This is a genomic window from Allobosea sp. 117, from assembly GCF_000702305.1.
GTDB lineage: Bacteria > Pseudomonadota > Alphaproteobacteria > Rhizobiales > Xanthobacteraceae > Ancylobacter.
In genome coordinates this window covers 110,001-220,513 of sequence record NZ_JNLC01000015.1, presented here as the reverse complement: position 1 = coordinate 220,513, position 110,513 = coordinate 110,001, and the positions used below count along the sequence as shown (strand labels likewise).

Below are 110,513 nucleotides of genomic sequence, written 5' to 3'. Positions count from 1 at the left end.
CTGGTTTTCGGCACGCTCACCATCGTCCTGCAGGACGACCACTTCATCAAGATGAAGCCGACCATCGTGAACGCGCTGTTCGGCGTCGCGCTGCTCGGCGGGCTCGCCTTCAACAGGCCGCTGATGCCCTATGTGCTGGGCGACGTGTTCCAGCTCACCGGCGAGGGCTGGCGGCAGCTCACCATACGCTGGGGCGTGTTCTTCATTGTCATGGCGGTGCTGAACGAGATCATCTGGCGCACCGTGTCGACCGACACATGGGTGGCGTTCAAGACCTTCGGCTATCTGCCGCTCACCTTCGTCTTCGCCATCGCGCAGGCGCCCCTCCTCGCCCGCCATGCCGTCGAGCCGGCGCCGGACGCCAATCCGGCGGAGTGAGGGACGGGGACCGTCTCCCTCCGCCCAGGATGACGTCGTTTCAGGTCGGGAACCCGCCGACCCTCACGGGCAGGGATTGCCGACCTTCTGGTGCACGGCGTCGATCTGCGCCTCGATCTCCGGGGTGATGGTGACCTGCACCGCCGCGATGTCGGCCTTGAGCTGCGCCAATGTGGTGGCGCCGATGATCGCCGAGGTCATGAACGGCCGCGACAGGCAGAAGGCGATGGCCATCTGCGCGGGGTCGAGCGCGAAATCCCGCGCGACGGCGAGATAGGCGTCGATCGCCTGCTCGGCACCCGGGGTCTGGTAGCGCTGGCCGCGGTCGAACAGCGTCGAGCGGGCGCCGGGCGGGCGGGCGCCCTTCTGGTACTTGCCGGAAAGATAGCCTTGGGCCAGCGGCGAATAGGCGAGCAGGCCGACATCCTCGCGCATGGCGACCTCGGCGAGGTTCACCTCAAAGGTGCGGTTGAGGAGGTTGTAGGAATTCTGGATCGAGGCGACGCGCGGCAGGCCGCGCGTGTCGGACTCGGCGAGGAAGCGCATGGTGCCCCAGGCGCTCTCGTTGGAGATGCCGATGTGGCGGACCTTGCCCTCCTTCACCAGCTCGCCGAAGGCCTCCAGCGTCTCGGCGATCGGCACCTCGTCGCCCGACGGCGTCTTCCAGCGGGTCGGGTTGCTGCCCCAGAGCGCCACCGGGCGGCCGGGGAAGTGAAGCTGGTAGAGGTCGATATATTCGGTGCCGAGGCGCTTCAGGCTGCCCTCGACCGCCTCGCGGATCTGGGCGCGGGTGGGGCGCGCCTGCGCGCCGTCGGCGCGAAGCCAGGTCATCTCGTTGCGCCCGGCCACCTTGGTGGCGAGCACGACGCGCTCGCGATTGCCGCGCGCCTTCAGCCAGGAGCCGATGATGCGCTCGGTCGAGCCCTGCGTCTCGGGCTTCGGCGGCACGGAATAGATCTCCGCCGTGTCGATGAAATTGACGCCGTGGTCGAGTGCGTAGTCGAGCTGGGCATGGCCCTCGGCCTCGGTGTTCTGCTGGCCGTAGGTCATGGTGCCGAGGCAGATGGCGCTGACCTCAAGGCCGGTGCGGCCGAGCGGGCGAAACTGCATGGGGGAATCCGGGATGGTTCGGGCGGGAGGCCGCTTGATACGCCCTGGACCGCGCCGGGGGCAAGGGCAGGTGGCGTCGCGGGTGGCGTACTCACCCGCCCTTGCCGGCCTTGATCGCGGCGAGGAAAGCCTCGATCGCGGGCAGCATGCGCTCGACGATGGCGTCGACGCCGGCGGCGGTCGGGTGGATGCCGTCCGGCTGGTTCAGCGCCAGCCGGCCGGCGACCCCTTCGAGGAAGAAGGGATAGAGCGGCACGCCGTATTTCGCCGCGAGGCGCGGATAGATGGCGTCGAAGCGCGCCGCATAGTCGGCGCCGAGGTTCGGTGGCGCCTGCATGCCGGCGAGCAGCACCGGAATGCCGCGCGCCTTCAGGTGGGCGAGCGCGTCGTCGAGCGCCTTCTCGGCGATGGCGGGGTCGAGGCCGCGCAGCGCGTCATTGGCGCCGAGCTCGAGGATCACGCCCTGGGTGCCGTCCGGGATCGACCAGTCGAGCCGGGCGAGGCCGGCGCTCGCGGTGTCGCCGGAAACCCCGGCATTCTCGATCAAAACATCGTGTCCGCGCGCCTTCAGCGCCGCCTGGAGCCGCGCCGGGAAGGCCTGCGCGGCGGACAGGCCGAGCCCGGCCGTGAGGCTGTCGCCCAAGGCGACGAGCCGGACCGGCGCCGCCCCGGCGGCATGCGGGACGGCGAGGAAGAGCCCCAGCAGCGCGGCGGGAAGAAGCTGGCGCAGCGTCATCGCGACACCGGCCGGGCCCTTCCGTCCCGCGTGCATTGCACCATATGGTGCCGAATTGCGGTCCGGACGGAGCGGCTTGCGAGGGGGCGGCAGGCGGCGGGATATCAGGGCGCGCAGCGCATCGGCGACACGAGGCAGAACGAGATTCATGCAGGCCAGCTCCCTTTCCTCGACTTCTCCCGACGACAACGCGACGCCGGCGGTGCGGCTGGAACGGGTGGAGCTCTCGCTCGGTTCCGGCCCGGCCCGCGTGCATATCCTCAAGGGCGTGTCGCTGGATATAGGCGCGGGTGAGGCGGTCGGCCTCGTCGGACCCTCGGGTTCCGGCAAGTCGAGCCTGCTGATGGTCATGGCCGGGCTGGAGAAGGCCGATTCCGGCTCGGTGCGGGTCGCCGGCCGCGAGCTCGCCGGGCTCGACGAGGACGCGCTGGCGCGGTTCCGCGGCCTCAATGTCGGCATCGTGTTCCAGGCCTTCCACCTGATCCCGACCATGACGGCGCTGGAGAACGTCGCGGTGCCGCTCGAGCTCGCCGGCCGGCCGGACGCGACGGAGCGGGCGCGGGCGGAGCTGGAGGCGGTCGGCCTCGGCCATCGCGTCGACCACTATCCCGCGCAGCTCTCCGGCGGCGAGCAGCAGCGCGTCGCGCTCGCCCGCGCGCTGGCGCCCGAGCCGCCGATCCTGGTTGCCGACGAGCCCACCGGCAATCTCGACGAGGCGACCGGCCAGCAGATCATGGACCTGATCTTCGCCACCCGCGCGGCGCGCGGCACCACGCTGGTCATCGTTACCCACGACGCCGGCCTCGCCCGGCGCTGCGACCGCACGGTGCGGCTGCGCTCCGGACATATCGAGCCGGAGGCGGCCGCCGTGGCGGTGCCGGCGGGAGTGGCGCAATGAGCGTCCTCGTCTCCGACGCGCCGGCGGCCGGCGCCGGTCCCGCCCGCGTACCTTCCTCGGGCGCGACGGCGGCGCTGCGCATCGCCTTGCGTTTCGCGCTGCGCGAGCTGCGCGGCGGGGTGCGCGGCTTCGGGGTGTTCCTCGCCTGCCTGGCGCTCGGCGTCGCTGCGATCGCCGGTGTCGGCTCCTTCTCGCGGGCGCTGACCGATGCGCTGGAGACGCAGGGCGCGGCGCTGCTCGGGGGCGACGCCTCCTTCACGCTGGTGCAGCGCGAGGCGAGCCCGCAGGAATATGCGCTGATCGCGGCGGGCGGCACGGTGTCGACCTCGGCGACGCTGCGCGGCATGGCCCGCTCGGGCAGCGGCGAGGCGCTTGCCACGACGCTCGCCGAGATCAAGGCGGTGGACAGTGCCTATCCGCTGGTCGACCGCCTGGAGCTCGACCCGGCGGTGCCGCCCGGCGAGGCGCTGGCGCTGAAGGATGGCGCCTATGGGGCGGTCGCCGACCCGATGCTGGCCGACCGGCTGAACCTGAAGATCGGCGATCGCATCGACCTGAACGGCCATGCGCTGCGGCTCGTCGCACTGATCGCCCGCGAGCCGGACAGCCTCGCCACCGGCATCGGCTTCGGGCCGCGGCTGATGATCTCGCTCGACGCGCTGAAGGCCTCCGGCCTGCTGCAGCCGGGCAGCCTGGTGCGATGGCACTACCGCGTGAAGCTCGCCGATCCGGGCACGCTGACGCCCTATGTCGAGGGCGTGAAGGACGGCGCCCGCGAGGCCGGCTTCGAGGTGCGCACCCGCGAGGCGGCGGCGCCGCGGCTGGAGCAGAACGTCAAGCGCTTCACCCAGTATCTGACGCTGGTCGGGCTGACCGCGCTGCTGGTCGGCGGGGTCGGCGTCGCCAATGCGGTGAAGAACCACCTCGACGCCAAGCGGCAGGTAATCGCCACCTTCAAGTCGCTCGGCGCGCCGGGCACCACGGTCTTTGCCATCTATCTCGTCGAGGTCGGGCTGATCGCCGCCATCGGCATCGTGCTCGGCCTCGCGGTCGGCGCGGCGCTGCCTTTTGCGGCGAACGCCGCCTTCGGGCATCTAATGCCGATCGCGATCCATCCGGCTATCCAACCGCTTGCGCTGATTCTGGCGACCGCCTATGGCGCGCTGATCGCGCTCGCCTTCGCGCTGTGGCCGCTCGGGCTCGCCCATGATGTGCCGGTCTCGGCGCTGTTCCGCGACCGGGTGGAGACGTCGCGCCGGCGCCCGCGCCTCGCCTATGTGCTGGCGACGGTGGCCGCGGTGGCGGCGCTCGCCGGGCTCGCCGTCGCCGTCTCTGACGAGCGGCGGATCGCGATCTACTACCTCATCGGCGCCTCCGGCGTGCTGGTCACGCTGCGCCTCGTCGCGACCGGCATCATGGCGCTGGCGCGCCGGCTGCCGCGGCCGCGCTCGACCGCCGCGCGCCTCGCGCTCGCCAATATCCACCGGCCCTCGGCGCTGACGCCGACCGTGGTGCTGTCCCTCGGCCTCGGGCTGACGCTTTTGGTGACGCTGGCGCTGATCGACCGCTCGCTGACCCGCGAGCTGACAGCCCGCCTGCCGAACGAGGCACCGAGCTTCTTCTTCCTCGACATACCGAGCACCGATACGGAGCGCTTCGCGCAGTTCCTCGGCCAGCACGCGCCGACCGCCAAGGTCGAGACCGTGCCGATGCTGCGCGGGCGCCTGCTCACGCTTGGCGACCGGCCGGTCGAGAGCATCACCCCGCCGCCGGATTTCGCGTGGGTGCTGTCCTCCGACCGGGGCATCACCTATTCGGCCGGCGTGCCCGAGGGCTCGCGGCTCACCGCCGGCGACTGGTGGCCGGCCGACTATGCCGGTCCGCCGCTGGTCTCCTTCGAGCGCGAGATCGCCGACGCCTTCGGGCTGAAGATCGGCGATCCGGTGAGCGTCAACGTGCTGGGGCGCACCATCACCGCGACCATCGCCAATCTGCGCGATGTCGACTGGGAGCGGCTGAACATCAACTTCGTCATGGTGTTCTCGCCGAACAGCTTCCGCGGCGCGCCGCACACCGCGCTCGCCACCCTCGCTCTGCCGGACGGCGGCGACGAGGCCGCCGAGCGGGCGGTCTCGCGGGCCGTGGCGCACGACTATCCCGCCATCACCGCGGTGCGGGTGAAGGACGCGCTGACCCAGATCGGCGAGCTGGTCGGCAACCTCCTGCTCGCCATACGCGGCGCCAGCCTGGTGACGCTGCTCGCCAGCGTGCTGGTGCTCGCCGGGGCGCTGGCGGCGGGGCAGCACCAACGGGTCTATGACGCGGTGATCCTGAAGACGCTCGGGGCGACGCGGGCGCGTCTCGTGCTCGCCTACGGCATTGAATATGCCGCGCTCGGCCTCGTCACCGCGGTGGTGGCGATCGGGGCGGGCACGCTCGCCGCCTATGTGGTGGTGACGCGGGTGATGACGCTGCCGTTTGCCTGGTCAACCACCGGCGCGGTCGGGGCGGTGGCCGTCGCGCTGCTGCTGACGGTGGGTTTCGGCCTCGTCGGCACCTGGCGCGCGCTCGGCCAGAAGCCGGCACGGATCCTGCGCAGCCTGTGACGCCGCTGCGTCAGAGCGGTAGCCGGCTCTGATTTACGCTGCGTCAATTCTGACGCAAAGTTCACTTGCGGGCGGCAGGCCGCTCGCCCATATTTCCCGTTGAATCCTGGGAGGCTGCGGACATCAGGTCCGCGGCTCGGGATTGGGGACTTTCGAGAGGATCCGACACGATGTCCGACTATGATCGCAACGTCACCGCGCCGCGACTTGGCGGGACTGTGACGCGGACGGAGGCCGCGATCGACCAGGGCCTCCGCTCCTATATGCTGAGCGTCTACAACTACATGACGCTGGGCCTCGCCATCACCGGCGCGGCGGCTCTCGGCATTTACATGCTTTCCGTGACGACCGACCCCAGCCAGGCCGCCGGCCAGGTGGCGGGCGGCATCATGCTGACCCAGTTCGGCTACACGCTGTTCGTCAGCCCGCTGAAGTGGGTGGTGATGCTCGCGCCGCTGGCGCTGGTGTTCTTCCTGAGCTTCCGCGTCGACCGGATGAGCGTGCCCGCCGCGCAGGGCCTGTTCTGGGCCTATGCGGCGCTGGTGGGCGTCTCGCTCGCCACCATCTTCCTTGTCTACACGCATGAGAGCATCGTGCGGGTGTTCTTCATCACCGCGGCTTCGTTCGGCGCGCTGAGCCTCTACGGCTACACCACGTCGCGCAGCCTGTCGGGGATGGGCTCGTTCCTGATCATGGGCCTGTTCGGCATCATCATCGCGAGCCTGGTGAACATCTTCCTCGGCTCCAGCATGCTGCAGTTCGTGATCTCGGTGGTGGGCGTGCTGGTGTTCGCCGGCCTCACCGCCTACGACACGCAGCGCATCAAGGAGATGTATTTCGCGGGTGACGACGCGGTCGTCGCGGGCCGCAAGGCCATCATGGGCGCGCTGACGCTCTACCTCGACTTCATCAACCTGTTCATGATGCTGCTGCAGCTCTTCGGCAACCGCGGCAACGAGTAAGCCGGGTTCCGTCCCGAATGCGAGGCCCCGGCGAGCGATCGCCGGGGCCTTTTGCTTTTCGGGCGGCCGGGAGTGCCGGCGCCGAGGGAGCCGAAGCTGCGGGAACCGAAGCCGCGAGAGGGTCTTGAGAAGGAAGGCGAATGCCGAATGCAGGAGCCTGAGCAGGCAGGCTGACCCAAGGAGGCTGACCATGACCCCGATGGTACCGGTGCGGGTGCGGGCGGACGACGTCGCGATCCGGATCGACACGCTGGAGCAGGCGCTGCGCTATGCGCGCGAGAACCCGCGACCCAAGGGCGACTATGAAGGGATGATCCGGCGGCTGGAGGCGGCGAGCGAGCCGGAGGACGTCCTCGAGGCCGGCAACGCGTTCCGCTGGTGGGCGGAGAGCAACGCCCTCGCCGTGGAACCGGGCCTTCCCGAATAGCGAATGCCGGGCGCCGGGATCGCCCCCGGCGCGCCCGTCCCCAGCCCTGCGGCCGCCCGATCCGGACGCGCGCAAGGCGGCGCGGTGGACGGCACGACCCTCAGGGAAGGGCCGCGAAACCGCAGCAATGCAGGGCGCCCCCTCGTCCGCCGCACTGACGCCGTCTCGTCGCGTTGTCCCGGACGCGCTCCAGGGCGGATAGACGACCGGGTTCGCCCAGTCCCGAACGGCTCTGGCCGACCTATTCGATCGCCGTCAGCAGGGCGGGAATCTCGCGCTCGAAGAAGTCGGAGAAAGCGGCGATGCGCGGCGGCAGCTTCTGATAGGGCGGATAGTACAGGGTGAGCCAGAACTCGGGCGGCGACCATTCCGGCAGAATCGGAACCAGACGTCCCGTCCGCAAATGCTCGGCGACGATGAAGATCGGAAGCAGGGCGACACCCGCCCCGTTGGCGGCAAGGCGCGCCAACACCTCTCCATTGTTGGAACTGACCGCTCGTCCCGCCGAGATCGTCGCGGTGGAGCCGCCATCCGTCAGCTCCCATGTCTCGCGGTGGCTGCCGGCATCGTAGGCGAGGCACGCATCGGGAGACAGCTCGTTGGGATGGCGGGCGGTGGTGGGGGGCGTACCGGGCGCGGCCACGAGGATGCGCCTGATCGCGCAGATCTTGCGCCATATGGTGAACTTCTCGGACGGCGGCCCCGAGATGCGGATGGCCAGATCGAACCCCTCCTCGACCACGTCGAGCAACTCGTCGGTGAGGGAAATCTCGATATCGATCCTGGGGTAGAGCTCACGGAACCCGCACAGGATATGCGGCAGCAGGCGCTGGCCGAACGACATGGGCGCATTGATCCGCAGCCTGCCTTCGTCCGCCTTGTGCGCGTTGATCAGCTCGGTGCGCGCCAAATCCAGCGCCTTTACGACCGGAGCGATCCGCGCGGCGAATATGGCGCCATCTCCCGTCAGTGCGACCTGACGTGTGGTGCGGACGAAGAGCTGCACGCCGAGGTCGGCCTCGAGCGCGGCGATGGTCCGCGTGACCGAGGCGGGGGTCGTATCGATCTCGCGGGCGGCCTGAGCGAAATTCCGCTTTTCGGCGGCGAGGAGAAAGGTGCGGAGGGCCTTGAGCTCGTTCATGATTGATTATTACGTTAAGCGCAACGGCCTATCAATATTCGCGTCAATTCTCCGCAACGGCAGACTTCGCTAGGTTCCGCGGCATCTTGGAACGCGGCGTCGCCGCGAGAGAGGCGGACGCCGTGCTCAACGAGATCGAGGGCCGCGACGAGGACACCGTCCATTCCGGCGAGGCGCTGAAGCTGCCGGCCTGCTACGCGCCCTGTCGCGCCGGGATCGAAGGGCAGCTCGCGCCGCTTGCTGGCCGAGCACCCTTGCCGCCGACCTCTGCGCGCCATGGGGAGCTTCCGCGATGAGCCAGTTCCAGCCCTATCTCGTCTCCCTCGCCGTCGGTCTCGGGATCGGCGCGGTCTACGGCCTTCTCGCGGTGCGCTCGCCGGCGCCGCCGATCATCGCCCTCATCGGGCTGCTCGGCATGCTGGCGGGAGAGGCCGCCGTGCAATGGCTGAAGGGGCACAGCAACGTCGTGCAGTCCTGCCTGCACGAGAAATCCTTCGCGCTTCATCGCCCCGACGGGGCGGCGAAGGATGCCGACGCCGTCTGACGCACAGGCTCATCTCGCCATCCCTCAACAGGAAACTCCCATGTCCAGCAAGCTCGAAGTGCTCACGCCGCAGAACAGCCAGCTCATCTTCATCGATCAGCAGCCGCAGATGGCTTTCGGCGTCCAGTCGATCGACCGTCAGGTGCTGAAGAACAATGTCGTCGGTCTCGCCAAGGCGGCCAAGGTCTTCGACATCCCGACCGTCATCACCACGGTCGAGACCGAGAGCTTCTCCGGACACACCTATCCCGAGCTCCTTGCCGTGTTTCCCGATGCGCCGCTTCTCGAGCGCACCTCGATGAACTCTTGGGACGACCTCAAGGTGCGCGAGGCGCTTGCCGCCAATGCCGCGCAGGGCCGCAAGAAGGTGGTCGTCTCCGGCCTGTGGACCGAGGTGTGCAACACCACCTTCGCGCTCTCCTGCCTCAACGACACCGATTACGAGATCTACATGGTCGCCGACGCTTCCGGCGGCACGTCGGCCGACGCGCACAAATACGCCATGGACCGGATGATCCAGGTCGGCGTCGTGCCGGTCACCTGGCAGCAGGTGCTGCTGGAGTGGCAGCGCGATTGGGCGCGCCGCGGCACCTATAATGCCGTCACCACCATCGTGAGGGAACATTCCGGCGCTTACGGGATGGGCGTCGACTACGCCTACACCATGGTCCACAAGGCCCCCGAGCGCGTGGCCCACGGCCCGCGCCTCGCGCCGAAGCCAGCAGCCTGAGCCAAGCGGCGAGGCGGGCGGCGCGATACCCGGCCGGAATGATCAGCCAACGCCGCTCGCCCCCGCCTCGGACATCCCCTGTCGCGATCCGCCGTCGGGCAGGGCCGGCCGGAAATCGCCTCGTACCAGCCAGAAGCCAACGGAGCGCATCATGAGGCCGAATCTGCCCACCCTCCTCAGCTTCAATGCGGGCTATGTCGATACGGCCGGGTTCCTCGCGCTGCACGGCCTGTTCACCGCTCATGTGACCGGCAATTTCGTGATGATCGGCCAGGCGCTGGCGCATGGCAGCGAGAGCCTCGTCGCCAAGCTTCTGGCATTGCCCACCTTCTGCGTCGCGGTGGTGGTGCTGCAATATCTTTCCCTGCGCATCGCCGCGCCGCCCGCGCGCGCATTGCGAGCCATGCTGCTGGCGAAGTTCCTGTTCCTGACGGCTGCGGCAGGCTGTGCCATCTACTATGGCGGCTTCGCCGATGCCGACGGCCTGCCGCTGGTGCTGACCGGGATGCTGCTGGTCATCGCCATGGCCATCCAGAACGCCGCGCATCGCCTGCATCTGGCTTCCGCGCCGCCCTCGACGCTGATGACCGGCACCACGACGCAGATCATGCTCGACCTCGCCGGCCTCCTCTACGGCAAGACCCAGGACAAGCCCGAAGCCATCAAGGCGCGCCTGATCCGGCTGAGCGTGCCGGTCCTGGCCTTCGCGCTCGGGTGCGGACTCGCCGCTCTGCTTTTCGTCCTTCTGGGCATGTGGTGCTTCGCCCTGCCGGCCGCCCTTGCCGCCGGCGGCGTGTTCCTGCCGCTCCCGGAAAAGGCTCAGGGCTGATCCGCCTGCCCCCCGGAAAAATGAAGAAGGGACAAGGAACATGGTTCGACTGACCCGTCGCCAGACCATCGCCGGAGCGGCTGCCGCGACGCTGCTGCCTTCGTTCCGTGCCCATGCACAGGAAAACCCTATGCCGCCTAAAGACCTGATCATCATCAACGCCAAGGTGACGACGCTCGACCGGCAGAACCCCGTCGCCGAGGCCGTCGCGATCCGCGACGGCAAGTTCCTCGCGGTCGGCTCGGAGGCCGAGGTGCGGGCCGCCGCGCCGGAGGCGGACATCATCGACGTCAAGGGACGCCGCGTCATTCCGGGGCTGATCGACAGCCACACCCACGTCATCCGCGGCGGTCTCAACTACAATATGGAGCTACGCTGGGACGGCGTGCCGAGCCTGTCCGAGGCGATGGCGATGCTCAAGGTCCAGGTGGACCGTACCCCGGCCCCGCAATGGGTGCGCGTGGTCGGCGGTTTCACCGAGCACCAGTTCGCCGAAAAGCGCCTGCCGACCATCGACGAGCTGAACGCGGTGGCCCCGGACACCCCGGTCTTCATTCTCCACCTCTATGACCGCGCCCTGCTGAATGCCGCCGCGGTCCGGGTGGTGGGTTACACGAAGGACACGCCCAATCCGCCCGGCGGCGAGATCGTCCGCGATGCGGCGGGGAATCCGACCGGGCTGCTGCTCGCGCAGCCCAACGCTACCATCCTCTACTCGACACTGGCCAAGGGACCGAAGCTGCCGACCGACTACCAGGTCAACTCGACGCGCCACTTCATGCGCGAGATCAACGCGCTGGGCGTCACCAGCGTGATCGACGCCGGCGGCGGCTTCCAGAATTATCCCGACGATTACGCGATCATCGAGAAGCTGCATGCCGAGGGCCAGATGACGGTCCGCGTCAGCTACAACCTGTTCACGCAGAAGCCGAAGGAGGAGCTGGCCGACTTCTCTTCCTGGGTGAAGCAGGTCTTGCCCGGACAAGGCGACGACACCTATCGCCACAACGGCGCCGGCGAGATGCTGGTCTATTCCGCCGCCGACTTCGAGGATTTCCGCGTCGAGCGGCCGGATATGCCGCCGAACATGGAGGCGGACCTCGAGCCGGTGGTCCGCCTGCTCGCCGAGAACCGGTGGCCGTGGCGGCTGCACGCCACCTACAACGAGACCATCGAGCGCGCGCTGAACGTCTTCGAGAAGGTCAATCGCGACGTTCCGCTGTCCGGCATCAACTGGTTCTTCGACCATGCCGAGACGATCAGCGACCGCAATATCGACCGCATCGCGGCGCTCGGCGGCGGCATCGCCGTGCAGCACCGCATGGCCTATCAGGGCGAGTATTTCGTCGAGCGCTACGGCGCGAAGGCCGCCGAGCGCACGCCGCCGATCAAGCGGATGATGGAGGCGGGCGTGCCGGTCGGCGCCGGCACCGATGCCACCCGCGTCGCCTCCTACAACCCGTGGGTCTCGCTTTCCTGGCTGGTGACCTCCTCCACCGTGGGCGGGCTGCGGCTCTATCCGCAGCACAATCGCCTCGACCGCGAGACGGCGCTGCGCCTGTGGACCGAGGCCAACACCTGGTTCTCCAACGAACAGGGCCGGAAGGGGCAGATCAAGGTGGGCCAGCTCGCCGACCTCGCCGTGCTGTCCGACGACTATTTCTCGGTGCCTGAGGCGGACATCGTGCATCTGCGCTCGGTGCTGACCGTGCTCGGCGGCAAGGTCGTCCACGGCGATGGCGACTATGCCCCGCTCGCTCCGGCGCTGCCGGCGCCGATGCCCGACTGGTCGCCGGTCGCCACCTTCGGCGGCTACTACAAGACCAAGGAGGCACGCGCCAAGCTGACCCTGCATTGCGGCTGCGCCAATGACTGCGCCGTGCACGGCCATGATCACGCCGCCGCGCTCGGCGCCAGTGTGCCGGCCTCCGACGCCCGCACCTTCTGGGGCGTGCTCGGCTGCGGCTGCTGGGCGGTGTGACGATGACGCCCAAGCCCATCTCGTCCCTGCTCGAGGCGCGCTGGTTCGCGTGCCTCGCGGCCATCCTGCTGACGCTGCCCTATTGGACCAGCGGCATCGCAAAGCTGTTCGACCTCGACGGCGCCTTCGCCGAGGCCGCGCATTTCGGATTGAACTCGGCCTGGCTGGTGGTCGCCGGGACCATTCTCATCCAGATCGGCGGCTCGGTGCTGGTGATCCTCGGCCGCCTTTCCTGGCTCGGCGCCGGGGCGCTCGGCGTCTTCACGGCGGTGGCGACACTCATTGCCCATCCCTTCTGGCAGGTGGCGGACCCGATACAGCGCTTCCACGAGCGCAATACCTTCCTCGAACATGTCGGATTGATCGGCGGCTTCATGCTGGCCGCAATCCTCAGCCACCGGAAGGGGCGACCATGACCTCCTCTCGTGCCGCGCCCGACCGCGCGGCCGGACCGCTGAGCTTCCCGGTGTTCCGGGCACTCTGGATCGCGACCATCGTCTCCAACATCGGCACATGGATGCACGATGTCGGCGCGGGCTGGCTGATGACGTCGCTGTCGCCGAGCCCGCTGCTCGTCGCGCTGGTGCAGGCGGCGACCACGCTGCCGATGTTCCTGCTGGCGCTTCCGGCGGGCGCGCTGGCCGACATCATCGACCGCCGCCGCCTTCTCCTCTGGTCGCAGGTCCTCGGTCTCGTGGCTGCGGCGATCCTCGCCGTGCTGACCTGGCTGGGGTTGACGACGCCCCATGTGCTGCTGGCGGCGACCTTCGTGCTCGGCGTGTCCGCGGCGCTCAGCGCGCCCGTCTTTCAGGCGATCGTGCCGGAACTCGTCAGTCAGCCGGCCCTGCCGGACGCGGTGGCGCTCAACAGCCTCGGGATCAACATCTCGCGCGCCATCGGACCGGCGCTCGGCGGGGTCATCGTCGCGATCGCAGGCACACCCGCCGTCTTCGCCCTCAACGCGCTCTCAGTCGTCGCGGTGCTCGCGGTCCTGTTCGGGTGGAAGCGTTCGGCAAACGTCCAAACCCTGCCACCCGAGCACTTCTTCGGCGCGATGAAAGCCGGCTGTCGCTATGCGCGCCACTCCCCGGCGCTGCGTCTCGTGCTCATCCGCGCGGCGGGCTTCTTCCTGTTCAGCAGCGCCCTGTGGGCGATGCTGCCGCTGGTCGGCCGCCGGGGCCTGGGTCTCGACGCGGCCGGATATGGCGCGCTGCTCGGCTGCATGGGGGCCGGCGCGGTCGTCGGCGCGATCCTGCTGAAGAAGCTGCGCAAGCGGATCGCCGCCAACACGCTCTCGATCGCCGCGACGCTGCTGTTCGCGCTGGCCACGCTCGCTCTCGCGCTGGTGCCGAACGCCTGGCTCGCAGGTGCTGTCATGTTCGCCGCCGGCCTCGCCTGGATCGGCATGCTGACCTCGCTCAACGTCGCCGCCCAGATGGCCTCGCCCGGCTGGGTGAAGGCCCGCGCGCTCGCCGTCTATCTGCTCGTGTTCCAGGGCGCGATGACGGGCGGCAGCATCCTCTGGGGCTCGCTCGCCGCGCGCACCAGCGTCGGCACCGCGCTTGCCGTCGCCGCCGTCGGACAAGCGGCGGCTCTGATCCTTGCCGTCTTCTGGCGCCTTCCGAAGGACTCCGCGACGGATCTGGCGCCCTCGAACCACTGGGCCGAACCCGTGGTGGCCGTGCAGCCGGCCGGTGACCGCGGTCCGGTGCTGATCGAGATCGAATACCGGGTCGCGCCCGAGAAGGCGGCAGAATTCATCGCGGCCCTGAGGCGCTTCAGTTCCGTGCGGCAGCGCGACGGCGCCATCCGCTGGGACGTGTGGGAGGATGTCGCGGACCCCGGCCGGGTTGTCGAATACTTCATCGTCGAGAGCTGGGTGGAGCATCAGCGCCAGCACGCCCGCGTCACCCATGCCGATGCGGTCGACCAGAAGATGCTCCACGCCTTCCATGTCGGCGACCGGCCACCAGTCGTACGACACCTGCTCAGACCGCTCTGACGTCGACCGACGCAGCACCCCGGAACAAAGGTGCCGCCAACGACCTCAACGGTGAAATCGAAGCCGCGGCAGCAGGGCGGCCACGGCTTCGCAACGGCGCCCCGGCACAGGCGGGCCAAGGAAGACCCGGAAACCCTATTGAAGATCGATCAGAATCTTCAGCTCCTGCCCGGTGGGACTGAGCAATTGCTCGAAGCCGTTCTCGACCACGTCGTCGAGCCTGATGCGGCGGGTGACGACCTTCTCGGCCGGTAGGATGCCGCTGCCGATCATCGAGGCGACGCGCGGCCACATCAGTGTCGAGTAGCACCAGGAGCCGCGCACGTCGATGTCCTTGAAGGTGACGGCAAAGCCGTCCACCGCCGGCTTGCCGACATGCAGCCCGACCTGCACCACCGTGCCCTGCCGCCGTACCGCATCGATACCGGTGGCGAGCGCGGCTTCTGCACCGACGCATTCCAGCGCCACGTCGACGCCGACGTGGCCCTCCGTCCGGTCGCGGATCGCCTCCACCACATTCTCGCTCTTCGGATTGAGCGTGATGATGTCGGGCAGGATCTGCCGCGCCATGGCGAGGCGGTTGTCGTTGGTGTCGGACAGGAAGATGGTGCTGGCGCCGGCCGCGCGCGCGGCCAATACCTGCAACTGGCCGATCGGCCCGGCGCCGGTGATGAGCACGGACGAGCCGGGCTTCACCCCGCCACGCTCGGCGGCATAGACGACGACCGCGGTCGGCTCGATCAGCGCCGCCTGCTCGTCGGTGACGCTGTCGGGCATGCGGAACACGTTGTAGTCGTTGACCACCGAATACTCCGCCATGCCGCCCCAGGGCCACATCAGCCCGACGATGCCGAGCCGGTCGCTGAGCTGATAGAGACCGCGCCGTCCGTAATAGTCGTCGCGCGGGGAGACCAGCGGCTGGATCGACACCTTGTCGCCGGGGGCGACATCGGTGACGTCGGTTCCCACCGCGACGACGGTGCCGCCATATTCGTGGCCGAGTACCTGCGGCAGCCGCGCGCCCGTATAGGGGTGCGGCTCGGTGGGAATGAAAATCGGCCCGGCGGCGTATTCATGCAGGTCGGTGCCGCATATGCCGCAATAGCGGTTTTTCACCAGCACCTCGCGCGGGCCGAGTTTGGCCTTGTCGGGCTCCGGCACGTTCTCGACGCGCACGTCGCGCTTGCCGTGGAAACGGGCGGCTTTCATCTCTCGATCCTCCTAGAGCCCTTTCCGTTCGGATGGAAACATCCGAACGACAAGAAAGTGCTCTTGATTCAATATGTTGGAGCATTTCCTCTCCGATCAGATGAATCCATCTGATCGGGAAATGCTCTAGGCTTTCTCGGTCGCGAAGGCGTCGAAGGCCTCGAGCGCCCGGCCGGCATAGACGGCGGAGGGGCCGCCACCCATCTCGATGGTGACGGCGAGCACCTCCACCAGTTCCTCGCGGCTGGCGCCGTGGCTGCGTGCGTTGGCGACGTGGAACAGGATGCAGTCGCCGCAGCCCTGCTGCACGGCGATGGCGACGGCGACGAGTTCCTTGAGCTTTGCCGGCAGCACGCCGGATTTCGACGCCTCGCCCATCAGTGCCCGGAAGGCGGTCATGGTCTGCGGCGCGGCTTTGGCGAGCGCGCCGAAGCGCAGGTTCATCTCCTTGAGCTGCTGAGGCAGGTTTTCGGACGATGCCATGGTGCCCTCCCTCAGACGAACACCATGCCGCCGTCGACGAGCAGCGACTGGCCGGTCATGAAATCGGAATCCGACGAGGCGAGGTAGCGTGCCACGCCGACGAGATCGTCTGGGCGAGAGGGCCGCCCCAGCACCGCACCGGCGGCGAAGGTGTCGAACGCCTCGTTGACCTTGTGGGTGAGGCCGCTGTCGCGGAAGCCCTTGTCGATGGTGTCCCACATCGGGGTCGCCACCACGCCGGGGCAGAAGCAGTTGGCGGTGATGCCCTCCTTGCCGAAGGCCCGCGCGGCGGCCTGGGTCATCGCCACCACGCCGAACTTCGAGGCGCAGTAATGGGCGAGCGGCTCGTAGCCCTGCTTGCCGGCGATGGAGGCCGTGTTGACGATCTTGCCGCCGCCGCCCTGGCTGCGGAAAGTCTTGATCGCCTCCTGCATGCCGATCAGCACGCCGAGCGCGTTGACGTCGGTGACGAAGCGCCAGTCCTCCTCGGTGATGTCGAGGAACGGCCTCGTCTGCGCCACGCCGGCATTGTTGAACAGCACGTCGAGCCGGCCGAAGGCCTCGACGGCGCGGTCAAGCATGGCCCGCACCTGCGCCCGCTCCCGCACGTCGACCGCCACCGCGATGGCGGTGCCGCCGGCAGCGGCGATCTTTCCCGCCACCGTATCGGCGGCCTGCTGCGAGAGATCGGCCACGGTGATGCAGGCGCCGTTGGCGGCGAGCGCGAGCGCTATGGCCGCGCCGATGCCGCCGGCCGCGCCGGTGATGACGATGCTCTTATCCCTGAGATCGGGCATGCTTCCTCCTTCGCCGTCCATGCGTGGCGGCGTTCGTGTCGTTGAAACGCGTGCGGTTCAGGCCCTGATGTGGGCGAGCACCAGCTCGTTGACCCGGCCGGCCTTCTCCATCTGCACCATGTGACCGGCCCCGCCGATGACCTCCGCTCTGGCACGGTCACCGAGCGCCGTGGCGTGAGCGGCGGGGATCACCTGATCGCTCTCGCCCCAGACGACGAGCACCGGTGTGTCCGCCGCCTTCAGCGCCTCGGCGAGGACGGAGGCCTGCCGTCCGCCGGCGAAGAGAGCGTCGGCAAGCGCGCGCAAGGCATCGTCGACGCCGTCCAGTCGCTTGTATTTCAAAAGGTCGTCGACGAGTTGACGGGTGACGGTCGCGGGATCGTGGAACAGTTGCTCCAGCACCGGCTTGAGGTCGCGGCGGGACGTCGCAGCGACGAAGCCGTCGGTATAGCCGCTATTGATCTCCTCCCCGAGCCCGGCCGAGCCGATCAGTGTGACGGAGTTGACGCGGTCCGGGTGATCGAGCGCGGTGCGGGCGGCGATGGCCCCGCCCATGGAATGGCCGATGAGATGTGCCGACGCGATGCCGAGCGCGTCCATGAAGCCGGTGACGGCCTCGGACAGGCCGACGAGGTTCGCCTGCTTCACCCGCTTGTCCGACTGGCCATGCCCCGGCAGGTCGAGCGCGTAGACGGTGCCGGCCTCGGCCAGCGCGTCGATGTTGAACAGCCAGTTGTCGAGATCGCCGCCGAAGCCGTGGATGAGGATGACGTTCGGCTCGCCGCTTCCCCGCTTCGCGTAGCGCAGCCGCCCGGCCGGGGTGTCGACGAATTCGTAGCGCGGCCCGGCCTCCGCCTCCTCGCCTTCCCCTGCCGCATGGGTGGCGTATTCGGCGACATAGGCGTCGATGTCGGCGTCGGGCACGTCGTCATCGGCGATGACGCCGATCAGCGCCTTCACCGGATAGACGGTGTCCGGCGTGCCGATGACGCGGCGCAGCGTTCCGGCCTCGTTGGCCTCGACGACGCCGGCGATCTTGTCGGTCTCCACCTCGACGATCTCGTCGCCGACGCCGACCCTGGTGCCGGCTGGCTTGAGCCAGCCGGTCACCTTGCCCTCCGACATCGACAGCCCCCATTTGGGCATGACGATCGGCTTGATGCGTTCGTTCATCACGAGCTCCTTCACGCCGCGAGCGCGCGGGCTGTGGTCTTGTTCACGGCGGCGGCGATGGCGTCGGCCGAGGGGATGTAGAGGTCCTCCAGCACCGGCGAGAACGGCACCGGCGTGTGCGGAGCCGTCACCATCTGCGGGGCTGCCTTCAGCGCCCCGAAGGCGTTCTGCGCCACGTAGGAGGCGACGTCGGAGGCGATGGAGCAGCGCGGATTGGCCTCGTCCACCACCACCAGCCGACCGGTGTTCTCCACGCTCTCGATCACCGTGTCCCAGTCGATCGGCGAGAGCGTGCGCAGGTCGATCACCTCCGCCTGCACGCCCGATTTGGCGAGCTTCTCGGCGGCGTCGAGCGCGCGGTGCACGGTGAGGCCGTAGCTGACGATGGTGACGTCCTTGCCCTCACGCACGACATTCGCCTCGCCGAAGGGAATGGCGTAGCTCTCCTCCGGCACGTCGGCCTCCGAGCCATAGAGCGCCTTGTGCTCGCAGAAGATCACCGGGTCGTCGTCGCGGATCGACTGGATGAGCAGGCCCTTGGCGTCATAGGCGTTGGAGGGGCACACCACCTTCAGCCCCGGCACATGGGTGAACATGGGGGTGAGCATCTGCGAGTGCTGGGCGGCGGCGCGGAAGCCGGCGCCGACCATGGCGCGGATCACCACCGGGGTCTTGGCCTTGCCGCCAAACATGTATTTGAACTTGGCGGCCTGGTTGAGGATCTGGTCGAAACACACGCCCATGAAGTCGAGGAACATCAATTCGGCCACTGGGCGCATGCCGCAGGCGGCCGCGCCGATGGCGGCGCCGATATAGGCGCTCTCCGACAGCGGGGTGTCCATCAGCCGGTTACCGTGCTTGGCGTGCAGCCCCTTGGTGACCCCGAGCACACCGCCCCAGGCGTCGAGCTCCCCCGGCGCACCGGCGCCGCCGACGATGTCCTCGCCGAGCACGATCACGGTGGGGTCGCGGCGCATCTCGAGGTCGAGCGCCTCGTTGATCGCCTGCTTGTAGCTGATCTTGCGGGCCATTCTGGTTTCCTCCGGTGTTGTTCTGTCGGCTCAGTAGGCGACGTAGACGTCGGTCAGCAGCTCGCGCGGCGAGGGCAGGGGCGCTCCCTTAGCGCTTTCCACCGCAGCATCGATGAGGGAGGCGACCTCGCGGTCGACAAGCGCGATCTCCGCCTCGCTCACCGCGCCGGCGGAGGTGACGCGGTTGGCGAAGATCCTGAGGCAGTCGCGGTGCTCGCGGTTGTAGTCGTTCTCGCCCTTGGCCTTGTAGGTCTGGGCGTCGCCCTCGAAATGGCCGAAGAAGCGGATGGTCTTGCACTCCAGCAACGCCGGGCCGCCGCCTTCGCGGGCACGGCGGATCACCTCGCCGGCCGCCTCGTGCACGGCGAAGAAGTCGGTGCCGTCCACCGTCACCCCCGGCAGGCCGAAGCCGGCGGCGCGGTCGACATAGGAATCCACCGCTGTCGCGTATTCGACCGAGGTCGATTCCGCGTAGCCGTTGTTCTCGACGACGAAGATGACCGGCAGGTTCCAGATGGCGGCGAGGTTCATGCTCTCCAGCACGGTGCCCTGATTGGAGGCGCCGTCGCCGAAGAAGGTGATGCCCACCCCGCCGTCACCGCGGAATTTCGCTGCCAGGCCGGCGCCGCAGATCAGCGGTGCGCCGGCGCCGAGAATGCCGTTGGCGCCCATCATGCCCTTGGAGAGGTCGGCGATATGCATGGAGCCGCCCTTGCCACGGCAGGCGCCGGTCGCCTTGCCGTAGATCTCCGCCATCATCTCGTGCACGTCGACGCCCTTGGCGATGCAATGGCCGTGGCCGCGATGGGTGGAGGCGATGCGGTCGATGTCGGTGAGGTGCATCATGATGCCGGCGGCGCAGGCCTCCTCGCCGGCATAGAGGTGGACGAAGCCGGGAATGTCGCCCTTGGCGAACTCCACATGCAGCCGCTCCTCGAAGTCGCGGATGGTGCGCATGGTGCGGTAGGCGGCGAGCAGTTCGTCCTTCGAGAGGGGGAAGGGATTGTTGGTCATCGGCGTAGGTTCCTCCTTGGTTTTTCTGGGCGGATTCTTCCGGGTGGGCGTTCAGGCGTCGGCGGCGGCGAGCGGGTGGCTGACCAGCAGCCCGTTCCGCGCGGCGAAGCGCATCACCGCCGCCACGTCGACGGTGCGGAAGGCGCGGTCGACGAGGCGGATCTCCACCTGCTGGTGCGGGTCGAAGAACAGCTCGCGCTCGCCGTCGAGGGCGATGGCGCCGGCGGCGAGCGCCGGGGTGAAGACGCTGCCGGCCGGCATGCGCCGCCAACCCTCGACGCCGATCTCCTCGATGAGGCCGGGCGCGATCGGCGCGCGCACGCGGCGCGCGGCGGTCCCGGCGGGGGCGAGCGTCACCGCGAGGCCGCCGGCCTCGGAGCGGCTCACCGGCTCGATCAGCCCGGCGATGGCGGCCATGCCGATCACCTCCGGGTCGGCGAAGGTGACGTAGAGCTCGCGGAAGGTCTCGATGCGCCACAGCGCCCGGGCTCCAACGAAGCGGTCGGTGACGATGGCGACGTCGACGAGGGCGATCTCCGGCGCGCCGCCGTCAAGGCTAACCTCGATCTTCTTGTTGTCGGCGAAGGCGATGCGGGCCGGCACCTGCCCGGTCGCCGCGAGACCCGCGGCAAGCCCGGTGATGGTCGGCTCGCGATGCTCGGGAAAGGCGTTGTTGGTGCCGGTGGAGATGCCGGCGACCGGCACGCGGCCGCATTCGCCGACCACCGCGCGGTGGGTGCCGTCGCCGCCGAGCACGATGATCGCTGCAATGTCGCCGGACGCGGCCATCAAGCGGGCGGCGCGGCGGGTATCCTCCACCGTGCCGGTGACGGGCATGGGCAGGAAGGACAGGCGGGGAAAGCGGTCTTCGCCATGTGACCGCGCACGCTCCATGCCGCGCAGAACATGGCCGGCGATGCCGGCGCGCTCCGGCATCATCACCGCTTCCTCGATCCCGCAGGCCTTGAGCGCGGCGAGCGCCCTGAGCACGATGTTGGCGCGGTCGGCAATCTGCACGCTGTTGGCGCTGGCGACGACGCGACGTATGTCACGTGCCGAAATCGGATTGGCGATAAGGCCGACCTTCGGCGTCATGCGGCTTCCTTCCCCAGGCGTGTTTTCGTTTTGCCGAATCTCTCCGCAAGCGGCGGGCCAAACGCTGTTGAATGGTCAACTATTTGATCTAATTAGTTATTTTTGTGAAAGGCGCGGTCGCCTCACTGCGGCGGGCACGCCACATCTGTGGCGCGCGGCGCCACATCTGTGGCGCGCGGACGCGGCTTTCGCGCGCGTCGCTTGTGCGCTGCCACAAGGCATTTGCTTGCCGCTTCCGCCGTTCGGGGCAACACTCGCCGAAAACCAGAAAATCCCGGAGGACGCCGATGAGACGGGAACAGGCCGCGCACATCGACGAGCTTGTGCGCGTGGCGAACGGCGAGGCCGGCCGCCACGCGACGCGGCGCGACGCCATCATCCAGCAATCCTGGCGGCGCTGCGTCAGCGAGCACAAGCTCGATCCCGAGGTGCTGCGCGACCCCTGCATCCTCACGCAGTCGCGTCTGCGCGAGCATCAGGACGCGATGGAGGAATTCACCCATACCGCCCGTTTCGGCGTGGAGACGTTGTACCGGCAGGTGGCCGGGCTCGGCTATGTGCTGCTGCTGACCGACGCCAAGGGTGTCACCGTCGATTTCATCGGCGACCCCACCTTCGACAACAATCTGATGCGTGCCGGGCTCTATCTCGGCGCCGACTGGCACGAGCAGCACGCCGGCACCTGCGCAGTCGGCACCTGTATCGCCACCGGCGAGGCACTGATCGTCCACCAGACCGACCATTTTGACGCCACGCACATCCCACTCACCTGCACCGCCTCGCCGGTGTTCGACCCTGCCGGCAACCTCGCCGCCGTGCTCGACATCTCGGCGTTGCGCTCGCCGGAGCCGAAGGAGAGCCAGTTCCTGGCGCTGCAATTCGTCCGTTCCATCGCCAACAAGATCGAGACCGCCAATCTGGTGAACCGCTTCCGGCGGGAATGGATCATCAAGCTCGCCGCCTCGCCGGAATTCGTCGATGTCGAGCCGAGCTATGTGGTGGCGGTGGACGGCTCCGAGCGCATTCTCGGCTTCAACAACAAGGCGCGCGGGCTGATGCTGGGCGAGAGCGAGCGCCGCACCGGCCGGCCAGATCGCCGGCCGCTGGTCGGGCGGCGTCTCTCCGAATTCTTCGATCTCTCGGTCGACGACCTGCCGCGCCTTTCCCATTCGCGCCCGGCGAGCCAGCGCATGGTACGGCTCGCCGCTTCCGGCACCCCGCTCTTCGCCCAGAGCCTCGCCCCGCCGAGCCGGCCCGGCACGCCGGTCGCCGAGCCGGCGGCGCCTGCCGTGCCAGAGCCCCTGCAGGCACTGTTCGGCGAGGACCCGGCGATGCGGCAGGTGGCGACCCGCGCCGCCAAGCTGGTCAACACCCAGATGAGCCTGCTCATCTGCGGCGAGACTGGGTCGGGCAAGGAGCACCTCGCCAAGGCCATCCACGCTGCCAGCGCGCGCTCGCGCAAGGCCTTTGTGCCGGTGAACTGCGCGGCGCTGCCGGAAACCCTCATCGAAGGCGAATTGTTCGGCTACGAGCCCGGCGCCTTCACCGGTGCGACGGCGCGGGGCAAGAAGGGGCTCGTCATCGAGGCCGATGGCGGCACGCTGTTCCTCGACGAGATCGGCGACATGCCGCTCGCCTTGCAGACGCGGCTGCTGCGTGTGCTCGCCGAGCGGGAGGTGACGCCGCTCGGCCGTTCCAGGTCGGTGCCGGTGAACATCCGCGTCATCGCCGCCACCCATCGCGATCTCGTCGCCGAGGTGAAGGCCGGGCGCTTCCGCGAGGACCTGTATTTCCGCCTCTCCGGCGCGGTGCTGACCCTGCCGCCGCTGCGCCAGCGGCGCGATCTCGACTGGCTGATCGAGCGGCTGCTCGCCGGGAGGGGGCAGCGTGGCGGTGCAGCGTTCAGCGTCCCGCAGGACATCATGACGATACTCACCCAGCACGACTGGCCGGGCAATATTCGCGAGCTTATCAATGTGCTCGATTATGCCTGCGCCGTCGACGAGGATGGCGTCATCGGGCTCGACGACCTTCCGGACCGGCTGCGCGAGACGCCGGAATCGTCGCTTCATCTTGCACCGCAGCCATGGCGAATGGGAGGGTTGCCCGCTATTGCTGGTGTGCCCTCGCGCTCCGTCGGATCGGCGAACGGGCGTGAAGATCTCGTTGCGAGCCTTGAGGCCCGCGGCTGGAACGTCTCTGCCGTCGCCCGCGACCTCGGGCTGGACCGCACCACCGTGCATCGGCGGATGCGGCGCTTTGGCCTCATCGCGACGCGGCGAGGGCGACGCTTTGGCGAGTCCTTTCCGTCAGGAGACTAGGGCGTGCCCCCCAAGGTGCGCCACCTCAGGACATTCCCGTGCCGAGCCCATTGCCCGCGTCACTGGCAGGCTTCCGCCCCCTGGCGTGGATGGCGATCCGCGCTCCAGGGTCTACCGCTGGGACGGCACGGCCTTCGAGCCGGTGCAGAGCTTCAGCACCTTCGGCGGCACAGACGCCAGCAGCTTCGAGCCCGGCGGCGAGCGCTACCTCGTCGTCTCGAATAGCCTCGCCCCGGACCTGCGATTTCGAGTCGACTCGGTTGTGTATCGCCTGGCGCGATGAGGATGGCTGGCTCCCGGCTCGCATGGTCACTGCTGGCGGCTGGAACCCGGCCTTACCCTATCCGCCGCATGCCGGCCTCGTGCGCGACGCGCCGGGAGCGGGCCTTGCGCAAACGCCGCCTTCGGTCGAGGTTTTTGGGTTGATTGGGAGATGGCCTCGCACCGGACGACTGCCCTTCGATCCCAGACGGGAGGGCTCGCGTCTGGACAGTCAGCTCGCACGCCGACAGAAGCCTGCTCGCCCTCAATCTCGCGAAGATTCGCTGCTTCAGGCGGCCGGCGGGCCCAGCAGCACCCAGAGGCGGGCGATTCTGCCGTCGAGGATGTGAGCCGCATCCCAACCCGTCACGGTGACGGGCCCGCCTTCCGGCCCTGCTTCCCACCGAAGCACGGCCAGTCCGTGATGGCCGACGGCCGTGCCGACCGGCGTGAACCGGAAGCGGGGGCCGAACTGCTCGAGCAGATGGCCGGCGACCGCGGATATGGCGGCCCGGCCCTCCACCACATTATCCGGCTCGTACATCAACGGGTCGGCGACGAAGAGTTCGGCAATGGCAGCGTCGCGCCGAGCGGCATCGCGTTCATTGAAAACGCGCATGAGATTGGCACGTAGCAGTCGATCGTGGTCCGTTTCACTCGACATAGTCATCTCTTTCCGGGTTTGGGCGCTCGGGCGCGGGTCAGATGAGCCGCGCGCCGCCGTCGACATGCAGTGTCTCGCCATTCATCAGATCATTGCTCATGAGGAAGACTACGGCGGCCCCGACCTCGTCGGCCGTCCCGAGGCGATGCAGCGGCAGCTTCTCCGTGAGGGCCGCGACATAAGCCTCGCGGCCGTTGCCCAGGGTGCGCGCGAGGAGCGGCGTGTCCGTGGTGCCGGGAGAGACTGTGTTGAAGCGGCGGGGTGAAAGCTCCAGCGCAAGGCCACGGGCAAAGGCTTCCATGGCGGCGGAGGCGGCGGCCAGCACCGCGGTGCCGGCGGCGTTCGGCCGATCGCCGAGCACGCCGGATATGAACGTCACGGAGCCATCGGCGGCCAGGCGATCGCCAAGAGCGCGCAATGCATGCACCGCCGCCCAGATGCGCTCATCAAAGGCGCGGCGCAGATAGGTCACATCCGCATCCAGAACCTTGCCGGCGACGAAGGTCCCGGCGAGCAGAACGAGATGATCGACTCGAGCAATATCGACGAGCGCCACGCCGATCGTGTCCGGCTTGGTGACATCCGCCGTGCGCCAGCCGGAAAAGCCGTTCTCGTTCGCGACGCGTTGGGCGCCCGCGGCGTCGAAGCCGATGACGGTGACGCGGGCGCCGGCCTCCTTGGCCTGTTTGGCCGCGGCCAGTCCGATACCGGAGGTGCCGCCGAAGATGACGACGGAGCGGTTCTGGAGAGACATGGTCATTTTGAGGATTCCTCAGAGCACCGGCTCATGCTGGGCGGGTGATGAGAGGAAGATAGTCAGAGGAGATATGCTTGATAATCCAGCTAATAATCCCTTCTATTATTCCATAATGGAACGAATAAATCTGGATAGTCTGACGGGTCTCATAGCCTTCTCCCGCGCTGCGTCGCTTGGCAGCTACACCGCTGCGGCGCGGGCATTGGGAATTTCGCCATCGGCAATCAGCAAGAGCGTCCAGCGGCTGGAGCAGCGTCTAGGCATGCGCCTTTTCAATCGCACCACGCGTTCCCTGACGCTCACCCCCGAGGGACGCGATCTGCATGAGCGCGCTTTACGCCTGCTGCGTGAGGCCGAAGCGATCGAGCAGGCGGCGGTCGCCGCCCGCTCGGAGCCGTCGGGTGTCTTGAAGATCGCCGCGCCTCTGCCGATCGGTGTGCACATCCTTGCGCCGGCCCTGCCGCGTTTTCGCGCGCGCTATCCGAAGCTTGCCGTTGATCTGAGGCTCGGCGACCAGTTCGTCGATCTCATCGCGGAGGGCATCGATGTCGCGATCCGGGTCGGCGATCTCAGCGATTCCCGTCTGATCTCGCGCACATTGGCGCCCCATAATATCTGCGCCTTCGCCGCACCGACCTATCTTGCAAGACGCGGCACGCCGCAACATCCTGCCGAGCTTGAGGGCCATGAGTGCGTAAATTTCCGCTTTCAGAGTTCGGGGCAGGCACTGCGCTGGTCGTTCAAGCTCGGCGACCGGACGCTGGAGATCATGCCAGATGCCGCGATCACGACGGACGTCAGCGATGCCGTAGCGGCGGCCTTGGCGGCGGGCGGGGGAATCGGCATTTCACCCACCTTCGTTGCTGCATCTTATGTTGAGCGCGGCCTGCTGGTGCCGCTTCTTCAGGACTATTTCGCGCCGCGCTCGGCCATCACCGCGCTCTGGCCGGAGGGGCGGCGCTCAAGCCCCAATGTCAAAGCCTTTCTTAGCTTTCTCACCGAGATATTCCCCAGCGACCCGCCCTGGGATGCGGTGGTGCGCGCGGGTTGCACGTGATGCAGCGGGGTGCGCGGGCCGACTGCAAGCGAGCGGTGGCCCGTTCAGCTTTCGAGGGCGGTTCGCGCCAGAAGCGGAAGTTCAATGGTTGCCCGATAGCTGACATTCAGTTGTGGCGCGACGGCCAACATGACCCGGTAGTCGTCCCGGAGAGCAATGAGGTCGCGACAGTTCAACACGTGGCCGGCGCTATTGGTTGCGGAAGCGAGTGTCGATCAACGGCTCACTCCAAGAAGGCTCGTGTGATCACCGCAGCAGCGCTAGCCGCTACGCAGATGATGGCGATCACTTTGTAAGATTTGGCATTGAGCCGCCGGAAGAGGTGCGTCCCGGCACATTGGCCGACTATCAGACCGGGAAGCAGGATAAGGGCATCAAGGAGGCTGTCCGCCGAAATGATCCCGCGACACATCCTGATACAAGACTGGCGCTGCCCAGAAGCAAGAAGACGAAGGACAGCGTGGCACGTGAGCGGGCATGCGACCAGTTGGAGCTCAATGCCAGCAGGATCAGCGGCGGACCGGCCATTGCCGCGCCCCCTGCATGATGCCGCTGAGTGCGCCGGCACCAATGAGCTCGGCTGTGCGCGGGCTCCGGCCGAGCTTGAAGCCCGCCATAAGAACAAATGTGGAGAGGAGTACGATGGCGCCGATCATCAGGCGCATGTCGTGCGGCGGCACCAGCGACAGCAGGTAGAGCCCGGGAACGATGGTCGGCAGACCAGTGATCCAGACGACCAGTGCGAAACGCACGTCGATGTCTCGCCAGTCGCCGTAGATAGTGTGCACGCCCGAGGGAATCTGCAGCAGCGTGACGATCGGCGCGGCTAGGATCGGCGGCATGACGAGCGACAGCTTCGGCATCGCCACGATGGCGAAGCCGAAGCTGGTCGGACCACGCTGCAAGGATGCCGCGGTGACGAAGAGCGCGGCGGCGAGCATCAGCCAATCCATCTGTGACACCAGCCGGGGCGAGGCGCGAGTCTGCCGGTGTCCTAGTCAAGGCAGGTCCGCGAGCCGTCCGGAAGAGGAACACTGCTGAGTCCGAGCACGATGGCACCGGAAAAATAGTGCGCGACCAGCGCGCCGAGTTCGACCACGCCGCGCTCCCCCAGCATATCGATGGCGGCTGTCCGCAGGGGCGGCGTCACCTTGCCGCCCCGCAGCACTGAATGCACGAAATCGTAGACGAGCTGATCGGCTGCGTCGTCGAGGCGGGGCGTCCGCGCGGTGCGGATGGCCTCGATGACGTCGGGCGCGATGCCCTGCTTCAGCGCGACGCGGGAGTGATTGAACCAGATATAGTCGCAGCCATAGTGGCGGGCTGTGACGAGGATGGCGAGTTCACACAGCCGTTGCGGCAGGGTGGTTCCCAGCCGGAAGAATTCGCCCAGCTTCTGGGCGCGATCCGCGAGTTCCGGGCTGTGCAACCATAGCCGCACCGGTCCGCGCACCTCGCCGCGTGGGCCAGCCGCTACGGCTTCCGCCACGCGCTGCTGCTCGGGCGTCAGTGCCGACAGGTCGGGAAGTGAGAGGAAGAGTTCCGACATTGCGGGCATCCATGCGGGGACCGGCTCAACGCCGGGCGAGGTAGTCTTCGAGCGAGAACAGGTTCGGCTCTAGCGCGGGAGCGGTGAGGGGCGCCCCGGCGAAGGGCGTCGCTTCGTGCAGCCATCTGCGCGGCGGCGGCAGGTCCCAGGTGAAGCGATTGCCGCTGTGCCAGCGCACCGGCCCGTCTTCGAAATCGAGGATTTGGATCGGCGGCGGCAGAATCTCGATGCGGTGGCCGTCAGGATCGCGGAAATAGACGTAGAAGGCGTGACCCTGACCGTGCCGGCCGGGGCCGCGCTCGAGATTTCGCGAGAAGCCGATGCCGCCGGCCGTATCCAGTGCGCGGAACAGGCTCTGCACGTCGGCGACGACGAAGGCGAAATGGTGCAACTGCGGGCCCGGCCGCATCAGGAAGACAATGTCGTGCGGGTTGTTCTTGCGGTAGAGGAACAAACCCTGCGGCTCCTCGTCGGTCTCCTTGTCGACGAAGTAATCGGAGATGCGGAAGCCGATATCGGTATAGAAGCGCCCGGTCGCGGCGACGTCAGGCACCAGGCACTGGACATGGTCGTAGCGCAGCGCCGCCGCGCCGCGATGCAGATGCGGCTTGTCGTGCAGGCGCGGCTGGGTCGGCATGCCGAAGCAGAATTCGAGCGGGATGCCGGAAGGATCATTCACCTCCAGTGTCCGTAGCTGGTAGGGCCGCTCGGTCCATCGCGCGGCGATGCCCTGCCGATCGAAATACACCTTCGCCCGGTCGAGGTCCTCGTCCTGGAACACGCGGAAGCCGATGCGCTCACATACCGGCGCCTGCTCGCTCTTGCGCAGCACGAGGCTGTGGTGACCACTCTCCTCGAGCCCGCGCAAGTGGATTTCGAACGGCGTCTCGTCGGTGACGACAAGGCCGATCACTTCCGTATAGAAATCCCGGCTCTGTGGCAGGTCCCGCGTCGTCAGAACGATATGGCTGGCACGGGTGGTGTTGAAGGTGGGCGAGAAGTTCGTCTGCGGTATGGCCATGCGCTGCGTCCCTGCGGAAATACGCCGTGGTCGTGAAAGCCATGGCGGTACGGGATCTATTCAGCCGCCACCGCCGGCTTGTGGCCGATGGCGGATTCGAGCTGCGATTCGAAGGTCTGGAACAGCGGATCGAAGCGGCTGCGCGGACGCGGCAGGCTCACTTCCAGTTCGAAGGTGACCGAAGCCGGCCGCCCGGCCAGCACGAGGACACGGTCGGAGAGGTAGATGGCCTCGCGGATGTCGTGGGTGATGAACAGGATAGTGTTGCGCGTCTTGGCCCAGATGTCGCTGAGCGCGTTCTGCATGGCCTCGCGGGTCTGCGCGTCGAGGGCGCCGAAAGGTTCGTCCATAAGCAGCGCCGCTGGCTCGATGGCCAGTGCGCGGGCCAGTGCCACACGCTGGCGCATGCCGCCCGAGAGCCGGTTGGGATGGTAGTGCTCGAAGCCGCCGAGGCCGACCAGCTTGACATAGTGCGAGGCGACCTCCTCGCGCCGCTGGCGCGGCAAGCCCTGCGAGCGCAGGCCGAAGGCGACGTTGCCGAGCACGGTAAGCCAGGGAAACAGCGCGAATTCCTGGAATACGATGCCGCGGTCGAGGCCGGGGCCGCTGATCGCCCTGCCGTCGACAAGGATGCGCCCGCCGGAGGGTTGAGCGAGGCCGCCGGCGATGCTCAGCAGCGTCGACTTCCCGCAGCCGGACGTGCCGATGACGCTGACGAATTCGCCGTCGCGCACGGTGAAGGAGATGTCGCGGAAGACGGAAAGTTCCTTGGTGCGATTCCAACCATCCTTGACGGAATAAGTCTTCTGGAGATTCTCGACACAAAGCTCGCCCATCGTTCCTACTCCCGAACCGTGCCCCAGCGCTCGATCGTCGCCACCTCAAGGCTCCTGAGCAGGACCCTTTCGATGAGCAGGCCGATGATGCCGACCACTAAAAGGCCGCCATAGACGACGTCCGAATTGAAGTATTCGCGGCCCCAGTAGATGCGGTAGCCGAGACCGGCCCCGACCGAGACCAGCATTTCAGCGACGATCAGGATACGCCAGCAGCGCGAGAAGGCCTGCCGGTAGCCTGTTATGATCGAGGGGAGCGCTGCGGGGATCAGCACCCGCCAGAACAGCGCCGGGCCACTGGCGCCAAAGGCGCGTCCGGCGCGGATCAGCGAATTGTCCACCGCCTTCACCCCCGCCCAGGTGTTGAGCGTGACGGTGAGCGCAACCTCGTAGATCAGGATGCTGATGATCGCCATTTCGGTGAGACCGAACCAGATCATCGACAGCGGGAACATCGCCGTGCCGGGAATGGCGAGCAGAAAGTTCAGCGGGCCGGAAAGCGCCTTTTCCCAGATCGGGAAATAGCCCATCAGGACGCCGACCACGGTGCCGGCCACCGAGCCGATCGCGACGCTAACGAACAGCCGCGCCAACGAGGCAAGTATGTCGTGGATCAGCAGCCCCTGCGCCGTGAGCCGGACCAGCGCCGCGAAGATGGCGCTGATCGGCGGCAGCAGCGCCGCCGGCATGCCGCTCAGCCGCGCCACCAACTCCCACAGCAGCAGGATGATGACGATGGGAATGGCGAGATAGGCGAAGCTGACGAGGCTGGCTCGGAAGCCTCCGCCGATCTTGATCGCCTCGGCGCCGGATCCCGGCCCGGACACCAGATCCCTGTCCGGATCGATCGCGGTCATCTGTGTATCTCCTCGGGCGGCACGCTCATTTGAACTTCGCGTCCGCGGCGGCGGCGAAGGACGGGTCGGTGATGGACTTGAGGTCGGGCACCTTGGAGAGCACGCCGTTCTTGTGCAGGAACTCGGCGCTGCCGGAGAGCTCGGAACCGTCGCTCTCGATGAAGCGGACGCCGCCGAACTTGTCGACCTCGAACATCATGGTGCGCACGATGTCCCGGTCCATCGGCGCGCCCATGCGGGCGATGGCGTCGAGGTAGATCGCCAGCGCGCCGTCCGGGTTCTGCCGGATCCACTGATGCGCGCGCGAATAGGCGTTGACGAAGTGCTGGACGGTTTGCGGGTTGGCCTTGATGTAGTCGCGCTGGGTCACCAGCAGGAGTGGGTAGGTGATGCCGGCCATCTTCTGGATCTGCGCGGCGCTGATCACCTCCTTGCCGTAGCCGGCCTGGACGATGCGCTGCATCATCGGGTCCCAGCCGAGCACCGCGTCGAAGGTCCCGGAGGACGCCATGGCGGTCGGCATATCCGTTACCCGGACATTGGAGATCTTGAAGTCGCTCTCCTTCATCCCTTCCTTGCTGATGAGGCGCAGGAAGACGTTGTGCACGCCGGTGCCGACCTGGATGCCGATGCGCTTGCCCTTGAGGTCGGTGAGCGACTTGACGCCGCCGAGGCTTGGGGAAGCGACGATCTTGCCGGTGAAGCCGCGCGAGGCGGCGCCGAGGGCGACCAGCGGAATACCCTTGTCGACGGCCGCAAGGAACGTTGCGTCGGCGACTTCGGCGAACTGCATCGAGCCCGCGACGAGCGCCTCGACCGCCAGATTGCCACGCTCGACAGGCTTGACCACGACGTCGAGGCCCTCTTCCTTGAAGAACCCCTTCTCCGAGGCGACGAGCGCCGTCACCTGGTTCACGCCGCTTGCCATGCCGACGGTTATCCTATCCGCGGCCTGCGCGGCACCCGCGGCGGTCAGGACCGAGAAAAGCCCGGCAAATGCTGTCCTGAGCATAGTCCTCCCTTCCTCATCGTTGGCATCGCGTCCCCCTTTCATGTTGGCGTTCGGGAGATCGGATGCATGCGCTCGTCGGCGCGATTGATTGGAGCTTACCGCCGCTTTCGAAAGCGCGTCAACAAATATCGATATTTTAGTCCAGTATTGATTTTTTTCATACGCAGCGATATCGGTACTATCTATCGAGTTTACACAACCCCTGTCGCTCGTTGGAAAATCCCATGCGCTTTGTCAGCTACGAGAAGAATGGCGGGCCCCGCCTTGGCGTCGTGATCGGGTCGGAGATGGTCGATGTCGCGTCGAACGTGCCGGGCGCGCCGGCGACCATGCTGGAGCTGATCCGCGCGGGTGCCGACATGCGCAGCAAGCTGGAGGCGGCTTGCGCGGCCTCTGCCGAGCGGATCCCGCTGGCACAGTGCCGGCTGCTGTCGCCCCTCGCCAATCCCGGCAAATTCGTCTGCCTGGGACTGAATTATGCCGAACACGCCAAGGAAGGGGGGCACGCCCTGCCGGACTATCCGTCCATGTTCCTGCGTGCGACGACCTCGTTGATCGGCCCGAACGACCCGATGATCGTGCCGACCTGCTCCGGCCATCTGGATTATGAGGCGGAACTGACCATCGTGATCGGTGAGCGCTGCCGGCATGTGCCGGAGAGCGCGGCGAAGTCGGTCATCTTCGGCTATACGGTTTTCAACGACGGCAGCATTCGCGACTATCAGCGGCGGACCAACCAATGGACCGCGGGCAAGAATTTCGACGGCACCGGCGCGCTCGGCCCATGGATCGTGACGGCCGACGAGGTGCCGGACAATGCCAAGGGCCTCGGCATCCGCACCCGGCTCAACGGCCAGGTGATGCAGAACTCAAATACCGACTACATGATCTTCAGCGTCTACCGTACCATCGCCATCCTCTCCGAGATCATGACTCTGGAGCCCGGCGACCTGATCGCCACCGGCACGCCGAACGGCGTCGGCCATGCCCGCAAGCCGCCGGTATGGATGCGGCCGGGCGACGTCGTCGAGGTGGAGGTCGACGGCATAGGCACGCTGACCAACCCGATCGCGGCGGAAGTCGAGACGCGGGAGCGGGCGATCGCATGATCACCACCGACCTCCATCCCGTGGATGAGGAAGGCGCTCAGGAATTCCGCTCGCGCACGAGTGAGACCTATGCGCGCATTCACGGCGATGTCGTCAGCGGCAAGCTGAAGCCCGGCGTCAAGCTGAAGATCGAGCAGCTGCGGGAAGAATATGACGTCGGCGCCACGCCGGTGCGCGAGGCGCTGAGCTTCCTCGCCGCCGACGGATTGGTGGTGCGCGAGGACCAGAAGGGATTCCGCGTCGCCGAGGTCAGCGCCGACGAGTTCGAGGATCTGTTGGCGGTCCGCTGCATGATCGAGGAGCGTGCCCTGCGGCTCGCCATCAGCCGCGGCGGGCGCAAATGGGAGGAGGGCATCGTCCTTGCCCGCTTCCGCCTGTCGGGCGTCGGCCGCATCGAAGGCAACGAGGCGGAGTGGGAGCGGCACCACAGGGCCTTCCACATGAGCCTGCTGGCCGCCTGCGGCTCCAGTCTGCTGCTGCGCCTCTCCAAGCAGTTCTACGATGAGAACAATCGCTACCGACACCTCTCGCGGCTCAACCACGCAACCACACGCGACGTGCGCGGTGAGCACGAAGAGATCGCCGAGGCGGTGCTGGCACGCGACACCGACCGCGCGGTGGGCCTGCTCGTCGAGCACTACACCAAGACTGGCAATCTGCTGCGGATCGCTTTGAAAGATCTGGCGACGGACGGCCATGGCTGAACCGCCGTTCCTCTCTGCCCGAGGATGCCTGACCATGAAACGGCTCACATTTACCTTCGACAATGGTCCCTGGCCCGGCGCGACCGAGCTGCTTCTCGACTTCCTCGCCAAGCGCTCGATCAAGGCGACCTTCTTCGTCGTCGGCCAGCGCCTGCAAGAGCCTGGCGGCATCGAGCTCGCTCGCCGCGCTCATGCGGAAGGCCACTGGATTGGCAACCATACGCTGACCCATACCAAGCCGCTCGGCGAGGATGGGGGGCTCGATCGCGTGGAGCGCGAGATCGGCGCGACCCAACGCCTCATCGGCGAGCTGTCGCATCCAAGCCGCTTCTTCCGCCCCAATGGCGGCGGAGCGGTCGGGCCGCATTTGTTGAGCGCCGAGGCGCTCGGCTACCTTGAGCGCAACCGATACAGCGTGGTGACCTGGACCAGCGCTCCCGGCGACTGGATCGCCCCGCATCGTTCCTGGCTCGCCAAGGGAATCGAGGAGCTCGACGATACCGGCTGGACGCTCCTCGTCCTGCATGACCGCTTCATCGCGCCAATGCTGGATACGCTCGACGCATTCCTCGACGAACTGGCCAGGCGCGGGATCGAGATCGTGCAGGAGCTGCCGCCAGCCTGTATCGTCATACGCGACGGCGTCCTGACGGGCGACAAGACGACATTCTCCCTCGCGGACGAGCCGGGTCGGCAGGCGGCGGCCCCATGACGGCGGCGCACTGCGCGATGCAGGTGATGGCACTTTCCGGCAGTGCCCGGAAGGGGTCTTACAATACGGCGCTGCTGCGCGCCTGCCGGGAATTGGCGCCGGTGGGCATGGCGATCGACATCTACGACTACTCCGACATTCCACCCTACAATGAGGATGTGCGACTGCACGGCTATCCCGGGCCGGCAGTGCACTTTCGCGAGACCATCCGTGCCGCCGACGCGCTGCTGATCGCTTCTCCGGAGTACAACCGCTCGGTGCCGGGTATGCTAAAGAACGCCATTGACTGGGCATCGCGCCGTCCCGAACAACCCTTCCATCGCAAGCCGATCGCCATCATGGGCGCGAGCAACGGCGCGCTCGGCGCGGCACTGGCTAATTATCACCTGAGGCAGATCTTCGTGTACATGGACGCGCGCCTGCTGAACGGAGCCGAGGTGATGATTGGTCAGGCAGGGAGCAAGTTCGACGAAGAAGGCCGCCTCATAGACGGGCCGACGCGCGCGTTTGTGGCCGACCATCTCTGCCGGCTGGCGGATTTGGTCGAAGAAGCTAGAGCTAGGCTCAATTGGCAAGATGCTCCGTCCAGGCATGCCTAGAAACCTGGAATGCCGTTATAGCCGGGACCTCCGCGCGTGGATCATTCTGGTATGATCTGACCCGTCCCGTGCTTCCAGGCACAAGAGGAGATCTACCCTCTTGGCCGCTGCCGGCTTCCAACAGCCGGTGGCGGCCCCCTCGGTTCATTTGCTCATGGTTAGCTTGCGGCACGCCGGCCGAAGCAGGATGACGTTGGTCGCCTTCCCACGATGATCCATGGATGCATGAGAAAAGCTACGGGTTGTGGCCCTCTTCTCCCCGGTAATGACAGTGGACAACGGTGGACATCGGGGATGAGCAGTTACTTGCTGACGCTATCGGACTGTTCTGGACGACCGCCGCGAGCGGGCCGACGACGTCGGGCGGGTGTAGTGAGCAGTCAAGACTGGAACTGATTCGGCCTCGTTACTTCCGTACATCCGCCGGGCGTGCCGGCGCGCAGCTGAATGACAACCGCGCCCGCCCTCAGCGCGTCGCACTGGTCAGCCCACCACTACATCATCTTCACCCGCTCCTCCCAGTGCTCGCCGCGGGCGTGGGCGCGGCGCACCTCGTCGGCCTCGACATGGCCGAGTTCCCGCTCGATCGCGTCGGCTGACCATAGTCCGCTCTCGTTGAGCAGGGTGCTCGCGGTCGCCCGGAAACCATGCGCCGTCGCCTCATCCTTGGCGTAGCCGAGCCGCCGCAATGCCGCGTTGAGCGCGTTCTCGCTGATCGGACGCAGCCATGTCCGCACCGAGGGAAACACCAGCGGATGGTCACCGGTCGGCGGCTTCAGTTCCTTCAGGATGGCCATGGCCTGCCGCGAAAGCGGCTTGCGGTGCATCTTCGCGCGGGCGCGGGGACGGTCCAGATTGCCCGATCGAGATCGAACTCGCTCCATTCCGCCATCCGAAGTTCGCCGGGCCGGGAGAACAAAAGCGGCATCAGCCGCAGCGCGGCATGGGTGGCGGGCTGGCCGTCATAGGCTTCGATCGCTCGCAGCAGTGCGCCGAAGGCGATCGGCGCGGTGACCGCGGCGCGTGGCTGCACTTTTGGCGTCACTAATGCGCCGCGCAGTGCGAAAGTCGGGTCGTTCTCCGCTCGCGCCGTGGCGATGGCGTACCGGAACACGCTTCCAATGGTCGCCCGAAGCCGCCGGGCCGTCTCCAGCCGCCCGCGCGCCTCGGCTTTGCGGAGCACGATCAGCACCTCGGCCGCGCCGATCTCGGTGATCGGCCGTGCACCCAGTACGGGACGGGCGAGGCCGAGGAGCCATTCGAGCTTGGCGAGGGTCGTCTCCGCCCGCTCCTTGCGCTTCAGCTTCTCGATATACTCGTCGGCGATGACCCCGAAGGTGTTCGCTGCCGCATACCAACGCCCCTCACTGGACAACGTCGGACGATAAAGGCCCCTAAAGCCCTGTGGTTACTGGCTTTCTCGGGTCATCTCGGACTGTGCTGGATGTCGTTATGGTGCCGCGGAAGGGATTCGAACCCCCGACCCACGCATTACGAATGCGTTGCTCTACCAGCTGAGCTACCGCGGCATCCGGCGCTTCTGTAGCGGCGAGCGCCCGTCATTTCAAGCGCGGCGCGAAAGCTGCGCCGATCAGCGGCCCGGCCTCGTCGGTTCTGGCGGGACGGCGAGCCGAAAACGCACGCAGCGCTTCCCGGTGGCGGAAAGCGCTGCGCGTATCGTCGAGCCCTCCCTCGAAGGGGGGCGGAAGCGCGGCTGCCCGACAGGGGCAGCCGGGCCGGTCACGCCGCGGCGGCGGTCGAGGTGGGGACTTCCGAGATGGTCTTCAGGACCTGGGAAGCGATCGCATAGGGGTCGCCCTGGGAGTTCGGGCGGCGATCCTCAAGATAGCCCTTGTAGTCGTTCTTGATGAAGGAGTGCGGCACGCGGATCGAGGCGCCGCGATCGGCCACGCCGTAGGAGAACTTGTTCCACGGCGCGGTTTCGTGCTTGCCGGTGAGGCGCAGGTGGTTGTCCGGGCCGTAGACGTCGATATGGGCCTGCAGGTTCTTATCGAACTGCGCCATCAGCGCCTCGAAATAGGCCTTGCCGCCGACTTCGCGCATGTACTTCGTGGAGAAGTTGCAGTGCATGCCCGAGCCGTTCCAGTCGGTGTCGCCGAGCGGCTTGCAGTGCCACTCGATGTCGATGCCGTACTTCTCGGTGAGGCGCTGCAGCAGGTAGCGGGCCATCCACACCTCGTCGGCCGCCTTCTTGGAGCCCTTGCCGAAGATCTGGAATTCCCACTGGCCCTTCGCGACTTCCGCGTTGATGCCTTCGTGATTGATGCCGGCCTCGAGGCAGAGCTCGAGATGCTCTTCCACGATCTGGCGGGCGACGTCGCCGACGTTCTTGTAGCCGACGCCGGTGTAGTACGGGCCCTGCGGCGCGGGATAGCCGTGCTCGGGGAAGCCCAGCGGACGGCCGTCCTTGTAGAAGAAATATTCCTGCTCGAAGCCGAACCAGGCGCCGTCGTCATCCAGGATGGTGGCGCGGGCGTTGGATGAATGCGGGGTGACGCCGTCCGGCATCATCACTTCGCACATCACCAGGACGCCGCTCTTGCGAGCCGGGTCGGGATAGACCGCGACGGGCTTCAGCACGCAGTCGGAGCTGCGGCCCTCGGCCTGCATGGTCGACGAGCCATCGAAGCCCCACAGCGGGAGCTCTTCGAGCGACGGGAAGTGATCGAATTCCTTGATCTGGGTCTTGCCGCGCAGGTTCGGGACCGGCGTGTACCCATCGAGCCAAATGTACTCGAGCTTGTACTTTGTCATGTCGGGTCTCTCGTGAAATGACGAGGCAGGCAGCGGAGGCGCGATGGCAGCCCCCGCCAACGTCCGGACACAAGTGAAAGCATTTCCCGTGCCAGCCAGAGGCGATTTGGAGGGAGACGCTTCGATTTTCGAAGAATTCGCTCCCGCCGGTTTTGTCGCAGGTGCGGGCCGGCGGCGGGGGAGGGGGCGATATGTGCCGGGAAATTCGTACAAAACCCACCGGCGCCGGTCCTGGGCCACGCCACGGGGGCGGCTCGCCGGTCGTGACGCCGCGGCGGATCAGCGCGCGGGCCGTTCCGACGCTCCATTCGGTGTGCTCCCGGGGGAAGCACGCTCAGATGTGATTAAATTGTAGCCATTCGTTGATTACATAACAGGCATACTGTGCAACCCATCGGCAAAGTGTGGTAGGAACGGTGTTCCCGCTGATGCAGTAACGCGCAGCACCCCTGAAGGAGACGTATCGAATGTTGAGTCCCAATCCTGGCGGAGGCGCCAAGATCATTCAGTTCCGGCCCCGCGGCCGGACCGAGCACGGCCAGCCGAACACCGAATCGAAGGCCGCGGCCCATCTCGAATCGCTTGGCGTCGCTTATGCCGAATGTGGCAGCGGCTGGTATCACGAAGCCGCCATGCAAGATGCCGGCAATCCCGGCAAGCGCTGATGCCCGACGCTGACGACGTACCATTCCGCTTCCCCGCGAAGCGCTTCTGAAGAGGACCGGCAGCAACGCTCCGGTCCTCTTTTCGTTTGGGCTCCCGAAACCTCTCCGAGCGCGATGTCGGCGCTGGCCCTTCCGCTGCGTCCTTGAAAGACTGCCGCAATCCGGCAGCGGACCGGAAAGGGATGAGGAACGCCCGATGCTCTACGCCATTCTCGCCTATCACGTCGAAGACATCGTCCAGTCCTGGAGCGCCGAGGAGGATGCGGCGCTGATGGACGAACTGCTGAAGCTGCATGCCCGCCTCGTCGACGAGGGCGTGCTCGGGCCGGCGGCACGGCTCGGCGCCACGCAGAAGGCGGCGACGCTGCGCGGGCCGGGCGCCGGGGCGGTGGTGGACGGACCCTTCGCCGAGACCAAGGAGGCGCTGCTCGGCTTCTACACGCTGGAATGCGCGAGCCGGGACGAGGCGCTGGCGGTGGCGCGGGCGCTGCGCCGGGTCAATCCGACCGCCGTCTACGAGGTGCGCCCCATCGAGCTCTTTCTTTCCGGCGCCCCGCTCACCGGAGCGCCGCTTCCCGGCACCGAGCCGGAGGAGGCCGCCGACTGATCGCGTGGTCCGATCGCTGTCCCTGTCGCCTCAGCCCCATGGCCCGCGGCGGGGCGGCACGGCGCCGCCGGTATCGCCCCACGCGCCGCCCGAACGCGGTGCCGACGGGGCGGGGCCGCGGCCGACGCCCATCCGCGCGGCGAGCTCGCGCAGCGCGGCGATGCGGTTCTCGGTGTTGGGGTGGGTCGAGAAGAGGTTGTCCATCCGCGCGCCGGACAGCGGGTTGATGATGAACATGTGCGCGGTGGCCGGATTGTGCTCGGCCTCCATATTCGGCACCTGATGCGCGGCGTTGGAGATCTTGGCGAGCGCCGAGGCGAGCCACAAAGGCTGGCCGCAGATCTCGGCGCCGAGCTTGTCGGCCTCATATTCGCGCGAGCGGGAGATCGCCATCTGCACCACCATCGCCGCCAGCGGGGCGAGGATCACCATCGCGATCGTGCCGAGGGCGCCGAAGGGCCGGTTCTCGTCGCGCCCGCCGCCGAAGAACATGCCGAAATTCGCCAGCATGGAGATCGCGCCGGCGAGCGTCGCGGTGATCGTCATGGTCAGCGTGTCGTGGTTCCGGATGTGCGCCAGCTCATGCGCCATCACGCCCGCCACCTCCTCGCGGGAGAGCGAATTGAGCAGGCCGGTGGTCGCCGCGACCGCCGCGTTCTCAGGATTGCGGCCGGTGGCAAATGCGTTCGGCTGCGGGTTGTCCATGATGTAGACGCGCGGCATCGGCAGCTTCGCGCGCTGGGCGAGTTCCTCGATCATGCCGACGAACTCCGGTGCCGAGGCGCGATCGACCTGGCGCGCTCCGTACATGGAGAGCACCATCTTGTCGGAGTTCCAGTAGCTGAAGATGTTCATACCCGCGGCGACCACGAACGCGATCATCATGCCGCTTCGCCCGCCGATCAGGAAGCCGACGGCCATGAACAGGGCCGTCATGCCCGCGAGCAGGATAGCCGTGCGAAGATAGTTCATCTGTCCCTCCGGGGCGGCATCGTCTCTGCGCCGGCCCGGTAAGAGGATGGGAAGGTCGCCCGCCTTACGCAAGGGAGCCCGCGCCCGCGTGCCGCGAGTCGTGTCGCCGCGCCGGCACCGCCCGGCTTGACGGCCGCCGCCGCCGGATGATCCCATGCGCCGATGAGCGATGCAGACACCAAGGGCGCAGCGCCCCCGGCCGCCTCCAACGACGCGCCGCCCGCAAGGGCGCTGACGCCGGCGGCGCAGCGGGCGCTCGCCGAGGCCGAGGAGCGCCGGGCGGCGGCCCGCGCGGCCGAGGCACAGGCGCCGCCCGTCGAGATCAACGGCCGGGGCGGCCCGGAGCCGGTGCGCTACGGCGACTGGGAGGTGAAGGGCATCGCCTCGGATTTCTAGGGCGTGTCCGCGGCGCCGTGTGCGGATGGGGACGCGACGAAAGGCGAACCGGAAAAATCGCAGGTGAGGTGCAGCGATCGGGCCGGTTCGTGGTTATATGGTGGTGTGTGGATGGCCGGCGGGCGTGATCTTGCCACCGGGAGGGCGTATCAAAGGCGTGCCGAGGAGGACAAAATGTCCGGTGCAATGACCGTTTCGCTGCTGGCCGCAGTCATGGGCTTCGCGGCCCTGCTCGCTCTTCGCCCCGCTCCGCGCCGCGTACCTGTCCGAATTGCCGCCCGTCGTCGGCGCTGATCGATATCCGCGAGTCTGACGGAGAGGCCGGCTGGCCTCCCGGATAGGATTCGAACCTATGACCCCAGGTTTAGGAAACCTGTGCTCTATCCTGCTGAGCTACCGGGAGGCGCGCCGTCGCTCGTGAGCCCGCCGGGTTCCGCGCCTGTCCGGCATCGAATCCGTTCGGTCCACGGCGCTGCTCTCTAGCACGTCAGGTCGGGCATGGCGACCGTCGCCGTCCTGCCGCCTCCGCATGGTCGGGTGGTTTGCCACACGGTGGGAAGCGCGCGCCTGCGCGGCCTGCGGGCGATTCGTGATGGGCTTCCCGGCCGGCTTTTGCTATAAAGGCCGCGAGGAATTCTGCCGAAGGCGGCATTGCAGCCTGATGATACTGCCTGCTTCCCCGATCGCCTGCGAGAGCCGGAATTCGACCGGCAACCGGTGCCGGATGGGACAGTCCCGGGGCGTTGCGCTGCAGGCCCTCGCCGTGGTCGCGGCGCTGGGTGCGGGTATCGTCTCCGCGCGCGCCGAGGCGGCGAGGGGTTGTCCGCAGGGTGATGGTCCTTCCGTCGTGGCGGCGGTGGGCATGCATGGCGAGCTCGTGCTGGAGGACGGCCGCCTGCTGAAGCTCGCCGGGCTGGCGCTCGATTTCGGCGATGATGATCACGCCGCCGCGCGCGATACGGCGCTGCGGGAATTGGCCGTCGGTCGGCGCATCCTTGTCGCCTCGGCCGCGCCGGAGGGCGACCGCTATGGCCGGCTGGTCGGCGTCGCGCGCATCGAAGGCGAGGCGCAGACGCTGCAGCATGCGCTGATCGAGCTCGGCCTTGCGGTGCTGCGGCCCGATGCAGCGCATGCCGGATGCCTCGAAGGGCTCGCTGCGGCCGAACGCTCGGCGCGGGAGGCGCGGCTCGGGCTGTGGGCCTCGCTCCCGGTGAAGGCGTCGGATGTCGCCGCCGTGCGGGCGCTCGAGGGGCGCTACGGGGTGATCGAGGGGCGCGTCGCATCGGTCGGCGACCGGCGCGCGGCGCTTTACCTCAATTTTGGCCGGGTCTGGCGGCAAGACCTGACCGTGACGGTGCCGCAGCGATTCCGTTCTGCACTGAATGGTGCAAAGATACCTCTCGACGATATGTCGGGACGCCTGGTGCGGGTGCGCGGGGTGGTGTTCGAAGAGGGAGGCCCCGCCATCGAGGTGCGGGAGCCGGGGCAGATCGAGCTGGTGGGGAACGAAGACCGGTGAGCATGGTCGGACGGAGGGTGAGTGCGGTCGGTCGCGTGGCGCTCGTCACGCGCGCGCCCTCGCGCGCCCGCGCCGCCACCCTGTCCGCCGCCCTGATGCTCCTCGCCGGCTGCGCGAGCCTCGATATCCAGCAGGAGGCGGCGAAGTCCCCGGCGGTCACGCCCGTCGCGCTGGAGGAGACGCTCACCCCCGCCCAGCGCAAGGAGCACGAGCGGCTGGTCGCCTCCTATGGCGGCGCCTATGACGATCCGAAGCTCCGCCAGCTCATCCAGGACGTCGTCGCCCGGCTGGTCGCCGCCTCCGAGCGGCCGGACCTGCGTTACCGGGTGACGATCCTCAACTCGCCGGCGATCAACGCCTTCGCGCTGCCGAACGGCTCGCTCTACGTGACGCGCGGCCTGCTCGCGCTCGCCAACGACACCGCCGAGCTCGCCTCCGTGCTGTCGCATGAGATGGCCCACGTGATCGCCAACCACGCGGCGATCCGCGAGGACCAGATGAAGCAGGCGGTGCTGGTGAGCCGGGTGATCTCCGACGTGGTCAACGATGCCGATCTCGGTGCGCTGGCGCTGGCCAAGAGCCGCATGTCGCTGGCGAGCTTCTCGCGGGCGCAGGAGCTGGAGGCGGACGCCATCGGGGTCGGCATCAGCGCGCGGGCGGGCTTCGACCCCTATGGCGCGGCGCGCTTCCTCACCGCCATGGGCAAGCAGGCGAATTTCCGCGCCACCGCCATCGGCCAGAGCGCCTCGGCGGACAGCGCCGATTTCCTCGCCAGCCATCCGGCGACGCCCGAGCGCATCTCGATCGCCATCGCCAATGCCCGCGAATACGCCTCGCCCGACAAGCCCGGCGAGCGCGACCGCGAGCAGTATCTCGCCGCCATCGACGGCATGGTCTATGGCGACGACCCGAAGGAAGGCTTCGTGCGCGGCCAGCGCTTCTTCCATCCCAAGCTCGGCTTCACCTTCACCGCCCCGGACGGTTTCACGCTGGAGAACACCTCGCAGGCGGTGCTGGGGGCCACCACCACCGGGCGCGAGGCGCTGCGGCTCGACGCCGTGCGCGTCGCCGCCGACCAGTCGCTGGCGCAGTATCTCTCCTCCGGCTGGATCGACGGGGTGGAGATCTCCTCAGTCGAGAGCCTGGTGCTGAATGGATTTCCGGCGGCCACCGCGGTGGCACGGGGCGACCAGTGGTCGTTCCGCATGTTCGCCATCCGCTTCGGCAGCGACGTCTACCGGCTGATCTTCGCGGCGCGCGAGCTCACCCCCGAGCTCGACGCATCGTTCCGCACGGCGGCGGCGACCTTCCGCCGTGTCTCCATCGAGGAGGCGGACAAGGTGAAGCCGCTGCGCATCCGCGTTGTGGAGGCGGGGCTGGCCGACAATGTCGACAAGCTCGCCGGTAAGATGGAGGTCCCGGATCGGCCGCTGGAGCGCTTCCTGCTGCTGAACGGCATCGAGCGGAACGCCAAGATTTCCTATGGCGAGGAACTGAAGATCGTCGCCGACTGACCTGATGCCAGCCTGAGCCTCAGGCGGGCGGCAGCCAGCCGGTGCGCACGGAATGCGCGATGGCGGGCCGGCCGGCCCGCTCGGCCTGGAGTGCCGCCGCCTCGGTGTCATAGGGCACTGCCCGAAGCTCGGCCGCCCAGCCGGCGGGGCCGTCCTGCAGCAGGGCGTAGCGGGCGTGGGGCGAGCCGGTCTCCACCACATGCGGCAGGGGCTCGCCAGCGCGGTAGCAGGGCATGCCGACGCTTCCGGGATTAAGGATCAGCACGCCGTCCAGAATGACGATCCGCGCCGTGTGGCTATGGCCGCACAGGACGACCTGTGCCGCGCCGATGCCCGCCAGCCGGCGCCGAATGGCGTCCTCGCGATCGAGCGTCGGGCGCCCCGAGCCGACATCCTCGAGCAGATATTCGAGATCGCCGCCGGCCGGGCTTCCGTGGCAGGCGAAGACGCGGCCCTCGGCGAGCGACAGGGTCGCGGGCAGGCTCGCCATCCAGTCGAGATGCGCGCGCGACAGCAACGGCCGGGCGAAGGCGTCGAGCGCGCCTTCGCCGCCGGAGAGCAACTCGCGCTCGTGATTGCCGGCGATGGTCGGGCAGCCAAGACCCATCTGGGTCTCGGCGCTGCCGGCCGGGTCGAACGGGCCGGAGACGAGGTCGCCGAGATTGACCACAAGATCCGGAGCCGCCCCGCGCAGGTCCGCCAGCACGGCCTCGAGCGCGATCAGGTTTCCATGCACGTCGGCGATGACGGCGATCCTCATGACGCAGCAATCCTCATGGCGGGTAGCCTCCGGTCGACCGGCGGGAGCGGCGCGGGTTCGGCGCGCCGCCTTCAGCATGGAGCGGTATCGCTTGTCCCGACAAGCAAAAGGCCCGGCTTTCGACCGGGCCTTTCCATGATCGGCGGCAGATGCCGGGAAGGTGCCTCAGGCGGCCTCTTCCTCGGTCTCGGCCTCGACCTCATCGGCTTCCTCGGCCTCGTCCGCCGCCTCGGCCTTGCCGGCACGGCGCGGGCCCTTGAGCAGGTTCTGCTCAATCAGCTTGATCGCCTCGGTCTCGGTCAGGTTGTCGACGGCGGCGAGCTCGCGGGCCATGCGGTCGAGCGCGGCCTCGTAGAGCTGGCGCTCGCTGTAGGACTGCTCGGGCTGCGCCTCGGAGCGGTAGAGGTCGCGCACCACCTCGGAGATGGCGACGAGATCGCCGGAATTGATCTTGGCTTCATATTCCTGCGCGCGGCGGCTCCACATGGTGCGCTTGATGCGCGCGCGGCCCTTCAACGTCTCCAGCGCCTTCTTGACGACCGCCGGCTCGGACAGCTTGCGCATGCCCACGGTGGCGATCTTCGGCACCGGGACGCGCAGCGTCATCTTGTCCTTCTCGAAATTGATGACGAACAGTTCGAGCTTGAAGCCCGCGACTTCCTGCTCCTCGATGGACATGATACGCCCGACGCCGTGGGACGGATAAACGATGTGCTCGCCCGTCTTGAAACCCTGGCGGATGTTGGAGGGCTTCTTCGTCGACATGCTGCGTCCTGCTCCTGGGTCCGGACCGATACGGGACCGCGCGACCTTGATGACACGATCCCGGTCCGCGGACAGGCGCGCCCGCGGACAAGAATGAAAGCTCCCGCCTGTGCGAAAGCCCGAGAAATCAGCCGATGCGGGAAAATTGGAAACGCCCCGCCGCGCGCGGTTCGACGCGCACCGGAGGAAAAACCGTCCACAATTGCGGGGATGACGCCCCCTGCGGGGAGCGAACCTTCATTGCAAACCCAATCGACTGCACAAAAGCCAATATAGCACAATTGGCTCAAGAATCAAAGTGCTGCCGCGCCGCAGCGAGACGCGCGGCTGTCGCGGGCGGGGTGCAGTCGGCCGCCGGGTGCAGGATTGGGGCGAAGCGCAACGTCAGTCCTGCTTACCGGGTTCGGGCGAAAGATACTGTAGCTTGTCGGCCACACCATCCCACTCCTTCGCGTCCGGCAGCGGGTCCCTCTTGTCGGTGATGTTGGGCCACACCTTGGCGTAGTCGGCATTGATGGTGAGCCACTTGTCGAGGCCCGGCTCGGTGTCCGGCTTGATCGCCTCGGCCGGGCATTCCGGCTCGCACACGCCGCAATCGATGCATTCGTCGGGATGGATGACGAGGAAGTTCTCGCCCTCATAGAAGCAGTCGACCGGACAGACGGAGACGCAGTCCGTGTATTTGCACTTGATGCAATTATCCGTGACGACGTAGGTCATTAAATCAGTCTCCGTCGCGGGCGTGTGGTTTATCCCGCGCGCTTCACCTATCGCACCGCTCCATGCCGCGCAAGGACAACGGCCCTGCGTCTGCCGCAGGTCTCGTGAGGGCCGGTTTCAGAGCGGCGGGTCGGCATCATACCGCGCCGTCCGGCCCTTCGGTGATTTCCATATAGAGAGCCTGTGCCGCCTGCGCATCCCCGCGCCGGTCGGCGAAGCCGGCGACGCGCAGCACCCGCACGCGGGAATCGAGCGCCACCGTCACCGTGTCGCCGAGGCGCACGACATGGGCGGGAGCGCTCACCCGCGTGCCGTTGAGCCGAACCCGGCCGGCGCGCACGAGATCGGCGGCGGCGCTGCGGGTTCGCACACAGCGCGCGTGCCAGAGCCAGGCATCGAGACGGGGGCGCTCGGCGGACAACGGCCCTCCCGGGAGGCGGCCTCAGCCGCCGTTCTTGTCCGCCTCCATGCGCGCCTTCAGGGCGAGCAGGGCGGCGAAGGGCGAGTCGGGGTCGACCGGCTTGTCGCGCCGCTGGTCGTTGCGCCCGTCCTGGCGCGGCGACTGGAAGCGGTCGGCCGAGCGCTCGTGCCGGCTGCCGCCCTCGGAACGCGGGCGGTCGCCGCGCTCCTCGCGCGGGCGATCCTGGCGGGGGCGGTCCTGACGCGGACGATCGCCGCGCGGATTCTCGCTGCGCTCCTGGCGCGGGCCGTCGGAGCGCGCGGAGCGATCCTCGCGGCGGCGCTCGCCATTGGGCTCGCTCTGGCGGTCCGAGCGCTCGTCGCGCCGCGGCTTGCGGAAGCGGTCGCCATCCTCGCGGCGGCGCTCGCCCGGCTGGCCGGCCGCCGCCTCGCCGCCGGCGGGCGCGGAGGCGCGCTGGTCGGGGCGGCCGTGATGCGGCTTGCCGCGGCCATGGTGCTGCGGGCGCTGCCCCGGCGGGCGGCCGGGCCGCCACACCTCGATCATCGCCGGCTCGGCGGGAGCCGCGTCCGATGCAATCTCAGCCGGCGCAGCCTCGGTGGCCATTTCTTCCGCTGCTGCGGCTTCGGCCGTCTCGACGGCGGCGGCCTCCACGCTCTCCACCGCCTCGGCGGCTTCGAGCGCGGCGGGCTCGGCCGGCGCCGCTTCGAGCGCGGGCTCGACCGTCTGGTCGAAGACCGGATCGCTTGGCACCGGCGTTTCGGGAACCACGGCTTCTACCGCGACGACTTCAGCCGCGACGGCCTCGGCGGAGCTCTCTTCTGCCGCGGACGGCGGGGAGACCTCCTCCAGCGCTGGCTCGACCGTCTGGTCGAAGGCGACGTCGGACGCCTCGGCCTCGGAGGTCTCGGCCGGAGCCGCCTCGGCGGCCGGCGCATCCGCCGTCACCTCAGGGGAGGGCGCGGCCTCGGCAGCGGGCTCAGCAGCGGCCTCGACCGGCGGGGCCGGGCGGCGCTCCATACGGTAGCCGAGTGAGCGCAGGATGGAGGCGAAGTCCTCGCCCGCGCAGCCGGCCAGCGAGGTCATGGCGACGGTGGCGACGAAGCCGTTGCCGTCGAACGCCCCGGCCGGCTTCTCGCCGCTCATGCCGGGACGCCAGGCGAGCGCCGGGCGGATGAGGTCGGCGAGGCGCTCGAGAATATCGACGCGCACCGCCCGCTCGCCGGCGACGCGGAACCCGACGGCGCGGTAGAGGCCCTTCTGGATCTCCGGGTCAACCGGGATCGAGGTGCGCCCGGACGAGGCGAGATGCGGCAGCTCGTCGAGGCCCTTCTGCTGCAGGCCGCCATGCTTCAGCCCCCAGAGCTGGGCGGCGAGCGTGCGCGGCGCCGGCTTCAGCAGCGCCGGCAGATAGATGTGGTGGGCGCCGAAGCGCACGCCGTGGCTGCGCAGCAAAGCGCGGGCGTCCTGTGCCAGCGACTTCATCTCCTCGGCGACACGGTGGCGCTCCAGCACGCCGAGCGACTCGACGATCTGGAAGGCGATGCCGCGGGCGATGCCGGTGATGTCCTCGGCGCGGCCGAGTGCCAGCAGCGGACCGAGCAGCTTCTCGATATGCGCCTTGAGCCAGAGGTCGAGGCGGGCCTGAACGCCATCGCGCGCCGGGCCGGTGAGGTGCTCGTCGGCGATGATCTTGAGCTTCGGGGCCAGCACCTCGTCGCCGGGGATCAGCTTGGCGACCGGCTCGCCGATCCAGCGCAGCGTGCCGTCCATGCTGAGCACGAAGGCATCGTCCGGCGCCTCGCCGAGCTTGGCGGCGCGGCTCTCGATCTCGCCGGCCAGCGCCTTCTGGGCGGTCGCCCTCAGCGCCTTGGCCTCGGGGCCGCCGGCGGAGGGGTCCGCGGCGAACTGGAAACCGAGCAGATGGCCGATGACATGGCCTTCCACCACCACGTCGCCGGTCTTGGTAATTTCCGTTTCGAGCATCGTGTTCTCTCGCAGGCGCCGCATCAGGACGCTGGTCCGACGGTCGACGAAGCGGTGTGCCAGCCGCTCGTGCAGCGCGTCGGAGAGCCGGTCCTCCACACGCCGCGTAACCTCTCGCCAGTGCTCCGGGTCCTGGAGCCAGTCCGGCCGGTTCGCCGCGAAGGTCCAGGTACGGACCTGCGCAATACGCCCCGACAGCGTGTCTATGTCACCTTCCGCTCGGTCCGCCAAGGCCACTTGTTTGGCGAACCAGTCCGTGGCGATCCGTCCTTCCCGCATCAGGTACCCGTAAACGGTGATGACGAGGTCGCTGTGGGAGGCGGGCGAGACCTTCCGGTAGTCCGGAAGCTGGCAAGCTTCCCACAGTCTTTCGACAGCTTCGCGACCATGGGCGAGACCGCGCACCTCGGGGTCGCGGGCCGCCGCCTCCAGCACCAGCACATCGTCGGCGGTGGGGGCGCGGGTGAGCCCGTCCTCGCGCGGCACGATGCCGAGCGAGCGGCCGAGCGCCTCGATCGAATGGAAGTCGAGATCGGTGTTGCGCCATTGCAGGACGCGGTGGGGCTCGAAGCTGTGGCTCTCCAGCCGCTCGACGATCTCCTCGTCGAAGGGCGGGCAGCGGCCGGTGGTGCCGAAAGTGCCGTCGCGCTGGGCGCGGCCGGCCCGGCCGGCGATCTGCGCCAGCTCGCCGGGGTTGAGCCGGCGGAACTGCCAGCCGTCGAACTTCACGTCGCCGGCGAAGGCGACGTGGTCGACGTCGAGGTTCAGCCCCATGCCGATGGCGTCGGTGGCGACCAGATAGTCGACGTCGCCGTTCTGATACATCGCCACCTGCGAGTTGCGGGTGCGCGGCGAGAGGGCGCCGAGCACCACCGCCGCGCCGCCGCGCTGGCGGCGGATCAGCTCGGCGATGGCGTAGACCTCGTCGGTCGAGAAGGCGACGATGGCCGAGCGGCGCGGCAGGCGGGTGATCTTCCGCTCGCCGGTGAAGGTGAGGTTCGACAGGCGCGGGCGCACCAGCACGCTCACGCCGGGCAGCAGCCGCTCCACCAGCGGGCGCATGGTGGCGGCGCCGAGCAGTAGCGTCTCCTCGCGGCCGCGCCGGTTGAGCAGGCGGTCGGTGAAGACGTGGCCGCGGTCGAGATCGGCGCAGAGCTGGATCTCGTCCAGCGCCACGAAGGCGACGTCGAGGTCGCGCGGCATCGCCTCCACCGTCGACACCCAGTAGCGCGCCTTCGGCGGGCGGATGCGCTCCTCGCCGGTGATCAACGCCACCTGGTCGATGCCGGCGCGCTCGACGAGGCGCTGATAGACCTCGCGGGCGAGCAGGCGCAGCGGCAGGCCGATCAGCCCGCTCGAATGGCCGAGCATGCGCTCGATGGCGAGATGCGTCTTGCCGGTGTTGGTGGGGCCGAGCACGGCGGTGACGCCGCGGGCCCGGATCGAGGGCGGCAGCGGCTTGCCCGAGAAGGCGTCGGGAGCCCCGGTGCCCGGCGGCGGATTGAAGATGTTCATGCGCCGATCAGTCCGTCGGGCCGGGCGGGAGGCCCTTCTAGCACAAGGCATAGCACGGCGTCGCGCCGAACAGCGCGGGAGTCCGCCGCGCGTTTACATTCGGATCGAAGCGGGAACGTACCGTGCCCGAATCGATGGGAACCGCATGTTCGGGTTTCGTGCACGCCAAGATATGGGTGGCCGGGAACGCCCATGCCTCAATATGGCGCTCCGCCGGCAAATCGCAAATGACGGCAATTGACGAAAATTTTAATCAATCTGTCTCGATGTGGGACAGAAGCGCCGCTTCGGGCTCGGTACGTGTTCCCGACCCACCTCGGGATTACGGCGATCTTGGGGGAGAGGTTTCGTCCCCTCCGGGACAAACGGCTGGCGATGCTAGGGCTGTTTGCGGGTGGCGGAGGCCGGCTGCGGGCCGACGGCCTCGGACTGGAAGCTGATCGCCTCCATCTCGGCGGCGCCCAGCGTGGTGGCGACCGAGACCTTGAAGGGGACGAGTACGCGGGTGCCGGCGACGGGCGCCAGCCACACATAGACGTCCCTGTTCTGCATCATGTACTTCACGCCGGAGCGGTTCGGCTTGTGGCCGGAAATCGGCTTGTAGCCGACGCGGCAGACCACGGCCGGCCCCTGATAGCCGCGATCGGCGCGCACCAGATCGGTGCGCACATAGGAAAGCGTGAGATCGTAGCGCTGGCGTCCGTCGAAGATCGACAAGGTGCGGTCGCAGGCGGTGGCCGAGACCGGATCGTCCTTGCCCTCGACCAGCACCAGCGCCGCCGTCATCGGGTCGAGCACGCCCTTCTTGTCGGCGTCGGATATCGGGATGCGGTCCGGCGAGGCGCGCACCGGCGGCTCGACGGAGAGGTCCTTCACCGCATTAGCGGCGATGACGAGGCGGATCGCCTCGGCCTTCTTGTCGCTCTCCGCGTCCATCGCGAAGGACTGCGGCGAGAGCGCCCCGCGCGCCACCAGGCCGCGCGCGCCGGCCGAGCCCTTGCCGGAGGAGACGGCCTGCAGCATGCCGGTAACGCGCGCGCTGCCGGAGGCGGTGTAGGAACTGTCGTTCACTTCAAGGAGAAACGACGCCCGGCCGAGTTCCAGGCCACCGAGCGACATGCGGTAGCGCGCCTCGAGCCGGCCGTCGGCATGGGCCAGCGCGCCGGATGCGACGGTCGCGACGCCCGCGAGGATCGCGGTTAAGGAACGCGCTTGCTTCAACTGACCCAAGTCCATACCGATGATCATCCGGCGGCGGGGCGCATCCTGCCCCAGAACGCTGCTTCGCCGGATCATGAATCGGTGAGGTCAGAAGGCGGCGGAACTGTGGCTCCTACACGGGCCGCGCCCGTCCGGTCTTGACGCGCGTGGGGGTGTTCCTTATAGGAGCGCACTCTTCGGATCCATGCTGCGGCGTGATCGTGGGGGCCATATGGGTGGCTTCCGGCGCGGCGGCACTTGAATATAAGGAAGTCCACGATGTCCCGTCGGTGCGAACTTACCGGGAAGGCGGTTCTGACCGGCAACCTCGTGAGCCACTCCAACCGCAAGACCCGTCGCCGGTTCCTGCCGAACCTGGTGAACGTGACGCTCGCCAGCGAGGTCCTGCAGCGTTCGGTGAAGCTCCGGGTCAGCGCCAATGCCCTCAAGACCGTCGATCATCGCGGCGGCCTCGACGCTTTCCTGCGCAAGGCGAGCATCGACGAGCTGTCGCCGAAGGCCGCCGAGCTGAAGCGCGCGGTCGAGAAGGCGTCTGTCGAGAAGGCTCCGGTCGCGGCCTGATCGCCGCGCCCGTCAGCCTCCACGCGCCATGCGCATTGCCGGCACCGAGATATCGCCCCTAGCGCTCGCCGCTCCTATCGCCGCCATGATGGCGGTGGTGGCGGCGTCGAACGTGCTCGTCCAGTATCCGGTCGAGCTGTTCGGGCTGAACGAGGTGCTGACCTGGGGCGCCTTCTCCTATCCGGTCGCCTTCCTCGTCAACGACCTGACCAACCGGCGCTTCGGCCCGGTCGTCACCCGGCGCGTGGTCTATGTCGGCTTCGCGCTGGCGGTGCTGCTGTCGATCTGGCTCGCCACCTCGCGCATCGCGCTCGCCTCCGGCACGGCCTTCCTGGTCGGCCAGTTGCTCGACATCGGCGTGTTCAACCGGCTGCGCCGCATGGCGTGGTGGCGCGCCCCGCTCGCCGGCAGCCTCATCGGCTCGGCGGTCGACACCGCGATCTTCTTCTCGCTGGCCTTCGCCGGCGACGAGGCTATGTCCGGGCCGGTGACCTACGGCCTCGTCGGCGCCTCGGTCACGGTGCCGCTGTGGGTCGGCCTCGCCTTCTTCGACTTCCTGGTGAAGGTCGGCTGCGCGCTGCTGGCGCTGGTGCCCTACGGCGCCTTCATGGGCTGGCTGAAGCCCTGGTCCGGCGCCGCGACGGCCGCCGCCCGCTGATCCTCGATCACCGCGAAGCGTAGCAGCAGCGTGCGCTGCAGCGTCGAGAAATTGTCGTCCGACATCAGCGTGAGGATGGTCTCGCCGGCGGCGTTCCGGTGGATCGCCAGCGCCTCCATATTGTCGATCTCGGCGTTGTTGCCGATCTCGATCATCACCTCGCCCGCAATGGTCGCGCCCGGCCGGATCTCGGCGAGCGGGAAGCGGCGGATGCGCAGCGCGACGCCGCTGTACCAGACGAAGCGGCGCTCCAGCAGATAGACATAGCCGTCCGGCGCCAGCGCCATGTCGGTGGCGTTGAACTCGCTGCTGCGCGTCAGCGTGAAGGTGCCGGCCGGTTCCGGCGCGAAGATGTAGCCGGGCAGCACGTCGTCGCTGGCCGGGCTGCGCTCGCCGATGACGACGAGGCTCGGGCGCGCCGGCGTGCCGAGCGGAATCGCGAGCAGCGCCTCCGGCCCCTGGTTCGAGGCAAGCGCCTGCAGCGCCTCGCTTCCCGGCAGGCGGCGGCCGCGCGCGGTCAGCGGGTCCGGTCCGGCGAAGCTCCAGATCTCCTGCGCCCGCTCGATACCGACCGCATAGCCGTCCGCCGTGCGGGTCAGCGCTTCCACGTCGCCCCGGCCCTGCGTGGCGAGGGTGCGGCCGTCCCTGTCGCGCATCGGCGCGGCAACGACCTTGTCGAGCGCGAGCGGCCGGTCGTCCTCGGCTTCGATGCGCCCGCTGAACCACCAGCCCTTGTCGCTGACCGCGAGGAACCGTTCGCCCTTGGCGTCGAGCGCGAGGCCCGACAGGCCGCCGAAGGCGCGGAAGGAGGAGGTGAGGACGAGGCCGCCGCGAAAATCGAGATTGCCATAGCGGGTGGCGGTGCCGGGCGCGAAACGCGCGATCGGCCGGGCGGTGACGCTCACCGGCACCGGCGCGCGGGCATCGGCGGCGGCGGCCATGTCCGCGCCGGCAAGCCCTGCGAAGGCGAGGATGCCGAGGAGGGGGAGCAGGGCACGTCCGGCACGTCTGGTCATCGCTGCGTCTCCCGCGGATTCGCGACGTGCCGGACATTTTGAGGCGGACACGGGAAATTATTCGTGAAGGACCGGACATGGACATCGGGCGAGCGAGGCGATAGCAGCCTCGTCACCCCCACGGGACCGTATCCGCCATGCCCCACGCCAACCCCGCCGCCACGCCCGCTTCCGCCTTCCGCCCGTCCGGCACCGCCCTCGCCGCGCTGATCGTGGCGCTCGCCTCGGCGGCGACGCTCGCCGGCGCGTGGTTCTTCCAGTTGGTGATCGGGCTTGCACCGTGCCCGCTCTGCCTCGAGCAGCGCATCCCCTATTACGTCGCCATTCCCGTCGCGCTCATGGCGGCGGTCGCCGCCGACCAGCGCCGGCCGACGCTCGCCCGCCTGCTGCTCGGCGCGGCGGGGGTGCTGATGCTGGCGGCCGCCGGGCTCGCGATCTACCACGCCGGCGTCGAATGGCACTGGTGGCAGGGGCCGACGGCGTGCTCCGGCGCCGGCCCGGTGCAGGGCGGCAACCTGCTCACCGATCTCAACGCGGCGCGCGTGGTGCGCTGCGACGAGGCGCCGTGGCGGCTGTTCGGCATCTCGCTGGCCGGCTGGAACGCGCTGATTGCGGCGACGCTGGCGGTGGTCGCCTTCGCGGGCGTGGCGGGGCGCGGCGCTCGGCGCGGCGGGGTCCAGTAACCGGGCTGGCCTCACGGATCGAGCTCGGTGTCCCAGTAGAGATAGTCCATCCAGCTATCGTGCAGGTAGTTCGGCGGGAAGTGCCGGCCGTTCTGGTGCAGGTCGTGCACGCTCGGCTGGAACGGCTTCTGCCGCGGCCACATATGCGCCTGGTCCGGCATCAGGCCGCCCTTGCGCAGATTGCAGGGCGAGCACGCCGCGACGACGTTCTCCCAGGTGGTCTGGCCGCCCTGCGAGCGCGGGATCACATGGTCGAAGGTGAGTTCCTCGCGCGTCTCACAATACTGGCAGGTGAAGCGGTCGCGCAGGAACACGTTGAAGCGGGTGAAGGCCGGCTGGCGGGCCGGGCGGATGAAGGTCTTGAGCGAGACGACGCTCGGCAGCCGCATCTGGAAATGCGCGCTGGAGACCTGCCGCTCGTAATATTCGACGATGTTCACGCGGTCGAGGAAGACGGCCTTGATGGTGTCCTGCCAGGACCAGACCGAGAGGGGATAGTAGCTCAGCGGGCGGTAATCCGCGTTGAGCACCAGGGCTGGCCACGAACCTGGAGACAAAGTCGCCGACAAGCACTCGCTCCCTGCTACAGGGCGTCAGCGCGGCGACCGGCGCCGAACGACGCACCGCGATACTCTACATGTAGCGTGTCAATCTTGTGAAGCGTCTTACCCCTATGGTGCTCCGCCCGAGGGCGCCGGGTCACCGGGCGGCGAGGACATGTGCCAGGAATTGCCCGCCAAGGTTCAGCCCGTCTTCGTCTATGCCGTGTCCGAGGCCGTGGCACATATGACCCTCGACGGCGATGCCGCGCTGGCGGAGCGTGATCAGCGCCCGATTGAGCGCGACCGGCGGGATCACCTCGTCGCGGTCGCCATGGATCAGCAGCACCGGCGGGCGCGAGGTGATTCGCGCATCCGCCGCCTCGAGCGCCCGCTCGGCAGGCAGCACATGGATGCCCGAATAGCCGAGGATGCCGGCCGGCGCGGCCCTGCGGCGCAGGCCTGTGTGGAGCGCCATCATGGTGCCCTGGCTGAAGCCGACCAAAGCGAGGCGATCGTCGGCGAGGCCATGCCGGGCGAGTTCGGCATCGAGGAAGGCGTCGAGCGCGGCATGCGCCGCCTCCACGCCGGTCCAGCGCTCGCGGTCGTTGCGCTCGACATAGGCGAACCATTGCCGCCCCACCGGTGCGATGGCGCAGGGCTCGGGCGCGTGGGGCGCAACGAAGGCGGCGTCCGGCAGCAGCGGCGCCCAATAGGCGCCGAGATCGATCAGGTCGCGTCCGTCCGCTCCATAGCCGTGCAGCAGCACCACCAGCGAGGTAGCCGGGCGGCCGGAGGCGGGCGGCAGGCGGGGGCCGTCGATCGTCGTCATGGCGTCACCATCGGGGCATCGGGGGCGATCGGCGTGCCAGGCATCATCTCGGCCGGCATGTTGGCGCGGCGGGCGCTGTAGAAGGCCCAGAGCAACTGCGCGGCGACGCCGCGCCACGGCCGCCAGTCCTCGGCGATCGCCTTGAGGCCGAGCGCGTGGCAGCGCCGCTCCAGACCCAGCGCCTCGGACGCCGCCACCTGCAAGGCGAGGTCGCCTTCCGGGAAGGCGTCGGCGCGCCCCAGCGCGAAGAGGAGATAGACGTCGGCGGTCCAGGCGCCGATGCCGGGCAGCGCCACGAGGTGCTCGCGAGCGGTGTCGGACGGCAGGGCGGCGATCGCGTCGAGATCGATGATCCCGGCCTCGATACGTCCGGCGATGTCGAGGAGATAGCGGATCTTCGGCGTCGAGAGACCGGCGGCGCGCAGCCCCTCCGGCCCGGCGGCCAATACGGCATGCGGCGTGATGGTGCCTTCGAGCGCCGTCTCCAGCCGCGCGAAGATGGCGCGGGCCGAGGCGGCGGAGACCTGCTGTGCGACGATCATGGCGGCGAGGCCGGAAAAGCCGGCGGCGCGTCGGCGCAGCACCGGGCGCCCGGCGACCTCGACGAGCAAAGCGAGGCGGGGATCGACGGCGATCAGCCGGTCGCTCGCGCGGTCGAAGGCGGCCTGATCGATGAGCGTCTCCTCGGCCGTCTGCGCGATGGCCGCGCCCGCCTCAATTGGCATCGTCGTCGAGGCGGACGGTGTTGCCGGCGGCGACCTTCGGCGCCGCGCTGTGGTTCAGCAGCGTGTCGACGCGGTCGCGCTCCTGCGCGAAGTCGTTGAGGATCTTGCCGTCCAGCGCCCGCCCGCGCGGCAGGCGGATGCGCAGCGGATCGACGAAGCGGTTGTTCACCAGCACCTCGTAGTGCAGGTGCGGGCCGGTGGAGAGGCCGCTCGAGCCGATATAGCCGATGAGCTGGCCCTGCCGCACGCGCACGCCCTCGCGGATGCCCCTGGCGAAGCCGGACTGGTGCGAATAGGTCGTCACATAGCCGTTCAGGTGCTGGATCTCGGTGCGCCGGCCATAGCCGGAGGTCCAGGCCGCTTTCTTGATCACGCCGTTGCCGGCCGCGTAGATCGGCGTGCCGACGCGGTCGGCCCAGTCGACGCCGGAATGCATGCGGGTATAGCCGAGGATCGGATGGCGGCGCATGCCGAAGCCCGAGCGCAGCATGCCGCCGGAGACCGGCTTGCGGACGAGGAACTTCTTCGCGCTCTTGCCGCTCTCGTCATAGAAGTCGACCAGCCCATCATCCGGGGTCTGGTAGCGGTAGTAGCGCCGCTCCTCGCCGCCGACGGTGAGGCCGGCATAGAGCACGCCGCCGGCGGCGCCGGCATCGTCGGGCTCGTACAGCACCTCGAAGGAATCGCCCGGCCGCACACGGCGCTGGAAATCGATGTCGAAGGAATAGACGCGCACCAGGTTCTCGATGACGACGCGCGGAATCTCGTGGCGCAGCGCGGTCTCGTAGAGGCTCTCATAGAGCGTGACGCCGCCGCGCCCGCCGGCGTCGTCGTCGCCCTCGTCCGGCCCGACATCGGCGATCTGCATGTCGGAGGGCTCCTGCACCGCCAGGAACTTGCCAGTGTCCGACAGAGCGACCGTGCCCTCGTGGCCGTTGTCGCTGAAGATGCTGACGCGCAGCGGGATCGGCGCGTTGCCGCTGGAATCGAGCAGCACCTTCAGCCGCAGCCCCTCGGTGAGGGGACCGTCGGTGCCACGTCCGAAGGCGGTGGCGGCCGCGCGGGCGGAGACGGCGGGAACGCCGAGGCCGCTCAGCAGCGAGGTCACGCTGTCGCCCTTCTTGGCGACGACGGCGCGCTCGGTCCAGTCGTTGCCGCCGGTGGTCTCGTCGTCGGTCTTGCGGATCGAGCTCACATTGTCGGGCTGCATGGCGAGCGCGTTGACCGGGTCGTTCGGCCCGGCCGGCGCGTAGCCCAGCGCCGGCGTGCCGAAGGCGGCGAGCGCCGCCGGCGCGCGGGTGTCGACGGTCGGGGTGCCGAACTCCGCCGTCTCGCGCACCTTCATCAGCACGTCCTCCATCGGCAGCTCGGCCGCGAATTTCGTGCTCGGCGGCAATTGGCCGAGGTCGCGCATGACGATGGTGACCTCGCCGGTCGGCTCGGCCTGCGGGGCGTCGTCGTCCTTCTGGTCGGCAGTCTCGGCGATCAGCTTGGCGGGGTTGAAGCGCGGCACGTCGACCGAAGCGGCGGTGACCGACATGGCGAGGTTGGAGGCGACCTTGGTCACCGCGCGGACCTTGATGATCTCCTGATTGCCGGATTTCACGTTGGTCGACAGCCGCAGCGTCTGCTTGGCGCTGAAGCTCTCGGTCAGGATCGACATGCGGTCGCCCTTGCGGGCGGCGTTGGTCGGCCGCTCGCCGGCGGCGAGCGCGCCGCGCAGGGTCGAGCGCACGGTCTCCGGCACCTGCGCGAAGCGGTATTCGCCGTCGAGCGCGGCATAGACGGCGCCGCCCATCAGGCCCGCACCGCAGATGCCGGTGAGCAGGGTGGCCATCAGCCAGCGGATGGAGACGCGGCGGCGATTGATCGGCTCCTCGGCGTCGCCATCGACGCCCAGCGGGGGCTCGTCGCCAAGATCGGGGACTGCGAAGCCGGAGCGTCGCATGCCGATCGGTCCGCGCCGGTTCTCCAAAGAGCGATCCCCACCTTTCCGGCGCCTTATCAAGCCTGGCCGCTTCTGCGGGCCGGCGCCGACCTCAACCCCACTGCCCGCCGGGCGGCGGACGACGATGCACTGCCGGATACCACTGGCGCGCCGGCGCGCGGACGATGCCGGCCTCTGCCGCCGACGTCAACCCGCACCGGCGGCGCGCGCCGAATCGTACCGGCAGGCCCGCCGACGAGCGGGTGCAGATGTAAAGCCGCCTGAGACGGCAAAAGGATGGCGGACCAAGGCGATGCGACTTTTCCACCGCCCTCGCGCGGGGCCTCAGACCAAAGCGGCGTTGCGCGAAGGTGCCCCCGGATGGGACAAGGGATCAGCGGTCGGGGGAGGAGCGCGCCATGAACAAGACGCAGACCGGCAATTTCTTCGAGGATTTCGTGGTCGGGCAGAAGATCCGCCACGCCACGCCGCGCACGCTGACCGAGGGCGATGTCTCGCTCTATGCGGCGCTCTATGGCGGGCGCTTCGCGGTGCAGTCCTCGGACGCTTTCGCCATGGACATCGGCTATCCCTGCGCGCCGATCGACGACCTGCTGGTCTTCCATGTGGTGTTCGGCAAGTCGGTGCCGGACATCTCGCTGAACGCGATCGCCAATCTCGGCTATGCCGGCTGCCGCTTCCTGGTCCCGGTGTTCCCCGGCGACACGCTGAGCGCCACCTCCGAGGTGATCGGCCTGCGCGAGACCTCCAACCGGCAGTCGGGCGTCGTCTATGTGCGCACCGCCGGCTTCAACCAGGAAGGCACGCAGGTGCTGGAGTACGTGCGCTGGGTAATGGTGCGCAAGCGCGCCGCCGAGGTCGAGGTCGGCCCGCCCGTGGTGCCGGAGCTGCCGGCCGCGCTCGACCCGGCGGATCTCGGCGAAGCGGTGCCCGACCTCGTCGTCGCGCAGTGGGATGACGGGCTCTCCGGCAGCCGCTTCCGCTTCGACGACTATCAGATCGGCGAGAAGATCGACCATGTCGACGGCATGACGGTGGAAGAGGCCGAGCACATGCTGGCGACACGTCTCTACCAGAACACGGCGAAGGTGCATTTCAACCAGTGGAGCGAGGGGCAGGGCCGCTTCGGCCGGCGCCTGATCTATGGCGGGCACGTCATCTCGCTGGCCCGCTCGCTCTCCTTCAACGGCCTCGCCAATGCCTTCCACGTCGCCGGCATCAATGGCGGCCGGCATGTCGCGCCGCTGTTCGCCGGCGGCACCGTGTTCGCGTGGAGCGAGATCCTGGACAAGCAGATGCTGCCGGGCCGCGAGGATGTCGGGGCGCTGCGCGTACGCACGGTCGCCACCAAGGACAAGCCGTGCGGGGATTTTCCCTATAAGACCGGCGAGGACTACGACCCCGCCGTCGTGCTCGATCTCGACTACTGGGTGCTGATCGTGCGCTGACGAACTGGCGAGGGGATCGGCCGCGGCACGTTGGCGACCGGCAAATGCTGGGCCGAAGGCGCGGCGGTCGGTCCGCCCGGCAGCGTGGCGACCGCCGGCAGACCGCCGTGAATGGCCGTCGCCGCCGGCTCGACCGGTCCGGCAATAGCGGATGGCACGGTGCCGTAACGCCGGAAGAAAGCCCAGATCTCCTCCGGCGCGTCGAGCCCCTTGCGGCGCGGGCCGAGCACTAGCCCGGCGAGCGCGTCCATGGGGCCGACCGTTCGGGCGGGCGGCTGGTGGCCGCCCTCGATCTCGTAGAAATGGACGGCGGAGCCTTGCGCGCAATCGTCCCAGCGCAGGATGCGCGCGCTCGGGCCGGCCGCGGCCTGCGGCGTTCCGCAGCCGTCGATGCGGGCGAACAACTCGGCGCTTTCGGTCGCCGACATCAGCTTGGCGCCCGGCGTCGGCCGACCGAAGGTCGGCACGATGGGATCGTAGGAGCCGTTCATCATCAGGATCGGGATCGGCCGCGCGGGGCGGCAGGTCTCGGCATAGGAGACCGGCGCCGTCATCATCATGGTGGCGTAGGCCGCGAAGCGCTCCGCGTGGCGGCAGGCGATGAAGGCGGTGAGGAAGGCGCCGTTGGAGAAGCCCATCAGATAGGAGCGGTTAGGGTCGGCGATGGCTTCGGCGGCGAGCGCATCGAGCACGGCGAGGATGAAGGCGGCGTCGTCGCGCTTCTGGATGATCGGCATGATGCCGGCCACCGAGCCGCGCCCGTCGTTCCACAGCAGGTTCAGCCCGCGCGGATAGGCGACCGCGAAGCCCTCCCGGTCGGCGATCTCGTCGAGGTCGAGATAGGAGCGGAACACGCTGGCCGGCTGCCAGGCACCGTGCAGGGCGATGACCAGCGGCCAGGGGCCGGGCGCCGCGTTCTTCGGGAGGTGGAGGATGAATTCCCGCTTCAGCCCGCCGACGGAAATCACCCGCTCCTCGCTGGCGTTGCGCGGCGCTTCCACCGCAGCCGCGGCCGGTGGCGCGCCGTAGATGTCACCGGCGGAAGAAGCGTCGGCCTGGGGCGCTGCCGATCCGGACGGCCAGCCCGGCACCTGCGCCATCGCCGACGAGGCGAGCGCCACTCCGAAAATGCCGGCGAGCATGGCCTGCAGCGCCAGTCGCGCAGAGCGGTCGAACGCAGCCATCGGGCCTGGGCGGATGCTTCCGGGCATAGTGTCGACAGTTGACTCTTTAGCGTTCGAATCGCCTACTGCGGAGGCGCAGCCTTGCCACCCTATCGTGGCAGGGTTGCGGTCGTGAGGGCTGCAAATGCGAAAAGTTCCGGGTAGCGTGCTGCATCGCAAAGAACGATAGGCGTCGCCTTTGGAATGATTGCGATTCGCGATCGTATCGGTTAGGCACTCTCAAATCATTGAAGGACCGCCAGATGTCCGACACGCCCGGCGCCACCCAAAGGCCTCTTTCGCCGCATCTGCAGATTTATCGGCCGATGCTCACGATGATGATGTCCATCGTGCACCGCATCACCGGATCGGCGCTTTTCTTCGGCACGCTGCTGCTGGTGTGGTGGCTGGTGGCGGCGGCGACCTCGCCGTCCTATTTCGATCTGGTGAACGGCTTGTTCGGCAGCATCATCGGCAAGCTGATCCTGTTCGGCTTTAGCTGGGCGCTGATCCACCACATGCTCGGCGGCATCCGCCATTTCATCTGGGACACCGGCCACGGCTTCGGGCCGGAGGCGCGCGAGTGGCTCGCCCGGGCGACGATCGGCGGCTCCATCGCGCTGACCGTGCTGCTGTGGATCGTCATCTATGTGGTGAAGGGCTGAGGCGATGATCGGATCCGACAGTTCCTCCATGCGCACCACCCGCCGCCGCGTCTCCGGGCTCGGCTCGGCGCGCTCCGGCACCGGGCATTTCTGGCTGCAGCGCCTCACCGCGCTCGCCAATGTGCCGCTCGTGCTGCTGTTCCTTGGCGTGCTGATCTGCGCCGCCGGCCGCAGCCACGCCGAGGTGCTGGCGATCATCGGCCACCCCTTCGTGGCGATCATCCTGCTGCTGGGAATCCTCTCGATCGTCATCCATATGCGCCTCGGCATGCAGGTCATCATCGAGGACTATGTCCATGGCGAGGGAGCGAAGGTGCTGGCGCTGATCGGCAACACCTTCTTCTGCGTCGTGGTCGGCCTCGCCGGCGCCTTCGCTATTCTCAAGATCAGTTTCGGAGGCTGAGCCGATGGCCGAGACCAACACGGGCAACGGTGCGCACGCCAATGGCGCGGCGGCGAGCTATCCGATCACCGACCACACCTATGACGTCGTGGTGGTGGGCGCCGGCGGCGCCGGCCTGCGCGCCGTCGTCGGCTGCTCTGAGGCGGGGCTGCGTACCGCCTGCGTGACCAAGGTGTTCCCGACCCGCTCGCACACGGTGGCGGCGCAGGGCGGCATCGCCGCCTCGCTCGGCAATATGAGCGTCGACGACTGGCGCTTCCACATGTACGACACCGTGAAGGGGTCGGACTGGCTCGGCGACCAGGACGCCATCGAATATCTGGTGCGCCAGGCGCCCGCCGCGGTTTACGAGCTCGAACACTGGGGCGTGCCGTTCTCGCGTACCGAGGCCGGCAAGATCTACCAGCGGCCCTTCGGCGGCATGACCATCGACTTCGGCAAGAGCCCGGCGCAGCGCACCTGCGCGGCCGCCGACCGCACCGGCCACGCCATGCTGCACACGCTCTACGGCGCGGCGCTGAAGCACAATGCCGAGTTCTACATCGAGTATTTCGCGCTCGACCTGATCATGGACGATGAGGGGCGCTGCGTCGGCATCATCGCGCTGAAGATGGATGACGGCACCATCCACCGCTTCCGCTCGCAGACCGTGATCCTCGCCACCGGCGGCTATGGCCGCGCCTATTTCTCGGCGACAAGCGCCCATACCTGCACCGGCGACGGCAACGCCATGGTGCTGCGCGCCGGCCTGCCGCTGCAGGACATGGAGTTCGTGCAGTTCCACCCGACCGGCATCTACGGCTCGGGCTGCCTGATCACCGAGGGCGCGCGCGGCGAGGGCGGCTACCTCACCAATTCCGAGGGCGAGCGCTTCATGGAGCGCTACGCGCCCTCCGCCAAGGACCTCGCCTCCCGCGACGTCGTCTCGCGCTCCATGACCATGGAGATCCGCGAGGGCCGCGGCGTCGGCAAGAACAAGGACCACATCTACCTGCACCTCGACCATCTCGACCCGGCGATCCTGCATGAGCGCCTGCCGGGCATCTCCGAGAGCGCGAAGATCTTTGCCGGCGTCGACGTGACCAAGGAGCCGATCCCGGTGCTGCCGACCGTGCACTACAACATGGGCGGCATCCCGACCAACTTCCACGGCGAGGTGGTCACCAAGAAGGACGGCAACCCGGACCATGTGGTGCCCGGCCTGATGGCGGTGGGCGAATGCGCCTGCGTTTCCGTGCACGGCGCCAACCGGCTCGGCTCCAACTCGCTCACTGACCTCGTGGTGTTCGGCCGCGCGGCGGCGCTGCGCTGCGCCGAGATCCTCACCCCCGGCGACAAGCAGCGCGAGCTGCCGGCCGGCTCGGCCGACAAGGCGCTCGCCCGGCTCGACCGTTTCCGCAACGCCGCCGGCACGACGCCGACCGCGGAGCTGCGGCTTTCCATGCAGAAGGTGATGCAGAACAACTGCGCGGTCTACCGCACCGGCGAGGTGCTGGAGGAGGGCCGCAAGCTGATCGCCGAGGTGTTCGCCGGCACCAGCGACATCCGCGTCTCCGACCGCTCGCTGATCTGGAACTCGGACCTCATCGAGACGCTTGAATACGACAACCTGATCGGCCTCGCGACGGTGACCATGGAAGGCGCCGCCAATCGCACCGAGAGCCGCGGCGCCCATGCACGCGAGGACTTCCCCGAGCGCGACGACGCCAACTGGATGAAGCACACGCTGGCCTTCCTCGACGTCGAGAACGGCAAGGTCCGCCTCGACGACCGGCCGGTGCACACCTACACGATGACCAACGACATCCAGTACATCGAGCCGCGCAAGCGGGTGTACTGAGCGCGGCGAAGGAAACGACGGTCCGTCATGGTTCAGCTCACGCTTCCCAAGAACTCGCAGATGCAGGACGGCAAGGTCTGGCCGAAGCCGGCCGGCGCCAACCACCTGACCGAGTACCGGATCTACCGCTGGAACCCGGACGACGGGAAGAACCCGCAGGTCGACACCTATTATGTCGACCGCGACGATTGCGGGCCGATGGTGCTCGACGGGCTCATCTACATCAAGAACAAGATTGACCCGACGCTGACCTTCCGCCGCTCCTGCCGCGAGGGCATCTGCGGCTCCTGCGCGATGAACATCGACGGCACCAACACGCTCGCCTGCCTCAAGAGCATGGACGACGTGACGGCCAAGAGCGTCAACATCTACCCGCTGCCGCACATGCCGGTGGTGAAGGACCTGGTGCCGGACCTCACCCAGTTCTACGCCCAGCACGCCTCGATCGAGCCGTGGCTGCACACCCAGACGCCGGCGCCGGAGAAGGAATGGCCGCAGTCGCGCTCCGACCGCGAGAAGCTCGACGGTCTGTACGAGTGCATCCTGTGCGCCTGCTGCTCCACCTCCTGCCCGAGCTATTGGTGGAACGGCGACCGCTATCTCGGCCCGGCGGCGCTGCTCGGCGCCTATCGCTGGCTGATCGATTCCCGCGACGAGGCGACCGGCGACCGGCTCGACGACCTCGAGGATCCGTTCCGCCTCTATCGCTGCCACACCATCATGAACTGCGCCAAGGCGTGCCCGAAGGGTCTCAACCCGGCCAAGGCGATCGCCGAGATCAAGAAGATGATGGTGGCGCGCCAGTTCTGACGCGCTACACCAGCGGGCGATGAGCGCCGCCGCCCGTCCGACCTTCCGCTTCGCCCCGAGCCCGAACGGGCTGCTGCATCTCGGCCATGCCTATTCGGCGCTTCTGAACTTCGAGGCGGCGAAGGCGGGCGGCGGGCGATTCCTGCTGCGCATCGAGGACATCGATCCCGCCCGCTGCCGGCCGGAGTTTGAGGCCGGAATCTATGAGGAGCTCGCCTGGCTCGGCATCGGCTGGGAGATGCCGGTGCGCCGGCAATCCGAACACATGGCGGACTACGCCGCCGCGCTCGCCCGGCTCGACGCGATGGGCCTCGTCTATGAGAGCTTCGAGAGCCGCGCCGACATCCGCCGGGCGGTGGAGGCGCGGGCGGCCTGGCCGCGCGATCCCGACGGTGCGCCGCTGTTCCCGTTCGGACGCGATTCCATGGGCGCGCAGGAGCGCGCGCGTCGCCACGCCGCCGGCGAGCCCTATGCGCTGCGGCTCGACATGGCGCAGGCGATCGCCGCCGCCGGGGCGCCGCTCGACTGGGCGGAGGAGGGCGATGGCTTGGTGCGGGCCGATCCGGCGGCATGGGGCGACGTGGTGATCGCCCGCAAGGAAGCGCCGACCAGCTATCACCTCGCCGTGGTGGTCGACGACGCTCTGCAGGGCGTCACTCATGTGGTGCGCGGCGAGGACCTGAAGGCGGCGACGTCGGTGCACCGGCTGCTGCAGCATCTGCTCGACCTGCCGGCGCCCGTCTATCGCCACCACGACCTGATCCGCGACGCGCAGGGGCGCAAGCTCTCGAAATCAATCGGCTCGGCCAGCCTGAAGGAGCAGCGTGCCGATGCCGTCACGGCGGAGGAGGTGCGGCGCCGGCTCGGCTTCGGATGACGGCGCGTCAAACCGATGTCACCCCGGCGCGCTAGCGATGCGGCGCCCGCATCAGCCCCTGGGGAGGCCCGCCATGCTCCGCCTTTCGCTGCTCGTCGCCTTCTCGTTGCCCTGCCTGATCGCGCCGCTTGCGGCGCAGGAGACCGGCCGGCTGGCCGAGATCGGTCCGCGTCCCTTCTATCTCGTCGATTCGATGAAGGACGGCCCGCTGAAGGAGGCGCTCGCCCAGTGCCAGGGCAAGCCCTTCACCACCAGGCAGTTCTCGATCTCGCATCGCGGCGCGCCGCTGCAATTCCCCGAGCACACCCGCGAGGGCTATCTCGCCGCCGCGCGTATGGGCGCCGGGGTGATCGAGTGCGACGTCGCCTTCACCAAAGACCGCGAGCTGGTCTGCCGCCACGCGCAATGCGACCTGCACACCACCACCGACATCCTCGCCCGGCCCGAGCTCGCGGCGAAGTGCACGAAAAGCTTCGAGCCGGCCGATCCGGCGACCGGCCGCAAGGCGAGCGCGAAGTGCTGCACCAGTGATCTGACGCTCGCCGAGTTCAGGTCGCTCAAGCCGAAGATGGACGCCGGCAATCCGAATGCGACGTCGGTCAAGGAGTACATGGATTCGACGCCGCGCTGGCGCACCGACCTCTATGTCGACCGGGCGACTATCATGTCGCACAAGGACTACATCGCGCTGGTGAAGTCACTGGGCCTCAAATTCACGCCGGAGCTGAAGAAGCCGGAAGTCGCCATGCCGTTCGACGGCGACTACACGCAGGAGCGCTACGCCCAGCAGCTCGTCGACGAATACAAGGCGGCCGGCGTCGACCCGAAGGATGTCTACGCCCAGTCCTTCGAGCTCGAAGACGTGCTGTACTGGCTCAAGGCGGAGCCGGCCTTCGGCGCGCAGGCGGTGTTCCTCGACGATCGCGACGAGACCGATGCGGGCTTCGACAACATGAAGCCGGAGACGTGGAAGCCGTCGATGGCGGAACTCACGGCGCAGGGCGTGAAGATCCTCGCCCCGCCGCTGTGGATGCTGGTCACCGCGAAGGACGGCGCCATCGTGCCGTCCGTCTATGCCGAGGAGGCGAAGAAGGCGGGGCTCGGGCTGATCACGTGGTCGCTGGAGCGCTCCGGCCCGCTGAAGGACGGCGGCGGCTATTACTATCAGTCGGTCAAGCCGCTCATCGACCGCGACGGCGACACGCTGGCGCTGCTCGATGTGCTCGCCCGGCAGATCGGCGTCATCGGGGTGTTCTCCGACTGGCCGGCGACCACCACCTTCTACGCCAACTGCATGAATCTGAAGTGAGGCAGGATCGGCGTGATCAGTGCACGCCGAGGATGACGAACCAAACCGTCACGGTGAACAGGCTGAGCACGGTCGAGAGCGAGACCGCGCTCGCCGCCGCGGCGACGCCAGTGCGGTAGCGCTGGGCGAGCAGATAGGCGTTGATGCCGCTCGGCATGGCGGCGAAGGCGACCGCCACCGAGGCCCAGACCGGCGGCATGGGCAGGATCATCGTCAGCAGGATCACGATCAGCGGGTGCAGCCCGAGCTTGAGCGCGCTGATCACGCAGGCGGGGCCAATGTCGCCGCGGATCGGGTAGCGGTGCAGCGCGAGGCCGAGCGAGACCAGCGCGCAGGGCGAGGCGGCGGCCGCCAGCAGGTCCGTCGTCTGCTTCAGCACGCCGGTCGGCGTGAAGCCGACGATCTTGGCGATGCCGCCGGCATAGATGCCGATGAGGATCGGGTTGAAGGCGAGCGAGCGGCCGAGCTTGCGCAGCCCCGGCCCGGAAAGCCCAGTCGCCGCGCCCTCGGTGAGCACGGTAGCCACCACCATCATCACCGGCAGGTGGATGGCGAGCAGCAGGAACAGCGGCACGGCGCCCTCGGGCCCGAACGCCTGCAGGATGAGCGGGACGCCGACGAAGATGGTGTTGGCCTGGCCCGAGGCGAAGCCGTGCACCACCGCCTCGGTGCGGTCGCGGCCGAACACCCGGCGGGCGGTGAACATGCCGGTGCCGAAGGCGGCGAAGGCGCCGGTGAAATAGGCGATCCAGTAGCCCCAGGGCTGGCCATCCTGCGGCAGCGCCGCCTCGGCCAGTGTCTTGAAAATGAGCACCGGCACGGCGACGCCGAAGACGAAGTCCGACAGGCCGTCGGCCGCCCGCTCGGTGAGATGCCCGGACAGGCTCGCGACATAGCCGACGGCGATCAGCCCGAAGACCGGCGCCACGATGAAGGCGATGGCGCCGAGCTGCGCGAGCATGCGGGGTCCTTCCAGAGGGCGTACCGACCCGTCCGCGCGCCGCGCGGCCGCCGGCCGGCGCGTTCTCTAGCAAAACAGGCGCGGTCGAGACAACGGGCAGGGGATGCCCCCTCGGCGGCGCGAGCTGTCATCGGAGCCGCCGCGGGAGCGTCGCGTCAGGCTGCGACGCCGAGTTCGCTTTCGTCGAGGGCGGAGAACAGCCGGGCGCCATGCACCGCGGGCATCGCGCCGATCCGCGCACAGAGCCGCTCGGCGACCGCCTGCGGCGCCGCGAAGGCGATCTCGGCGACGAGGGTGCCGGGCGCGACGATGTCGACGCGCCCGTCGGCGGGGCCGTCGACCCGCATATGGGTCGGCAGCACATCATGGATGGCGAAGGGCTCCATCAGGCGGAGCAGGACGTTGGGATGAGCATCCGCCTCGACCACGAGGCGATGACGGCAGGCGTCGGTCATGACACGAAAATCCGAAAGACTTCTGGAAAAGGCGCGCTCGATCAGTCCCGGCCGAACATGTCGGCCGGGCGGCGAATTCGCCGCTGCGCGCGGAGCGTCTCTCGGTGAGCCCAACTCATGACTTGATTGGTACTGCCGGGGCGGGGGCCTCGTCAACGGGCAGGCGCGCGTCGACGATGCCGACCACGTCTTGCAGTATACGATTCATTTCGAAGTTCTTCGGCGTGTAGACGGCGGCGACGCCCTCCTCGATCAGCAGCGTCTCGTCCTCCGGCGGGATGATGCCGCCGACCACCACCGGCACGTCGCCGAGCCCGCCCGCGCGCATGCCTTCCAGCACCTCGCGCACGAGGGGCACATGCGAACCGGAGAGCACCGAGAGGCCGACCACATGGACGCCCTGCCGGCGCGCCGCCTCGACGATCTCGGCCGGAGTGAGGCGGATGCCCTCATAGACGACATCCATGCCGGCATCGCGGGCGCGCACGGCGATCTGCTCGGCGCCGTTCGAATGGCCGTCGAGGCCGGGCTTGCCGACCAGAAAGGTGAGGCGGCGGCCGAGCCTGCCGGAGAGCGCCTCGACGCCGGCGCGCACCTCGTCGAGATCGCCGGGCTCCTGCCGCGCGGTCTTGCTCACGCCGGTCGGGGCGCGGTACTCGCCGAAGCGCGCGCGCAGGCACGCGCCCCATTCGCCCGTGGTGACGCCCGCCTTGGCGCAGGCAATGGAGGCCGGCATGATGTTCGCTCCGCTCGCCGCCGCCGCGCCGAGCTCGGCGAGCGCCGCTGCCACCGCCTTATTGTCGCGCGCCTCCCGCCAGGCGTTCAGCCGCGCGATCTGCTCCTGCTCGACCGCCGGGTCGACGGTGAGGATGGCGCCTTCGCCGGTGGTGAGCGGGGAGGGCTCGGTGTCGGTCCAGCGGTTGACGCCGACCACCACCTGGTCGCCACGCTCGATCGCCTCCAGCCGCCGCGTGTTGGAGCGCACGAGCTGCTCCTTCATGTAGGCGGCCTCGACCGCGCTGACCGCGCCGCCCATCTCCAGGATGCGGGCGACCTCGGCGCGGGCGGCGGTCTTCAGTTCCTCGACCTTGGCCTCGACCACCGGCGAGCCGTCGAACAGGTCGTCATAGTCGAGCAGGTCGGTCTCGTAGGCGAGCACCTGCTGCATGCGCAGCGACCATTGCTGGTCGAAGGAGCGCGGCAGGCCGAGCGCCTCGTTCCAGGCGGGGAGCTGCACGGCGCGGGCGCGCGCCTTCTTCGACAGCGTCACCGCCAGCATCTCGATGAGGATGCGGTAGACGTTGTTCTCCGGCTGCTGCTCGGTGAGGCCGAGCGAGTTCACCTGCACGCCGTAGCGGAACAGCTTCTGCTTCTTGTCGGTGATGCCGTAGCGGGTCGTGCAGATCTCGTCCCAGAGATCGACGAAGGCGCGCATCTTGCACATCTCGGTGACGAAGCGCAGGCCGGCATTCACGAAGAAGGAGATGCGCCCGACCACCTCGCCGAAGCCGGCCTCGTCGGTCTGCCCGCTGGCTTTCACGAGGTCGAGGATGGCGATGGCGTTGACCAGCGCGAAGGCCAGCTCCTGCACCGGCGTCGCCCCCGCCTCCTGCAGATGGTAGGAGCAGACATTGGTGGGGTTCCACTTCGGCATTTCCCGGGTCGTGAACAGGATCACGTCCTTGGTCAGCCGCAGCGAGGCGGCCGGCGGGAAGATGTAGGTGCCGCGCGAGAGATATTCCTTGATGATGTCGTTCTGCGTGGTGCCCTGGAGCGCCGTGCGGTCGGCGCCCTGCTCCTCCGCTACCGCCACATAGAGCGCCAGCAGCCATGCCGCCGTCGCGTTTATGGTCATGGAGGTGTTCATCTGCGCGAGCGGGATCGCGGTGAACAGCGCCCGCATGTCGCCGAGATGGCAGATCGGCACGCCGACCTTGCCGACCTCGCCGCGGGCGAGAATGTGGTCGCTGTCATAGCCGGTCTGGGTCGGCAGGTCGAAGGCGACCGAGAGGCCGGTCTGCCCCTTGGCGAGGTTGGAGCGGTAGAGCTCGTTCGACTTCTCGGCAGTCGAATGGCCGGCATAGGTGCGGAACAGCCAGGGTTTGTCCGGGCGCGTCTTCTTGGGCTCGTCGTTCATACTTTCCTCCGCCGGGGCATTCTGATGAGGGTGCCTCTCTTGCCCCGATTGTTCGCCAGCGCGTGCCGCAGCGCAATAAGCCGTTCGCCGTGCGACCTCCGTCTCAGTTTCCTGGCACGATTGTGACCTCCCGACGAAATAACGAGCCGACCCCCCTCGGCTCCTGCGCCGTCTTTGCTATGCTGCGGTGCCAGAAGCCATGCTCAATGGCCGACCGGGGTCCGGATATTCAAGGGAGCGTACCATGCCGCAAGCCGCAGAGACCGTCGCCGCGCCGCGGCCGGCACTGAAAGATCTTTACGACGTTGGCGAGATACCGCCGCTCGGCCATGTGCCGGCGAAGATGCATGCCTGGACCATCCGCCGCGAGCGGCACGGGCCGCCGGAGGATTCGTTCAAGCTGGAGGTGGTGCCGACCTGGCCGCTCGGCGAGACCGACGTGCTGGTCCTCGTGATGGCGGCGGGCGTCAACTACAACGGCATCTGGGCCGGCCTCGGCCAGCCGATCTCCGTGTTCGACGTGCACAGCGAGCCCTATCACATCGCCGGCTCCGACGCGTCCGGGATCGTCTGGGCGGTCGGCCCCAAGGTGAAGCGCTGGAAGGTCGGCGACGAGGTGGTCGTCCACTGCAACCAGGACGACGGCGACGACGAGGAGTGCAATGGCGGCGATCCGATGTTCTCGCCGTCCCAGCGCATCTGGGGATACGAGACGCCGGACGGCTCCTTCGCCCAGTTCTGCCGGGTGCAGGCGCGCCAGCTCATGCCGCGCCCGCAGCACCTGACCTGGGAGGAGAGCGCCTGCTACACGCTTACTCTCGCCACCGCCTACCGCATGCTGTTCGGCCACGCCCCGCACGCCGTGAAGCCGGGAGACCATGTGCTGGTGTGGGGTGCCTCGGGTGGCCTCGGCGTGTTCGGCGTGCAGCTCGCCGCCGCCTCCGGCGCCAACGCCATCGGCGTCATCTCGGACGAGACCAAGCGGGATTACGTCCTCGGCCTCGGCGCCAAGGGCGTGATCAACCGCAAGGATTTCAACTGCTGGGGGCAGATGCCCACGGTGAACTCGCCGGAATACACCGCCTGGACCAAGGAGGCGCGCAAGTTCGGCAAGGCGATCTGGGACATCACCGGCAAGCGCGACGTCGACATCGTGTTCGAGCATCCGGGCGAGCAGACCTTCCCGGTCTCGTGCCTGGTCGCCAAGCGCGGCGGCATGGTGGTGTTCTGCGCCGGCACCACCGGCTTCAACATCACCTTCGACGCACGCTATGTGTGGATGCGGCAGAAGCGCATCCAGGGCTCGCATTTCGCGCATCTCAAGCAGGCGAGCGCGGCCAACCAGTTCATCATCGACCGGCGCGTCGACCCCTGCATGTCCGAGGTGTTCTCCTGGGAGCGCATCCCGGCGGCGCACACCAAGATGTGGAAGAACCAGCACGCTCCCGGCAACATGGCGGTGCTGGTGAATTCGCCGCGCACCGGCCTGCGGACCTTCGAGGACGTGATCGAGGCGTCGGCGGGCTAGCCCGGAAAGCTCACAAAAAGCTCTGCGGGTCGATGTCGATCTCGACCCGCAGGCTGCCTGTGGCGCGGGGGGCTTTGCCCATCCAGTCGCGGATGTAGGCCGAGAGGTCGAAATTGCGCGGGGCGCGGGCGAGCAGGCGGAAGCGGTGGCGTCCGCGCACCAGGGCGAGCGGCGCCTCGGCCGGGCCGAGCACGCGGACATCCTCCGAGCGAGGCGACGAGGCGGCGAGGGCGCGGGCATGGGCCTGCGCGGCATGGGCGTCGGTGCCGGAGACGACGAGGGCGCAGAAGCGGGCGAAGGGCGGCAGGCCGGCCTCCTCGCGGGCGGCGATCTCGCGGTCGTAGAAGGCGTCGCGGTCGCCGGCGACAAGCGCCTGCATCACCGGATGCTCGGGCATGTAGGTCTGCAGGAAAGCGCGGCCCTCGACATTGGCGCGACCGGCGCGGCCCGCCACCTGGTGCAAGAGCTGGAAGGTGCGCTCCGCCGCGCGCGGGTCGCCATAGCCGAGGCCGACATCGGCATCGACCACGCCGACCAGCGCGAGGCCGGGGAAATTATGTCCCTTGGCGACGAGTTGGGTGCCGATGACGACGTCAACCTCGCCCTTGGTGATGGCATCGAGTTCCAGCCGCAGCCGCTCCACGCCGCCGGCGAGGTCGCTGGAGAGCACCTGCGCGCGAGCGTTCGGCATCAGGCTCGCGACCTCCTCCTGCAGGCGCTCGACGCCCGGTCCGCAGGGGATGAGGCTGTTCGGCTCGTGGCAGTTCGGGCATTCGGACGGCACCGGCATGGCATAGCCGCATTGGTGGCATTCGAGCCGGCGGCGGAAGCGGTGCTCGACCAGCCAGCTCGAACAGGAGGGGCAGCGGATGCGGTGGCCACAGGCGCGGCAGAGGGTGAGCGGGGCATAGCCGCGCCGGTTGAGGAACAGCAATGCCTGGCCGCCGGCCTCCACCGTCCGCGCCATCTCCTCGGCGAGGCGCGGGGCGATCCAGCGCCCGCGCGGCGGCCCTTCGCGGCGCAGGTCGATCGGCTCCAGCCTCGGCACACGGGTGCCGCTGAAGCGCTCCGGCAGATTCAGGCGCTGGTAGCGCCCCCGCCGCGCATTCACCTCGGTCTCGATCGAGGGCGTGGCGGAGGCGAGCACGACCGGGATGCCGGCGATGTGCGCACGCACCACCGCCATGTCGCGGGCGTGGTAGCGCACGCCTTCCTCCTGCTTGTAGGCGGGGTCGTGCTCCTCATCGACGATGATCAGGCCGAGATCGGAGAAGGGCAGGAACAGCGCCGAGCGGGCGCCGGCGACGACGCTGACCTCGCCCGCCGCCACGCCGCGGAAGATGCGCCCCCGCTTCTTGGTCGAGACCGCCGAATGCCATTCCGCCGGCACCACCCCGAAGCGGCGGGCGAAGCGATCGAGGAAGCCCTTGGTCAACGCGATCTCGGGCATCAGGATCAGCGTCTGGCGGCCGGCGCGCATCGCACTCGCCACCGCCTCGAAATAGGTCTCGGTCTTGCCGGAGCCGGTGACGCCGTCGAGCAGATGCACCTTGAAGGCGCGCGCTTCCACCGTGGCGCAGAGCGCTGCGGCGGCCTCGGCCTGCGCCGGGGCGAGGTCGGGCCGGGCATGGTCGGGATCGGGCGTCTCCGCCGCCGGCTCGGGCGGCAGCACCACGGTCTCCAGCACGCCGTCATCTATGAGTCCGTCGACCACCGAAACGGAGACGCCGGCCTCGCGGGCAGCTTCCGTCTTGGCGCGGGTGAAGCCGTCGGCGAGCGCGGCGATGAGCCGGGCGCGCGCCGAGGTCATGCGCTGCGGCTCGCCACCGGCGAGGCGCACGCCGGTGCGCTCGCGCGCGACGCCGGGGCTCTCGTCGTGCCGCAGTGCGAGGCGCAGCACCATGCCGGGCGGGGTGACGGTGTAGTCCGCGATCCATCGGATCAGCTCGATCAGATCGGCGTTGAGCGGCGCCACCTCATAGCGGCGCACGATGCTCTTGAGCTTCTTCGGATCGACCGTTCGGCCGGTCGCGGGCGAGGCTTCGCCCGGCCACACGCAGCCGAGGATGTTCCGGGTGCCGAGCGGCACCACGACGATGTCGCCCGGTGCGACCTCCATCCCTTCCGGCACCCGGTAGGAATAGGCCGAGCCGATCGCGACGGGCAGCAGCACGTCGACGATGCGCTCCGGCGCGGGTGGAAATAATTCCAGGGCGGGAATCGGTTAGGCTCCTGATGCGAGGCGCCCTTCATAGCGTCATCGCGGACGCAGGCGTAGCGGCAGTCAAATGGCTGCGGCGCGAACCGGCCACTTCGCCGGGGCTGATCGGTGAAATTTAAGCTTCAGTCTCCACAATGACGAGACTGTCAAGGGAACGGGCCAGGATGGCGAGCAGCGACGTCGAGAAGGCCGAGCGGGCGGAGCGGGGGCTGATCGCCGCGCAGCCGCCGGAAGTGGCCGCCGCGCTGCGTTCCTGGCTCGACCGGCTGGCGCATGAGCGGCGGCTCTCGGCCAAGACGCGCGAGGCCTATGCGCGCGACCTTTCGACCTTCCTCACCCTGATGACGCAGCATCTCGGGCAGCGGCCGGACCTTGCCGCGCTCGGCGCGCTCCACCCGCGCGACGTGCGGGCGGTGATCGCGGCGCGGCGGGCGGAGGGAATCGAGGCGCGCACGCTGATGCGTTTTCTCGCCGCCGCGCGCTCCTTCGGTCGGCATCTGGAGCGCGAGGGGCTCGGCAAGGTCGGCGCGCTCGCCGCCGTGCGGGCGCCGAAGCTTGCCCGGAGCCTGCCGCGCCCGGTGTCGATCGCTGATGCGCGCGCGCTCGCGAATCCGGCCACGCGGGCCGGCGAGGATCGCGAGCCCTGGGTGCTGGCGCGCGACGCGGCGGTGATCGCGCTGCTCTACGGCTCGGGGCTGCGCATCTCCGAGGCGCTGGCGCTGACGGCCGGCGAGGTGCCGGCGCCGGGCGCGGGCGACCATGTCACCGTCACCGGCAAGGGCGGCAAGACGCGCATGGTGCCGGTGCTGCAGCCGGTGCTCGAACTCGTCGCCGATTATGTACGGCTCTGCCCGTGGAGCCTTCCGCCGGACGGGCCGCTGTTCCGCGGCGCCAAGGGCGGCCCACTCTCGCCGCGCATCGTGCAGCTTGCGGTGGAGCGCATGCGCGGCAGCCTCGGCCTGCCGGACAGCGCGACGCCGCATGCGCTGCGCCATTCCTTCGCGACGCATCTTCTCGCACGCGGCGGCGACCTGCGCTCCATACAGGAGCTGCTCGGCCACGCCTCGCTCTCCACCACCCAGATCTATGCCGCGGTCGACGCCGCCGCGCTGATGTCGGCCTGGCGTTCCGCCCATCCGCGCGCGCAAGTGAAAGCAGGATCATGATCCCCGTCCGCCCGGTCATCGAGCACATGTCGATCGGCGTCACCGACATCATGCGCGCGATCGCCTTCTACGACGCGGTGCTGGCGCCGCTGCAGCTCGTCCGCCTCGCCCATTACATGGAGGTCGGCGGTCCCTCGGCCTGCTGGGGCCCGGCGGGCGAATTGCCGGCGCCGGAAGGCATGCCCGGTGCGGCGCCGTTCTGGGTGGAACAGCGCGCGGGCGAGATCCAGTGTCCGCCCGGCTTCCACCTCTGCTTCCTGGCGCCGGATGCCGCGGCGGTGGACGCCTTCCATGCCGCCGGGCTCGCCAGCGGCGCCACCGACAACGGGGCGCCCGGCTATAGGCCGCATTACGGGCAGGGCTATTACGCGGCATTCCTGATCGACCCGGATGGCTGGCGGATCGAGGCCGTCACCTACACGGATGCGTGAGATCGGTGCTCCGGGAGTGACCTTGCGTCAATTTCAGGCAGCCGGGGGCTTTTCTCCGGGAGCCGTCCGCGTCAGCATGAGCCTACCGGGGCCCTATCCAAGGAGTTCGTGACATGAAGCGTTTCGCGACTGCGCTCCTCGCGCTGTCTCTTACGGCCGCTGCCTCCGGCGTCGCGCTCGCCGACTGCCCGGCGCATGCCTCATCTTCCCAGCCGACCACGACGCAGACCGACACCAAGGGCACCTGACCAACGCCCTGACCGTCTTCGAAATGCGAACGGCCCGGAGAGCGCTCTCCGGGCTGTTTCATTTTACGTCGGCGTGAATGACGGGCCGCGCGCCGATCACATGTGGATGGCGCGCTTCTCCACCGCCATCGCGGCTTCCTTCACCGCCTCCGAGCGGGTCGGGTGGGCGTGGCAGGTGCGGGCGAGGTCCTCGGACGAGCCGCCGAACTCCATCAGCACCGCGCATTCGTGGATCAGCTCGCCGGCCTCGACGCCGATGATGTGCACGCCGAGCACGCGGTCGGTCGTGGCATCCGCCAGCACCTTCACGAAGCCGTCGGTCTGGTTGTTCGCCTTGGCGCGACCATTGGCGAGGAAGGGGAACTTGCCGACATTGTAGGCGATGCCGGCTTCCTTCAGCTCCTCCTCGGTCTTGCCGACCGAGGAGACCTCCGGCGAGGTGTAGACCACGCCGGGGATGATGCCGTAGTCGACATGCCCCGCCTTGCCGGCCAGCAGCTCGGCGATGGCGACGCCCTCTTCCTCGGCCTTGTGCGCCAGCATCGGGCCGGCGATGGCATCGCCGATGGCGAAGATGCCCGGCACGCTGGTGCGGAAATAATGGTCGGTGACGACGCGGCCGCGCTTGTCCTTCTCGACGCCGAGCGCCTCCAGCCCGAGACCCTCGGTGTAGGGCACGCGGCCGATGGCGACGAGAACGACGTCCGCCTCCAGCGTCTCGGCGGCGCCGCCGGCGGCGGGCTCGACCGCGACCTTCAGCGTCTTGCCTGACGTGTCGATGCCGGTGACCTTCGAGCCGAGCTTGAAGCCGAAGCCCTGCTTCTCGAGGATGCGCTGGAAGGACTTGGCGATCTCGCCGTCCATGCCGGGCAGGATGCGGTCGAGGAACTCGACCACCGTTACCTCGGCGCCGAGGCGGCGCCACACGCTGCCGAGCTCGAGGCCGATGACGCCGGCGCCCACCACGATCAGCTTGCCGGGCACCTTGTCCAGTGTCAGCGCGCCGGTGGAGGAGACGACGCGCTTCTCGTCGATCTCGATGCCGGGCAGGCGGGCGACGTCGGAGCCGGTGGCGATGACGATGGCGGCGGCCTCGACGGTCTGTTTGGAGCCGTCCTCGGCGGTGACCTCGACCTTGCCGGGCGCGACGATGGTGCCGGTGCCACGATAGGGGGTGATCTTGTTCTTCTTGATGAGGAAGTCGACGCCCTTGACGTTGCCGTCGACGCCCTTGTCCTTGAAGGCCATCATCGCCTTCAGGTCCAGCTTCGGCTTGCCGACGCCGATGCCCATGTCGGCGAAGCTGTGGCCGGCCTCCTCGAACAGCTCGGAGGCGTGCAGCAGCGCCTTGGACGGGATGCAGCCGATGTTGAGGCAGGTGCCGCCGAAGGTGGCGCGCTTCTCAATGACCGCGACCTTGAGGCCCAGCTGGGCGGCGCGGATGGCGCACACATAGCCGCCGGGGCCGGTTCCGATGACGATCAGATCGTAGGACATGCTCACCTTCTCGGGCATTCGTTCTTTCGGGGGGATGGCGTCGAGGTTGTTCTGCTTGTCAGTCGTGCCGGCGCCGGGCGGGGATGCGCGGTGTCGCGCGGAGCGCGAAATTACATGCCCCGCCGTCAGGTGTCACGCTCTCAAGCGGCGCGTCGGGCGCAGGGCAGAGGCGCGAAATCGACGCGACCTTCCCGTGCGGAAGTTAAATCTTCCCATAGGTAATGTATTGATGCGACTTTAGTCTGCATTGCAACTTAAGTTCATCGCGTCACCCTAAGTAAATTTACCAAAATTACTTTACGTAGGGGAAGAAACGCGATGTGGAGTCAAGTATATAATCCATTAAATAGCATGGTTCTTTCGACGCTCGCGGCAGCCATTCCAGTGGTTGCGCTGCTCGTCATGATTGCCTCGGGAAAAGTACAGGCGCACATAGCGGCGATCATCGCGCTGATCGTTGCTATCCTGGTCTCGGTGGTCGTCTTCACCATGCCGGCCGGAATCGCGATCCGCGCCGCCCTATTCGGCGTCGTCACCGGGCTGTTCCCGATCGGCTGGATCGTCCTCAACGTCATCTTCATGTACCGGCTGACGGTCGCGACCGGCCGGTTCAAGGTGCTGGAACAGACGATCGGCGGCGTCACCGAGGATCGGCGGCTGCAATTGCTGCTCATCGCCTTTTCCTTCGGCGCCTTCTTCGAGGGCGCCTCCGGCTTCGGAACGCCGGTGGCGGTGACCGGAGCGATCCTGATGGGGCTCGGCTTCTCGCCGCTTGCCGCCTCCGGGCTCTCGCTGATCGCCAACACCGCGCCGGTCGCCTATGGCGCGCTCGGCACGCCGATCGCCGGCCTCGCCAGCGTCACCGGGCTCGATCCCTATCTGCTCGGCGCGATGGTGGGACGGCAATTGCCGATCTTCTCGCTGATCGTGCCGTTCTGGGTGGTCTGCGCGTTTGCCGGCTGGCGCGGCATGATGCAGATCTGGCCCGCTATCCTGGTCTGCGGCGTCAGCTTCGCGGTACCGCAGTTTCTCATCTCGAATTTCATCAATCCGTGGATCGTCGACATCGGCGCCTCGCTGATCTCGATGGCGGCGCTGATCGGCTTCCTGAAAATCTGGCAGCCGGCCAAGCTGTGGCTCTCGCCGGCGCTGCGCACGCATGACGATTCAGCCTCCACCATGCCCCCGCGGGTTGAGGCTCCCGTGGTGAAGCCGACCAGCAGCGAGGTGTGGGGCGCGCTGCTACCCTGGATCATCGTCTGCGTGATCCTGCTGGTCTGGGGCACCGACTGGTTCAAGAAGCTGGTGAATCCGATCTTCACCTGGAACTACCCGGTGCCCGGCCTGCATCAGATGGTCGAGAAGGTGCCGCCCGTCGTGGCGGCGCCGGCGAAGGAGGCGGCGGTCTTCGCCTTCACCTACGTGTCCTACACCGGCACCGGCATGCTGCTGGCAGCGCTTATCTTCGGCACGCTGATGGGCTTCTCGCCGCTGCGCATGATCAAGGAATACGGCAAGACCATCTGGATCCTGCGGGCCTCGCTGCTGACCATCGCAGCGATGCTGGCCATCGGCACGCTGACACGCTTCTCCGGGCTCGACGCCACGCTCGGCCTCGCCTTCGCCAGCGCCGGCGTGCTCTATCCCTTCTTCGGCACGCTGCTGGGCTGGCTCGGCGTGGCGCTGACGGGATCGGACACCGCCTCGAACGTGCTGTTCGGCGGGCTGCAGAAGATCACCGCCCAGCAGCTGGGCCTCTCGCCGATCCTGATGGGCGCGGCCAACTCCTCGGGCGGCGTGATGGGCAAGATGATCGACGCGCAGTCGATCGTCGTCGCCTCGACCGCCACCAACTGGTTCGGCCATGAAGGCTCGATCCTGCGCTTCGTGTTCTGGCACTCGATCGTGCTGGCCTGCCTCGTCGGCGTGCTGGTGATGCTGCAGGCCTATGTCTACCCCTTCACGCTGATGGTCATCCATCCGTGAGGCGGTAAGGAAAACGGCCGCGATCCGGGGATCGCGGCCGTGGCTTTCCGATATTCGTGGTCCCGGAGCGGCCTTCCGGCGTCCGGGACGACGGCAGAGTGGATCACAGGTCCAGCACGAGGCGGGTCGGGTCTTCCAGCGCTTCCTTGACGCGCACCAGGAAGGTGACCGCGCCCTTGCCGTCGACGATGCGGTGGTCGTAGCTCAGCGCCAGATACATCATCGGGCGGGCGACGATCTGACCCTTCACCACGACCGGGCGCTCCTCGATGCGGTGCATGCCGAGAATGCCGGACTGCGGCGCGTTGAGGATCGGCGTCGACATCAGCGAGCCGTAGATGCCGCCATTGGTGATGGTGAAGGTGCCGCCCTGCATGTCCTCGATGCCGAGCTTGCCGTCGCGCGCCTTGCGGCCATAGCCGGCGATCGCCTTCTCGATGCCGGCGATGGAGAGCTGGTCGGCGTCGCGCACCACCGGCACGACCAGGCCCTTATCGGTGCCGACCGCGATGCCGATGTTGTAGTAGTTCTTGTAGATGAGGTCCTGGCCGTCGATCTCGGCGTTGACTTCCGGCACGTCCTTCAGCGCCTGGATCACCGCCTTGGTGAAGAAGCCCATGAAGCCGAGCTTCACGCCATGCTTCTTCTCGAACACGTCCTTGTACTGCGCGCGCAGGCTCATCACCGCCGACATGTCGACGTCGTTGAAGGTGGTGAGCATGGCGGCGGTGTTCTGCGCGTCCTTCAACCGCCGGGCGATGGTCTGGCGCAGCTTGGTCATCTTCACCCGCTCTTCGCGGGCGGCGTCGTCTGCGCTGGAGGGCGCGCGCGCCACGACCGGGGCGGCCGGCGCCGGAGCGGGAGCCGAGACGCCGGTGGCGATGGCGGCCAGCATGTCGCCCTTGGTCACCCGGCCGTCCTTGCCGGAGCCGGCCAGCATGGCGGGGTTGATGCCGCTCTCGACGGCGAGCTTGGCCACGGCCGGGCCGTTCGAGCCGGCAGTAGCGGCGGCCGGGGCCGCGGGTGCCGGGGCGGGCTTGGGAGCCTCGGCCTTCGGGGCTTCGGCCTTGGCCGGGGCAGGTGCGGGAGCGGCGGCCTTGGCGGCGCCTCCGCCTTCGCCGATCTGGCCGAGCAGGGCGCCGACGCCGACTGTCTCGCCGTCCTTGGCGATGATCTCGGACAGCACGCCGGCGGCGGGCGCCGGCACCTCGATCGTTACCTTGTCGGTTTCGAGCTCCACGATCGGCTCATCGGCGGCGACGGCGTCGCCGGCCTTCTTGAACCACTTGCCGATGGTCGCCTCGGTGACCGATTCGCCCAGCGTCGGAACGCGGATCTCGGTAGCCATGCTCGTTCGTCCTCACCTAGTAGCCGGGCGCCTCGCGCGCCCCGGTTGAATATCAGCCCAGCGCGTCCTGCAGGAAGGCCTTGAGCTGAGCGAGATGCTTCGACATCAGCCCGGTCGCCGTCGCGGCGGAGGCCGGCCGGCCCGCATAGCGCGGGCGCGACGAGGCCGCTCCGATCTGCTCCAGCACCCATTCGAGATAGGGCTGGACGAAGGCCCAGGCGCCCTGGTTCTTCGGCTCTTCCTGGCACCACACGATCTCCGCCTGCCGGAAGCGGGAGAGCTCGTTCACCAGCGACTTGAGCGGGAACGGAAAGAGCTGCTCGACGCGCAGCAGGTAGATGTCATTGATGCCGCGGCGCTCGCGCTCCTCGAACAGGTCGTAATAGACCTTGCCCGAGCACAGCACGACGCGGCGGATCTCGGCGTCGGGCTTCAGCGTGATCGCCTCGGCGGGCTTCTCGCCGGTCATCTTCTCCGCATCGTCCCACAGCACGCGGTGGAAGCTGGTGCCGGTGCCGAACTCCGCGAGCGTCGAGACGGCGCGCTTGTGGCGCAGCAGGCTCTTCGGCGTCATCAGGATCAGCGGCTTGCGGAAGTCGCGCTTCAATTGCCGGCGCAGGATGTGGAACAGGTTCGCCGGCGTGGTGACATTGGCGACCTGCATGTTGTCCTCGGCGCACATCTGCAGGAAGCGCTCGAGGCGGGCCGAGGAATGCTCGGGACCCTGGCCCTCATAGCCGTGCGGCAGCAGGCAGACGAGGCCGGACATGCGCAGCCACTTGCGCTCGCCGGACGACAGGAACTGGTCGAAGATCACCTGCGCGCCGTTGGCGAAGTCGCCGAACTGCGCTTCCCACAGGGTCAGGGCATTCGGCTCGGAGAGCGAATACCCGTATTCGAAACCGAGCACCGCCTCTTCCGAGAGCATCGAGTTGATGACCTCGTAGCGGGCCTGCCCCTCGCGCAGATGGTTGAAGGGCGTGTAGCGGTCCTCGTTCTCCTGGTCGGTAAGCACCGAATGGCGCTGCGAGAAGGTGCCGCGCTCGCTGTCCTGGCCGGACAAGCGCACCGGATGGCCTTCGAGCAGCAGGGTCGTATAGGCGAGCGCCTCGCCGGTCGACCAGTCGATGCCGGTGCCTTCCGAGATCGACCTGGCGCGGGCGTCGAGGAAGCGCTGGATGGTGCGGTGGACGTGGAAGCCCTCCGGCACGGTGGTGATCTTGCGGCCGATGTCGCGCAGCTCGTCGAGGTCGACGCCGGTGACGCCGCGGCGTGAATCGTCCTCGTCCTCGGCGCTCTTAAGCCCCGCCCAGCGGCCGTCCAGCCAGTCGGCCTTGTTCGGCTTGTAGGCCTGGCCGGCGTCGTACTCGTTGTCGAGGCGGGCGCGCCAGTCGGCCTTCATGCGGTCGAACTCGGCGGCGTCGACGACGCCTTCCTTCTCCAGCTTGGAGAAATAGATCTCCAGCGTGCTCGGGTGCTGCTTGATCGCCTTGTACATCAGCGGCTGGGTGAAGGCAGGCTCGTCGCCTTCATTGTGGCCGAAGCGACGGTAGCAGAACATGTCGACCACCACCGGCTTGCGGAAGCGCTGGCGGAACTCGGTGGCGATCTTGGCGGCGAAGGTCACGGCCTCGGGGTCGTCGCCGTTCACGTGGAAGATCGGCGCCTCGATGGTCTTGGCGACGTCCGACGGATAGGGCGAGGAGCGTGAGAAGCGCGGATAGGTGGTGAAGCCGATCTGGTTGTTGATGATGAAGTGCACCGAGCCGCCGGTGCGGTGGCCCTTCAGGCCGGAGAGGCCGAAACACTCCGCCACCACGCCCTGGCCGGCGAAGGCGGCGTCACCATGCAGCAGCAGCGGCATGACCTGGGTGCGCTCGGTGTCGCCGAGCAGGTCCTGCTTGGCGCGCGCCTTGCCGAGCACGACCGGGTCGACGATCTCAAGATGCGAGGGGTTGGCGGTGAGCGAGAGGTGCACCTGGTTGCCGTCGAACTCGCGGTCCGAGGAGGCGCCGAGGTGGTACTTCACGTCGCCGGAGCCTTCCACCTCGTCGGGCGCCCAGGAGCCGCCCTTGAACTCGTGGAACAGCGCGCGGTGCGGCTTGCCCATCACTTGCGTCAGCACGTTGAGACGGCCGCGATGGGCCATGCCCAGCACGATCTCCTTCACGCCGAGATTGCCGCCGCGCTTGATGATCTGCTCGAGCGCCGGGATCAGGCTCTCGCCGCCATCGAGGCCGAAGCGCTTGGTGCCGGTGTAGCGCACGTCGAGGAACTTCTCGAAGCCCTCGGCCTCGATCAGCTTGTTGAGGATGGCGCGCTTGCCCTCGCGGGTGAAGCTGATCTCCTTGTCCGGACCCTCGATGCGCTCCTGGATCCAGGCCTTCTCCTCGGGCGAGGAGATGTGCATGAACTCGACGCCGAGCGTCTGGCAGTAGGTACGCTGCAGGATCGCCGTCATCTGGCGGACGGTGGCGAACTCCATGCCGAGCACGTGGTCGATGAAGATCGGCCGGTCGAGATCGGCCTCGCGGAAGCCGTAGGAGGCTGGGTCGAGCTCGGGAGCCGAGCGCACCGGCTCGAGGCCGAGCGGGTCGAGCTTGGCGTGGAAATGGCCGCGCATGCGGTAGGCGCGGATCATCATCAGCGCCTTGACGGAATCGCGGGTGGCCTGCTGCACGTCGGCGGCGGAGAGCTCGACGCCGGTCTTCTGCGCCTTCTCGGCGATCTTGGCCTTGAGCTTGTCGCCGACCGCCTTCTCGACCTCGATCCAGTGGCCGTCCATGGCCGAGACCAGCTCGCCATTGGCGTGGATCGGCCAGCCCTCCTTCTTCCAGGAAGCGCCGCGGGCGCTCTTCTCGACGTCGGCGGCGTTGTCCTTCAGCCCGGCGAAGAACACCTGCCACTCGGCGTCGACCGAGCTCGGGTCCACTTCGTAGCGGGCATAGAGGTCCTCGATCCAGGCGGCGTTGGCACCGTAGAGGAAGGAGGTGTTGAGGAAGGCTTCGTTTTGATCAGCGCGCGACATGTTCGGCTCCCGAAGACCGGCATTCGGTCCGGCGGCGACGCTTCTTGCCGAGGGAGCCGGCGACAATGCGGCGGCTTCCGCGAATGCCCGGACCATTCCAGGCGAAAGCATCGACCTCGTCTATCTAGGTCTCGTGTTCACTTCTTGAAAGCCGCGGTGTTGCGGCTTGAAACGGCACCATTGCCGAAATGCATGGCGCAACGACGACGGACAGGGCCGCCGTCCTCTGCATGGTGTCGGGATCGGTCGCTTCGGCGACGTCCGATCCCGGATAATGCCGGCGGGTATCCGCCTTGCGGAAGCGCGGCCGGCAAAAGATTGCCGGCACGGTTTCCGATACGCTAACACGCGCGATCCGCAGGGCCGCTCAGGCCCCGAGGTCCGGCGCGATCTTCTGGCACTCGGCAACGAGCTCCTGCACCGAGGCGATCGACTTGTCGAGCATGGCCCGCTCGGCCTTGTCGAGATCGATCTCCACGATGCGCTCGACGCCCTTGGCGCCGATGATCACCGGCACGCCGAGATAGAGGTCCTTGATGCCGTACTGGCCCGAGAGGTGGGCGGCGGCCGGCAGCAGGCGCTTCTTGTCGCGCAGATAGGAGGTCGCCATCTCGATCGCCGAGGCGGCGGGGGCGTAGAAGGCCGAGCCGGTCTTGAGCAGGTTGACGATCTCGCCGCCGCCCTTGCGGGTGCGCTCGACGATGGCGTCGACGCGCTCCTGCGTCGTCCACTTCATCTTGACGAGGTCCGGCAGCGGGATGCCGGCGACGCCGGAATAGCGCACCAGCGGCACCATGTCGTCGCCATGGCCGCCAAGCACGAAGGCGGTGACGTCCTCGACGGAGACGTCGAACTCGTCGGCGAGGAAGTAGCGGAAGCGGGCCGAGTCCAGCACGCCGGCCATGCCGACGACCTTGCCGGTCGGCAGGCCGGAGGCCTTCTGCAGCGCCCACACCATGGCGTCGAGCGGATTGGTGATGCAGATCACGAAGGCGTTCGGGGCATATTTGCGGATGCCAGCGCCGACCTGCTCCATGACCTTGAGATTGATGCCAAGAAGATCGGAGCGGCTCATGCCGGGCTTGCGCGGCACGCCGGCGGTGACGATCACCACGTCGGCGCCTTCGATCGCCTCATAGGCGTTGGTGCCGGACATCTTGGCGTCGAAACCGAGCACCGGCGAGGCCTCGGCGATGTCCAGGCTCTTGCCCTGCGGCACGCCTTCGACCACGTCGAACAGGACCACGTCGCCCAGTTCCTTGAGACCCGCGAGAAGGGCGAGCGTGCCGCCGATCTGACCGGCTCCGATCAGTGCAATCTTTGCTCGAGCCATTAGACTTCCTGACATTCCGTGGAGAGAGGTGCGACGGAGCGCCGCGCGGCTTCCGATAGCCCGTCTGGCCGTGCCGTTCAAGCCAAGAGCGCCCGCGCGTAACCCATTGCTGCTACGACTTTTCGTGAATGTCCTGGTATACGGAATACCTCGACTTCGGGGTGCTGCTTTCAGCCTTTCCGCTGCCGCTCGGCGAGGTCCTCCATCAGCTCGATCTGGATCGCCTGGATTTCGGCGAGGCGTTCCCACTGCCGGGTCAGCATGTGGTCGATCTTCTCGTGCAGATGCCGGATCTCGAGCTCGGCCTTGAGGTTCACCCGGTAGTCGTTCTCCGAGCGTGCGCGGTCCTTCGCCTCCTGCCGCTTCTGGCTCATCATGATGATCGGCGCCTGCAGGGCAGCTATGCAGGAGAGCACGAGGTTGAGCAGGATGAAGGGGTAGGGGTCGAAGGCCTGCTCGCTCGCCTGCCAGGCGTTGATCGTCATCCAGATGATGATGAAGACGGTGAAGGACAGGATGAAGGTCCAACTGCCGCCGAAGGTCGCGATCAGATCGGCGGCCTGCTCGCCGACGCTGCGCTTGCGGTCGAACTCGACCTCGACGTTTTGCGCGAGGGTCTCATTGGCGGCGAGGCTGTCGATGACGTCGTGCTCGATCTGGCTCAAGTCGCCCCGTTCGGCCTTCAGCGTCTCGGCGATGTAGTGGGCGCGCTCCCGGGAGAGCGCCTCGCGCGAGATCCAGGCGTCCTCCGCGAGTTCGGGATGGTGCTGATGGATGTGCGCGGCGAGCGCGGGGCCGAGCATGTTCAACTGCATGCCCTCGCGGGCCGGCAGGTGCCGCCCGGTCAGCGCGCAGGTGTGGTGCGTCGAGCTGCTGTTCTTCATCCGGCGGCTTCCATCGACGCCGGGAGGGCGCCGCTCACGTCCCTCAGATCATCAGGTCTCGACCAGGCCCGTGGTGTTGCCGGAGGCATCGGAATCCCCGCGTCCGTGAGGACGGGTAAGATAGTCGCTCGAACGCATTTCGCGCAGGCGCGAGACGGTGCGGGCCCATTCGAATGCCTCGGCGCCGTCGGTGCCACGATAGAGCGTTTCCGGCTCGTCGGCAGCCGAGGCGACCAGCTTGACGCCCTTGTCGTAGAGCTCGTCGATCAGCGTGATGAAGCGTTTGGCCTCGTTGCGCCGGTCCTGTTCCATCACCGGGATGTGCTCGATGACCAGCGTATGGTAGGCGCGGGCGAGACGCAGATAGTCGGAGGCGCCGAGCGGCGCCTCGCACAGATCGACGAAGGGGAAGCGCGCCGCGCCGCCGCCGGCGAGCGGGACGCGGATGGTCCGGCCTTGCAGCTCGATCGTCTGCGCCGCGCCGCCGTCGCGGCCGGCGATGCGCCGCCAGATCTTGTCGATCTCGCGGTCGACCTCGGCGCGGCCGTGGTCCTCGTCCTCGACATACCAGGTGCGGGCGCCGTCGAGCTTCTCCATCCGGTAGTCGGTCGGCGACTCGATCCGCACCACGTCCATGTGCTGCTGGATCATGGCGATGAAGGGCAGGAACAGCGCGCGGTTGAGGCCGCCCTTGTAGAGGTCCTCCGGCGCGACGTTCGACGTCGCCACCACCACCACGCCGGCGGCGAACAGCTTCTCGAACAGCCGACCGAGGATCATCGCATCGGCGATGTCGGTGACGTGGAACTCGTCGAAGCAGAGCAGCCAGGCCTCCTGCCCCAGCGCCGCGGCGACGATGGCGATGGGATCGCCGTCCTTGTGCCGGCCCTGCTTCATCTCGTTGCGCACGCGGTGGATGCGGGCGTGCACATCGGCCATGAACTCGTGGAAATGGGCGCGCCGCTTGCGCTTGCGCACCGCGACGGACTCGTAGAAGAGGTCGACCAGCATGGTCTTGCCGCGGCCGACCGCGCCGTGGATGTAGAGGCCGCGCAGCTTCGGCGCCTCGACCTCGCGCTTGGCGAACAGCCAGCCGAGCGCGGAGGTCTTGCGGGCGAGCCGACGCGTCGCGATGCGCTGCTCCAGCCGCGCCAGGGCTGAGACGACCTTGGCCTGTCCCGGATCGGGCATGATGTCGCCAGCCGCCATGCGGGCGACGTAACGCGCTGCCAGCACCGAGCCGCCGGCTTCCGCCGCAAGCTCCATTGAGCCGCCTCCTCGATTTGCTGCGAACGCTTAGCGGCAGGACGCAGGTGCAGCAAGGCGGATACGCCTAAGTGACGATCCCGTTTTTCCGCGGCGGTCCACGACAGGGGCAATTATAATGCGTTTACGCAAGGTAATTACCATTGGTAATCTTGTAACATTGCATTGATGCACTTTCTTGTGATTGGTGCTCCGTGAGTCCGAGGTCGCATGTTTCGCGCAGACGTCCTCTGGGGACGCCGCTCGCCCAAACGGGCGCTTATCAGGAGAGACGTGCCATGATGACATCATCGAACTCCGGGCCGTTGCTTTCCACGCGCCGGCTTCTCACCACGACCCTGGCCGTCGGCCTCATCTCAACGGCGGCCGCCTCCGCCGCGCAGGCGCGGACCGGCGGTCACGACCATCCGGCCCGTTCCACCAGCGGCCAGATGCAGGGCGCTGCCGCGCCGGCCTACGGCCCTGGTCCGGCATGGTGGGTTCCCGGCATGCAGGAAGGCCGCAACGCCGCGATGATCGACAATCAGGCGGCGGTCAACGGCGACCGCGCGATCCTGCAGGCGGAACAGCAATATCGCTGACGCCGTCACGCGCGCGGGCGGCGGGTCATCGGTCCGCCGCCTTCTCGTCTTGACGCCGCCTTACCGGCACCGCATCGTCGACCGGTCTCGCCCGGTGGTCAGGCGGTGGGGGGCTTGGATAGAGAGATGAAGCGGCGCTTTGCTGGGCGCGTCGGCCTCGGCCGGGTGGTTGCGTCTGTTGCTCTCGTGACCTTCTGCGTCCACGGCGCCGCGGCCGGCGAGGTGGCCCGGCCTTATTCGCCGGCGGCGACCGGGCCGGACAAACTCGCGCCCTCCTCGATCATCATCGACCAGGACGACCGGCTGTCGATCGCCGAATATGGGCGCATGACCGGCATGACGCCGGAAGCGGTGGTCGCGCGGTTCGGCGCGACCGGCCTCGTCCGCTGCGGCGGCGCCGTCGGAAGCGGCGCGCTGGTGAGCAGCGCCGGCGTGCTGGTCACCGCCTCGCATGTGCTCTTCGAACCGGGCGGGCGTGCGCGCGGCGAGGGGGCCTCCTGCACCTTCGAGATCGTGGTCGGTGGCCAGCGGCAGGTGGTGCCGATCCTCACCCGCAAGGTGATCTGCGGCGCGACGGAGCCCTACGTCAATCCCGCCATACGCGACTGGGCGGTGGCGCCCCTGGCCCATGCGGTCGACGACGTCCGGCCCTATCCGCTGGCGAGCGGGATCAGCGTACCCTCGCAGATCGTGCTCGCGGCGGCAGCCCGCACCGGCGGTGTGGAGAACCACTCCCTCGAACTGTGCAAGGCCCGCACGGTGACCGCGAGCAGCCCCTCCGGCGTGCGCGAGGTGGCGATGGACTGCGACGCCGAGGGGGGCACCTCCGGCGCGGCTTTCCTGACACCGCACGGTGCCTTTGCCGGCGTCTATGTGGGATTCCGCTCCGCCCACCCCGGAATCGCCGGGCCGTTCTCGATGAGCCACTACAATTTCGGCGTCACCGCCGACGGCGCCTTGCGGAAGGCGATCGCCGACGTCGCGAGCGGCGCCTCGGCCAATGCCGAGCAGCCGGTCAGCGCGCTCCAGTGACGACGACCGGCTCCGGGGGCCTGAGGTTGGCCGGTATCAGTCCGCCGCTTTGACGCGCCAGTCCGCGGGTGCGCCGGGAAGCAGGTCGTAGGGATGCCGCCAGCCCGGCAGAGTGGAGATGCGCGCCTTCCACGCCTCGATCGCGGGAAACTGCGCCGGGTCGATCCCCGTCGGCTCGGGCATGAAGACGTAGCCCGCCAGCGACAGGTCGGCGATGGTCGGCCGGTCGGCGGCGAGATAGGGATGCACGGCGAGCCGCTTCTCGACCACGCCATAGGCGCCGAGCGCGCGGGTGCGCAGGAACTCCGTCACCGGCGTCTCGGGCGAGCCGCTGAGCCCGATGAGGAAGCGCAAGGTCGCGAAGTAGCTCGTGAATTTGTGATTGTCGAACAGGATCCAGCGCCAGACGTCGCGCCGCTCGGCCTCATCGGCAGGCGCGAAGCGGCCGGTGAGACCGGCGAGATAGTCGAGGATGACGCCCGACTGGCTGATCCGCTCGGCGCCGTGCTCGAGCACGGGAACCTCACCCATGTCGTTGATGTCGCTGCGCCATTGCTCGGTGCGGGTCTCGCCGTGGAAGTAATCGACGAATACCGGCTCCCAATCGAGGCCGCTTAGTTCTAACATTAGTGCGGCCTTGTACGCATTGCCGGACTGGGCAAAGCAGTGCAGACGAAATTCAGCCATGAGTTTCTCCGTTTCCGGAGCGTTTCTAGCAGTTTGGCGCGGCAGCGCGCCATATGCATGCGAGGCATGCGGCAGCATGGATTGCGCTATATTGCGTTGCGCCATATATTTGTTGCAACGCAATATTGTGCCGATACCGGCACGGAGATGAGATGATGTCCGAGACAATTGCTGCCGATGTCCGCGAAGTGGACCCCCCGGAAGGCGTTATCCGGCCGCTCATGCCGACCGAGAACGCGATCTATCTCGATCACCTGCTGCGGCTCGATCCGCTGAGCCGGTTCAGCCGGTTCGGCGGCCCGACTTCCGACAATGCGCTTCGCCGGCATGCCGCGCGTGCGGCGGCCGCAGGCGCGACGCTGATCGGCTATTTCGAGAAGACGATCCTGCGCGGCGTCGCCGAACTGCACCCGGTGGTGACGCTGCCCGGAAAGCCGCGCGTCGCCGAGGCGGCTTTCAGCGTGGAGCGCGAGTGGCAGGGCAAGGGCGTTGGTTCGGCGCTGATGCGCCATCTCGTGCGCTATGCGCAGAATCGCGGGATCGAGCATCTGCAGATCATGTTCCTCGCCAGCAACGGGCGCATGAAGCGCATCGTGGTGCATCACACGGACGATCTCGACGTTGCCGAGAATGAGGTCATTAGCTGCGTGCGCCCGCCGCGCGCGACGCCGTTCTCCTGGCTGCGCGAGGTGATGGATGGCGCTTTCTCGGTGATTCACACCTTCGTCGACCTGCGCGCACGGCTTCTGCCGCCGCCGCTGCGCGGTCAGTGAGCTGCGGGCCGGCGCGCCCGCCTCTGTCGCAAAATGGCTGTTGTTGCAGGCCGTTGCCGCATTGCGGTGACGGCCTTTGTTTTATATTGCTGTTGAAAATCAATGATTTGGACCGATGTTGCGGGCTCTGTCCATGAGCAACTTTCAGCAATATTTCGCGATGCACGCGCTCGGCATGACTAGAAACGTCAAGATGATCCTGGCGCCAATCGCATTTTTTCTTGTCAAGCCGTACTGAATTCGATGTTAAATGCCTCGCCGGTTGCTTGATTCGGAGGCTGTGATGGCAAAGAGCGAAAGCACGAGCGCTGCGGTGGCGAAGATCGCCGCGAAGGCATTGAAGGACCCGTCCAGCGTAACGCCCGACGAGATCAAGAAACTCGCGGCCTCCGCGCTGACGCAGGCGGCCGACAAGCCGAAGGCGCCGGCCAAGACGGAGGTGAAACCCGCCGCGAAAGCTGCTGCGGCCAAAGCTCCCGCAGCCAAGGCCCCTGCCGCCAAGCCGGCCGCGAAGCCTGCGACCAAGGCCTCCGCGAAAGCCGCGGCTCCGGCAAAGGCGCCGAAAGCCGAAGCGAAAGCGCCCGCAAAGGCCGCGCCCGCCAAGGCTCCGGTCAAGGCCGCCGCGAAGTCCGCGGCGCCAAAGGCAGCGGCCAAGGCTGCCGCTCCCGCTCCGGCCAAGAGCGCGGCGAAGCCCCCGAAGAAGGCGGGCAAGGGCAAGTAATCCCACGCCGAGATGTGTCGAGCATCCGGCGCGGTGGTATGCCGCGTCGTATCCTCGTTCGGCCTTTGCCTTGACACTGCCGCGTTCGGAACGGAGACAGGGCGCCTGTTCCCTGGAATCCGTGCATGAGCTTCGCATTTGATCGGGCGCTCGGCGTGATGTCGGCGCGGCGGACGACATGGCGGCGACCGTCACGGACGGTGTCGGCCGGCTCCGCCCTGGCTTTTTTCGCATCGCTTCTGATGGCGTTTCTCCTGGCGGCGTCGTTCGGCGCGGCCGGGGCGCAGGAGATCGACCAGAGCGTCTTCAAGTCGCGCCTCGAGGGCTGGCGGGCCATCGTCGACAGCGTCGAGGCCGGCCTCGGCCGCGACGATCTCAGCCCCATAAATCTCGACGAGCTGCGTGCGCGGGTCGATCCGGTGCGCGGCGAACTTGAAGCCGCTATTGGCCTCTTCGATCCGCGCTTGTCGGACCTGCAGAAGCGCATGCAGGAGATCGGCGACAAGCCGGGCCCCGACGCTCCTCCCGAAGACCCGTCGATCACGCAGGAGCGTGACCAGCTCGCCGCTCGGATCACCGAGCTCGACGCCACCTTGAAGCAAGGGCGCCTGTTGAAGGTGCGTGCCGATCAGCTCGCCGACCGCATCACCAGCCGGCGGCGGGCGATCTTCACCGATACCCTGCTGGCGAGCACCAACAGCGTCCTCGATCCGGACCTCTGGATCACGGCGGCCCGGTCGATACCCGTGGAGCTGCGCGGCATCGGCTATCTGCTGGGCGACTGGTCCGCCTATGCGAACATCCGCATGAGAGTGAGCGGGCAGATCGCGCTGACATTCGGCGTCATCGCCATCATCATCGCGGTGGTGCTGCTGCGGCGGGCGTTGCGCCGGCCGCTGCGCCATTTCGACCGCGAACCGGCGGATGCGCCGGCCTCGCGGCTGCGCGTGGTGTCGCTGGCGGCTCTCGAAGCCGTGGTCGGCGCCGGCGCGGCGCCGCTCGCCACTGCCGCTTCGATCGCGCTGCTGAACGCTTTCGACGTGCTGCCGCCGCGCATTCGGGAAATCTCCCAAGGCCTGCTGCTGGCGGTCACCATAGCCGCCGTCGGCGTCGCGCTCGCCTATGCGGTGCTGGCGCCGGACAGGCCGCGCCGCCGGGTGCTGCTGCTGGCCGGCATGAACGACGACATCGCCCGGCTGCTCTATCGCCACACGGCGGCGGCGGTGTGGATCCTGGCGGCCGTCGCCTTCGTCTCGACTCTCCACCGCACGCTCGTCGCGCCGCTGCAGCTCACGGTCGCGACCAATGCGCTGCTGGCGCTGCTCCTGGTGGCGATCGCCGCCCGGGTGCTGCGGGCGCTGGGCAGGGCCGAGGACGACGAGGAGGCTCCCGCCGCCGCGAACGCCACCACGGCGGAGGGCAATGGCGAGGAGGCCGTGGTCTCGTCGGCGCTGCGCTGGATCCGGCTGCCGATGTGGATCCTGAACGCGGGCGTGCTCGGCGCGCTGGTCGCGGGCTACGTCAATCTGGCGTCCTTCCTCGCCTCGCGCACGCTGGTCGCGGTGGTGATGGCGGCGACGCTCTATCTCGTCATCGCCCTCATCAATGCTGTGTTCATCGATAGCCTGTCCCAGGGCCCGCGCGCCAAATGGGCGGCGAAGACGCTCGGCGTGCGCCATGGCAGCGTCGAGCTGATCGGCGTGCTGGTGGCCGGCTTCCTCAAGGCGGTGGCCATCATCATCGCCTGCATCATGGTGGTGGGCACCTGGGGCACCTCGACCGCCGACCTGCGCGACTTCGTGAGCCGGATCACCTTTGGCTTCACCATCGGCAGTTCGACCATCACGCTCGGCGACGTCTTCGGCGCACTGGTGTTCCTGATCATCGGCATCGCGGTGGCGCGCGGCATCCAGCGCTGGGTCGGTGCGGCGCTGCTGCCGCGCACGGCGCTCGATCCGGGGCTGCAGAACTCGATATCGACCATCATCGGCTATGTCGGCTCGATCGCCGTGGTGGCGATCGCGATGGGGCAGCTCGGGCTGAACCTCGAGAACATCGCCCTGGTCGCCGGTGCGCTGTCGGTCGGTATCGGCTTCGGCCTGCAGTCGATCGTGTCGAACTTCGTCTCGGGGCTGATCCTGCTCGCCGAACGGCCGATCCGGGTCGGCGACATGATCCTGGTCAAGGGCGAGGAGGGCTATGTGCGCCGCATCAGCGTGCGCGCGACCGAGATCGAGACCTTCGATCGCGCCATGGTGCTGATCCCGAACTCGGACCTCATCACCGGCATGGTGAAGAACTTCACCCATGCCAACACCACCGGCCGGGTCATCGTGCCGGTGAACGTGACCTATGATTCCGATCCGGAAGAGGTGCGCGATATCCTGATCGGCTGCGCGTGCGACCATCCGCAGGTGCTGCGCTCGCCGCCGCCGCGCGTCTTCCTGATGAAGTTCGGCGATGCCTCGCTGCAGTTCGAGCTGCGCTGCGTCGTCGCAAATGTCGACTATGCGCTCACCGTGAAGAGCGACCTGCATTTCGCCGTGTTCGACCGGCTGAAGGCCGCGAAGATCGGCATGCCCTACACGCCCTGGAGCATTTATCGCGGCCAGCCCATTCGCGGCATACCCGACCTCGGCGACGAGGCCGGGGACGTGTCGACGTGACGCTTTGCTAACCAGCCGCGCCTAAAGCTTCGCAATGTCCCTCGATCGCGAGACAGCCATGCGCCCGACACGTCTGATGATCGTCGCCTCCTCCTTGCTCGCGACGGCGCTGCTCGCCGGATGCGGCACCACCGACAAGCTGCCCTCTGACCCCTCCTTTTACGACAACCTCTCGCGCGGCGGGCAGGTCGACTCGGAAGCGGCGGCCAAGCTGCTCTCGGACTACCGCCAGGGGCGCGGGTTGCCGGCGGTGACGGTCGACCCGGTGCTGACCACGGTGGCCCAGCGCCAGGCGAAGGCGATGGCGGCGGCCGACCAGCTCTCCCACAGCGTCGGCGGGCGCACGCTCACCCAGCGGCTCAAGGCGGCGGGCTTCGACGGGCTGAAGGCGGTCGAGAATGTCGGCGCCGGCTATCATACGCTCGCCGAGGCGTTCTCTGGCTGGCGGGACTCGCCCTCGCACAACAGGAACATGCTGGTCTCCGGCGCGACCCGCATGGGCATCGCGACGGCGCTGGCGCCGAACAGCAAGTACAAGGTCTACTGGGCGCTGGTGCTGGCCGTGCCGGACCCGAAGACGACCGCACCCGCAGCCGATGCGGCCGGTCCCGCAGCGGCTCCCGCCGCCGCGCCGGGCGATACCACGATGACGATCAACGGCGCGCCGCTGCCGCCTTCCCCGCCGCCGGCACGCTGACGCTCAATTCCTGAGGCCGCGCCGTTCGCGCAGCCACTGCACGCCGGCCTTGGCGAGGGCGCGGCCATGCCGGCCCGCGTGCTCCATGCCGGTCGCGAGCGTGAAGCCGGTGGAAGAGGCGGGGGCAAGGCCGACGAGCAGGTCCGCCATCGGCAGCCGGTCGCGCCAGACATTGCCGAAATCGGAATCGGGCACCGTCGTCAGGCTGTCGGCGAGCGTGATCGAGGGATCGTCGAGGATCACCCGCGTCACCTCCATGTCGAGCAGGGCCCCCGGCGAGAAGGCCGCGAGGCGTCCGTCGAAGGCGGTCTTGTAGAACCAGACGCGGCTGCCCGAGGCGAGCAGGATGGCGGCGGCGACCGGGCCGGCGGATTGTTCGAGACGGACGATCCGCGCCTGCCCGCTGATGGCAAGCGCCGCCACGCTCTCGCGGAAGAAGGCGGCGATGCGGCTGTCCTGTTCAACGGCGGTGCCGCGGCGTCCCTTCCAGCCGGTGGCCTCGATATCGAGGAAGCCCTGCAGGGCGGCGGAAATATCCTCCGGCCCGGTAGCGACGCATGCCTGCAGCGCGCCGCCATGCTGCTCCAGTCGCCGCCGCTGCTGGGCGAGCCGCTTGCGACGGTTGCGGGAAAGTGAGTGCTCGAACGCCTCGAGGCGCGCGGCGCCTTCCGGCAGGTGCAGCGCCGGACGGTCGACCGGATCGAAGATGACGGCAGGCCGACGCCGTGCGGCGAGGGCGGCCTGCCAGGCCTCGGTGAAGCGGCCCTCGGTCGGCACGAAGGGCATGAGCAGCGCCACCGGGCGCGGCCGCGCGAGGGCCAGGGCGTCGAGCAGGGCACCGCATATGGCGGGCGCGTCGTCGTCGGCGATCAGCGGCGTGCCGTGCGGCGCATAGGGCAGATGGTGGATGGCGCAGGCGAGCGGCACACCCCAGCGCGCGCGGCTGAAATGGAGCGGCAACAGGCCGGCGAGGACGCCGTCGCGTTCAGCGAGGAGAAAACGCAGGCCGTTCGCACCGAGATGCCGGAGCGCCGGCAGCACATAGTCAGGCTCGGCGAAGACGTTCGGCTCGATCGCTTCGGCCGCCAGCGCGCGCCAGTCCTCGGCCCGTGCCTGCATCTCGGCCGGCGTCGCCCAGCGGGTGGTGATCGGGGCGCTCGCGCTCACGGGCCGACGGTTCCGCGTGGGCCGAGCAGCGAGGCGCTGAGGCCAAGCCGCCGCCGGGCGACGAGGAAAAGCAGCACCGATTCGACGACATAGGCGAGGGTCGGCGCCAGGGCAGCGCCCATCAGCCCCAGGCGCGGGATCAGCAGGAAGCAGAGCAGGACATTCACCGCGAAAGCGGCGGCGTAGATCACCGCGCAGGCGTTCTGCTCCCCGAGCATGACGAGCAGGCGCTCGGCAGGGCCGACGGCGGCGCGCGCCAGCAGGCCGACCGCGAGCACGAAGAGCAGTGGATAACCGGCCTCGAAGCCCTCGCCGAACAGCGACAGCACGAGGCGCCCCAGTGCGAGCATCACCACGGCGGCGGCGAGCGAGGGCCAGAAGGTCCAGCGCACCGTGTCGGCGAGGTAGTGCGCCAGCTCGTCCCGTGCGCCGGAGACGTGCAGGCCGGTGAAGCGATGCGCGGATGCGGCGGCGACCGAGAACGAGATGAAGGCGACCGGCGCCAGCGTCTTGGTGGCCGCGAAATAGACCGCGACGTCTTCGGGCGTCACGAAGAGCTCAAGGATGAGCAGGTCGGCATAGGTGAGCAACAGATAGAAGCCGTCGACCACGAAGATCGGCAGCGCGACCCGCAGCCAGCCGCTGGTCGCGTAAAGGCGCGCCTCGCCGGAGAGATGCGCGAGCCGCGTGGTGAGCCGCCGGTCGAGCACGAGCATCTGGACCAGCGTGGTCAACCAGGTGGCGCCGGCCGCTGCCGCCACCGCGCCCGTCGCCCCCGCCGGGATGCCGGCGAGGATCAGCCCGCCCATCACGGCGAGGATGATGAGGGGGCGGGCGATGTAGTCCGGCGCCAGCGCCAGCCCGACCCAGTCATAGGAGCGGGCGATGCCGTCCTGCACCTCGGCGACCGCATAGAGCGGCACGCAGGCGAAGGCGATGGCGAAGGGCAGCAGGTAATAGGCGGGAATGCGCTCGCCCAGCAGCGCCACGGCAAGCACGCCGAGGAGGGCGCAGAGCGTGCCGATGAGAAAGGTCATCCACCGGCTGCCGGCCAGGAAGCCGCGCAGCAGCCCGTGCGTCCCGCGCTGAGCATATTCGGGCAGGAAGCGCTGCGCCGCCGAGCCGAGGCCAAGCGGCGCCAGCATGCCGAGCACGCTGGTCCAGGCCCAGACATAGACATAGACGCCGAACTCGAAGGCGCCCATCCAGCGCGCCAGCAGGATCTGCGAGAAGAACGCGATGGCGGCGCTGGTGGCGCGGATCAGGAAGGCGGTGCCGGCGAGGCGGGTGAGGGCGGAGCGCTCGCCGCGCCACAGGCCGGCCAGCCGGTCGCGCAGGCGCGCGAGGCCGCCGGTCCCGGCCTGCCTCCTCGGTCCGCCTTGTTGCCCTTCTGGTTCTTCCGGCAAGGAATGCTCCGCGGCCGCCGCTTGGTTCAAAGCGCCATTGCCGCGTTAGCACAGCTCGCTTTAATTCTCCCTTGAGACGTGCTCATCGCCTCATGGTCGCCGGGGCGAGCGGGTTGTCGAGCACCACCGCCGGATGCGGCTCGTCGGGGCGCGGCAGGCCCATGAAGGCGTCGAACAGCCGGCGGATCACCGCCGGCTCGACGTCGCGCACGATCATCACCATGCGGGTGCGCCGGTCCTCGTCCGGCCAGCCGGGCAACTGGCTCGGCGGGTGCAGCACGTGCTGCACGCCATGGAGCACGAGCGGGCGCTCCGGGTCCTCGGCAAGCTTCACGATGCCCTTGAGGCGCAGCAGCTTGGAGCCGTGCGTGCCGCGCACCAGCTCGAGGAACATGTCGAGCGCGACGGCGCCGATCGGCGCATCGGTGGCCAGCGTGAAGGCGCGGATGCGGTCGTCGTGCCGGTTCGGGTCATGGCCCGCGCCGAAATCTTCTTCCGCCGCGGCGACGCGCTCGTCGGCGAGCCAGCGGGCGACGTCCGGAATCTTGGTCGAGGGATCGTAGAGGCCGGCATCGAGCAGGGCCTCCGGCGTCGCCTCGCCGCGCGCCGCGTCGAGCACCGGGGCGGCGGGGGCGAGCACGGCGAGGCGGCGGCGCAGCGCGGCGAGGCTCGCAGCGCGCTCGGGCGTGTCGACGAGGTCGGTCTTGGTCAGCACGATGCGGTCGGCAATGGCTGCCTGCCGCACCGCCTCGGGATGCGCGTCGAGCGTCTCCATGCCGTTCACGGCGTCGATCAGCGTCACCACGCCGTCGAGGCGGAAGCGCAGCACCAGATAGGGGTGCATCATCAGGACGTGCAGGATCGGCGCCGGGTCGGCGAGGCCGGTGGTCTCGATGACGACGCGGCGGAAGGGCGGGATGGCGCCGTTGTCCATGCGGCGCAGCAACTGCTCCAGCCCGTCGACGAGGTCGCCGCGCACGGTGCAGCACAGGCAGCCGCTCGCCAGCAGCACGGTGGAATCGTCGAAATGCTGGACCAGCAGATGGTCGAGGCCGATCTCGCCGAACTCGTTGATCAGCACCGCGGTGTCGGCGAGGCCCGGTTGCTGCAGCAGCCGGTTGAGCAGGGTGGTCTTGCCGGCCCCAAGGAAGCCGGTGAGCAGCGTCACCGGGATCGGAGCGGGCGGAGCCTGTGTCTTTTCGTTCATGCGGCGGAGTCCTTGCGGCCTTTCGAGGCGCCCGGTGCGACCGCAACGACGAGGCCGGCCAGCACCAGCGCCACGCCCATATATTGGGATGTCACCAGCTTTTCGCCCAGAAGGGCGGCCGCGGTGGCGATGGCGATGACCGGCTCCAGCGTGAAGACGAGCCCGACCGCGCTCGGCGCGGCGAGGCGCATGGCCCGAAGCTGCAGCACGAAGGCGGCGATATAGGTGAGCACGATCACCGACAGCGGCTTCAGCGCGGCGCCGAGCGCCTCCGGCCCGGCTGGGCCGCCAAAGGCCAGCGCCACCAGGAAGACGCCGGGAACCACGACGAGCTGGGCGGAGAAGGCGAAGGTGAGCGGGTCGAGCCGCCGGCCGACGCGCGATCCGGTGAAAACCTGCACCGCGCAGGCGACGCTCGCCATGGCCGCAAGGGCAAGGCCGCGCGGGTCGAGCGTCGTCCATTGCGGGCCGATGGCCAGCACGAGGCCGGCGAAGGCGAGGGCGAAGGCAACGAATTGCGCGGGCGTCGGCCGCCGTCGGTCGATGAACGGGCTGACCAGCAGGATGATGAGGGGGAAGGTGTAGAAGATGACGACGGCGATGCCGACCGGGATGAAGGCGACTGCCGACAGATAGCATGTGCCGACCATGAGCACGGTCGCCGCGAAGAGCAGGACGCCCGGCCAGGCGGCGCGCGGGGCGAGCGGCCGGCGCCCGAGCACCCATGTCGCGAGGCCGAGGACGCAGACCATGACGCCGACCCGCCACAGGATCAGGTCGGCGCCGATCAGGTTCGCCTCGGCGGCCATGCGGGCGAAGGGCGCACTGATGCCGTAGAGGCTGGCGCTGACGGCAGCAGCAAGAAGCCCGGCGGAGGCTTCCGGCCGGGCGGCGTGAGCGGAATGAATGTCGGCACTCATGGAATCTGCGACGGTGCCCCGGAGAGCGCCGCCTCCTGAAGGAGGTGAAGCGCTCAGTTGACCGGGCGGGGCGCGGGGGCCGGAGCGGGAGCGGCCGCGGCGGGCTTGGGTTTCGGCTTGGCCGCCGGCGCGGTGCCGGAGGCGTCGGCTGAGGTCGTCGGCTTCGCGGCCGGCTTGCTCGCCGCGGGCTTGGCGGCGGGCTTCGCGCCCGGCTTGGCCTTCGGATCGGCGGCCGCGGCGGCCGGCGCGCTCTTCGACTTGTCCTTGGCGGTCCTTGCCTTCTTCTGCTGCGGCGCCGGATAGGCGGCATCGATCGCGGCCTGGTCGTTGACCGGGCCGACCCATACCGGGACCGGCGGCATGGAAGGCGGCAGATTGACCAGCAGGCTGGCGCCGGTGATCTTCGCGCCGCCATTCATGCCGGCGGCGGCGAAGCTGGTCGCCGAGGGCTCGCTGTCGTCATCGGCCTCGGAGGCGACACGCTTGCGCTTGGCGCCGCAGATCTCGGCGCGCATGTCGGGCGGCGTGCCCGCCTCGTTGCGCAGCGAATCGACGGTGGGCGACATCTTGCCGAAGATCGACCAGGATTGCTGGAAGCCCTTCTCCATGAGCAGCGCGGCCTGCTCGGTGCGCTCCTTGCCCGACGAGGTGCCGAGCACCACGGCGAGCACACGGCGATTGCCGCGATGGGCGCTGGCGACGAGGTTGAAGCCGGAGGCGCAGATGAAGCCGGTCTTCATGCCGTCGGCGCCGGGATAGCGGTCGATAAGCTTGTTGTAGGTGCGGATGACGCGGTTGCCGAGCCTGAGCGCCGGGGTGCGGAAGATCTCCTCGTGCTCCGGGAACTCAAGGATGATCGCCCGCGCCAGAACCGCGAGGTCGCGGGCCGTCGTGTAGTTGTCGGGATCGGGCAGGCCGTTCGGATTGGCGAAATGCGAGCCGGTCATGCCGAGCTGCGACGCCTTCACGTTCATCTCGTTGACGAAGTTCGGCAGGCTGCCGCCGACGCCTTCCGCCAGCACCACGGCGATGTCGTTCGCCGACTTGATCAGCATCATCTTCAAGGCGTTGTCGATGGTGATCTGGGTGCCGGGCTTGAAGCCCATCTTGGACGGCGCCTGCGCGGCGGCGACATCCGATACGGTGATCAGCGTATCCGCCGTCACGCGGCCGTCGCGGATGGCGCTGAACACCACATAGGCGGTCATCAGCTTGGTGACGGAAGCGGGGTACCACGGCTTGGTGGCGTCCTCGGCCATCAGAACCTTGCCGGTGTCGACGTCGATCAGCAGCGACGGGGTGGCGCGCGCGGCGAGCGGGGAAAGCCCCAGGAGCGCGGCCAGCAGAAGGGCGCCGAGATTGAGGGAGAAAGGCAGACGCAGGCTTGGCACGCGGCGATATCCGTCCTGATGCGAAGGGAAGGCGAGCGGCGAAGCGTTCACTTGGGGTATTGCATACTCCGATCGCGCTGCCGGAGCAAAACCGAATGTCGGCGTGGCGCAGCGTCACGCCCCGCGTTCTCCTCAGGTTTCCACAGGCGGCGTCTCGCCGGAAGCCGACGCGCTCACCATGAACTGGGCGCGCGCCAGCGCGGCGAACCGGCCGCCGAGCCGCACCAGCTCGTCGAAGGTGCCGGCCTCCACCACCCGGCCGTCCTCGAACACCATGATGCGGTCGGCGTTGCGGATGGTGGCGAGGCGGTGGGCGATGACGAAGGTGGTGCGACCCTTCATCACCTCGTCGAGCGCCGCCTGCACCTTGGCTTCAGTGGAGGCGTCGAGCGCGCTGGTCGCCTCGTCGAGGATGAGGATCGGCGGGTCCTTCAAGAGCGCGCGGGCGATGGAGAGGCGCTGGCGCTCGCCGCCGGAAAGCGAGCGGCCGCGCTCGCCGACGATGGTGGAGAGGCCGTTGCTCTGGCGCTCGACCAGCTCGCGCGCCTGCGCCCGCTCGAGCGCGGCGTCGATCTCCGCGGCCGTGGCGTTCGGGCGCCCGACGCGCAGGTTCTCCTCGATGGTGCGGTTGAACAGCATCGCTTCCTGGAACACCACGCCGATGTTCCGCCGCAGCGAGGCGAGCGTGACATCGCGTATGTCGTTGCCGTCGATGGTGATGCGGCCCGACTGCGGATCGAAGGCGCGATGCAGCAGCGCCAGCGCAGTCGACTTGCCGGCGCCGGTCGAGCCGACGAGGGCGATGGTCTCGCCGGGCGGGACGGCGAAGCTGACGTCGATCAGCGCCGGGCGCTTGCCGTCGTAGGAGAAGGAGACGTCCTCGAAGGCGACGGCGCCCCTGACGTTCTCCAGCGCGCGGGCGCCCGGCCGGTCGCGGACATTGCCGATGGTGTCCACCACCTCGAAGAATTCGGACAGCCGCGGCGCGTCGAGCACCATGCGGTTGACGAAGCCGACCACTTGGTCGAGCCGCCCGACCAGCATGGTGGCGAAGCCGACGAAGGTGACGATCTCGCCGATGGTGGCGAGGCCGTTGATGTGCAGCCAGATGCCGACGAGGAAGATGGCGAGGATGGTGAGCGTCGTCGCCGCCTTGGTGCCGACCGACACGATCGCCCACCAGGAGAGCACCGGAATCTGCGCGGCGAGCACGTTCTCCATGGTCTGCCGCAGCCCCCGCACCTCGGCCTCGATGCGGGTGAAACTCTGGATCACCGCGACATTGCCGAGCGCGTCGGCGCTGCGCTCGGCGAGGTCGGACTGCAGCCGCTCCACCTGGCGCTGCATGCCCTGGGTGCGGTTCAGCACGAAATAGGTGAGCGCCATAAAGATGCCGAGCAGCCCGACCAGCAGGATGCCGAGCCGCCAGTTCACATAGACGGCGATCGGCAGCAGCACGACGAGCGCCACCATGCCGGCGCAGTGCTCGCGGAAGAAGGCGAGCCACAGGCCCCACAGCCCGTCGGCGCCCTGCAGCATCACCTTCATCAGGCGGCCGGAATGCACCTCGCCGTGGAAGCCGAGCGGCAGTTGCAGCACGTGCTCGAAATAATCGCAGATGATGCCGAGCCGGCGGCGATGCGCCAGCCGGTCGGCGTGCAGCGCGATCGTCACCCCGGCGACGATGGTGAAGATGCCGAAGGCCGCCCAGGTGCCGAGCAGCGGCAGGAGTTCCGTAAAGGTCGGGATGCGGTTCTCGGACTGCGCCCGCACCAGCGCGTCGACCACCCGGCCGAACAGCACCGGCTCGGCGAACAATGCGATGGCGAGGCCCACATTGGCCAGCGCCAGCAGCGTCGCGAGGCGCCGTTCCGGGCCGAGGGCGGCGAGGACGCGGGCATAGAGGCGGAGAAAGTCCATCGGCGAGTCGCGTGGCTGCGGAGCTTCACTCCATCACAGGATCGGCTACCGGCAAAGCGCTGCTTTCGGCCTGCATCTTGCTTTCCCGAAGGCCCCTGCTTCGTCCGCGTTTTGCAGCGCCATGGAAGCTTCACGAGTGAACACATAAAGTTGTGCCATGGCTGATTCGGTCGCGCGGCTCTACGAGGCGGTTGTGGCGACGCGGGCGGGACGCAATCCCTCGCCGCGCACGGAGAAGCTGTTCGCGCGCGGCCGGCCCTTCATCGCCAAGAAGCTCGCCGAGGAGGGCGTCGAGGTCGCGCTCGACGCGGTGGCGGGTGACAAGGCGGCGGTGGTGCGCGAGAGCGCCGACCTCGTCTACAACCTCGTCGTGCTGTGGGTGGAGGCCGGCATCCGTCCCGAGGACGTCTGGGCCGAGATGCAGCGGCGCGAGCAGCTAATGGGCATGGCCGAAAAGCTGCCGAAGAACGGCGATCTCAAGCACGGGTCGAAGGGCGGCAAAGATGAACGCGGCAAGGACGGCCGTCAGTTCGCCATGGATCTAATGCTGGCTGCCGGTTCGGAGACGATCGGCGAGAGCCGCGACGCGCCTCCGGTCATCACCCCGCCCCGCCGCCGGCGCGGCTGACCCGCCACGCGGCTGATCCGCCCACGCCCTTGCTGCCTTCCCGGAGTTCCGATGCTGCGCCGTCTCTATCAGTGGGTGATCGACCTTGCCGAGCGCCCCTCCGCCACCTGGGCGCTTGCCGGCGTCTCCTTCGCCGAGAGCTCGTTCTTCCCGGTGCCCCCGGACGTGATGCTGGTGCCGATGTGCGTCGCGCGGCCGGCGCGCGCCTGGTACTACGCGGGGGTCTGCACGATCGCCTCGGTGGTGGGCGGGCTGTTCGGCTACGCGATCGGCGCGCTGCTCTACGAGACGGTCGGGCTGTTCCTGATCCAGCTCTACGGCTATGGCGACAAGGTCGACGCCTTCGCGCAGGCCTATGCGCAGTACGGGCACTGGATCATCCTGATCAAGGGCCTGACGCCGATCCCCTACAAGGTGGTGACCATCACCTCCGGCTTCGCGCACTACAACCTGTTCTGGTTCGTCGTGCTGTCGGTGATCACGCGCGGCTTGCGGTTCTTCCTGGTCGCCGGGCTGCTCTACTGGATCGGGCCGGCGGCGCGCGAATTCATCGAGAAGCGGCTCGGCCTCGTCACCGCGCTGTTCGCCGTGCTGGTGGTGGGCGGCTTCGTCGCGGCGGTCTATCTGTTCTGAGGGGCTGTCCGGCTGCTCAATGGCGGCCGGAGCGGCTGCCGAGGCGGGCTTCCAGCACGGTCTTGGCGAACAGCGTCACCACCGCGAGGAAGGCGAGCAGCGAGGCGACCGCGAAGGACGCCTGGAACTGATACTCGTTGTAGAGAATCTCGATGTGCAGCGGCATGGTGTTGGTCTCGCCGCGCACATGGCCGGAGACCACCGACACCGCGCCGAACTCGCCCATGGCGCGGGCGTTGCACAAGAGTACGCCGTAAAGCAGCGCCCATTTCACATTGGGCAGCGTAACCTTCAGGAAAGCCCGCCAGCCGGAGGCACCCAGCGTGACGGCGGCTTCCTCCTCGGAGGAGCCCTGCTCCTGCATCAGCGGGATGAGCTCGCGCGCCACGAAGGGGAAGGTGACGAAGACGGTGGCGAGCACGATGCCCGGCCAGGCGAAGATGATCTTCCAGCCATTGTCGATCAGCCACGGCCCGAAATAGCCCTGCGCGCCGAACATCAGCACGAAGACGAGGCCGGAGATCACCGGCGAGACCGAGAAGGGCAGGTCGACCAGCGTGATCAGCAGGCTCTTGCCGGCGAAGTTGAACTTGGTGATCGCCCAGGCCATCACCAGCCCCATGACCGTGTTGGTGGCGACCGAGACGGCGGCGACGAACAGGGTGAGACGGATGGCCGCCAGCGCGTCCGGATCGACCAGCGCGGCGACATAGGCGTCCCAGCCCTTGGAGAAGGCCTGCGCGAACACGTTGGCGAGCGGCAGCACGATGAACAGGCCCATGAACAGGGCCGCCAGCGCGATGACCGTCCACTTCACGATGGCCGGCTCGGTACGGATGTCCTCGTGACGCGGCGGCGTATGCACGGTCGGGCGCGCGGAGCGCCCCTGCTCGCGGGGGAAGGGCATGGTGTCGGTGACCGCGCTCATCCTGTCCTCCCGGTGCGGTGCTGCGACCAGCGCTGCAGCACGTTGATGACGAAGAGCAGCACGAAGGAGGCGACCAGCATCGCGCAGGCGATGGTGGTGGCGTCGGCGTAGCGGAACTCCTCGAGCCGGATGACGATCAGCAGCGGGGCGATCTCCGACACGTTCGGCAAATTGCCGGCGATGAAGATGACCGAGCCGTACTCGCCGACGGCGCGGGCGAAGGCGAGGGCGAAGCCGGTGAGGAAGGCCGGAACCACGGCGGGCAGGATCACGCGGCGCACGGTGGTCCAGCGCCCGGCGCCGAGGGTGGCCGCGGCTTCCTCGAGGTCCTTGTCGAGGTCCTCGAGCACCGGCTGCACGGTGCGCACCACGAAGGGCAGGCCGATGAAGATCAGCGCGATCAGGATGCCGAGCGGGGTGAATGCCACCTGTATGCCGAGCGGGGCCAGCAGCGCGCCGATCCAGCCATTGTCGGCATAGAGATTGGTGAGCGCGATGCCGGCGACCGCCGTCGGCAGCGCGAAGGGGATGTCGACGAGGGCGTCGAGCAGGCGCTTGCCGGGGAACTCGTAGCGCACCAGCGCCCAGACGATCACCGCGCCGAAGACGAGATTGACGGCGGCGGCGACCAGCGAGAGCCCGAAGGACAGTTTCAGCGCGTTGAAGGTGCGGGGCGCGGTCAGGATCGCGAAGATGCGGTCCGGCGACAGCTCGGCGGTCTTGATGAACAGGCCGGCGAGCGGGATCAGCACGATGAGCGAGAGCCACAATATGGTGACGCCCATGGTGAGGCCGAAGCCCGGAATCGCGCTTCTCTGCCAGAGGCGGTCGCCCACCCGGGGTGCTGCCAGTGCGCTCAAACGTGCCGTCCTCTAAAATCTACAGAGAATGCGGAGAATAAGCCCGGGCGTGCCGCGCGACAAGGCGCCGAACCCGTCGCACGGATTCGGCGCCTCGCGGGTCCGCCGCCTTTGCCGCCGCGTCTCGGAAGGCGCGGGGGCCTCAGTTGGAGTAGATCTTGTCGAAGATCCCGCCGTCGGCGAAGTGCTCCTTCTGTGCCTTGCGCCAGCCGCCGAAGGCCGGGTCGTCGATGGTGATGAGCTCGACCTTGGGGAAGACCTTCTCGTACTTCTTCGCCACCTCGGGGTCGCGCGGGCGATAGAAGTTCTGCGCCGCGATCTCCTGGCCTTCCTTGGTGTAGAGGAACTTCAGGTACTGCTCGGCGACGGCGCGGGTGCCCTTGCGGTCGATGACCTTGTCGACCACGGTGACCGGCGGCTCGGCGAGGATGGAGAGCGAGGGCACGACGATGTCGAACTTGTCGTCGCCGAATTCCTTCTTGGAGAGGAAGGCCTCGTTTTCCCAGGCGAGCAGGACGTCGCCGACGCCGCGCTCGGTGAATGTCACGGTCGAGCCGCGGGCGCCGGTGTCGAGCACGGGCACGTTCTTGAACAGGTCGGCGACGAAGGCCTGCGCCTTCTCGGCCGAGCCGCCATTCTGCTTCAGCGCATAGGCCCAGGCCGCGAGGTAGTTCCAGCGGGCGCCGCCGGAGGTCTTGGGGTTTGGCGTGATGACCTTGACGCCCGGCTTCACCAGGTCGTTCCAGTCCTTGATGCCCTTCGGGTTCCCCTTGCGCACGAGGAACACGATGGTCGAGGTGTAGGGCGAGGAATTGTCGGGCAGGCGCTTCTGCCAGGCGGCGTCGATCAGCCCCTTGTCAGCGATGGCGTCGATGTCATAGGCGAGCGCCAGTGTGACGACGTCGGCCTCGAGGCCGTCGATCACCGAGCGGGCCTGCTTGCCCGAGCCGCCGTGCGACTGCTTGATCTCGATGGTTTTGCCGGCCTCGGCCTTGAACTTCTCGCCGAACGCCTTGTTGACCTGCACGTAGAGCTCGCGCGTCGGGTCGTAGGAGACGTTCAGGAGGTTGACGTCGGCCGCGCTGGCGAGCGTCGGGATGGCGAGGCTGGCGAGGGCAGCCGCGAGGGCCAGTCGCCGCGAAATCCGTGACATGGAGGGTTCTCCCTTTTTCGATGGCCGCATTCGCGGCGCCATGACGGCCATCTTGTCCAAGCATTCCAGTGAGTCAATAAAAAACATATTTTCTATAGATATTTCTCGCAAAGCCGGAGCATCGACGTGAAATCGGCCCGCGCGAGCATTTCACGCAGGCCGCAAAGGTCGATGTTCCGGGGATTTCAGAGGGTCGGGACGGTGTGGATGCCGCACTCGGACTTCGAGCGGCCCGCCCAGCGGCCGGAGCGCAGGTCGTCGCCCGGCTTGGTGCGGCTGGTGCAGGGCATGCAGCCCACCGAGGTGAAACCCTGCGCCGCGAGCGGGTGGCGAGGCAGGCCGAGGCGGTCATAGACGCCCTCGACCTCGTCGCGCGTGGCATTGGCCAGCGGGTTGAACTTCAGGCGGTTGCCTTCCTGCTCGATGACCGGGATCGCCGAGCGCTGGCCGCCATGGTAGCGCTTGCGCCCGTTGAACCAGCCGTCGAAGCCCTTCAGCGCGCGCGCCAGCGGCTCGACCTTGCGCAGGAAGCAGCAGGCATCGGGGTTGGAGAACCACAGGTCGCCATTCGGGTCGCGTTCGGCGAGCGCGTCGGGATCGGGGCGGATCGAGCGCACGTCGGTGAGGCCGAGGCGCGCGACGAGGTCGTCGCGATAGGCGAGCGTCTCCTCGAACAGCCAGCCGGTATCGAGGAACACCACCGGTATGGAGGGGTCGACCTCGGCGACATAGGCGAGCAGGGCGGCGGACTCGGTGCCGAAGGACGACACCACGCCCAGCCGGCCGGGGCAGATGATGTTGGTCGCGGCCTCGACGATCTCGCGGGGGGATGCGCCTTCGAGATCGCGGCGCAGCTCGTCGAAATCCAGGCCGATGGCGGAGATGTTCATTCGGCGGCCTCGGCCTGAGCGGGAGCTTCGGCGACGCGGCCGAGCCGGGCGCGCAGGATCGTCGGCCGGCCGTCGCCGGTCGGCTGGTAGAAGGCGGTGTAGGACTTCAACTCGTCGACATAGGCGTCGGCGTCGGCGTCCTTGGTCGCCTCGAGCTGGTCGAAGCCGGCGCGCGACATGTAGAGGAACTGGTCGCGCAGCACGTTGCCGGTGGCGCGCAGCGGGCCCTGCCAGTCGAAGCGCTCGCGCAGCAGGCGGGCCTGACTGTAGGCGCGGCCGTCGCGGAAGGTCGGGAAGACCAGCGCGATCAGTGCGAGCTGGTCGAGATAGGGCTCGATCGCCTCGATGCGCCTGTTGTTCGGCCAGACGACGCCGACCGGCGCGCCGCGGCGGGCGAGTTCGGCGCCCTCGCGCAGCAGGCGGTCGGCGCTCACCAGGACCGGCGCGCCTTCCGGCAGCGCTTCGTCGTCGGCGACGCGGACATAGCGGTCCGCGATCACATGGCCGTTCTCAATGAGCTTCATAGACCCGCTCCTTGAAGGGTTCGGTGCCGAGCCGCGCGACGGTGTCGACGAACAGCTCACGGGGATTGGTGCGCAGCTCGAGATAGGCGTCGACGATGCGCTCGATGAGGTCCGGCACTTCCTCGTAGGAAACCGCCGGGCCGAGCAGCGTGCCGAGCTGCGCCTGCTCGTCGGCACGCCCGCCGATGGTGATCTGGTAGAATTCCTGGCCGTTCTTCTCGACGCCCAGAATGCCGATATGGCCGACATGGTGGTGGCCGCAGGCATTGATGCAGCCGGAGATGTTGACGTGCAGCCGGCCGATACCGCGGGCGCGGTCGAGATCGGCGAAGCGCCGGGCGATGTCCTGCGCCACCGGAATGGCGCGGGCATTGGCGAGGGCGCAGTAGTCAAGGCCCGGGCAGGCGATGATGTCGCTGACCAGGTTGACGTTCGGCGTCGCGAGGCCGGCGGCGTCGAGCGCGCGCCACAGCGCCGGCAGGTCGCGCTGGGCGACATGCGGCAGGCAGAGATTCTGCTCGTGGCCGACGCGGATCTCGCGGAAGGCGTAGCGTTCGGCGAGGTCGGCAATCACGTCCATCTGGTCGGCGGTGGCGTCGCCCGGAGGCAGTCCCACCGGCTTCAGCGAGACGGTGAGGATGGCGTAGCCCGGCACCTTGTGGCGCGCGATGGAGCTCCGGTACCAGGTCGCGAAACGCTCGTCCTGCAGTGCCTCGACGAGCTCGGGCGGGTTGTCGGCGAGCTTCTCGAACTTCGGATAGATGAAGCGGCTGCGGATGTCGGCGATCACCGCGTCGTCGAGCTGCAGGGCGCCGTCGCGGATCGATTCCCACTCCTTCTCCACCTCGGCGCTGAAGGCCTCGGCGCCGATCTCGTGGACCAGGATCTTGATGCGCGCCTTGTAGATGTTGTCGCGCCGGCCGAACTGGTTGTAGACGCGCATCACCGCCTCGATGTAGCTCAGCAGGTGGCGCACCGGCAGGAAGTCCTTGATCTTCTTGCCGATAAAGGGCGTGCGCCCGAGGCCACCGCCGACCAGAACCTCGAAGCCGAGCTCGCCGGCGGCGTTGCGATGCAGCCGCAGGCCGACATCGTGCACCTTGATGGCCGCGCGGTCGTGGTCGGCCGCGGTGATGGCGATCTTGAACTTGCGCGGGAGATACGAGAACTCCGGGTGCATGGTCGAGTACTGGCGCAGGATCTCGGCCCAGATGCGCGGATCGTCGACCTCTTCCGGGGTGGCGGCGGACCACTGGTCGGTGGTCACGTTGCGGATGCAGTTGCCGGAGGTCTGGATGCCGTGGACGCCCACCTCGGCAAGCGCCGCCATGGCCTCGGGCAGCTCCTCCAGCTTGATCCAGTTGAACTGGATGTTCTGCCGGGTGGTGAAATGGCCGTAGCCGCGATCATAGGTGCGGGCCACATAGGCCATGCGGCGGAGCTGGTCGGCGGAGAGCGTGCCATAGGGGATGGCGACGCGCAGCATATAGGCGTGGAGTTGCAGATAGACGCCGTTCATCAGCCGGAGCGGCTTGAACTCATCCTCGGTGAGCGCACCCGACAGGCGGCGGCCGACCTGGCCACGGAACTCCGTGACGCGCTCGGCGAGCAGGGTGCGATCGAATTCGTCATAGGCGTACATAACTGATTTTCCGAGGATATTTTTTGAGGGCGCGTCAGGCGGGCAATTCGAAGGTCGGACCGGCGACGCGGATGCGCTCGCGCAGATTTCCCGGCAGGATGGCGCTGCCCTCGCCGAGAATGACCGGCGCCACATAGGGCCCGACCGCGTCGGTGTCGCGCTTGCCGGCGGCTTCCAGCAGGGCGATGGCTTCGGGGGCGGTGGTCACCACGATCGCGTCGTTGAGCTCGGTCGACCAGCCGCCCTCAGCCGTGCGCCACACCACGACGCCGTCGGTGAGCCGGTTGGCGGTGACGGTGACGGGGCCGTTGACCTTCAATTTCTGCTGCTGCGGCGCGGCCATTTCCGATAATCCCATGTATTTTAGTGGTTCTAACTATATAACACGAATTCGAATGTGCAAAAGAGATAATTGCACAAATATTATGTGTATTTATCGCGAACGCACTGGAGTACTGTACAATTTTGATGGGAAATCGCTTCCGGTGATGAGCAGATGAATGCCGCTCGAAGGATGATCCCACAGCACGAGCAATGGCTTGATTGCCATCGCGCCGCGTAGGATCGCGATCCGCTCGCGCCCGGAACCGGCGCGTCTATTATACGATCAGATGATGTTCAATTCGGCGTGCGGCCGGCCGGCGAGGATTCGCTCATAGGAAAACACATCGAGATCGAGGGAAATAGAGCGGCCATGCGCGATCCATTCGGCGATGGCGCGGCCGGCGGCGGGGGCCTGCTGCAGGCCGTGACCCGAGAAGCCGTTCATGAAGTAGAAATTGCCGATCTCGGGATGCGGGCCGAGCACGGCATTGTGGTCGAGCAGGTTCATCTCGTAGTGCCCGGCCCAGGCGCGCAGCGGCTTGAGCTCCTCCATGGCGGGGATGCGGTGGGCGAGGGCGGGCCAGATGATCTCCTCGAACACGCTCCAGTCGACCTCGAAGTCGCCGTCGGCGTCGGGGTCCCGGTCCTCCGGCGGCGGCGCGCCGCAGATCTGGTAGGCGCCTTCCGGTCGGATATAGAAGCCCGAGGGATCGACCAGCAGCGGCAGGCGCGGTAGCGGCGTGCGGCAATGCACGACGAAGATGCAGCGCTTGCGTCCTTCGACGGGCAGGGGGATGCCGGCGAGGCCGGCGAGCCTTCCCGCGCTCGGGCCGGCGGCGTTCACAAGGGCGTCGCAACCGAGCCGCCGTCCGTCGGCCAGCGTCACCGCGCTCACGCGCGCGCTCGCGCGCTCCATGCGTACAACTTCTCCGTCTATCAGCATCGCGCCTTGTCTTCGGGCTGCGCGGCGGGCGCCGGCGAGGAAGGCGTGGGCGTCGAACCAGCCCTCACCGGAGAGGCCATAGGCGCCAAGCGCGATGCCGTCGAGGTTCAGCCAGGGGAAGGTTTCCGCCAGCGCGGCGGGATCGAGCAGGGCGATGTCGGCGCCCTCGGCCATCTGCACGGCATGGTTGGCTCGCAGCACCGGCATGCCGGCCTCGCTGGCGAGCAGGAGATAGCCACCCTCGTGCAGGCCGATCTCGGTGTCGGCGTCGAATCGCTCCTTGATGGAGCGTAGGAACTCCAGCCCGAACAGCGACATGCGGATGTTCTCGGGGATGGAGAACTGCTGGCGCACCGAGGCGGCCGAGAGGGTCGTCGAGGAGCGGGCGAAGCTGGCATCGCGCTCGATCACCGCAA

107 protein-coding genes and 2 tRNA genes (2 of these 109 cut by a window edge) are annotated in these 110,513 nt (G+C 68.2%); 48 read left to right on the top strand and 61 right to left on the bottom strand.

Going from position 1 to position 110,513, the window contains the following annotated elements; genetic code table 11:
- Positions 1 to 378 carry the 3' portion of a septation protein A gene (locus U742_RS0115990; protein ID WP_029354791.1) on the top strand. Its footprint begins 225 nt before the window's first position, so the window shows 378 of its 603 coding nt (coding positions 226-603); the start codon falls outside the window, past its left edge; the stop codon is at positions 376 to 378.
- A 63-nt stretch (positions 379 to 441) separates the two neighbouring features.
- Here the strand turns inward: U742_RS0115990 and U742_RS0115985 are convergent, their stop codons facing one another.
- Positions 442 to 1,488, bottom strand: coding sequence for an aldo/keto reductase (locus tag U742_RS0115985; protein WP_029354789.1), 1,047 nt, complete (start codon positions 1,486 to 1,488; stop codon positions 442 to 444).
- Positions 1,489 to 1,579: 91 nt separating this feature from the next.
- Positions 1,580 to 2,260, bottom strand: coding sequence for an arylesterase (locus U742_RS0115980; protein ID WP_248310390.1), 681 nt, complete (start codon positions 2,258 to 2,260; stop codon positions 1,580 to 1,582).
- 112 nt (positions 2,261 to 2,372) lie between these two features.
- On the opposite strand from U742_RS0115980, the gene U742_RS0115975 reads away from it, so the two are divergent.
- From U742_RS0115975 to U742_RS0115960, 4 genes are all read left to right on the top strand, one after another.
- The gene (locus U742_RS0115975; protein WP_051661239.1) at positions 2,373 to 3,122 is read left to right on the top strand and encodes an ABC transporter ATP-binding protein; all 750 of its coding nucleotides are present in this window, start codon (positions 2,373 to 2,375) and stop codon (positions 3,120 to 3,122) included.
- Positions 3,119 to 5,728 (top strand): ABC transporter permease, encoded by a 2,610-nt coding sequence (locus U742_RS0115970; protein ID WP_029354785.1) that lies wholly within the window; start codon positions 3,119 to 3,121, stop codon positions 5,726 to 5,728. The genes U742_RS0115975 and U742_RS0115970 overlap by 4 nt, the downstream gene beginning before the upstream one ends.
- Before the next feature lie 170 nt (positions 5,729 to 5,898).
- On the top strand, positions 5,899 to 6,690 hold the full coding sequence (locus U742_RS0115965; RefSeq protein ID WP_029354784.1) for a Bax inhibitor-1/YccA family protein: 792 nt from the start codon (positions 5,899 to 5,901) through the stop codon (positions 6,688 to 6,690).
- Positions 6,691 to 6,880: 190 nt separating this feature from the next.
- Positions 6,881 to 7,117 carry a hypothetical protein gene (locus tag U742_RS0115960; protein WP_029354783.1) on the top strand — a complete coding sequence of 79 codons (237 nt, stop codon included), beginning with the start codon at positions 6,881 to 6,883 and terminating at the stop codon, positions 7,115 to 7,117.
- Between the two features lie 241 nt (positions 7,118 to 7,358).
- Here the strand turns inward: U742_RS0115960 and U742_RS0115955 are convergent, their stop codons facing one another.
- Positions 7,359 to 8,258 carry a LysR family transcriptional regulator gene (locus U742_RS0115955; RefSeq protein ID WP_029354782.1) on the bottom strand — a complete coding sequence of 300 codons (900 nt, stop codon included), beginning with the start codon at positions 8,256 to 8,258 and terminating at the stop codon, positions 7,359 to 7,361.
- Positions 8,259 to 8,380: 122 nt separating this feature from the next.
- On the opposite strand from U742_RS0115955, the gene U742_RS23245 reads away from it, so the two are divergent.
- The 7 genes from U742_RS23245 to U742_RS0115920 all read left to right on the top strand — a co-directional run bounded on the left by U742_RS23245 (position 8,381) and on the right by U742_RS0115920 (position 14,344).
- Positions 8,381 to 8,554 (top strand): hypothetical protein, encoded by a 174-nt coding sequence (locus U742_RS23245; protein WP_156034244.1) that lies wholly within the window; start codon positions 8,381 to 8,383, stop codon positions 8,552 to 8,554.
- Positions 8,551 to 8,802: a DUF1427 family protein gene (locus U742_RS0115945; protein WP_029354778.1), complete on the top strand. Its 252-nt coding sequence runs from the start codon at positions 8,551 to 8,553 to the stop codon at positions 8,800 to 8,802. Before U742_RS23245 ends, U742_RS0115945 begins: the two co-directional genes overlap by 4 nt.
- A 40-nt stretch (positions 8,803 to 8,842) precedes the next feature.
- Positions 8,843 to 9,532, top strand: a complete 690-nt coding sequence (locus tag U742_RS0115940) for a hydrolase (protein WP_029354775.1) — start codon at positions 8,843 to 8,845, stop codon at positions 9,530 to 9,532.
- A gap of 151 nt (positions 9,533 to 9,683) precedes the next feature.
- Positions 9,684 to 10,361, top strand: coding sequence for a YoaK family protein (locus U742_RS0115935; protein ID WP_029354773.1), 678 nt, complete (start codon positions 9,684 to 9,686; stop codon positions 10,359 to 10,361).
- A gap of 130 nt (positions 10,362 to 10,491) precedes the next feature.
- On the top strand, positions 10,492 to 12,342 hold the full coding sequence (locus tag U742_RS0115930; protein WP_029354772.1) for an amidohydrolase: 1,851 nt from the start codon (positions 10,492 to 10,494) through the stop codon (positions 12,340 to 12,342).
- A 2-nt stretch (positions 12,343 to 12,344) separates the two neighbouring features.
- Complete coding sequence (locus U742_RS0115925; protein WP_029354770.1) at positions 12,345 to 12,758, top strand: DoxX family protein; 414 nt, start codon at positions 12,345 to 12,347, stop codon at positions 12,756 to 12,758.
- The gene (locus U742_RS0115920) at positions 12,755 to 14,344 is read left to right on the top strand and encodes an MFS transporter (RefSeq protein WP_029354768.1); all 1,590 of its coding nucleotides are present in this window, start codon (positions 12,755 to 12,757) and stop codon (positions 14,342 to 14,344) included. The genes U742_RS0115925 and U742_RS0115920 overlap by 4 nt, the downstream gene beginning before the upstream one ends.
- A gap of 135 nt (positions 14,345 to 14,479) precedes the next feature.
- Here U742_RS0115920 and U742_RS0115915 read toward each other — a convergent pair whose 3' ends face one another.
- From U742_RS0115915 to U742_RS0115885, 7 genes are all read right to left on the bottom strand, one after another.
- A complete protein-coding gene (locus U742_RS0115915; protein ID WP_029354765.1) occupies positions 14,480 to 15,553 on the bottom strand; it encodes a 2,3-butanediol dehydrogenase in 1,074 nt (357 codons plus the stop codon).
- A 126-nt stretch (positions 15,554 to 15,679) separates the two neighbouring features.
- Positions 15,680 to 16,036 carry a carboxymuconolactone decarboxylase family protein gene (locus U742_RS0115910; protein WP_029354763.1) on the bottom strand — a complete coding sequence of 119 codons (357 nt, stop codon included), beginning with the start codon at positions 16,034 to 16,036 and terminating at the stop codon, positions 15,680 to 15,682.
- 11 nt (positions 16,037 to 16,047) lie between these two features.
- The gene (locus tag U742_RS0115905; RefSeq protein WP_029354762.1) at positions 16,048 to 16,833 is read right to left on the bottom strand and encodes a glucose 1-dehydrogenase; all 786 of its coding nucleotides are present in this window, start codon (positions 16,831 to 16,833) and stop codon (positions 16,048 to 16,050) included.
- 57 nt (positions 16,834 to 16,890) lie between these two features.
- Positions 16,891 to 18,006: an acetoin dehydrogenase dihydrolipoyllysine-residue acetyltransferase subunit gene (locus tag U742_RS0115900; protein ID WP_029354760.1), complete on the bottom strand. Its 1,116-nt coding sequence runs from the start codon at positions 18,004 to 18,006 to the stop codon at positions 16,891 to 16,893.
- Positions 18,007 to 18,017: 11 nt separating this feature from the next.
- Positions 18,018 to 19,037 carry an alpha-ketoacid dehydrogenase subunit beta gene (locus U742_RS0115895; protein WP_029354758.1) on the bottom strand — a complete coding sequence of 340 codons (1,020 nt, stop codon included), beginning with the start codon at positions 19,035 to 19,037 and terminating at the stop codon, positions 18,018 to 18,020.
- Positions 19,038 to 19,067: 30 nt separating this feature from the next.
- The gene (locus U742_RS0115890; protein WP_029354756.1) at positions 19,068 to 20,051 is read right to left on the bottom strand and encodes a thiamine pyrophosphate-dependent dehydrogenase E1 component subunit alpha; all 984 of its coding nucleotides are present in this window, start codon (positions 20,049 to 20,051) and stop codon (positions 19,068 to 19,070) included.
- 51 nt (positions 20,052 to 20,102) lie between these two features.
- Positions 20,103 to 21,146, bottom strand: coding sequence for an ATP-NAD kinase family protein (locus U742_RS0115885; protein WP_029354754.1), 1,044 nt, complete (start codon positions 21,144 to 21,146; stop codon positions 20,103 to 20,105).
- Positions 21,147 to 21,433: 287 nt separating this feature from the next.
- Between U742_RS0115885 and U742_RS0115880 the strand changes: the two genes are divergently transcribed.
- Both U742_RS0115880 and U742_RS23415 read left to right on the top strand, forming a co-directional pair.
- Positions 21,434 to 23,467: a sigma-54-dependent Fis family transcriptional regulator gene (locus U742_RS0115880; protein ID WP_029354752.1), complete on the top strand. Its 2,034-nt coding sequence runs from the start codon at positions 21,434 to 21,436 to the stop codon at positions 23,465 to 23,467.
- An 85-nt stretch (positions 23,468 to 23,552) separates the two neighbouring features.
- Positions 23,553 to 23,750 (top strand): hypothetical protein, encoded by a 198-nt coding sequence (locus U742_RS23415; protein ID WP_029354750.1) that lies wholly within the window; start codon positions 23,553 to 23,555, stop codon positions 23,748 to 23,750.
- A 267-nt stretch (positions 23,751 to 24,017) separates the two neighbouring features.
- Here the strand turns inward: U742_RS23415 and U742_RS0115870 are convergent, their stop codons facing one another.
- Positions 24,018 to 24,392 carry a nuclear transport factor 2 family protein gene (locus tag U742_RS0115870; RefSeq protein WP_029354748.1) on the bottom strand — a complete coding sequence of 125 codons (375 nt, stop codon included), beginning with the start codon at positions 24,390 to 24,392 and terminating at the stop codon, positions 24,018 to 24,020.
- A gap of 37 nt (positions 24,393 to 24,429) precedes the next feature.
- Entirely contained in the window at positions 24,430 to 25,152 is a 723-nt protein-coding gene (locus U742_RS0115865) for an SDR family oxidoreductase (RefSeq protein WP_029354746.1), read from the bottom strand.
- Between the two features lie 109 nt (positions 25,153 to 25,261).
- On the opposite strand from U742_RS0115865, the gene U742_RS0115860 reads away from it, so the two are divergent.
- Entirely contained in the window at positions 25,262 to 26,206 is a 945-nt protein-coding gene (locus U742_RS0115860) for a LysR family transcriptional regulator (protein ID WP_029354744.1), read from the top strand.
- Between the two features lie 208 nt (positions 26,207 to 26,414).
- A complete protein-coding gene (locus U742_RS23600; protein WP_248310389.1) occupies positions 26,415 to 26,753 on the top strand; it encodes a hypothetical protein in 339 nt (112 codons plus the stop codon).
- On the opposite strand, the gene U742_RS23595 is transcribed toward U742_RS23600, so the two are convergent.
- Genes U742_RS23595 through U742_RS0115830 form a run of 6 tightly spaced genes read right to left on the bottom strand, consistent with a single transcriptional unit; the run spans position 26,716 to position 31,481 of the window.
- Entirely contained in the window at positions 26,716 to 27,147 is a 432-nt protein-coding gene (locus tag U742_RS23595) for a sulfite exporter TauE/SafE family protein (RefSeq protein ID WP_248310388.1), read from the bottom strand. The two genes, U742_RS23600 and U742_RS23595, sit on opposite strands and share 38 nt — an antisense overlap.
- 53 nt (positions 27,148 to 27,200) lie before the next feature.
- The gene (locus U742_RS0115850; protein ID WP_038361791.1) at positions 27,201 to 27,755 is read right to left on the bottom strand and encodes a carboxymuconolactone decarboxylase family protein; all 555 of its coding nucleotides are present in this window, start codon (positions 27,753 to 27,755) and stop codon (positions 27,201 to 27,203) included.
- 25 nt (positions 27,756 to 27,780) lie between these two features.
- On the bottom strand, positions 27,781 to 28,776 hold the full coding sequence (locus tag U742_RS0115845) for a VOC family protein (RefSeq protein ID WP_029354739.1): 996 nt from the start codon (positions 28,774 to 28,776) through the stop codon (positions 27,781 to 27,783).
- Positions 28,777 to 28,832: 56 nt separating this feature from the next.
- Positions 28,833 to 29,612, bottom strand: coding sequence for an ABC transporter ATP-binding protein (locus U742_RS0115840; RefSeq protein WP_029354737.1), 780 nt, complete (start codon positions 29,610 to 29,612; stop codon positions 28,833 to 28,835).
- A 5-nt stretch (positions 29,613 to 29,617) separates the two neighbouring features.
- Positions 29,618 to 30,469 (bottom strand): ABC transporter permease, encoded by an 852-nt coding sequence (locus tag U742_RS0115835; RefSeq protein WP_029354735.1) that lies wholly within the window; start codon positions 30,467 to 30,469, stop codon positions 29,618 to 29,620.
- A 25-nt stretch (positions 30,470 to 30,494) separates the two neighbouring features.
- Complete coding sequence (locus U742_RS0115830) at positions 30,495 to 31,481, bottom strand: ABC transporter substrate-binding protein (protein WP_282568331.1); 987 nt, start codon at positions 31,479 to 31,481, stop codon at positions 30,495 to 30,497.
- Between the two features lie 224 nt (positions 31,482 to 31,705).
- On the opposite strand from U742_RS0115830, the gene U742_RS0115825 reads away from it, so the two are divergent.
- Genes U742_RS0115825 through U742_RS0115810 form a run of 4 tightly spaced genes read left to right on the top strand, consistent with a single transcriptional unit; the run spans position 31,706 to position 34,605 of the window.
- Entirely contained in the window at positions 31,706 to 32,590 is an 885-nt protein-coding gene (locus tag U742_RS0115825; protein ID WP_029354731.1) for a fumarylacetoacetate hydrolase family protein, read from the top strand.
- Positions 32,587 to 33,294: a GntR family transcriptional regulator gene (locus U742_RS0115820; RefSeq protein ID WP_051661237.1), complete on the top strand. Its 708-nt coding sequence runs from the start codon at positions 32,587 to 32,589 to the stop codon at positions 33,292 to 33,294. Before U742_RS0115825 ends, U742_RS0115820 begins: the two co-directional genes overlap by 4 nt.
- On the top strand, positions 33,287 to 34,006 hold the full coding sequence (locus U742_RS0115815; protein ID WP_081853041.1) for a polysaccharide deacetylase family protein: 720 nt from the start codon (positions 33,287 to 33,289) through the stop codon (positions 34,004 to 34,006). Before U742_RS0115820 ends, U742_RS0115815 begins: the two co-directional genes overlap by 8 nt.
- The gene (locus U742_RS0115810) at positions 34,003 to 34,605 is read left to right on the top strand and encodes an NADPH-dependent FMN reductase (protein WP_051661235.1); all 603 of its coding nucleotides are present in this window, start codon (positions 34,003 to 34,005) and stop codon (positions 34,603 to 34,605) included. The genes U742_RS0115815 and U742_RS0115810 overlap by 4 nt, the downstream gene beginning before the upstream one ends.
- 494 nt (positions 34,606 to 35,099) lie before the next feature.
- Here U742_RS0115810 and U742_RS23785 read toward each other — a convergent pair whose 3' ends face one another.
- The 4 genes from U742_RS23785 to U742_RS0115795 form a co-directional block, all read right to left on the bottom strand.
- Entirely contained in the window at positions 35,100 to 35,402 is a 303-nt protein-coding gene (locus tag U742_RS23785; RefSeq protein WP_051661234.1) for a tyrosine-type recombinase/integrase, read from the bottom strand.
- A complete protein-coding gene (locus U742_RS23780; protein ID WP_051661233.1) occupies positions 35,390 to 35,980 on the bottom strand; it encodes a phage integrase central domain-containing protein in 591 nt (196 codons plus the stop codon). The genes U742_RS23785 and U742_RS23780 overlap by 13 nt, the downstream gene beginning before the upstream one ends.
- Before the next feature lie 78 nt (positions 35,981 to 36,058).
- Positions 36,059 to 36,134, bottom strand: a tRNA-Thr gene (locus U742_RS0115800).
- A 211-nt stretch (positions 36,135 to 36,345) separates the two neighbouring features.
- Positions 36,346 to 37,380, bottom strand: a complete 1,035-nt coding sequence (locus tag U742_RS0115795; protein WP_029354723.1) for a glutamine synthetase beta-grasp domain-containing protein — start codon at positions 37,378 to 37,380, stop codon at positions 36,346 to 36,348.
- Positions 37,381 to 37,847: 467 nt separating this feature from the next.
- Between U742_RS0115795 and U742_RS0115790 the strand changes: the two genes are divergently transcribed.
- Together U742_RS0115790 and U742_RS0115785 are read left to right on the top strand one after the other, a co-directional pair.
- The gene (locus U742_RS0115790) at positions 37,848 to 38,045 is read left to right on the top strand and encodes a DUF2735 domain-containing protein (protein WP_029354721.1); all 198 of its coding nucleotides are present in this window, start codon (positions 37,848 to 37,850) and stop codon (positions 38,043 to 38,045) included.
- A 196-nt stretch (positions 38,046 to 38,241) separates the two neighbouring features.
- The gene (locus U742_RS0115785) at positions 38,242 to 38,652 is read left to right on the top strand and encodes a YciI family protein (protein ID WP_051661232.1); all 411 of its coding nucleotides are present in this window, start codon (positions 38,242 to 38,244) and stop codon (positions 38,650 to 38,652) included.
- Between the two features lie 30 nt (positions 38,653 to 38,682).
- On the opposite strand, the gene htpX is transcribed toward U742_RS0115785, so the two are convergent.
- Positions 38,683 to 39,624 (bottom strand): zinc metalloprotease HtpX, encoded by a 942-nt coding sequence (htpX, locus tag U742_RS0115780; RefSeq protein WP_029354717.1) that lies wholly within the window; start codon positions 39,622 to 39,624, stop codon positions 38,683 to 38,685.
- A gap of 162 nt (positions 39,625 to 39,786) precedes the next feature.
- On the opposite strand from htpX, the gene U742_RS22145 reads away from it, so the two are divergent.
- Positions 39,787 to 40,020: a DUF1674 domain-containing protein gene (locus U742_RS22145; protein ID WP_029354715.1), complete on the top strand. Its 234-nt coding sequence runs from the start codon at positions 39,787 to 39,789 to the stop codon at positions 40,018 to 40,020.
- A gap of 326 nt (positions 40,021 to 40,346) precedes the next feature.
- Here U742_RS22145 and U742_RS0115770 read toward each other — a convergent pair.
- Positions 40,347 to 40,423: transfer RNA gene (locus tag U742_RS0115770), tRNA-Arg, on the bottom strand.
- Between the two features lie 189 nt (positions 40,424 to 40,612).
- On the opposite strand from U742_RS0115770, the gene U742_RS0115765 reads away from it, so the two are divergent.
- Complete coding sequence (locus tag U742_RS0115765) at positions 40,613 to 41,539, top strand: thermonuclease family protein (RefSeq protein WP_197028274.1); 927 nt, start codon at positions 40,613 to 40,615, stop codon at positions 41,537 to 41,539.
- Between the two features lie 95 nt (positions 41,540 to 41,634).
- Complete coding sequence (locus U742_RS0115760) at positions 41,635 to 43,053, top strand: M48 family metalloprotease (protein ID WP_197028280.1); 1,419 nt, start codon at positions 41,635 to 41,637, stop codon at positions 43,051 to 43,053.
- A 19-nt stretch (positions 43,054 to 43,072) separates the two neighbouring features.
- Here U742_RS0115760 and U742_RS0115755 read toward each other — a convergent pair whose 3' ends face one another.
- The 6 genes from U742_RS0115755 to U742_RS0115730 all read right to left on the bottom strand — a co-directional run bounded on the left by U742_RS0115755 (position 43,073) and on the right by U742_RS0115730 (position 50,438).
- The gene (locus U742_RS0115755) at positions 43,073 to 43,813 is read right to left on the bottom strand and encodes a metallophosphoesterase family protein (protein ID WP_029354709.1); all 741 of its coding nucleotides are present in this window, start codon (positions 43,811 to 43,813) and stop codon (positions 43,073 to 43,075) included.
- 165 nt (positions 43,814 to 43,978) lie between these two features.
- Positions 43,979 to 44,578 (bottom strand): CarD family transcriptional regulator, encoded by a 600-nt coding sequence (locus U742_RS0115750; RefSeq protein ID WP_029354707.1) that lies wholly within the window; start codon positions 44,576 to 44,578, stop codon positions 43,979 to 43,981.
- A gap of 384 nt (positions 44,579 to 44,962) precedes the next feature.
- Entirely contained in the window at positions 44,963 to 45,298 is a 336-nt protein-coding gene (gene fdxA, locus U742_RS0115745) for a ferredoxin FdxA (RefSeq protein ID WP_029354705.1), read from the bottom strand.
- A gap of 136 nt (positions 45,299 to 45,434) precedes the next feature.
- On the bottom strand, positions 45,435 to 45,719 hold the full coding sequence (locus tag U742_RS0115740; protein WP_029354704.1) for an RNA-binding S4 domain-containing protein: 285 nt from the start codon (positions 45,717 to 45,719) through the stop codon (positions 45,435 to 45,437).
- 21 nt (positions 45,720 to 45,740) lie between these two features.
- Complete coding sequence (locus U742_RS0115735; protein ID WP_029354701.1) at positions 45,741 to 49,217, bottom strand: helicase-related protein; 3,477 nt, start codon at positions 49,215 to 49,217, stop codon at positions 45,741 to 45,743.
- Positions 49,218 to 49,595: 378 nt separating this feature from the next.
- Complete coding sequence (locus U742_RS0115730) at positions 49,596 to 50,438, bottom strand: DUF3108 domain-containing protein (RefSeq protein ID WP_248310387.1); 843 nt, start codon at positions 50,436 to 50,438, stop codon at positions 49,596 to 49,598.
- A 258-nt stretch (positions 50,439 to 50,696) separates the two neighbouring features.
- Between U742_RS0115730 and rpmB the strand changes: the two genes are divergently transcribed.
- Both rpmB and U742_RS0115720 read left to right on the top strand, forming a co-directional pair.
- Positions 50,697 to 50,999: a 50S ribosomal protein L28 gene (gene rpmB, locus U742_RS0115725; RefSeq protein ID WP_029354697.1), complete on the top strand. Its 303-nt coding sequence runs from the start codon at positions 50,697 to 50,699 to the stop codon at positions 50,997 to 50,999.
- Positions 51,000 to 51,084: 85 nt separating this feature from the next.
- Positions 51,085 to 51,657, top strand: coding sequence for a queuosine precursor transporter (locus U742_RS0115720; RefSeq protein ID WP_248310396.1), 573 nt, complete (start codon positions 51,085 to 51,087; stop codon positions 51,655 to 51,657).
- Here the strand turns inward: U742_RS0115720 and U742_RS0115715 are convergent.
- On the bottom strand, positions 51,594 to 52,673 hold the full coding sequence (locus U742_RS0115715) for an esterase-like activity of phytase family protein (protein WP_081853037.1): 1,080 nt from the start codon (positions 52,671 to 52,673) through the stop codon (positions 51,594 to 51,596). The two genes, U742_RS0115720 and U742_RS0115715, sit on opposite strands and share 64 nt — an antisense overlap.
- A gap of 137 nt (positions 52,674 to 52,810) precedes the next feature.
- Here U742_RS0115715 and U742_RS0115710 point away from each other — a divergent pair, with 137 nt between their 5' ends.
- On the top strand, positions 52,811 to 53,356 hold the full coding sequence (locus U742_RS0115710) for a disulfide bond formation protein B (protein ID WP_029354691.1): 546 nt from the start codon (positions 52,811 to 52,813) through the stop codon (positions 53,354 to 53,356).
- An 11-nt stretch (positions 53,357 to 53,367) separates the two neighbouring features.
- Here the strand turns inward: U742_RS0115710 and U742_RS0115705 are convergent, their stop codons facing one another.
- From U742_RS0115705 to U742_RS0115690, 4 genes are all read right to left on the bottom strand, one after another.
- Complete coding sequence (locus tag U742_RS0115705; RefSeq protein WP_029354689.1) at positions 53,368 to 53,925, bottom strand: HNH endonuclease; 558 nt, start codon at positions 53,923 to 53,925, stop codon at positions 53,368 to 53,370.
- A gap of 130 nt (positions 53,926 to 54,055) precedes the next feature.
- The gene (locus tag U742_RS0115700; protein WP_029354687.1) at positions 54,056 to 54,727 is read right to left on the bottom strand and encodes an alpha/beta hydrolase; all 672 of its coding nucleotides are present in this window, start codon (positions 54,725 to 54,727) and stop codon (positions 54,056 to 54,058) included.
- A complete protein-coding gene (locus tag U742_RS0115695) occupies positions 54,724 to 55,452 on the bottom strand; it encodes a DNA-3-methyladenine glycosylase family protein (protein ID WP_081853036.1) in 729 nt (242 codons plus the stop codon). The genes U742_RS0115700 and U742_RS0115695 overlap by 4 nt, the downstream gene beginning before the upstream one ends.
- A complete protein-coding gene (locus U742_RS0115690; protein WP_029354682.1) occupies positions 55,442 to 57,400 on the bottom strand; it encodes a M23 family metallopeptidase in 1,959 nt (652 codons plus the stop codon). Before U742_RS0115690 ends, U742_RS0115695 begins: the two co-directional genes overlap by 11 nt.
- Positions 57,401 to 57,798: 398 nt before the next feature.
- Here U742_RS0115690 and U742_RS0115680 point away from each other — a divergent pair, with 398 nt between their 5' ends.
- Positions 57,799 to 58,848, top strand: a complete 1,050-nt coding sequence (locus U742_RS0115680) for a MaoC family dehydratase (protein ID WP_029354680.1) — start codon at positions 57,799 to 57,801, stop codon at positions 58,846 to 58,848.
- Here U742_RS0115680 and U742_RS0115675 read toward each other — a convergent pair.
- A complete protein-coding gene (locus U742_RS0115675; RefSeq protein ID WP_248310386.1) occupies positions 58,824 to 60,032 on the bottom strand; it encodes a CE1 family esterase in 1,209 nt (402 codons plus the stop codon). The two genes, U742_RS0115680 and U742_RS0115675, sit on opposite strands and share 25 nt — an antisense overlap.
- A gap of 242 nt (positions 60,033 to 60,274) precedes the next feature.
- On the opposite strand from U742_RS0115675, the gene sdhC reads away from it, so the two are divergent.
- The 6 genes from sdhC (at position 60,275) to U742_RS0115645 (ending at position 65,915) form a co-directional block, all read left to right on the top strand.
- Positions 60,275 to 60,676 carry a succinate dehydrogenase, cytochrome b556 subunit gene (gene sdhC / locus U742_RS0115670; protein ID WP_029354677.1) on the top strand — a complete coding sequence of 134 codons (402 nt, stop codon included), beginning with the start codon at positions 60,275 to 60,277 and terminating at the stop codon, positions 60,674 to 60,676.
- 4 nt (positions 60,677 to 60,680) lie between these two features.
- Entirely contained in the window at positions 60,681 to 61,079 is a 399-nt protein-coding gene (gene sdhD / locus U742_RS0115665) for a succinate dehydrogenase, hydrophobic membrane anchor protein (protein WP_029354675.1), read from the top strand.
- Between the two features lie 4 nt (positions 61,080 to 61,083).
- Positions 61,084 to 62,919, top strand: a complete 1,836-nt coding sequence (gene sdhA / locus U742_RS0115660) for a succinate dehydrogenase flavoprotein subunit (RefSeq protein ID WP_029354673.1) — start codon at positions 61,084 to 61,086, stop codon at positions 62,917 to 62,919.
- Between the two features lie 27 nt (positions 62,920 to 62,946).
- Positions 62,947 to 63,729 (top strand): succinate dehydrogenase iron-sulfur subunit, encoded by a 783-nt coding sequence (locus tag U742_RS0115655; protein WP_029354671.1) that lies wholly within the window; start codon positions 62,947 to 62,949, stop codon positions 63,727 to 63,729.
- A gap of 19 nt (positions 63,730 to 63,748) precedes the next feature.
- Complete coding sequence (gene gluQRS / locus U742_RS0115650; RefSeq protein ID WP_029354669.1) at positions 63,749 to 64,606, top strand: tRNA glutamyl-Q(34) synthetase GluQRS; 858 nt, start codon at positions 63,749 to 63,751, stop codon at positions 64,604 to 64,606.
- A 73-nt stretch (positions 64,607 to 64,679) separates the two neighbouring features.
- Positions 64,680 to 65,915: a glycerophosphodiester phosphodiesterase family protein gene (locus tag U742_RS0115645; RefSeq protein ID WP_029354667.1), complete on the top strand. Its 1,236-nt coding sequence runs from the start codon at positions 64,680 to 64,682 to the stop codon at positions 65,913 to 65,915.
- 16 nt (positions 65,916 to 65,931) lie between these two features.
- Here the strand turns inward: U742_RS0115645 and U742_RS0115640 are convergent, their stop codons facing one another.
- From U742_RS0115640 to U742_RS0115630, 3 genes are all read right to left on the bottom strand, one after another.
- The gene (locus tag U742_RS0115640; protein WP_029354665.1) at positions 65,932 to 66,876 is read right to left on the bottom strand and encodes an AEC family transporter; all 945 of its coding nucleotides are present in this window, start codon (positions 66,874 to 66,876) and stop codon (positions 65,932 to 65,934) included.
- Positions 66,877 to 67,031: 155 nt separating this feature from the next.
- Positions 67,032 to 67,331, bottom strand: a complete 300-nt coding sequence (locus U742_RS0115635; RefSeq protein ID WP_029354663.1) for a hypothetical protein — start codon at positions 67,329 to 67,331, stop codon at positions 67,032 to 67,034.
- Positions 67,332 to 67,446: 115 nt separating this feature from the next.
- On the bottom strand, positions 67,447 to 69,468 hold the full coding sequence (locus tag U742_RS0115630; RefSeq protein WP_038361778.1) for a protein meaA: 2,022 nt from the start codon (positions 69,466 to 69,468) through the stop codon (positions 67,447 to 67,449).
- 244 nt (positions 69,469 to 69,712) lie between these two features.
- Between U742_RS0115630 and ccrA the strand changes: the two genes are divergently transcribed.
- A complete protein-coding gene (gene ccrA / locus U742_RS0115625) occupies positions 69,713 to 70,996 on the top strand; it encodes a crotonyl-CoA carboxylase/reductase (RefSeq protein ID WP_029354656.1) in 1,284 nt (427 codons plus the stop codon).
- Between the two features lie 10 nt (positions 70,997 to 71,006).
- On the opposite strand, the gene U742_RS0115620 is transcribed toward ccrA, so the two are convergent.
- Positions 71,007 to 73,208 carry a primosomal protein N' gene (locus U742_RS0115620; RefSeq protein WP_029354654.1) on the bottom strand — a complete coding sequence of 734 codons (2,202 nt, stop codon included), beginning with the start codon at positions 73,206 to 73,208 and terminating at the stop codon, positions 71,007 to 71,009.
- Between the two features lie 173 nt (positions 73,209 to 73,381).
- Between U742_RS0115620 and U742_RS0115615 the strand changes: the two genes are divergently transcribed.
- The 3 genes from U742_RS0115615 (at position 73,382) to U742_RS23735 (ending at position 75,062) form a co-directional block, all read left to right on the top strand.
- Positions 73,382 to 74,383, top strand: coding sequence for a tyrosine recombinase XerC (locus tag U742_RS0115615; protein ID WP_029354652.1), 1,002 nt, complete (start codon positions 73,382 to 73,384; stop codon positions 74,381 to 74,383).
- Positions 74,380 to 74,814 (top strand): VOC family protein, encoded by a 435-nt coding sequence (locus tag U742_RS0115610; protein ID WP_029354650.1) that lies wholly within the window; start codon positions 74,380 to 74,382, stop codon positions 74,812 to 74,814. The genes U742_RS0115615 and U742_RS0115610 overlap by 4 nt, the downstream gene beginning before the upstream one ends.
- Positions 74,815 to 74,927: 113 nt before the next feature.
- A complete protein-coding gene (locus U742_RS23735; RefSeq protein ID WP_282568330.1) occupies positions 74,928 to 75,062 on the top strand; it encodes a hypothetical protein in 135 nt (44 codons plus the stop codon).
- Positions 75,063 to 75,158: 96 nt separating this feature from the next.
- Here U742_RS23735 and lpdA read toward each other — a convergent pair whose 3' ends face one another.
- Entirely contained in the window at positions 75,159 to 76,559 is a 1,401-nt protein-coding gene (gene lpdA, locus U742_RS0115600; RefSeq protein ID WP_029354648.1) for a dihydrolipoyl dehydrogenase, read from the bottom strand.
- A 318-nt stretch (positions 76,560 to 76,877) separates the two neighbouring features.
- On the opposite strand from lpdA, the gene U742_RS0115595 reads away from it, so the two are divergent.
- A complete protein-coding gene (locus U742_RS0115595) occupies positions 76,878 to 78,545 on the top strand; it encodes an L-lactate permease (RefSeq protein WP_029354646.1) in 1,668 nt (555 codons plus the stop codon).
- Between the two features lie 103 nt (positions 78,546 to 78,648).
- On the opposite strand, the gene odhB is transcribed toward U742_RS0115595, so the two are convergent.
- The 5 genes from odhB to zapE form a co-directional block, all read right to left on the bottom strand.
- Positions 78,649 to 79,893: a 2-oxoglutarate dehydrogenase complex dihydrolipoyllysine-residue succinyltransferase gene (gene odhB, locus U742_RS0115590; RefSeq protein WP_029354645.1), complete on the bottom strand. Its 1,245-nt coding sequence runs from the start codon at positions 79,891 to 79,893 to the stop codon at positions 78,649 to 78,651.
- Between the two features lie 52 nt (positions 79,894 to 79,945).
- Complete coding sequence (locus U742_RS0115585; protein WP_029354643.1) at positions 79,946 to 82,921, bottom strand: 2-oxoglutarate dehydrogenase E1 component; 2,976 nt, start codon at positions 82,919 to 82,921, stop codon at positions 79,946 to 79,948.
- Between the two features lie 367 nt (positions 82,922 to 83,288).
- Positions 83,289 to 84,254 carry a malate dehydrogenase gene (mdh, locus tag U742_RS0115580; RefSeq protein ID WP_029354641.1) on the bottom strand — a complete coding sequence of 322 codons (966 nt, stop codon included), beginning with the start codon at positions 84,252 to 84,254 and terminating at the stop codon, positions 83,289 to 83,291.
- Positions 84,255 to 84,424: 170 nt separating this feature from the next.
- On the bottom strand, positions 84,425 to 85,138 hold the full coding sequence (locus U742_RS0115575; protein WP_029354640.1) for a DUF1003 domain-containing protein: 714 nt from the start codon (positions 85,136 to 85,138) through the stop codon (positions 84,425 to 84,427).
- Positions 85,139 to 85,189: 51 nt separating this feature from the next.
- Positions 85,190 to 86,404: a cell division protein ZapE gene (gene zapE / locus U742_RS0115570; RefSeq protein ID WP_051661228.1), complete on the bottom strand. Its 1,215-nt coding sequence runs from the start codon at positions 86,402 to 86,404 to the stop codon at positions 85,190 to 85,192.
- Positions 86,405 to 86,682: 278 nt separating this feature from the next.
- Between zapE and U742_RS0115565 the strand changes: the two genes are divergently transcribed.
- Together U742_RS0115565 and U742_RS0115560 are read left to right on the top strand one after the other, a co-directional pair.
- Positions 86,683 to 86,985: a hypothetical protein gene (locus tag U742_RS0115565; protein ID WP_156034240.1), complete on the top strand. Its 303-nt coding sequence runs from the start codon at positions 86,683 to 86,685 to the stop codon at positions 86,983 to 86,985.
- A gap of 126 nt (positions 86,986 to 87,111) precedes the next feature.
- A complete protein-coding gene (locus U742_RS0115560; protein WP_029354632.1) occupies positions 87,112 to 88,017 on the top strand; it encodes a trypsin-like peptidase domain-containing protein in 906 nt (301 codons plus the stop codon).
- Between the two features lie 36 nt (positions 88,018 to 88,053).
- On the opposite strand, the gene U742_RS0115555 is transcribed toward U742_RS0115560, so the two are convergent.
- A complete protein-coding gene (locus U742_RS0115555) occupies positions 88,054 to 88,704 on the bottom strand; it encodes a glutathione S-transferase family protein (protein ID WP_038361773.1) in 651 nt (216 codons plus the stop codon).
- 155 nt (positions 88,705 to 88,859) lie between these two features.
- Here U742_RS0115555 and U742_RS0115550 point away from each other — a divergent pair, with 155 nt between their 5' ends.
- From U742_RS0115550 to U742_RS0115530, 4 genes are all read left to right on the top strand, one after another.
- On the top strand, positions 88,860 to 89,477 hold the full coding sequence (locus tag U742_RS0115550; protein ID WP_197028273.1) for a GNAT family N-acetyltransferase: 618 nt from the start codon (positions 88,860 to 88,862) through the stop codon (positions 89,475 to 89,477).
- Positions 89,478 to 89,760: 283 nt separating this feature from the next.
- The gene (locus U742_RS23240) at positions 89,761 to 90,198 is read left to right on the top strand and encodes a hypothetical protein (protein WP_038361770.1); all 438 of its coding nucleotides are present in this window, start codon (positions 89,761 to 89,763) and stop codon (positions 90,196 to 90,198) included.
- 242 nt (positions 90,199 to 90,440) lie between these two features.
- Complete coding sequence (locus U742_RS0115535) at positions 90,441 to 92,864, top strand: DUF3772 domain-containing protein (RefSeq protein ID WP_248310384.1); 2,424 nt, start codon at positions 90,441 to 90,443, stop codon at positions 92,862 to 92,864.
- 58 nt (positions 92,865 to 92,922) lie between these two features.
- Positions 92,923 to 93,561: a CAP domain-containing protein gene (locus U742_RS0115530; RefSeq protein WP_029354622.1), complete on the top strand. Its 639-nt coding sequence runs from the start codon at positions 92,923 to 92,925 to the stop codon at positions 93,559 to 93,561.
- Between the two features lie 3 nt (positions 93,562 to 93,564).
- Here U742_RS0115530 and U742_RS22610 read toward each other — a convergent pair whose 3' ends face one another.
- From U742_RS22610 to U742_RS0115500, 6 genes are all read right to left on the bottom strand, one after another.
- Positions 93,565 to 94,728, bottom strand: a complete 1,164-nt coding sequence (locus U742_RS22610; protein ID WP_029354620.1) for a GNAT family N-acetyltransferase — start codon at positions 94,726 to 94,728, stop codon at positions 93,565 to 93,567.
- Positions 94,725 to 96,134, bottom strand: coding sequence for a lipopolysaccharide biosynthesis protein (locus U742_RS0115520; protein WP_051661265.1), 1,410 nt, complete (start codon positions 96,132 to 96,134; stop codon positions 94,725 to 94,727). Before U742_RS0115520 ends, U742_RS22610 begins: the two co-directional genes overlap by 4 nt.
- Positions 96,135 to 96,216: 82 nt before the next feature.
- Positions 96,217 to 97,341: a CobW family GTP-binding protein gene (locus tag U742_RS0115515; protein WP_029354615.1), complete on the bottom strand. Its 1,125-nt coding sequence runs from the start codon at positions 97,339 to 97,341 to the stop codon at positions 96,217 to 96,219.
- Positions 97,338 to 98,261 (bottom strand): EamA family transporter, encoded by a 924-nt coding sequence (locus U742_RS0115510; RefSeq protein ID WP_029354613.1) that lies wholly within the window; start codon positions 98,259 to 98,261, stop codon positions 97,338 to 97,340. Before U742_RS0115510 ends, U742_RS0115515 begins: the two co-directional genes overlap by 4 nt.
- 53 nt (positions 98,262 to 98,314) lie before the next feature.
- Positions 98,315 to 99,652: a D-alanyl-D-alanine carboxypeptidase family protein gene (locus U742_RS0115505; protein ID WP_081853063.1), complete on the bottom strand. Its 1,338-nt coding sequence runs from the start codon at positions 99,650 to 99,652 to the stop codon at positions 98,315 to 98,317.
- Between the two features lie 132 nt (positions 99,653 to 99,784).
- Positions 99,785 to 101,572 carry a glucan ABC transporter ATP-binding protein/ permease gene (locus U742_RS0115500; protein ID WP_029354609.1) on the bottom strand — a complete coding sequence of 596 codons (1,788 nt, stop codon included), beginning with the start codon at positions 101,570 to 101,572 and terminating at the stop codon, positions 99,785 to 99,787.
- Between the two features lie 157 nt (positions 101,573 to 101,729).
- Between U742_RS0115500 and hisE the strand changes: the two genes are divergently transcribed.
- Both hisE and U742_RS0115490 read left to right on the top strand, forming a co-directional pair.
- Positions 101,730 to 102,200, top strand: a complete 471-nt coding sequence (gene hisE, locus U742_RS0115495) for a phosphoribosyl-ATP diphosphatase (protein WP_081853034.1) — start codon at positions 101,730 to 101,732, stop codon at positions 102,198 to 102,200.
- A gap of 51 nt (positions 102,201 to 102,251) precedes the next feature.
- A complete protein-coding gene (locus U742_RS0115490; protein ID WP_029354606.1) occupies positions 102,252 to 102,833 on the top strand; it encodes a YqaA family protein in 582 nt (193 codons plus the stop codon).
- Positions 102,834 to 102,849: 16 nt separating this feature from the next.
- Here U742_RS0115490 and cysW read toward each other — a convergent pair whose 3' ends face one another.
- From cysW to U742_RS0115450, 8 genes are all read right to left on the bottom strand, one after another.
- Positions 102,850 to 103,740 carry a sulfate ABC transporter permease subunit CysW gene (gene cysW, locus U742_RS0115485; protein WP_081853062.1) on the bottom strand — a complete coding sequence of 297 codons (891 nt, stop codon included), beginning with the start codon at positions 103,738 to 103,740 and terminating at the stop codon, positions 102,850 to 102,852.
- Positions 103,741 to 103,757: 17 nt separating this feature from the next.
- Positions 103,758 to 104,621 (bottom strand): sulfate ABC transporter permease subunit CysT, encoded by an 864-nt coding sequence (gene cysT / locus U742_RS0115480; protein ID WP_081853033.1) that lies wholly within the window; start codon positions 104,619 to 104,621, stop codon positions 103,758 to 103,760.
- Between the two features lie 142 nt (positions 104,622 to 104,763).
- A complete protein-coding gene (locus tag U742_RS0115475; RefSeq protein WP_156034239.1) occupies positions 104,764 to 105,774 on the bottom strand; it encodes a sulfate ABC transporter substrate-binding protein in 1,011 nt (336 codons plus the stop codon).
- A 185-nt stretch (positions 105,775 to 105,959) separates the two neighbouring features.
- The gene (locus U742_RS0115470; protein WP_029354598.1) at positions 105,960 to 106,664 is read right to left on the bottom strand and encodes a phosphoadenylyl-sulfate reductase; all 705 of its coding nucleotides are present in this window, start codon (positions 106,662 to 106,664) and stop codon (positions 105,960 to 105,962) included.
- Positions 106,661 to 107,188, bottom strand: a complete 528-nt coding sequence (locus U742_RS0115465) for a DUF934 domain-containing protein (RefSeq protein WP_029354596.1) — start codon at positions 107,186 to 107,188, stop codon at positions 106,661 to 106,663. The genes U742_RS0115470 and U742_RS0115465 overlap by 4 nt, the downstream gene beginning before the upstream one ends.
- Complete coding sequence (locus tag U742_RS0115460) at positions 107,175 to 108,830, bottom strand: nitrite/sulfite reductase (RefSeq protein ID WP_029354593.1); 1,656 nt, start codon at positions 108,828 to 108,830, stop codon at positions 107,175 to 107,177. Before U742_RS0115460 ends, U742_RS0115465 begins: the two co-directional genes overlap by 14 nt.
- Before the next feature lie 34 nt (positions 108,831 to 108,864).
- Positions 108,865 to 109,173 carry a DUF2849 domain-containing protein gene (locus U742_RS0115455; RefSeq protein ID WP_029354591.1) on the bottom strand — a complete coding sequence of 103 codons (309 nt, stop codon included), beginning with the start codon at positions 109,171 to 109,173 and terminating at the stop codon, positions 108,865 to 108,867.
- 264 nt (positions 109,174 to 109,437) lie between these two features.
- A protein-coding gene (locus U742_RS0115450) for an NAD(P)/FAD-dependent oxidoreductase (RefSeq protein WP_029354589.1) crosses the window boundary here: on the bottom strand, positions 109,438 to 110,513 show its 3' portion. It continues 97 nt past the right edge of the window; the window shows 1,076 of its 1,173 coding nt (coding positions 98-1,173); the start codon falls outside the window, past its right edge; it ends in the stop codon at positions 109,438 to 109,440.

What these genes read in the sequence shown, in the direction of transcription:
- U742_RS0115985 (WP_029354789.1), bottom strand. Translation starts at nt 1,488, where the DNA reads ATGCAGTTTCGCCCGCTCGGCCGCACCGGCCTTGAGGTCAGCGCCATC.
- U742_RS0115980 (WP_248310390.1), bottom strand. Translation starts at nt 2,260, where the DNA reads ATGCACGCGGGACGGAAGGGCCCGGCCGGTGTCGCGATGACGCTGCGC.
- U742_RS0115975 (WP_051661239.1), top strand. Translation starts at nt 2,373, where the DNA reads ATGCAGGCCAGCTCCCTTTCCTCGACTTCTCCCGACGACAACGCGACG.
- U742_RS0115970 (WP_029354785.1), top strand. Translation starts at nt 3,119, where the DNA reads ATGAGCGTCCTCGTCTCCGACGCGCCGGCGGCCGGCGCCGGTCCCGCC.
- U742_RS0115965 (WP_029354784.1), top strand. Translation starts at nt 5,899, where the DNA reads ATGTCCGACTATGATCGCAACGTCACCGCGCCGCGACTTGGCGGGACT.
- U742_RS0115960 (WP_029354783.1), top strand. Translation starts at nt 6,881, where the DNA reads ATGACCCCGATGGTACCGGTGCGGGTGCGGGCGGACGACGTCGCGATC.
- U742_RS0115955 (WP_029354782.1), bottom strand. Translation starts at nt 8,258, where the DNA reads ATGAACGAGCTCAAGGCCCTCCGCACCTTTCTCCTCGCCGCCGAAAAG.
- U742_RS0115945 (WP_029354778.1), top strand. Translation starts at nt 8,551, where the DNA reads ATGAGCCAGTTCCAGCCCTATCTCGTCTCCCTCGCCGTCGGTCTCGGG.
- U742_RS0115940 (WP_029354775.1), top strand. Translation starts at nt 8,843, where the DNA reads ATGTCCAGCAAGCTCGAAGTGCTCACGCCGCAGAACAGCCAGCTCATC.
- U742_RS0115935 (WP_029354773.1), top strand. Translation starts at nt 9,684, where the DNA reads ATGAGGCCGAATCTGCCCACCCTCCTCAGCTTCAATGCGGGCTATGTC.
- U742_RS0115930 (WP_029354772.1), top strand. Translation starts at nt 10,492, where the DNA reads ATGCCGCCTAAAGACCTGATCATCATCAACGCCAAGGTGACGACGCTC.
- U742_RS0115925 (WP_029354770.1), top strand. Translation starts at nt 12,345, where the DNA reads ATGACGCCCAAGCCCATCTCGTCCCTGCTCGAGGCGCGCTGGTTCGCG.
- U742_RS0115920 (WP_029354768.1), top strand. Translation starts at nt 12,755, where the DNA reads ATGACCTCCTCTCGTGCCGCGCCCGACCGCGCGGCCGGACCGCTGAGC.
- U742_RS0115915 (WP_029354765.1), bottom strand. Translation starts at nt 15,553, where the DNA reads ATGAAAGCCGCCCGTTTCCACGGCAAGCGCGACGTGCGCGTCGAGAAC.
- U742_RS0115910 (WP_029354763.1), bottom strand. Translation starts at nt 16,036, where the DNA reads ATGGCATCGTCCGAAAACCTGCCTCAGCAGCTCAAGGAGATGAACCTG.
- U742_RS0115905 (WP_029354762.1), bottom strand. Translation starts at nt 16,833, where the DNA reads ATGCCCGATCTCAGGGATAAGAGCATCGTCATCACCGGCGCGGCCGGC.
- U742_RS0115900 (WP_029354760.1), bottom strand. Translation starts at nt 18,006, where the DNA reads ATGAACGAACGCATCAAGCCGATCGTCATGCCCAAATGGGGGCTGTCG.
- U742_RS0115895 (WP_029354758.1), bottom strand. Translation starts at nt 19,037, where the DNA reads ATGGCCCGCAAGATCAGCTACAAGCAGGCGATCAACGAGGCGCTCGAC.
- U742_RS0115890 (WP_029354756.1), bottom strand. Translation starts at nt 20,051, where the DNA reads ATGACCAACAATCCCTTCCCCCTCTCGAAGGACGAACTGCTCGCCGCC.
- U742_RS0115885 (WP_029354754.1), bottom strand. Translation starts at nt 21,146, where the DNA reads ATGACGCCGAAGGTCGGCCTTATCGCCAATCCGATTTCGGCACGTGAC.
- U742_RS0115880 (WP_029354752.1), top strand. Translation starts at nt 21,434, where the DNA reads ATGAGACGGGAACAGGCCGCGCACATCGACGAGCTTGTGCGCGTGGCG.
- U742_RS0115870 (WP_029354748.1), bottom strand. Translation starts at nt 24,392, where the DNA reads ATGTCGAGTGAAACGGACCACGATCGACTGCTACGTGCCAATCTCATG.
- U742_RS0115865 (WP_029354746.1), bottom strand. Translation starts at nt 25,152, where the DNA reads ATGACCATGTCTCTCCAGAACCGCTCCGTCGTCATCTTCGGCGGCACC.
- U742_RS0115860 (WP_029354744.1), top strand. Translation starts at nt 25,262, where the DNA reads ATGGAACGAATAAATCTGGATAGTCTGACGGGTCTCATAGCCTTCTCC.
- U742_RS23595 (WP_248310388.1), bottom strand. Translation starts at nt 27,147, where the DNA reads ATGCTCGCCGCCGCGCTCTTCGTCACCGCGGCATCCTTGCAGCGTGGT.
- U742_RS0115850 (WP_038361791.1), bottom strand. Translation starts at nt 27,755, where the DNA reads ATGTCGGAACTCTTCCTCTCACTTCCCGACCTGTCGGCACTGACGCCC.
- U742_RS0115845 (WP_029354739.1), bottom strand. Translation starts at nt 28,776, where the DNA reads ATGGCCATACCGCAGACGAACTTCTCGCCCACCTTCAACACCACCCGT.
- U742_RS0115840 (WP_029354737.1), bottom strand. Translation starts at nt 29,612, where the DNA reads ATGGGCGAGCTTTGTGTCGAGAATCTCCAGAAGACTTATTCCGTCAAG.
- U742_RS0115835 (WP_029354735.1), bottom strand. Translation starts at nt 30,469, where the DNA reads ATGACCGCGATCGATCCGGACAGGGATCTGGTGTCCGGGCCGGGATCC.
- U742_RS0115830 (WP_282568331.1), bottom strand. Translation starts at nt 31,481, where the DNA reads ATGCTCAGGACAGCATTTGCCGGGCTTTTCTCGGTCCTGACCGCCGCG.
- U742_RS0115825 (WP_029354731.1), top strand. Translation starts at nt 31,706, where the DNA reads ATGCGCTTTGTCAGCTACGAGAAGAATGGCGGGCCCCGCCTTGGCGTC.
- U742_RS0115820 (WP_051661237.1), top strand. Translation starts at nt 32,587, where the DNA reads ATGATCACCACCGACCTCCATCCCGTGGATGAGGAAGGCGCTCAGGAA.
- U742_RS0115815 (WP_081853041.1), top strand. Translation starts at nt 33,287, where the DNA reads ATGGCTGAACCGCCGTTCCTCTCTGCCCGAGGATGCCTGACCATGAAA.
- U742_RS0115810 (WP_051661235.1), top strand. Translation starts at nt 34,003, where the DNA reads ATGACGGCGGCGCACTGCGCGATGCAGGTGATGGCACTTTCCGGCAGT.
- U742_RS23785 (WP_051661234.1), bottom strand. Translation starts at nt 35,402, where the DNA reads ATGGCCATCCTGAAGGAACTGAAGCCGCCGACCGGTGACCATCCGCTG.
- U742_RS0115795 (WP_029354723.1), bottom strand. Translation starts at nt 37,380, where the DNA reads ATGACAAAGTACAAGCTCGAGTACATTTGGCTCGATGGGTACACGCCG.
- U742_RS0115790 (WP_029354721.1), top strand. Translation starts at nt 37,848, where the DNA reads ATGTTGAGTCCCAATCCTGGCGGAGGCGCCAAGATCATTCAGTTCCGG.
- U742_RS0115785 (WP_051661232.1), top strand. Translation starts at nt 38,242, where the DNA reads ATGCTCTACGCCATTCTCGCCTATCACGTCGAAGACATCGTCCAGTCC.
- htpX (WP_029354717.1), bottom strand. Translation starts at nt 39,624, where the DNA reads ATGAACTATCTTCGCACGGCTATCCTGCTCGCGGGCATGACGGCCCTG.
- U742_RS22145 (WP_029354715.1), top strand. Translation starts at nt 39,787, where the DNA reads ATGAGCGATGCAGACACCAAGGGCGCAGCGCCCCCGGCCGCCTCCAAC.
- U742_RS0115765 (WP_197028274.1), top strand. Translation starts at nt 40,613, where the DNA reads ATGGGCTTCCCGGCCGGCTTTTGCTATAAAGGCCGCGAGGAATTCTGC.
- U742_RS0115760 (WP_197028280.1), top strand. Translation starts at nt 41,635, where the DNA reads ATGCTCCTCGCCGGCTGCGCGAGCCTCGATATCCAGCAGGAGGCGGCG.
- U742_RS0115755 (WP_029354709.1), bottom strand. Translation starts at nt 43,813, where the DNA reads ATGAGGATCGCCGTCATCGCCGACGTGCATGGAAACCTGATCGCGCTC.
- U742_RS0115750 (WP_029354707.1), bottom strand. Translation starts at nt 44,578, where the DNA reads ATGTCGACGAAGAAGCCCTCCAACATCCGCCAGGGTTTCAAGACGGGC.
- fdxA (WP_029354705.1), bottom strand. Translation starts at nt 45,298, where the DNA reads ATGACCTACGTCGTCACGGATAATTGCATCAAGTGCAAATACACGGAC.
- U742_RS0115735 (WP_029354701.1), bottom strand. Translation starts at nt 49,217, where the DNA reads ATGAACATCTTCAATCCGCCGCCGGGCACCGGGGCTCCCGACGCCTTC.
- rpmB (WP_029354697.1), top strand. Translation starts at nt 50,697, where the DNA reads ATGTCCCGTCGGTGCGAACTTACCGGGAAGGCGGTTCTGACCGGCAAC.
- U742_RS0115720 (WP_248310396.1), top strand. Translation starts at nt 51,085, where the DNA reads ATGATGGCGGTGGTGGCGGCGTCGAACGTGCTCGTCCAGTATCCGGTC.
- U742_RS0115715 (WP_081853037.1), bottom strand. Translation starts at nt 52,673, where the DNA reads ATGACCAGACGTGCCGGACGTGCCCTGCTCCCCCTCCTCGGCATCCTC.
- U742_RS0115710 (WP_029354691.1), top strand. Translation starts at nt 52,811, where the DNA reads ATGCCCCACGCCAACCCCGCCGCCACGCCCGCTTCCGCCTTCCGCCCG.
- U742_RS0115700 (WP_029354687.1), bottom strand. Translation starts at nt 54,727, where the DNA reads ATGACGACGATCGACGGCCCCCGCCTGCCGCCCGCCTCCGGCCGCCCG.
- U742_RS0115695 (WP_081853036.1), bottom strand. Translation starts at nt 55,452, where the DNA reads ATGCCAATTGAGGCGGGCGCGGCCATCGCGCAGACGGCCGAGGAGACG.
- U742_RS0115690 (WP_029354682.1), bottom strand. Translation starts at nt 57,400, where the DNA reads ATGCGACGCTCCGGCTTCGCAGTCCCCGATCTTGGCGACGAGCCCCCG.
- U742_RS0115680 (WP_029354680.1), top strand. Translation starts at nt 57,799, where the DNA reads ATGAACAAGACGCAGACCGGCAATTTCTTCGAGGATTTCGTGGTCGGG.
- U742_RS0115675 (WP_248310386.1), bottom strand. Translation starts at nt 60,032, where the DNA reads ATGGCTGCGTTCGACCGCTCTGCGCGACTGGCGCTGCAGGCCATGCTC.
- sdhC (WP_029354677.1), top strand. Translation starts at nt 60,275, where the DNA reads ATGTCCGACACGCCCGGCGCCACCCAAAGGCCTCTTTCGCCGCATCTG.
- sdhD (WP_029354675.1), top strand. Translation starts at nt 60,681, where the DNA reads ATGATCGGATCCGACAGTTCCTCCATGCGCACCACCCGCCGCCGCGTC.
- sdhA (WP_029354673.1), top strand. Translation starts at nt 61,084, where the DNA reads ATGGCCGAGACCAACACGGGCAACGGTGCGCACGCCAATGGCGCGGCG.
- U742_RS0115655 (WP_029354671.1), top strand. Translation starts at nt 62,947, where the DNA reads ATGGTTCAGCTCACGCTTCCCAAGAACTCGCAGATGCAGGACGGCAAG.
- gluQRS (WP_029354669.1), top strand. Translation starts at nt 63,749, where the DNA reads ATGAGCGCCGCCGCCCGTCCGACCTTCCGCTTCGCCCCGAGCCCGAAC.
- U742_RS0115645 (WP_029354667.1), top strand. Translation starts at nt 64,680, where the DNA reads ATGCTCCGCCTTTCGCTGCTCGTCGCCTTCTCGTTGCCCTGCCTGATC.
- U742_RS0115640 (WP_029354665.1), bottom strand. Translation starts at nt 66,876, where the DNA reads ATGCTCGCGCAGCTCGGCGCCATCGCCTTCATCGTGGCGCCGGTCTTC.
- U742_RS0115635 (WP_029354663.1), bottom strand. Translation starts at nt 67,331, where the DNA reads ATGACCGACGCCTGCCGTCATCGCCTCGTGGTCGAGGCGGATGCTCAT.
- U742_RS0115630 (WP_038361778.1), bottom strand. Translation starts at nt 69,468, where the DNA reads ATGAACGACGAGCCCAAGAAGACGCGCCCGGACAAACCCTGGCTGTTC.
- ccrA (WP_029354656.1), top strand. Translation starts at nt 69,713, where the DNA reads ATGCCGCAAGCCGCAGAGACCGTCGCCGCGCCGCGGCCGGCACTGAAA.
- U742_RS0115615 (WP_029354652.1), top strand. Translation starts at nt 73,382, where the DNA reads ATGGCGAGCAGCGACGTCGAGAAGGCCGAGCGGGCGGAGCGGGGGCTG.
- U742_RS0115610 (WP_029354650.1), top strand. Translation starts at nt 74,380, where the DNA reads ATGATCCCCGTCCGCCCGGTCATCGAGCACATGTCGATCGGCGTCACC.
- U742_RS23735 (WP_282568330.1), top strand. Translation starts at nt 74,928, where the DNA reads ATGAAGCGTTTCGCGACTGCGCTCCTCGCGCTGTCTCTTACGGCCGCT.
- lpdA (WP_029354648.1), bottom strand. Translation starts at nt 76,559, where the DNA reads ATGTCCTACGATCTGATCGTCATCGGAACCGGCCCCGGCGGCTATGTG.
- U742_RS0115595 (WP_029354646.1), top strand. Translation starts at nt 76,878, where the DNA reads ATGTGGAGTCAAGTATATAATCCATTAAATAGCATGGTTCTTTCGACG.
- odhB (WP_029354645.1), bottom strand. Translation starts at nt 79,893, where the DNA reads ATGGCTACCGAGATCCGCGTTCCGACGCTGGGCGAATCGGTCACCGAG.
- U742_RS0115585 (WP_029354643.1), bottom strand. Translation starts at nt 82,921, where the DNA reads ATGTCGCGCGCTGATCAAAACGAAGCCTTCCTCAACACCTCCTTCCTC.
- mdh (WP_029354641.1), bottom strand. Translation starts at nt 84,254, where the DNA reads ATGGCTCGAGCAAAGATTGCACTGATCGGAGCCGGTCAGATCGGCGGC.
- U742_RS0115575 (WP_029354640.1), bottom strand. Translation starts at nt 85,138, where the DNA reads ATGAAGAACAGCAGCTCGACGCACCACACCTGCGCGCTGACCGGGCGG.
- zapE (WP_051661228.1), bottom strand. Translation starts at nt 86,404, where the DNA reads ATGGAGCTTGCGGCGGAAGCCGGCGGCTCGGTGCTGGCAGCGCGTTAC.
- U742_RS0115565 (WP_156034240.1), top strand. Translation starts at nt 86,683, where the DNA reads ATGATGACATCATCGAACTCCGGGCCGTTGCTTTCCACGCGCCGGCTT.
- U742_RS0115560 (WP_029354632.1), top strand. Translation starts at nt 87,112, where the DNA reads ATGAAGCGGCGCTTTGCTGGGCGCGTCGGCCTCGGCCGGGTGGTTGCG.
- U742_RS0115555 (WP_038361773.1), bottom strand. Translation starts at nt 88,704, where the DNA reads ATGGCTGAATTTCGTCTGCACTGCTTTGCCCAGTCCGGCAATGCGTAC.
- U742_RS0115550 (WP_197028273.1), top strand. Translation starts at nt 88,860, where the DNA reads ATGTCCGAGACAATTGCTGCCGATGTCCGCGAAGTGGACCCCCCGGAA.
- U742_RS23240 (WP_038361770.1), top strand. Translation starts at nt 89,761, where the DNA reads ATGGCAAAGAGCGAAAGCACGAGCGCTGCGGTGGCGAAGATCGCCGCG.
- U742_RS0115535 (WP_248310384.1), top strand. Translation starts at nt 90,441, where the DNA reads ATGGCGTTTCTCCTGGCGGCGTCGTTCGGCGCGGCCGGGGCGCAGGAG.
- U742_RS0115530 (WP_029354622.1), top strand. Translation starts at nt 92,923, where the DNA reads ATGCGCCCGACACGTCTGATGATCGTCGCCTCCTCCTTGCTCGCGACG.
- U742_RS0115515 (WP_029354615.1), bottom strand. Translation starts at nt 97,341, where the DNA reads ATGAACGAAAAGACACAGGCTCCGCCCGCTCCGATCCCGGTGACGCTG.
- U742_RS0115510 (WP_029354613.1), bottom strand. Translation starts at nt 98,261, where the DNA reads ATGAGTGCCGACATTCATTCCGCTCACGCCGCCCGGCCGGAAGCCTCC.
- U742_RS0115500 (WP_029354609.1), bottom strand. Translation starts at nt 101,572, where the DNA reads ATGGACTTTCTCCGCCTCTATGCCCGCGTCCTCGCCGCCCTCGGCCCG.
- hisE (WP_081853034.1), top strand. Translation starts at nt 101,730, where the DNA reads ATGGCTGATTCGGTCGCGCGGCTCTACGAGGCGGTTGTGGCGACGCGG.
- U742_RS0115490 (WP_029354606.1), top strand. Translation starts at nt 102,252, where the DNA reads ATGCTGCGCCGTCTCTATCAGTGGGTGATCGACCTTGCCGAGCGCCCC.
- cysW (WP_081853062.1), bottom strand. Translation starts at nt 103,740, where the DNA reads ATGCCCTTCCCCCGCGAGCAGGGGCGCTCCGCGCGCCCGACCGTGCAT.
- U742_RS0115475 (WP_156034239.1), bottom strand. Translation starts at nt 105,774, where the DNA reads ATGTCACGGATTTCGCGGCGACTGGCCCTCGCGGCTGCCCTCGCCAGC.
- U742_RS0115470 (WP_029354598.1), bottom strand. Translation starts at nt 106,664, where the DNA reads ATGAACATCTCCGCCATCGGCCTGGATTTCGACGAGCTGCGCCGCGAT.
- U742_RS0115465 (WP_029354596.1), bottom strand. Translation starts at nt 107,188, where the DNA reads ATGAAGCTCATTGAGAACGGCCATGTGATCGCGGACCGCTATGTCCGC.
- U742_RS0115460 (WP_029354593.1), bottom strand. Translation starts at nt 108,830, where the DNA reads ATGTACGCCTATGACGAATTCGATCGCACCCTGCTCGCCGAGCGCGTC.
- U742_RS0115455 (WP_029354591.1), bottom strand. Translation starts at nt 109,173, where the DNA reads ATGGCCGCGCCGCAGCAGCAGAAATTGAAGGTCAACGGCCCCGTCACC.